Genomic DNA, 81,989 nt, shown 5'->3' on the forward strand with positions numbered 1-81,989 from the left:
TTTTGACTGTGGTAAGCCATATTTTCCCCCAAAAGACGGGCATTTCGTGTTTAAAACGCCGGACCCGATCCCAACCTCATCGGTGGATCAAGGCTGAGTCCGGGGAGTTCCCGCCAGCGGGAACTCCCCGGAGAGTTCGGCTAGCGGGGCTTGTAGACGTCGGATCGGTGTTCGATGCGGTGGACGTACAGGATGTGCTCTTCGATGTCGAGCGTGAACAGGACCCTGTAGTCGCCGCGCCGTGCGGTGCGCAGGCCCAGGAGTTCGTTCGAGAGGGGTTTGCTCAGCCGGTGGGGATTTTCCGCCAGTGCGCCGGTTACGAATTCGACGATCGCGGTTGCTGCTTTCTCCGGCAGCCGCCGGAATCCCTTCAGTGCCGGGCTGGTGACCTCGACGTTCCATGGTGCGGGGCCGGTGGAGTCTGCCTCGGTCACCTCGGCGGGAGCCCGAATTCACGGCGCAGGTCTGCGCCGCTAGTCGTGTTTCCGTCCGCGATTTCGCGTCTGGCCTGGTCAAGGTCTTCGCGGATGCCTGGCCGTGAGAGCCAGTGGATGGTTTCCTGCAGTGATTCCAGGTCATCGGCGGACATCAGCACCGCTGCCGGGTGACCGTGCCGGGTGATCTGGATGATCTCGTGCGTCGCGTCTGCTTCCTCAACAAGGGCGGACAGCTTGTCCTTCGCCTCGCTAAGCGGTACCGTTCTCATGCTCAGAACTATAGCCTAATATCAGGCCTTTCAGTAGCCTTACTTTCAGCCGATAATGAAGATTCTGTCAACTATTCACGGAGGTATTGGCGGAGCCCGGGGATTGCGAAGTCGACTTTGCCATAGCCCGCGGACTCAATGAGGCCCGCAGCGATAAGCCTTTTCCGGTACTTGGACACGAGGTTGGGCTTGGCCTTGAGGATGGCGCCGATCTGCCCGGCCGCGGACGGGCCGTCCTGGGCGGTCATCGCGTCCAGGAACTCGCGGTCTTTGTCAGAGATGTCCGAGAGCGCTGACTCAACGACCACCAATGTGTTCCGTCTCTGAGCGGCGCTGATAGCACGGTGAACGCTGCTCTCGTACAGTTTCCACCCTGCCTTGTCGGCTTCGAGCCAGAGGTAGTAGCCCACGAGTTGGATCAGGAAGGGATACCCCTCGGTGGCACCGGCTGCTTTGTCGATGAGGTCGGGGGAGATGCTGATATCTCCCTCGCTGAAGAGATCCCTGTAGGACGCGGTTACTTCTGCGATGGCTGCTTCGTGGAGGTTGATCCTGTCGGCGCGTCGCAGGAAGGTGGCAACGCCTTCGTTGAGGAGGTCGGACACGGCCGATGGCAGGCCTGCGAAGATCAGGCCGATGGGCAGCCCGTCGCGGATGAAGTGTTGGACGTCGGCGGCCAGTTGCGAGATCTCCGTCCTGTCGACGGCATGAATCTCGTCAATGGTGATGACGAGTCCGGTGCCTTGTGCGTCCAGCAGGCGCAGCAGTTCGTTCCCGGTCCGGCGCCAGTCCGCGGCCCGTTCCGGAGGGAGCTGGGTCGTTAACCCGAACCCTGCTGCGGAGAAGGCTGTGATTTTCCGGGCCGGCTGTCCATCCCCGAGTTCGTCGCGGAGGCGAAGCATGTCATCGCCGATCCCGGCAAGGAATCCAGGCGTGGCTGTCCGGGAGATGACGGCCCACCCGTGTGCCCGGGCGATCTCTTCGGCCGCGCTCAACATGACCGTCTTGCCGATGCCCCTGGAGCCCGTGATGATAGTCAAAAGCCCTGGCGCGCCGGAACCTTGCTGCAGGCCGTACTCGAACTCGTCCAACAGCCCTGCCCGTCCGACCAGTACTGGAGGCGTGGCTCCGGCCGTTGGCTTGAAGGGGTTTTGCACGGCATCTCCCGGGTGAAAGTAGGTGAAACTGGTGAAAGTGGTGAAACTTCGTCCACCCTATGCCGGCACCTCACGCTAAGCAAGGCGCGGTGTCCAGCGGTAGCATCGGGCCATGACTCCTGAAGAGAACTGTCTCGAGCACGCGCTGCACGTCGGCGAGGGGCTGACCGGCCCTGAGCTTGGAGCAGTTAGGTTTCGAACCGCGCCTTGAGGATATGACTGAGGACCAGCGGAGCCACCTGGACCCTGATGACCTCGACTGGATGGATTCAATCATTCCGGAGCGGCGCGACAGAAGCCTGCTCCAGGCTAAGCTTCTGGCCGGGGCCATGTGGGAGGCTTCCGTGGTCCTGATAGACCAGCTTTTCGAGGATCTTTCCGGCTTACGGATCCGTGAGCGGATCGATCGACGGGACATCGCCAATACTTTCGTCCTGTCCGGACTGCCACCCAGACACGCGGAGAGATATGACGCACGCTTCGCCCAACAGTTTTGGTTATTGCTGCGGACATGACCGTGGCGCTGATCCGCGGCTGGACACGCCCGTCATGCGTCGCCCAGGAGTTGGCGCAGCGTTGCCTTGTCGACTAAGTCGAAGTCAGCCAGGATCTATACGACCTGGATCTAGCAGACGGCTGGCGGGGCCTGCTTGAACAACACATGCTCGAAGACACGGACAGTGAAATGCTGTACCAGAACCCAATGGACGGCTTCGAAGGCGATATCGCGCTGAACATGCAACTGGGCCTTGCACCGATGAATGTCCAGGACTGGTTCGAGCCATTCAACGACGCCTCCGTCCCGCCGTTCGTGCGCTAATCGACATGCTAACTCCCCCGTCAAACCATCATTTGAAACGCAGATAACGATCTTTCGTCAAGCGAGCGTTCCATGCAGGGGAGAGGCCACGAACGTGTTCCGGGTATGGCCCCAGACCCACGACCTGCAGGTCGGGACCGACCCGGCAGGCAAACCCCTCGCCATCCGCAACCACGGCCAGATCTGGCTGGTCGACCCCGACACCGACTCCCAGCATTGGTACGGACGGGACGCATGGTGGGACACCCGCCGCACAGCCGCCGTCGACAGCGGCGACCTGGTCAGCATCGAATACTGGCGGGTCCAGGTCCGCCAGGGAACTTCCGGCTCCGCCCTCCGGACCTTCACGTTGCGCCGGAACCCGCTCTCCCCGCACTGGCTCCTCGAAAGCATCAGCGACGGCGACGAGACAACCGAAAATTGAACGACCAACCCTTCAACGATCAGACGTGGGCAGGGATTCGGCCAGAATACACGCTGCCAACCCTCGGGCAGGTACGGCGCCGGCTCTCCGAGCTCATGGAAGACCCCGAACCCGTGATGCAGCAGCTCGTCCGCGTCTTCATCGACGACGGCACCTTCTGCCCGGGATTCCAGTTCCTCCCCGGCAACCCCCGGTTCTCCGGTTGGTGCGCGCCTGTGCCTGTGTGGTAGTAGGCTTTCTAGAGTGACACGGGGTGCCCTGGGCAACAGGGCTGAGATAAGACCCGTTGAACCTGATCTAGTTCGTACTAGCGAAGGGATGTTGCGGATGACTGTTCGCCTGACACCTGACCATATCTGCACGATGCTCGCCCGGTTGCGGGAGACAGGGCCATTGGTGCAGTGTCTGACCAACGCGGTTGTGACAAACTTCACCGCGAATGTGCTTCTAGCCGTCGGGGCGGCGCCAGCCATGGCTGATGTCCCCACCGAGGCCGGCCAGTTTGCCCGGATAGCTTCCGGAGTTCTGATCAACGTGGGTACTCCCCACGCGGAGCAACGGGTCGCCATGGTCGAAGCCGCCTCGGCCGCTCAGGAGGCAGGCACTCCCTGGGTTCTTGACCCGGTCGCGGTCGGTGTCCTGCCGGTGCGTACTGCCCTTGCCAGTGAACTGCTCTCTTACGCCCCGACCGCTATCCGGGGCAACGCTTCAGAGGTTATCGCACTGGCTGGGTTGGGGGCAGGTGGCCGTGGTGTTGATGCCGTCGATAGTCCCGAAAGTGCGCTGGCAGCGGCCGGCCGCCTGGCCAGTGTTCACGGTTCCGTCGTGGCCGTTTCCGGGGCCGTTGATCTGATTACTGATGGCATCGATGTGATCCGGATCGGTAACGGCCACCCTTATCTGACCCTGGTCACCGGGGGTGGCTGTGCACTGGGTGCGGTCACCGCAGCTTTTTTGGCTGTGGATGGCGACCGTCTGGCAGCGACGGCTGCAGCCACCGCGGTGTATACCGTCGCTGCCGAAATCGCCGCTGACGGCGCCCGCGGCCCGGGCAGTTTCGCGGTCGCGTTCCTGGATGCGCTGGAGTCTGTGGATGCCGAAATAATCCGGTCCAGAGTGGCTATCTCATGACGGGCGCCGGCAGGGCTGGCTTCACCCCGGGGATTTATCTGATCACTGATGATAAGTTGTGCGGGGAACGCGGAGTGGTGGAGTCGGTCAGCGCCGCCGTTGCCGGAGGCGTGCGAATGGTACAGATCCGGGAAAAAACGGCCAGCGCCGCCCGGTTCTACGATCTGGTGATGCGTACCGCGGATGCCGTCGGTGACCGGGCCACGGTGTTGGTGGATGACCGGGTGGATGTTTTTCTCGCCGCCCGGGCGGGCGGTGCGGCTGTCCACGGCGTCCATATCGGTCAAAGCGATCTTCCGGCACCCCAGGTCCGGGCAATTGTTGGCCAGGACGCGTTGATCGGGCTGAGCGCCAACACGGCCGAACATCTCGCGCAGCTGCACGCCCTGCCTTCAGGGACGGTGGACTATCTGGGCGTGGGCGTGATCCGTCCGACGTCGACCAAGCCGGACCATCCGGCGCCCTTGGGCATCGAGGGGTTCGCCGCTATCGCTGCCGCTACGCTGCTGCCCTGCGTCGCAATCGGCGGCATAACCCCGGCCGATGTCAGTGCATTGAGGCGCGCCGGAGCGGCCGGCATCGCCGTGGTCTCAGCCATCTGTGCCGCCGAAAACCCTGCCCGCAGCGCCAAAGAGTTTCTCAAGGAATGGACCCACTGAACACCGCAACCGCCTACATACCCCGCCCAGCCATCTCTCCATTTCCGGTTCCGGCGCCGCTCCTAAATCGCGGCACCGCGCGGTCGGATAATCCCGGCAAAACCGGCCCACCATCTATCCGGCACCAGCAAACGCTCCGCATACGCGGGGATAAGGACTTCTCGTGAACAAACGACGACGCTTACTCGTGGGCGCAGCCAGCGCCCTCACCCTTACCGCCATGGCAGCCCTGTCAGCCTGCGCCGGTGCGGGAGAAAATTCCACTCCGGCTTCTTCCGGGACCACGCCCATTACCTTCGCCCTGGACTGGACGCCCAACACGAACCACACCGGGCTGTACGTGGCGCTCAACAAAGGCTATTTCGCCGCCGCCGGACTCGACGTTCAGGTACTGCCCTACAGCCAGTCCTCCACCGACACCCTCATCAACTCGGGTGCGGCGGACTTCGGAATCAGCTTCCAAAACACGGCGACGTTCGCCGCAGCAGCGGGGGTGGCCAACACCTCGGTCATGTCGGTGCTCCAGCACGATGCCACAGCCATCGGCGTCCTGGCCAGCCGGAAGGACATTGCCAGCCCTAAAGACCTCGATGGTAAAACCTTCGGCACGGCCGGGCCCAGTGCCACGTTCCCTACCGAAGCCGCAGATGCCATCAGGAACGCCGGCGGAACAGGCAACTTCGGTCGCGTCACCCTGGGCACGTCCGCCTACGAAGCCCTGTACGCCGGCAAGGTCGACTTCACCTCAGCCTTCAAGACCTGGGAAGGCATCGACGCCTCCCTCCGCGGCACTCCGATGAAGTTTTTCAACCTGCATGACTACGGCGTGCCGGACCAGTATTCGGTGATCATTGAAGGCAACCGGGAATGGATCAAGGGACACCCGGACGTGACCAAAAAGTTCGTCCAGGCCCTCCAAAAGGGATACCAATATGCCGCAGCCGACCCCGACGCTGCCGCGAAAATACTTGTTGACGCCAACCCCGGTATCTTCGCCAACGACCAGCTGGTCTACAAGAGCCAGGAAGAACTGAGTGCTTCCTACCTGAAGGACGCCAACGGCCAGGTCGGCACTCAAACAGCGGATCAGTGGAAGCAGCTGGCGGATTTCCTCTACAAGAACGCCCTGCTGGCCGATGAAAGCGGCAAACCCCTCTCCAAACCCCTTGACACCATGGCGTTGTTCACCGATGAGTATCTGGCCGGCAAATAGCTCCCGCGCCCTCCCCTGTCCCGGACGCGGGCCGCGGGACCGTAACGGCAGAAAGGCAACGCTGTGAGTGGGGGTCCGGGAGACGGAGCGGGGTGTGGGGGAAAAGCGGGCCGCTCCCGGAAAACGGGGTCTCCCCGCCGGTTCAGGACGCTCACCACCGCTGTGCCCCCGGCCGTGATTGTCCTCGCTCTCCTGGCAACCTGGCAGGGCGCAGTCGCTGCCGGCGGCCTGAAACCAACTGTGCTTCCATCTCCGCAACGGATCGTGGAGCAAGGCTGGTTGGCGCGCGAGATCATCTGGGCCAACACGGTGCCGACGCTGCAGGAAACCTTTCTTGGTTTCGCCGTCTCCCTGACCCTGGCCTGGGTCCTTGCCGTCGTCATCGACTTCTCACCGTGGCTTCGCCGGGCCCTGATGCCCCTGCTGGTGGCATCCCAGACCATACCGATCATCGCGATTGCCCCGCTGATGATCATCTGGTTCGGCTTCGGTCTGATGCCAAAGATCATGGTCATCGCTTTGGTCACGTTCTTTCCGGTGACCGTCGGCCTGATCGACGGCTTCAACCTCACCGACCGTGACGCGGGCAATCTGCTGCGCAGCATGGGCGCCAACCGGTGGAAGCAATTCGTCTATGTACGCCTTCCATCGGCTCTTCCTTCCTTCTTCACCGCCCTGCGGATCGGCATTGCCTACGCTGTTACGGGCGCCATTTTCGCCGAGTACATTGGCTCGCGGGAAGGGCTGGGTATCTACATGGCCACGATGAAAAACTCGTTCCGCACCGACCTCGTACTGGCAGCAGTCGCAGTCACCGCCTTCCTTAGTGTGGGCCTGTTCCTGCTGACCTACGCCGCCGAGCGGCTGATCATCCCCTGGCACTCCAAGGAACGCAGGAACCGCCATGTCTGAACCCACCGCTGCCGCACCCAGGGTCGAAGTACGTGCAATTAACAAATCCTTCGAGCTGGGCCACGGACAATCCCGTCCTGTCATCAACAACGTCAATTTCTCCGCACAACAAGGAGAATTCCTTGCCATCATCGGTCCCAGCGGATGCGGAAAGAGCACCCTTTTCAACATCATGGCCGGCCTGGAAAAACCCCGCGACGGCGAAATCCTCATCGATGGGCGCTCCGTCACCGGGGAACGTGAACACTTTGCCTACATGCCGCAAAAAGACCTCCTCTTTCCCTGGCGCACTATCCTTCAGAACACCGCTCTGGGCCTGGAAGTCTGCGGCGGAAGCAAAAAGACCGCGCGGGCACGTGCCGCCAGCCTCTTCCCGGCCTTCGGGCTGGCCGGTTTTGAGAACTCGCATCCCTTCGAGCTCTCCGGAGGAATGCGGCAAAGGGCCGCCCTGCTGCGCACGGTCGTCCAGGACCGTGACGTCCTATTACTGGATGAGCCCTTCGGCGCCCTCGATTCCCTCACCCGCACCGACATGCAGGCGTGGCTTCAAGATGTCTGGTCCCACAACTCCTGGACCGCGGTCCTGATCACCCACGACATCCGTGAAGCGATCTACCTGGCCGACCGGGTCGTCGTACTCAGCCCCCGGCCCGCCTCCGTGCGCCTAAACCTCCCCATCGACCTGCCCAGACCACGTCAACTGTCGATGATGGCATCGGCCCGGTTCGCCCACTACGAACTGCAACTCCTCGAAACCCTTCACCGGCCCGGCAACCTCAACGACACCACGGATGCTGCCCACGGAAGGCCTCGGGCCTGAAAGCACAAAGCCCGAGAGGACTCCAGGGAGGAGGGACGTTCCTGACGGAAGGCTATCCAATACGCCCGCTTGGAGCCCCTTGTCGTCAGGGGAACCAGCTTGTGGCAACCCTGTCGCGGACGGTATCGGATGATCGGAACCGCCGCCATGCCGTAGTGGCGCTTTTACGCAGGGGCGCCGACAGCCGGGCGGTCCAGCCCGAGATGCCCGCGCAGCGTCGAGGCGGTGTAGCGGGTGCGGAAGAGTCCTCGGCGCTGGAGGACAGGGACGACGTCATCGACGAACTCGTCCAGGGAGTCGGGCAGCAGCGGGGGCATCAGGTTGAACCCGTCAGCGCCCCCGGAGCGGAACCAGAGCTCCATCTGGTCAGCGATCTGCTCCGGCGTGCCGACCATTGTGCAGTGGCCCCCTCCTGCGGCCAGGCGCCCAAGTAACTGCCGCACGGTGGGACGTTCGGTTTCAATAATGCGCAATATGGTGGCATAACGGCCCTGCGGCCCAGTAAATTCTGCCGCCGACGGCAGGGACGGCACGGGGGCGTCCAGCTCCCAGCCTGTACAGTCCTGCTGCACGAACGTGCCCAGCCGTGTCAGGGATTCTCCGGTGGGCAGCAGCGTATCCCCCCGGTCCTGTTTGGCCCGGGCTTCGGCCTCGGTGGAGCCCACATACGTCACCAATCCGGGCATGATCGCTACCTTCCCCGGATTACGCCCGGCCGCAGCGATCCGCTGTTTCATATCCGCATAGTAGGCCTGGGCGCTGGGAAGATCGTAGGCAACGGCGTAAATCCCTTCCGCGTACCGGGCGGCAAGATCCCGGCCGGCCCCGGAAGCACCGGCCTGGAACAGCACGGGGCGTCCCTGTGGGCCCCGGGGCACGTTTAAGGGCCCCTCCACCCGGAAGTGGTCGCCCTCATGATGCAACGGCCTGACCAGGGCCGGATCGGCATAGAACCGGGCTCTGTCCCGAACCAGCGCATCATCAGCCCATGAGTCCCACAACCCCAGCGCTACCTCAATGAACTCTGCGGCGCGGCCATAGCGCTGCGCGTGGTCGGGCATCGCTTCCAGACCATGATTGCGGGCTTCAGCATCGAACATGGACGTGACCACGTTCGCCCCGATACGTCCGGCACTGATGTGATCCAGGGAGGCGAGCATCCGGGCGGCATGAAAAGGGGAATAAAAGGTGGCCGAGACGGTGCTGATAAGCCCGATGTTTTCCGTTGCCCGGGCCATGGCCGCCAGCGCGGTCAACGGTTCCAGAAACCATCTCGGACCGGCGCCGACGTCACCGGCGGACTGCCCGTCGGCGAAGAACACGGCATCGAAAAGGCCGCGTTCGGCGCTTTGTGCGAGCCGCTCATAGTAACCAATCTCTCCGAGCTGCTCCAGCGGCGATCCGGGCCGCCGCCAGGCAGCACCGTGGTGGCCGGCTCCCAGCAGGAAAGCGTTCAGATGCAGTTGCCGTTTCCCGTTCATCGCGAGGCCGCCTAGTCCATGACCAGTCCGCCGTCGACCACCAGGTTCTGCCCGGTAACCGACCGCGCCCAGGGCGAGGCGAAAAACAAGATGGCATCGGCGAACTCGGCCGGGGTGGTGACCTTACCCAGGGGGGTCGAAGCGGCAATGTAGTCAAAGACCTCCTCCGGCGTTGCGGCGCTGGCATCGGTGGTGCGCAGCAGGCCGCCGGAGACCATGTTCACGGCAATATTGTGCTGCCCCAGATCCTTGGCCATGGTGCGGGTCAATGACAGCAGGGCGGCCTTGGCCGCGGTGTAGTCGTGGTACGGGACCACCGGGTTCTGGAACAGATTGGTCCCGACGTTGATGATGCGCCCAAACCCGTGGCCACGCATCCCCTCCCAAGCCTGCTGGGTCGTGTTCAAAGCCCCCCGGACACTGCCGCCGAATTGTGCCTCAAAATCCGCCCATGAAATATCCCCGGCGCCGGAGCGGGCATCGCCGTTAAACGAGAAATCGGCCAGCGCATTATTGACCACAGTGGTGACGGCGGAACCGAAATGGGCCCGGGCCTGCTCCAGCATCACCGACACCTGACCGGAGTCGGTGACGTCAGCCTGCAGTGCAACAGCGTGCTCAGGGCCATAACCGGCGGCCAGTTCCCCGGCGGCTTCGGCGCTGCGGCGATAATTGATGACCACCCGCGCCCCCCGGGCCGCGAACGCCTGCACAATATTGCTGCCCAGACCGCGGCCACCGCCGGTCACAAGAACGATTTGTTTTGCCAGTTCCATCAGTTTCTTCACCTTCGGATAAGGCGAAAGGATGCGATCCGGGCGCCAGGACCGTGCGAACCGTTGCAGGACATCCCTTCGCTAGTGTCAACTAGATCAGGTTCAACGGGTGTCATCTCAGCCGGGCCAACAAGCCGCCCGGCACCCCGTGTCACTGGGACCGATTATACCCACCCCCGGCCAAACCAGCGCCCTCACCTGCCCGTGCTGCCGCCGTGCCCTGCCCGACCTGATTCCCAAACGGCTGTCGTGCCGGACACCACGGCGCGACCGCCGGGCCTCCCGTACCTGCGGGCACCGGTCTCCCCCGGGTGGACCGGACGGCCCTTAAAACCACCAAAATAGACACCTCCAATGTCCGCATCAACCTACAGCGCCCCCTCAGAGGTGCAACGTTGGTGCGGCAGCGTCGGAACCGTCAGAGCCCGGTACCCCGGGGAAGGCCCCGGGACCGGGTGCTCACCCGGGACAGGAACGGTTGGGTTCCATAACTGGTGAAAATGATGGATCGGACCTGCGCCTGAACCGACCTGCAGTTCCCAGGCATGAAGCAGACTGTCCTGCAGCCACGCTTTGGTCACCGTCAAGGCCTCTGTCCAATCACCAAAGCGCACCTGCAGGGTCGCCATGGCGGAGGACATGGAGCATCCCGTCCCATGAGTATTGGCCGTCTCCACCCGCCGGGCAGTGACCCTCGTAAAACTCCCGGTTCCCGGCCAGCCGTCAGGCAGCATGCGGGGTTGAATGCCGCCGGCTGCCACCGGATCTTCACCGGTCACGGCGTGAGCGGAACGAGCGCCAGCCGGCCCGAACTGGACAAGATGCGGGATCACCTGCGGGACGGTGACGAGGTGGTGGTCTGGAAGCTGGACCAAGCTGGGGGCGCAACACCCGTACCGCTACCTCAGCATAGGAAGCAACGAACTGGTCTGATGAGGACCAAATGCGACGCCACAGACGGCTGAAATGGGTGCGTGGCCCGCGATTTACGTTTCTGCGGGGCACTCTTGCCGGACACCCGCGATGATGATGGCCGCGGCCACGGAAAAGCACTGAGCACTGAGCTGGACCGCCACGTTGCGCTGACAGAACGACGCCAGATATCGCTGCCATTCACAATGCAAAGGAATCGGATGGCGTGTCGTATTTATTTCGAGGCCGCTGACCGGCCGTCTCAGTTCCTTGAAACCGGAACACTCCTGATGGGACAATCCCCCACAGTCGCCCATCACACTGTCAACATTCGGCACAGTGCGCGGATGAATATTCGTGGCGGTGTTCTGTGATCGCTCGGTGTCGCCGCCCAGGCTTTGCGCCGTCTTGAATCCGCCCGTTTCAAGACACAGAGGTTTCGAGACACCGCGTCGGATCAGGAGAAGGAATCGACCGCCCGCACGGGAACCGACTGTGAGAATGTCACTGTCAATTGAGCCTAGTGGGCGGAAACCGCGCCCTGGCCGGGGACCACCCCCAGAGCGTTGACAACCTACCGTGACGCCGTTAGCTTTCCTGTTACGAAGTCGTCTTCGTGATCTCGGATCGGGAGTGCCGTCTTGGCTATTGAACTGTCAAGCCCCGGGTTTGGTGGAGGGTTTGTTAGACCCGTTCCATCGTTTTGATGGTGGGCAGATTGGTTACGTCCCGTGGAGTGGTGTAGTTCCCGGCTTCTGAGCATCGGATTTCCGACGTGAAGAGCCATCGTGCGATGGTCAGTGAGTACCGATCAAAGAACTCACAAAGGACACAAACACACGATGGCTCCAGACCAGTCTGCCCTGCTCGACCTTCTTGGACAACTGAAACTCACCGATGTCTCCGACCGGATCCGCACCGCGACCGAAACGCTGTACCAGCAGCTCATCGAGGCCGAGGCGACCGCGTTCATCGGCGCCGCCCCGTTCCAACGCTCCGAGGCACGCACCACCCAACGCAACGGGTCCCGGCCCAGGACGTTGACGACCACCGCCGGGGACCTGAACCTGAAGATCCCCAAGCTTCGGAACGGGTCGTTTTTCCCGGCCCTGCTCGAGCGGCGCCGCCGCGTGGACCAGGCCCTGTACGCGGTCGTGATGGAGGCCTACCTGCACGGGGTCTCCACCCGCAAGGTCGACGATCTGGTCAAGGCGCTCGGGGCCGACACCGGGATTTCCAAGTCCGAAGTTTCCCGGATCTGCGAGGACCTGGACCATGAGGTCGGTGCGTTCCGGGACCGGGACCTCTCCGCCATGGACTACCCGTACGTGTTCCTGGACGCAACCTACTGCAAGGCCCGCGTCGGGCACCGTGTGGTGTCCCAGGCGGTCGTGGTCGCCTTCGGCGTGGCCGCGGACGGGCGGCGGGAAGTCCTGGGCTTCGACGTCGGCGACAGCGAGAACGAGGGATTCTGGACCGCGTTCCTGCGGTCGCTGAAGGCCCGCGGGCTGGACGGGGTGCAGTTGGTGATCTCCGACGCCCACAGCGGCCTGAAGAAAGCCATCGGGACGGTATTCCAGGGCACGGCATGGCAGCGCTGCCGGTCCACTTCATGCGTAACGTGCTCTCGACCGTGCCGAAGGGGTCCCAGGAGATGGTCGCCTCGATCATCCGCACCGCCTTCGCCCAGCCCGATACCGGGCACGTGAACACCCAGTTCGATGAGGTGACCCGGATGCTGCACAAATCGCATCCGAAGGTCGCCGCGATGCTCGGCGACGCCCGCGACGACGTCCTCGCATTCGCCGGGTTCCCGGCCAGGCACTGGCGCCAGATCTGGTCCACGAATCCCATGGAGCGGGTCAATAAAGAGATCAAAAGACGAACCGACGTCGTCGGGGTCTTCCCCAACCCGGCAGCGCTCCTGCGGCTCGCCGGCGCGGTTCTCGTCGAGCAACATGACGAGTGGGAAGCCGGAGACCGCCGCTACCTCTCCGAGGCCTCCATGGCCGAACTCAAGGCCATGAATACGGCACCCGCCGAACCCGTAGAGGAGGCGATTTTGCTCCCCGAACTCACTGCAGCATAATCAGAGAACTGACCCGCACGGTGTCGAGGCAAACTCCACCACTCAGCGGGACGTAACCGGCAGATTTGAGCAGAAAATGGTTTCGGCTTCTACCGGCGGTATATAGCCGATCTCGCCGTGGAGACCCTGCAAGTGATGACCCTAGTGCCTTGCGCGCACCGTGGTGATGGACTCGTTCAACATCGTCCGTCCCACCGGCGATCCCCTGGACAGGTGAAGGCAGCAGACGAGTGGAAACAGCAGTAAGGGTTTAGGACTTGTCGCCGCTGATGAGCACGACCCTCGCGGGTAGAGACTCGCCCGCGAAACTGCCCGGAGCATCCGCGAGCCCCGAACGCTACACTTCAGGTCGTCTCTCAACCCCAGGGTTGCAAGACTGGTCATCGACACATTTCGATGCCTGTGGATTTGACCGCTTTGTGGCGGCCTTTTTTGATCGTTCCATGTCGCTAGTTGCCGATGACAAGGATGCTTGCGGCGGCTTCGACGACGTCGTCGTCAGTGATGGTCTCGAGTTGATTGATTTTGAGTACTCTCTGGATTTGAGGGAAGAGGCGTTCGAGGAGTCGGAAGTTGCCGCGGGTGATTCGTTCGATTGCGGCGATGGCTTGGGCATCGGTGAAATCGTCAGGGTCCAGGGTGTGGTTGAGGCGTTTCCAGTGTCGGTCCAGGACAAAGAGGAGTTCATCCCGCCCAAGGGCAAGGTATCGGTGCGAGAAGCCCAGGCGGCTGTAGAGCTGCGGGTAGTGGCGGAAGCGTTGGTCGATGCCTGGCATGCCGATCAGAATGATCGCGATTTGGGTGCGGTCGTGTTTGTCTCTGAGGAGTTCCAGGGCCGTTGGCGTGAGTCGTTCGGCCTCGTCGATGATCAGAAGTTCGACCCATTTGTTGGTATTGCCGACATGGACTCCGGTGATCTTGCCGATGAGGCGTTGGTGTTCGTCTGCGCAGATGCCGATTCTGATTTGCAAGTGGTCGATCTCGTGCATGAGGTCCTTTGGTCTGGGGAGCACTTCAGGTGTGTAGAAGACGGTGCGGGAGCGGTTGGCGAGGGCGTAGTGCTTGGCGTCGTGGTCGCCCCGCGGGCCCCATTCTGTGATGTAGGGCTCGAGAGCGTCCCAGTTCGCGTACCGACGTGCTGATTGGGTCTTGCCCACGCCGGCGTCACCATGGCAGATGCCGATGGTCTGCTCCTTGCGGACGGCGTTGGCGAATTCGGTGAAGCGCCGGTGCTCTTTGGTGATGATGAAGTCCTTGTTCATGGTTCGTCCTCTTCGTAGGTGCGCAACCGACGCCGGCGCGGTGCTGGACTGCTCTGCCGGGGTTCCTCGCGGTCAGCGAGAGCCGGTATGCGTTCGTTGATGGCGCGGCGCAGCTCGCGTCGGCGGGCTCTACGCGCGGCTTCAATGTCGCGGAGGCTGAGGCGGAGATTGGGGTGGGCTTCATCGATGGCGACGCATACGAAGGTGTCGTTCTCGTAGACCCGGATTTCGGAGACGTCTCGGGAGTCGTAGCGGATGGTCACGGTGTGCCCGACGAAGGGAGCGAGAGTGGGCGCGAGATACCGCTGGCCCTGGAAATGGATGCCGTCGCGTTGCACGGTTCGGTTTTTGGGAACGGTCAGAAGGAGCCCGTCGAGTTCGTCCAAGCTCTCGGGCATCCGTGGCAGCCAACCGTCAGCGATCCATGCGTCCCGGGGTGAGGTGCCAATCTCGCGGTGGGTTCGGGCGTTGTAGTCAGCGATGAAACTACCAATGGCTTGGTCCAAGCCGGGGAGGTCGAGCTTCGGTAGGAGTTTGCCCGGTCCGAGTTGCCCGGGGAGCGTAGAGAGTAATTCCGTGTTGACGGTTCCGAAGAAGCGCTCGATCTTTCCCCTGCCTTGGGGCCTGGCCACCGTTGAGTGGATGATGCGGATATGAAGTGCGACGGCTGTGCGTTCAAGGTGGTGGCTGGTGAAATCTGACCCGTGATCCACGTGCAGGATGTCGGGAATGCCGCACATCGCCCAACTCGGGTCGCTCTTGCGCCAGATCGCTTGCCGGAGTGCGAGGGCTGTGTTCAGGGCCGAAGGCGCGCCGGTGAAGACCATGTAGCCGCAAAGGGCCCGGGAATAGTCATCAATCACCGTCGTTAGCCAGGGTCGTTCGGGTTTTCCATTGCCCCGCTGATAAGGATGTCGAGTTCAGTGTGATCTGCCTGCCAGATCCGGTTCGGGCGGTCGGCCCCCGCCGACGCAGCACCAGTTCGTGTCGGTCCCGATACGACGAGGGGCCTTCGAGGGCGAGCGCGACGAGGGCAGGGTCGAGAGCTTGGACATTGTCACGGACGGTGGCGTAACTGGGTGCCCGGTTGCCCCGTTGGTGTGCTACTGCGGCGGTGAGTCGGTGCAGGGTAGCCATGCTCGGGCGGGGCTTCGTCAGCGCGAGGCCTTCGATGAAGGTGACCATCGCTGAGTCTGTGCGCCGGGTGCCCGTGTTGGCCCGTGGTTGAGGGTCGAGGGCGCCGGCGCCCCCGGCGCGATAGAGCTGATGCCAGCGTTGAAGTGTGCGAGGACTGACGCCCATCTCGAGGGCGAGGGTCGCAAGCGGAATCCGGTCCTCAACGTGAAGTCGAAGAACCTGCCAACGCTCATCGCCGTCCAGGAGTGCCTACACCTTGTGGCCCTGGCGTGCAGCGAGGGCTTGCTGGTGGCGGTAGAGCGTTGCCCGGCTCCAGCCCACGAGGCGGGCCGCGTCTTCAGCGGTGCGCCCCTTCGCGCGGGCGTCCTGGGCAATGGCCAGCTTGTCCGCGATGACCAGTGGATCGGACGCTGGCCGGCCAAAGCGTGTGCCGCTCTGCCTTGCCGCCGCGATGCCGGCGTTGACTCGCTCAATGATGAGTTCGCGTTCGTATTCAGCGAGAGTGGCGAGCATATTCAGCATCAGCCGGCCTGTGGAAGTGGCAGGGTCGATACCGTCCGAAATGGAACGGACATGAACACCGCGCTCACGCAGCACGTTCACCGTGTTCAGGACATCGACCAGGGACCGGCCCAAACGGTCCACCCGCCACACAACCACAGTGTCTCCAGGCTCGGCGTAAGCGAGCAACCTCTTCATTCCGGGCCGCTCAATTGCGGTCCGGCTTCCGGAGGTGACATCGGCGAACACATCGCGTTTTTGAACCCCGGCCGCGACCAGCGCATCGAGCTGCAGCTGAGCGTCCTGACTCGATGTACTCACGCGCGTGTATCCGAGATGTCTCACCTGGCCATTTTGCCTCATAAAGTCCGGGAGTGGAGTGACTCAAGACAGTTTTCGTCGAGACGAGTTCCTGAGACACGGGAAGGGCCGAAACGGTGCAGGCTGTGAATCTCAGCGATAAATGGCGGTCTTTTCGCAGCGTTATTTGTCACCCCGCGGCCCGCAAGGGGATCGGTTTGCGGGCCTTAGGCATGCACTGGAAATAGAGTCATTGGATGCTAACGCCACAACCGACTGATCGATTGCAGTTCCGTGAGATGACTGATGCCGACCTCGACAACATGACCGCGTTGCTCGGAGACCCCGAGGTGATGCGCTTCTACCCTGCACCCAAGTCTCAGGGAGAAGCAGCAAGCTGGATTCATTGGAACCTGGAGAACTACGCGGAGCACGGGTACGGCCTGTGGATTATCGAGACGCATGACGGAGAGTTCATAGGCGACTGCGGGCTGACCTGGCAGCAAGTGAACGGCGCGCAGAAGCTTGAGGTCGGGTACCACGTGAGTTCCGACCTGCACGGCCAGGGGTACGCGACGGAAGCAGCCACTGCTTGTCGCGACTACGCCCGAGAACATATTGAAGCCACCGAACTGATAGCTATCATCCATCCGGATAACCGAGCTTCTGAGCGGGTAGCTGAGAAAGTGGGAATGCACCGCGTAGCTGATGATCGAGACGGGAACATCCCCGTCCGAACAGTGCTGAGCATGCAGCTGTAGACACGTCCCAGGCCGCCCGCTGGAGGATCCTTTACCGGGCGGTGAAGGTAAAGATGGTCACAGGGGACGCCGCGGCTCCTTGTGCCTGGTAGAAGTCGAGAGCGTGTTTGTCTTCGTTGTCGGCTGGCACAAATACCTCGCCGAAGCCTGCTGCGGCTGCGGCGTCGCGTAGTTCGAGAACCAGCCTGCTTCCAACGCCCTGTCTCTGGTGATCCTGGCGCACTGCAAGGTCATAGATGAATACCTCTGACGATGGGGATCGCGTCATGGGCAGAGTGTGGGCGGTGATGCCGCCAACAATGTCGTCACCGGCGAATGCGGCGATGGCCCAAAACGAATCTCGATCGAGAAGCCAAAGAAGATAGTCGTCGGTGAGCGGCTCGGCATCCTCTGCCAATACAGCAGCCATCATCGCGAACATGTCACGCGCCACTGTCAGATCGCCTCGGACGAGCCGCTTCGTCCAGAGAGTAGTCACTTTTCAATCGTGGCATGCCCGATCCGCACGAACAATGCCGTCCGCAACAGAAACTTGGGTTCGAATCGCCACTCTGGATTAGGTCCGTCAGGGGGGACCCATCAAACACACCTGGCGCTGCCCAGTGTTGTTGTTTTCCTACGAAAAACGCAGCCTCATCATCACCGCCAACTTGGAGTTCTCCCGCTGGGGAACCGTGTTGGGGGACGACAACATGGGCCGCCGCGGCCATCATCGATCGGCTGGTCCACCACGGACGGCTCCTGCAGTTCCGCGGGGAGTCCTACAGAGTCAAAAATGCCCTGATGAAATAGGCACACCGCCGCAATGGCAGGAAACCGAGCCCACGTGGCCTGATTCTTAGCGCCGAAATGGCCGACTTAAAGTTGACGAAACACACTAATCTCCCGGGGCATGATGTCGGGGGTCTGAGGATCGGTCCGGAACTTCACGCTAACCTCGCCCTTTCATGAGGAGCGGAGTCCAGGGGCGTGTTTTAAAGGAAGAAGGTGCCTCTGAGGGGGGATTCTGTCGATCGAAGCAACACCTATTTCAAGGTGATTCATATTGTATTTGGCTTCGACGTTTCTAGCAGGTATAGGATTTAAGGCCTCGATTAGTCTAGGAAATGGTCTCAAAACCCTCCTCCCGCCCGTGCGTCCGGCATCGGCAAAGAGAGACCGGTTACCGGCCCGTTTGCCGTGAATATCCTGAATTGCCATGAATCATGGGTAGGGCCGCGTCGTTTCACCAACAACGGCGGCGGAAACACCAGTTCACGTAAGGTAACGGGACGTCGCATTCGGTGCTGTCCCGGTTCTGGTCTACTTCACGGCGATGAGCTCGACCAGCCGGATGTTGGGATCCTTGGCCAGGAGGCTCGGGCCGTGTTCGCCGAGCGCCGCCGGGATGGCACCGTTGAGATGCTCCTGTCGCGCTTCCTCGGTCTCGAAGGTGTCGAAGATGCCGAAGGTGTTTTCGTCGACGCGGAAGGCGTACCAGGTCTTAGTGCCCGGCTCGGTGGCCACGATGTCACGGCTGCCGCTGAGGAAGTCCCAGACGTCCTGCTCCTTGCCTGGCTTGGCCTCGACCAGTGCCAGTACTCCAAAGTTAAGCGCCATTGCAGTCTCCTCAATAACATCAGCGGAATCGGCCGCCTGCGGGCCTATTCCAGAGTCTAGGAACATGCCCGGACCAGAACAAGGCTGTGCCGGAACGAGGGGGTTGAGGACCAATGCTCGCGTAAGTCACGATAAGCATCTTGTCGAGAAACGAGGGATTGCCGACACCTGTCCTCAAAGAGCGAATTACAGCGAAATCCACGTCGATAAGCCGTGTTGGGAAACAACGACGGAAAACCCTGGACGCAACAGAACCGACATCCTCAACTCAGGAACAAAATTGCCGCCAAATCAAGGAAGACCAATCACTAACGTGACTTTCCCGAGCATTGGTCCTCACGCCCCGAATCCGCCGCGCCGGCCAGGCCAGGATCCACGCCTGGCTGAAGAAACAGGGTGCCCGCTCCTCGGCCGCTGTCGCCACAGCCGCCGTCGAGGCCGCGGAGTCCCAGCACACCATCGTTCCGGCCCAGCACATGGGGGAGTCGATCGTCGCCGCTCTCGCGCGGGAGGTCCTCACCCTGAACGAGGAACTGGCAGAGCTGGACGCGCTGATCGGTCAGAAAGTCGCCGAGCACCGGCACACCCGGATCCTGCTGAGCATGCCAGGCTTCGGTCCCGTCCTCGCCGCGGAGTTCCTTGGCGCCACCGGCGGAGACCTGACAGTCTTTGAAACCGCGGACCGGTTTGCCGGGGTCGCCGGACTCGCCCCGCACCCAGGGACTCGGGCAGGATCACCGGTAATCACCACCGGCCCCGGCGCTACGACCGCAGACTCCTCCGGGTGTTCTACCTCTCCGGGCTTTCGGCGCTGAAGAGCTGTCCCGCCTCCCGGGCCTACTACGACCGCAAACGAGTCGAAGGTAAAACCCATATCCAGGCCATGTTCTTCCTGTCCCGGCGCCGCCTGAACGTCCTCTGGGCCATGCTCCGCGACGGGACCACCTACACTCCAGTCCCGGCGACAAGTGCACTGTCGTGTCCCTGATGGCATCAACGTCCCCGCACGGTTGCTTTCCGGCGTCTGCCGTTTTCCGGCAGCGACGACCGCGGCGCAGCCCATAGGACGTCCTTGTGTGGGGGTTCCGGGCTATGCGTCGAATGGGAAGGTCAGGAACGAGTGCAGTCCCTGCGCGAGGTACGTTGATGCCCCGGTGCTCTGGAGGTCCTCGTCCGCGGTGGTGTCGGTGCTCTGTTGGGTGAGCCAGCGGGTGAGTTTGGTGGCGCAGGCGGGGTGGTCGGTAAATCCTGCGTGTTGTTTTCTGGTGCCAACCCATGGCCCGGCCTCGGTGCAGGGCGCATTGTTCAGGACAGGGGTTAACAGGCATTCTTCGAGGGTGCCGGGGTGGGGGGAACCGCGGCGGGCGAATTGCCAGTGGTAGGCCAGCGCCCGGAGCATGGTGTGGATAGTTTTCTCACCCCGGGACGGCGGAGGTCCCGCGCCCAGCCGGGAATCGCGGCAGCTTCCATGGGCCGGGCGAGATGGTAGCCCTGGCCATACGGAATGCCCAGGATAGTCGCTGCTTCGGTGATGGCTGCGTTTTCGAGGCCTGCGGTGAACGGGGACCGGAAGTACGCTTACTATTCCATCGCGGGAATGCTACCGTGAACTTCCACCCGCAGGCGGATCTTGGAGACGACGATGAGCGTGAATGAGGCAGGGAAAGAGCCCCGCGGCGACGATTCCACCAGTGACCGGAAGCTGACAGGCCCTGCTGGCCTTGGCCGGGATGGCACCATTCCCGGCTCACCGGATGGTGTGGGACTCGGTGCGGGCACGGAGCCGAACACCTTCGAGCCGGAAGAGGATCCGGACGCAACCGCCGAAGCGGCCGAGGACATCGAAGATACCCGCTGAGGAGACCTCCGATGCCTCCGGGCCGTGACCCGGGTCGACCGCTGGTGTTGGTGGTCTCATCAAAGACCGCGTCGGTGTATTCGATGGTTTTCCATGCCGTCTCCGGGATCCCGGCGATGGCGCGTTTGACGGCCGGGTCCATGCGGACGGTCACCGAGACCTGCGCCCCTCCGGCCAGCGCGCACCGTCCTGGAACTGCAAGGCACACCGTGCATCCCGATGGAGGAAGAACGCATCGGCCGGGACCAGCTCATCTTCTCCCGCTCCTTCGCCACCCCCATCACCACCGCCGCCGGCATCCGGCAGGTCATGAGCGTCTACGGCCAGCAAGCCTCCGCCCGGCTGGCCAAACACGGCCTCCAGGCCAAAGTCCTCACCGCGTTCGCCGGCACCTCACACTTCAACCCGAACGACACCTCCTATCCTTCGGTGTGCGTCCCGATGCCGACCGCGGACCCGGTGCTGCTCGCCAAGGCCGCCCACGCGCTGCTGCCCCGCATCTGCGAGGGCATCCGGTACGCCAGGGCCGGGATCATGGTCACCGACCTCCGCCCCACCGGCAACCAGGCACCCCTGCCCCTGTTCGAAACCCGCACGAGGAACGCCACATCGGCACGCTCCTGGAGGACGTCACCCGGAAGTACGGGCGCGGCTCCATCGACCTGGGCCACGGCGGCATCCGCGGCGGCCCGGACTGGACCATAAAACGCGACATGCTCTCCCCCCGCTACACCACCCACTGGGATGAACTCCCCCTCGTCAAAGCCGCCTAAAACACCCCGCACGACAGCACCACGAAAGAACCACACCCATGAGCAAAAAATTCCTGACCGCGATCGAATGCCGTCCCGGTTGAACTCGACGTGCACCTGGTGTGCGGCCACGTCGCAACGCACAAAACCCCGGCCGTCAACGACTGGCTGGCCGAACACCCGCGTTTCCACATGCATTTCACCCCGACCGGCTCCTCCTGGATCAACCAGGTCGAACGCTGGTTCGGCTTCCTCACCGACCAGCTGCTGCCCGCGGCGTCCATAAAAGCGTGTAGGCCCTTGGAAAAGGATGTCAGCGCCTGGATCGAAGGCTGGAACAGCGATCCCAAACCCTTCGTCTGGAAGACGACCGCCGAGGAGATCCTCGGTTCCCTCGCCAAATATATCTCACGGATTTCCGGCGCAGAACACTAGGGCGTCAAACAGTAGGGCGTCAAACAGTAGGGCGTCTCTCCTAATCTCTGCGTAGCCGGTTTGGGACGACTGAGGTGCCTCTCGTACTGCCGTTGACTGATGCCCAGTGGGCTCGGATCGAGCTGGGACCGGGCAAATACCCGAACATCCGTTTCCGCTCGCGTACCAGGTCCCCGACTTGGCGTCCCGGATTCCGGGATGCGGAAATTAATTATCCTATTGTGAAATACTATGATTCGGCTTACAGTTGTTGACATCCTCGACGATGAGGATTAATTCCAAGAGATTGGTCTGGATTCATGTACATCTCACAACCTGCTGGGCTGAAAGCGAGTTCGGCCCTTGCCGGGAGGGACACGGCGCCTTTGCGCATCCTCCCGTTCAGCTCTGATCGCCCCGGCGGCGCATTCAGACACCGACCGCCGTGGGCAGATCCCCGCAGCTGACCGGTTTGTGTCATTTGGAGGCACTGCCTCCGCCATCGTGCTAAAACCCGCGCGATCAACGCTCATCCCGGGCTACCGGTTTTCGAGAGCCTTCCGCTTCCCCGACGCTCTGACCCGCCGGAAGCTCCGAGCCGCAGTCCCCAGTACCTGTATGGACTATTTCGCATACCAAATTTCTTCATTGCCAGAGAGGCTTTTCCATGAATCCGGAGCCGGAGACCACCCCACAGATTGATACCCCACCGATCGATGCGGCCAACGCCGCGGATCATGCGCATCACGTTCACCACGACCCGATCCTTCACGAGCCTCCGGTCGATACCCGGGCCCTAGGGCTGGCGCCGACCAGTGCCCGCCTTTACAACCAGGATCTCGCGCCAACGAAGATGGAGGGGCGGCGGTGGACCGCCTACAGCATCTTCACCCTCTGGGCCAACGATGTGCACAGCCTGGGCAATTACGGGTTCGCCATAGGACTTTTCGCGTTGGGCCTTGGCGCCTGGCAGATCCTGCTCGCGCTCGGCGTCGGTGCGGTGCTGCTCTTCCTCCTCCTGACGTTCTCGGGCTTCATGGGCCACAAGACAGGTGTCCCGTTTCCTGTCATGAGCCGCATCGCCTTCGGCATCCACGGCGCGCAGATCCCGGCCCTCATCCGCGGCGGCGTCGCCATCGTCTGGTTCGGAATCCAGACCTACCTGGCCTCGCTGGTACTCCGCGTCCTCCTCATCGCACTGGCTCCCGGTCTCGGTGAGCTCGACAAGGACTCCATCCTCGGCCTCTCCACCCTGGGCTGGGCCTCGTTCCTCTTCCTCTGGATCGTGCAGGTCATTATCGTCCGCTACGGCATGGACATGATCCGCAAGTACGAGGCCTTCGCCGGTCCGATCATCCTTATCACCATGTCAGCCCTCGCCATCTGGATGTTCATCCAGGCCGGCGGTTCCATTGCCCTCTCCACGCCCGATGCCCTGACCGGCGGTGCCATGTGGCTCGAGATCTTCGCCGGCGGCGCACTCTGGGTCTCCATCTACGCCACGTTCGTGCTGAACTTCTGCGACTTCACCCGCGCCTCGACCACCCGCAAATCCATCATCAAAGGCAACTTCTGGGGCATCCCGGTCAACATGCTCTTCTTCGGCCTCATCGTCATCGTCATCACCGGTGCGCAGTTCAAAATCAACGGGGTCGTGATCGGCAGCCCGTCAGACATCGTCCAATCCATCCCCAACACCTTCCTCCTGGTGGCGGCCGCCCTCGCGCTGCTCGTGCTGACCATCGCAGTGAATCTGATGGCGAACTTCGTGGCCCCCATCTACGCCCTGACAAACCTCATGCCCAAGCGGCTTGACTTCCGCCGGGCCAGCCTCGTCAGCGCAATTGTCGGACTGGTCATCCTGCCCTGGAACCTCTACAACAACCCCGCAGTCATCGTCTACTTCCTGGGCGGCCTCGGCGCCCTCCTCGGCCCGCTGTTCGGCGTCATCATGGCCGACTACTGGCTCATCCGAAAGACCAGGATCAACGTCCCCGAGCTCTACACCGAGGCCAGCCACGGATCCTACTTCTACCGCAACGGCGTCAACTTGCGGGCGGTGGCCGCGTTCATCCCGGCCGCGATCATCTCGCTCCTCATCGCCTTCATCCCGGCACTGGAACCGGTCGCCGCGTTCTCTTGGTTTATCGGCGCGGGCATCGGAGCCATCGCCTACTTCGTCGCCGCCGACCGCAAACGGACCTTCCATGACGTATCCGGAGAGCCGATCGCCGTCCCCAGCCTCCACTAGAACCCCCCAGCCATCGGCCGGCCGGTCCTCCCGGACACGGAGGACCGGCCGCCCCTCTCCCAGCCGCCAACCCGAAAGACACCATGCGTATCCTCGTCGCCAACGTCAACACCACAGCCTCCATGACCGAATCAATTGCCACACAGGCCCGCGCGGCCGCTGCCGCCGGGACGGAAATCGTCGGCCTGACACCCCGGTTCGGAGCCGACTCTTGTGAGGGCAACTTTGAAAGCTACCTCGCGGCCATCGCAGTGATGGACGCAGTCATCGCCTATCCGGAACCCTACGACGCCGTCATCCAGGCCGGCTACGGTGAACACGGACGGGAGGGGCTGCAGGAGCTGCTGGACGTACCCGTCGTCGACATCACCGAAGCGGCTGCCAGCACGGCCATGTTCCTGGGCCACAAATATTCGGTCGTCACCACCCTGGACAGGACAGTGCCGCTCATCGAGGACCGGCTGAAACTGGCCGGACTGGACGCCCGGTGCGCCTCCGTCCGCGCGAGCGGCCTAGGTGTTCTTGAGCTCGAAGAGTTTCCGGAACGGGCGATTGAAGCCATCCTCGACCAGGCCCAACACGCTGTTGAAGACGACAAAGCAGAGGTGATCGTCCTCGGCTGCGGCGGGATGTCCGGCCTTGATGAACAAATCAGGACCCGCCTCGGCGTCCCCGTCGTCGACGGCGTCGCAGCCGCGGTCACGATCGCCGAATCGCTGGTGCGCCTTGGGCTGTCCACTTCGAAAGTCCGTACCTTCGCGCCGCCGCGCCCCAAAGTGGTGACCGGATGGCCGTTTCCCGCCGTTCAGAGCACCGCCGTCACAGAAAAGGTGAGCACCAATGACTGACACAACAGAACACTATGACCTGGTGATCCGGGGCCGGCGGGTCCTGACCACCGCCGGGATTGCCGCGCGCGAGGTCGGCGTCCGCAGCGGCAAGATCGCGGCGATCGAGCCGCTGGGCAACGGCTTGACCGGTGCCGAAGTGATCGAGCTGGCCGATGATGAGACCCTGATCCCGGGCCTGGTGGACACCCATGTCCACGTCAACGAGCCGGGCCGGACCGAGTGGGAAGGCTTCGCGTCCGCGACCCGGGCCGCCGCAGCCGGCGGCGTGACCACCATCATCGACATGCCGCTGAATTCGATCCCGCCCACCACCACGGTGGAGAACCTCAAGCTCAAGCGCGAGGTCGCCGCGGACCAGGCGTTTGTGGATGTCGGCTTCTGGGGCGGCGCGGTCCCGGGTAACAAGGCGGACCTTCGCCCCCTCCACGACGAGGGCGTCTTCGGGTTCAAGTGCTTCCTGCTGCACTCGGGGGTGGACGAGTTCCCGCACCTCGAAGCGGACGAGATGGAGGAGGACATGGCCGAGCTCAAGTCCTTCGACTCGCTCATGATCGTCCACGCCGAAGACTCCCACGCGATCGACCGCGCCCCGCACCCGGGCGGAGACCACTACGAAACGTTCCTGGCCTCCCGCCCGCGCGGGGCCGAGAACAAGGCCATCGCCGAAGTCATCGAACGCGCCCGCTGGACCGGAGCGAGGGCCCACATCCTGCACCTGTCCTCCTCGGACGCGCTGCCGATGATCGCTTCGGCCAAACGCGACGGCGTGCACCTGACCGTGGAGACCTGCCCGCACTACCTCACTCTGATGTCCGAGGAAATCCCCGACGGCGCCACCGCCTACAAATGCTGCCCGCCCATCCGCGAGGCGTCCAACCGCGAGCTGCTCTGGAAGGGACTGCAGGACGGCACCATCGACTGCATCGTCTCGGACCACTCCCCCTCCACCCTGGACCTGAAAGACCTGGAAAACGGCGACTTCGCCGTCGCCTGGGGCGGAGTGTCCTCCCTCCAGCTGGGACTGTCCCTGATCTGGACCGAGGCCCGGCACCGCGGCATCACCCTGGAACAAGTCATCTCCTGGATGGCCGCCAAACCCGCCGAACTCGCCCGCCTGACCACCAAGGGACGGCTCGCCCTCGGCTACGACGCCGACTTCTCCGTCTTCGCCCCGGACGAGGCCTACGTCGTGGACGTCTCCAAACTCAAGCACAAAAACCCCATCACCCCCTACGACGGCCGCCCGCTCTCGGGCGTCATCCGGCAGACCTACCTCCGCGGCACACTGATCGACGGCCGGACACCGACCGGCAAACTGATCCGCCGCGGCGGGATCGAAAAACGCCAGAACGAGGAGACCTCGGTCAGTTACGCCTGAAACAAAGAGCCGAAGAGCGAGCGGCGGAGTCAGGCGGTGGCCACCGCGATTGCCCTCACCGAAAACGAGCTGGCCGCCTGTGGGCAGTTTTTCGTGGCCGCTAACACGGCCTTGCTATTGGAGTAGCCGAATGCACTTTCCGTGGCATGACTCCGGCGGCTGCGCCCGTAACCGGTTGATGGCGCGGGTGCGGCGGCAGACCACGCCGGTGCGTCTGGCTGCCCCTGAAGCCAACGTCCACGAAGGCCGACCGTGCCGCCCGTGTCCTAGTGGGCGACCTCGCCCACTGGGGTCATGATCCGGCGACAACCTGCGTCGAGGTCGCACCGGGCTCAGCTTCTATGGCCGTCGCGGCTACGATCGATTCAGCCAGACTCGTGTCGTTGCGCGAGATGAAGTAATGCACCGCGGCCGCCACGATTGCTCCGATGAACCAGGAGAAGGCCGAGAGAGCGCCAAAGACGGGAACGAGCGCGAAGATCACCGCCGGGACGGCCGAGCCGAGGAACGAGATGACGGCCTTGTGGTTCCAGCCGCCCGTATACGTGTAGTACCCCTGTTCCCTAAACAGGTCTCGAACCAGCACGCGCTGCTTGCGGAGCACGTAGTAGTCGATCATGATGATCCCGAACAGCGGCCCGAGCAGCGCTCCGAGCCCTCCGAGGAAAAGGTTGATCACGACGGGGCTGTTAAACAGGTTCCAGGGCGTGATGACGAGCGCGATCATCGCGGCGATCAGGCCGCCCCGCTTGAAGTCGATCTTCGCGGGCCAGACGTTCGCCAGGTCGTAGGCCGGCGAGACGAAGTTCGCCACGACGTTTATTCCCAGCGTTGCGACAGCGAAGGTGACGGCCCCGAGCAGAAGCGCCCAGATGCTGTCGATCCGCCCGACGATCTGGACCGGGTCGTAGATGTGCTCCCCGTAGACCTTGAATGTGCCGGCGGTGACGACAACGGAGACCACGGAGAAGGCAATGAAGTTCACCGGCAGCCCCCACAGGTTCGCCGTGCGCACCGCCTTGCGAGATGGCGCGAAGCGGGAGAAATCGCAGAAGTTGAGCATCAGGGTGGAGAAGTACGTCACCGTCAGCGCTATGGCCGCAAAGAACGCATGTGTGACGCCCCATTCCGCCTTTCCCCCCGGCAAGTCCAGGGAAATGTTCCAGCCCGCGTTGATCAAGATGTAGACGACAAGCAGGCCCATCACCGCCCACACGGCCGGGCCGGCCCAGTCCTGGAACCGCCGGATCGTCTCCATGCCGTTTCGAAGCAGAAGAAGCTGGAGAGACCACATCAACAGGAATGCCAGCCAGCCGAGGGTGGATTCGCCGAGGAAGTTGTTCTCCGTCAGGCCCTTCAGATCGGGCCAGATCTTCAGGGTGATGATGATGACGGCGCGAGAGGCGAGCCAGGTCTGGATACCGTACCAGGCGATTGCCACGAGCGCACGAAGCAGCGCGGGCAGGTTGGCGCCGAACGTTCCGAAGGAAACCCGCGCGAGCACGGGGTAGGGAACGCCGGTCTTCTGGCCGGCGTAGCCGGAGAGGTTCATCAGGAAGAAGACGATGATGATCCCCACGACCAGTGCCAGGAACACCTGCCAGGCACCGAGACCCAACGCGAAGAGGCCGGCCGCGAAGGTGTAGCCGCCGAGTGAATGAATGTCGGACATCCACATCGCGAACAGCGAATAGAAACCCCACGTGCGGTGTTCGGTCGGCGCGAGGTCTTCGTTGTAGAGACGCGGACTTGCGCCCGCTGGAATTGTTTGAGACACCGTAATCTCCATTCCCTAAACTTGCATGTTGTGGAATCAAGGTTGTGAACAGTGAAATAACTCAATGATCTGGCTGACCCCGACTCAACGCTTTTCCGCAGGGCCGGGCCGGTCTCAATCGATGACTTACTCCCATTGTGCCCCGCATGGCCAGAGTTGGCCGCGGCGAATTGTTGGCGGCCCTGGACAGTCCCCGACCGGGCCCGGCGACCAGCCCTCGAGGTGATACAGCGTGCAGGCGCTCGGGATTAGCTCGCGCACATGGTGCGGAGTACGACAACTTCGAACCTTGGAGAACGTGCTCCAACTGAAATGCTGCTGGCGTCTCGAAACCCAAAGGTTTTCAAGACGATTCGTTCGTCCCAAAAATCCTGACCGGCGTCTCCGCCGCTTGGGCCCTTCCCATGTCTCAGGAACTCGTCTCGACGAAAACTGTCTTGAGCCGCTGCACTCTTGGACTTTATGAGGCAAAATGGCCAAATGAGGCATCTCGGATACACGCGCGTGAGTACCTTGAGCCAGGACTCACAGCTTCAGCTTGATGCGCTGGTTGCTGCCGGGGTTCAAAAACGGGATGTTTTCGCCGATGTCACGTCCGGGAGCAGGACCGCGGTCGAGCGGCCCGGCATGAAGAAACTCCTCGAATATGCAGAGAAAGGCGACACCGTCGTGGTCTGGCGGGTCGACCGGCTGGGCCGGTCGCTGATCGATGTTCTCAACACGGTGAACTTGCTGCGGGCACGCGACATCCATGTCCGGTCAATCTCTGACGGAATCGACCCGGCGACATCGACCGGGCGGATGATGCTGAACATGCTTGCCACGTTGGCCGAGTACGAACGCGAACTGATTGTTGAGCGTGTCAACGCCGGGATCGCCGCCGCCCGAAAAAGCGGCACCCGTTTTGGTCGGCCAACGTCCGACCCGATCGTCATTGCAGACAAACTGTCCATTGCCCAGGATGCACGCGCGAAAGGGCGCACCGCCGAAGACGCGGCCCGACTCGTTGGCTGGAGCCGGGCAACGCTCTACCGCCACCAGCAGGCGGCTGCCCGGTCATGAAGCATCGGCTGTCGGCCTAAGAACGCGCTGCACTGCTCCGGCAGCACTTCGACGAAGGTGTTCCCCTCGCCAAAATCTCCGGTCAAGCCGGGATTCCCCTCCGCACGCTGCAACGGTGGACGGCAGCACTCCGCGCCGGCGGGTCGGTCAGGGCCCTGGGCCGCCAATCACGCTCGGACCGCGGGAACCATTCACTTCCGCCTGAGATCGTTGGCGTCATCGAAGGCCTCGCGCTCCGCCGGCCGGCACCGACTATCGCGTTCATCCACCGGCGGATCTGTGCGGTCACGCTCGACCGGGGCCTTTCCGCCCCCAGCTACTCAACGGTCCGGGCGGTGCCGCGATCGATCCGGGGCTGCGCACAATCGCCCTCGAAGGCGACGCCGCCTACCCCGACCGGTTCGAGCTGGTCTACCGGCGCACCGCCAGCCGCGCGAACGAGCAGTGGCAGTGCGACCACACCGAGCTGGACATCGAGATCGTCGACGCCGCCGGCGCACGCGCACGCCCGTGGCTGACCGTCGTACTCGATGACTACTCCCGCGCCATCGCCGGCTACACCGCCTTCACCGGTGCCCCGACCGCAATCCAGACCGCACTTGCCCTCCACCAGGCCGTGCAGCGCAAGAAACATCCGGGCTGGCCCGTCATGGGTCTGCCCGATGTCCTCTACAGCGATCACGGCGCCGATTTCACCAGCACCCACCTTGAACGGGTCTGCCTTGACACCCACATCCGCCTCATCCATCCCCTCCCCGGCGTGCCGCAGGGCCGCGGAAAGATTGAACGGTTCTACCGCACCATCACCGACGAACTCCTGCCGCATCTGCCCGGCTTCATCCCCCACGGCACCCACGGGACTCCCACAACGGCGCCGACCATGACCCTTGAACAGCTCGACACCGACCTCGAGCAGTTCATCGTTGACGAATACAACCACCGCACACACTCCGAAACCGGAGAGGTCCCCAGCGCGCGATGGCAGGCCGGCGGCTGGATCCCCAGAATGCCCGCCCGGCCCGAAGACCTTGACCACCTGCTCCTGACCGTCGCACACCAACGCATCGTCCACCGCGACGGCATCCACTTCAACGGCCTGCGCTACCTGGACCTCACACTTTCCGCCTTCGTCGGAGAAGCCGTCACCATCCGCTACGACCCCCGGGACATCGCCGAAATCCGCGTCTGGCACCAGGACACCTTCCTCTGCCGTGCCATTACCCCGGAACTCGCCGCAGGAACCATCACCTTCAAGCAACTCAAGGCGGCCAGATCAGGCCGCCGGAACGACCTGAAGAAGCAACTGCGCACCAAACTCAGCCTCGCCGATGCCCTCCCTGCCGACTACCGCTACACGGCGCCGGCACCTGCCGAACCCACTGAGGCCAGTCAGCAACCCATGAGTGCGCAGGAGCACCGGCTCCGCATCTACGCCGAAGAGTGACCCAAGGAGAGGAACGCCCATGCCCGCCAAAGACGAGAACGACGATGGACGCCGCATCCTGTCCGCCGATCTCGGCGAGATTTCGGCCGCACCACCACCGGTCCCGCCCGACACGCCGGCATTTCTTATCACCAAGGAGCACCGGCGCTTCACGGAGTTTGCCACCGCGGTGCGCACCAACCGACACATCGGCGTCTGCTACGGCCCGCCCGGCGTCGGCAAAACCCTCTCCGCACGCGCCTACGCTGGCGTGACCGAATGGGAACAATGGCAGCGGACCGGCGAAACGAACACCGATCCCATTCCAGCCCGCGCCCTCGAAGCCAGAACAGCATTCTGGACACCCACAGTGACCATCAGTCCCCGAGAGATCGACCGGCAATTGCCCCGGACCTGCCAGAGAATCTCCTGGGCAATCGAATACGCCCGGGAAGGCAACATCAATGTCTTCGAGCACCGCGATTCCCGAGCGTCCGGCCTGACCGAACTCCTCATTATTGACGAGGCAGACCGACTCAAACCTCCGGCGCTGGAGCAGGTCAGGGACTACTTCGACCGCCACACCATGGGGGTCATCCTTATCGGCATGCCAGGCATAGAAAAACGCCTCGCCCGCTACCCCCAGCTCTACAGCCGCATCGGCTTCGCCCACCACTACCGGACCCTCAGCACCGAAGAACTCACCTTCGTCCTGACGAATCGCTGGCAGGAACTCGGCCTAAGTATCGACCCGGAGGACTTCACTGACGCCGAAGCTATCGCCTCCATCGCACGCATCACCAACGGGAACTTCCGACTCATCCAGCGGCTCTTTACCCAGATCACACGCATCCGCGACATTAACCAGCTCAACAGCATCACGAAGGAAGTCGTCGAAGCAGCCCGGGAGACTCTGCTCATCGGCACCTGACCGCGCCAAATATCGCCGCCATATTCGCGCCAAATAGCGTGAAGAATTACAGGTGCAGGCACCGGCTGAGATTTTCGGGCGGGCGAATTGTCTCGAAAAGCTTTTGTATTTCGAGACGCCACCCGTGAGTCACAAAGAGCACTCTGCTGGCATTTTCCTCGGAGGGGCTACACATGTTGAGCACTGCGGGTGATCTCTTTCGCCTCCCGTGACCTATGGAATGCAAAAGGTAGCCGGCCCCGGTGTCAGCTTAAGCCGGTCGCCGAGGCCGGTCCGGCTGGCATCCTGCTGCCGGTAGTTCGGACCTAACTTCGCTCCTATGCCTGGCGGAGGCCCAGGAGAGCCGTGCCGAAGAGCAGTGTGCTCAGGTTGATCCTGTCCGGGTGGGCAGCGAGCATCTTAGTGGTGAACTCTTCAGCGGTCGGGTTCGTGGCGAGCAGTTCGTTGGCGTCGCGGACGTAGGCGATGGTGGCGTCGAGGACCTCGCCGCCGAGGGCGGATTCGGCGCTGCGGTGGGCAGGCACGACGGTCTCGGGCTTGAGGAGCTGGATGGCCTCGAGGGTCTTGATCCAGTTCCGTCGCGTTTCGGGGGTGCTGTCGACGAGGGTTGGGTGCACATCGCCGTAGGCAATGTCGCCGACGATGACAGCCTTCAGCTCCGGGATGTGGACATAGGAGGAGTCGCTGACGTCAGACTGTCCGGTGGGAACGGCAAGGATCTCGTGGCCCTCAAGCTCGATCCGGCCATTAACGACAGCTTCGGGAACAACAATCTCGGAGCCGATCTCCTGGACGAACATTGGAGTGTAGTTCGCCAGTTCCTTGCGGGTTTCGGCTTCCTCAGCAATGAGATCCACAGTGGGCCGGGTGGCGAGTACCCGGGCCTTAGGGAAGCGCTGCACCAGTGCTGCGGCTCCGAGGAAGTGGTCGAAATGCCCGTGCGTGATGTAGATGGAGGTCAGTTCCTTTCCGGAAGCTTCGATCCAGTCGGCAAGCCGATGGCTGTCCGCAACGCCGGGGACAGTGTCCACCAGGATCGCTTCGCGCTCACCACATACGAGGGTCACAGAGGTGGACGGCCAGGTCCACCCGCCCTCGGGTGCCGGCATGGGGATGTTCACGGGCTGGGCCGGTGCGGTGAAGATAGCGAGGGTCAGTGGTGCAGTCATTGCAGTGTCTCCTATGTCGATTTATTTGACTTACAGGTACAGAAAAAGCTGAAAAAATAATGCGGACCAGCCCCGGAGTCCCTTAAAGCAGGTCGACCGTCGCGCCAACAACCCGCTGCAACCGCCCGTCGCCATGATCGACGCGGGCCAGGGCATGGAGTCCCGTGACCGTGTTCAGCAGCATGCTGGCTACGGCGCCGGCATCCAGGTCGGAGCGCAGTTCGCCGGTGGCCTGGCCCTCGATGATGACCGAGGCAAAGGCCTGCTCGGTGTAGTCGAACAGGTTGCCCACCCGGCTGGCAACCTCTTTGTCAGCAGTGCCGAATTCCACGGCACTGTTGGTGGCGAGGCAGCCCCGCTGGTGGGGGTCGGCAAGGTCGGTCTCCACCAGGAACGTCAACGCGCTGCGGAGGCGTTCCTTGACCGGCCCGGGGGCCTCCAACCATGAGGCAAGAACGGCCCTCTGGGCTTCGAGGTAATGCTGCAGTGCCAGGTCGTAGAGTTGCCGCTTGCCACCGAAGGCGTTGTAGAGGCTTCCCTTGCCGATGCCGAGCGCATCGGCGAGCCCCTGGGGTGTTGTCGAGGCATAGCCCTGACGCCAGAAGACGTCCATCGCCTGAACGATGGCTGCCTCCGGATCAAACTGCTTGGCTCTGCCCATTACCTAAACCTACCTATTTTGTACCTACAGGTCAAATATACTCCGACGGTCCCACTGCCGACCACTCAGATGATGTTGACAGTGTCCAGGTATTGGGCGGCCAGGCCGGCGTCGCCCTCCACCGAAACCTCTGCGTCGCGCCAGGATGAGCGCTGGGTCCCCCAATCCGGGAAGGAAATTGCGGAAGCCGTAATGCGTGCCGCAGGAGCCCTGGTTCCGGGCTTCGAGAGGCCGTGGGAATCGATCCACCAGCTGCCGCCGCCCGGTCCTGTCAGCGTCAGGGTGAGACCTGCGTCGAGACCCGGCACGGGAGCCGTGGCCGTCTGGTTACTCAGGACCGCTGTCATCCAGGTGAGCACAGCCTTCATCCGTTCGCTGTCAGAGGGTGGGGTGGGCAGCCCCAGGGCAGGAGCCATGTCGTGGCGAAGGTGCGTGTGGAGATCGAACACTAGGGCCCCGCCCACCAGCAGCGCCATGGGGTATTTGCCCAGCTCGTTGAGCTGCATGGGCACGTTCCGCAACGGCGTGCGCCGGACCATGCTGAGCATGCGATCCGCCGTCCGGGTCGAGGTGGTGAACTCGGCCATGACCCGTTCCCTGCCCCAGCTCCGGCGAACCTCCACCGGGCCCTCGTTGGCTGCTTCAAGACTGGGCTTGCGGGAGGAGAGGACGCCGGCGGGGATGTACATGTTGTGGGCAGTGGAGCCGATATGCCCCACCATGTCCGCAATGCTCCAGCCGGCCGCCTTGCTGGGCGCGTTCCACTGGGCATCGGTCAGTCCGCCCACGAAATCAAGCATCACAACCCTTTCTGCACGGTAGGCGTCCTGGAGATTCTTAAAGTCAGGGGCGGGGAGCGTGCGTGTCATGACGAATCTGCCTTCGTGAGGTGGGCCTGAATGAGTGTGGCTGCGGATGGCCTAGCGACTGGTGAAATGCAAGCGGAGCGGGTTACAGGGTGCGCACTGCTGCTATTGCGGTGTCATACAGGTCGAACAATGGCTTTGCACCCTCGCGTCGAAGCCATTCCTCCGTGGCGCCTTGGAGGCAGGTGATGGCGGTGCCCACGATCGCCCTCGCCTGAAAAGTCTTGTCGCCCGAGTCGGGGATCTTCGCCTCAACCAGAGGTGCCAGCAGATCGGTCCACCGCGCCTGCTTCTCAGCATGACCGGCCCGGAGCGCTTCGTTGTCGAAAAGCATCGAGGTGATTTCAAGCCTGTGCTGAGGGGTGGCCTCTATCTCGTCGAGAACCTGGAACGCGTAGCGCAGCGATACCCAGACGTTTTCATCGGCAGGACGACCGCTGAGCCTTTCGGCAATAACGTCCCCCTGCTCCGACAGGCCGCTGAGCGCGAGGTCCTCTTTGGTGCGGAAGTAGTTGAACAGGGTGCGCCGGGACACTCCCGCCGCCGCGGCGACCTCATCGACAGTGGTTTCGCTGTATCCCTTCTCGGCAAACAGTGCCATCGCGGTTTGGGCAAGGAGAGATCGGACGACAGCCCGGGTCTGAAGGCGGAGGGGGGAAGGAGTGGGCATGCACCCATAGTACAACGGTACAGTTTTAGAAAGAACTTGCACTTTGTGCAGAACCCTGCATAGAGTGTGCATATGAAAACTATTGACTACAGCACACAGACCGTCATCGTCACCGGCGCCAGCTCCGGCCTCGGCGCGGAATTCGCCCGCCAGCTCGCCGCCCGCGGCTCCAGCCTCGTCCTGATCGCCCGCCGTGAAGACCGGCTGGTTGCCCTCGCGAAGGAACTGACCGCCAAGCACGGCGTCAAGGTCACCACCATTGCCCGCGAACTGGACAGGCCCGACGCCGGCCGCACACTCCGCGCAGAACTCGAGTCCCGGGGGATCTTCGCAACAGGCCTGGTCAACAACGCAGGCTTCGGAACGCACAACCCCTTCGGCGAAGAAGACCCCCAGCGGTTGCAGCAGCTCATCACCTTGAACATCGGCGCCCTGGTCGACCTCAGCCACGCCTACTTCGACGTCTTCGCCAAGCAAAAGACGAGTATCCTCATCAACGTCGCCAGCCTCCTCGGCTTCATGCCCACGCCCTACCTCAGCGTCTACGGCGCCTCCAAGGCCTTCGTGCTCAGCTTCACCGAATCCCTCTGGGAAGAGGCCCGCGGAACGGGCCTCCGGGTCCTCGCCATCTCACCCGGTGCCATGGCCACGGAATTCTTCGACGCCGCCGGCAGCCAGGCAGCGGACTACGGAACCCGCCGCGCGCGTCCTGAAGACGTGGTGAAGGCGGCCATCGACACCGTGGACAAGCCCAGGCACCGCCCCTCGGTCATCACCAACGGGCGTCCCCTGGCCATCGCCGCCCGCTTCCTCCCGCGACGCGCCGTCGTGCACTTCATGGGCGCCACCATCCGCCGCAGCAAGCACTCATCCACCACGCCCCACCAATCCATCCAGCACGCCCGTTAGGAGCATCATCATGAACACTGCAAGCACCGTCATCCTGGAACGCCCCACCCCCAAGATCGCCACTATCACCTTCCACAATCCGCCGGCCAACGTGGTCGCCGCCGAGACCGCCATCCGGCTGCACGAAATCGTCGAGGATCTCGAAAACGACGCGGATGTCCAGGTGGTCCTCTTCAAAAGCGACGTGCCTGACTTCTTCCTGAACCACTTCGACCTTGCCGCCGTCGACGAGCTGCCGGTGCCCAACCCCGGCGAACTGCCCATCTGGACGGACCTGGTGGTGCGCCTGACGAATGCCCCCTTCATCACCGTTGGTTCTATCCGGGGCCGCACCCGCGGCGGCGGAAACGAGCTGGCACTGGCCCTGGACCTGCGCTACGCCAGCCTGGAGAAGGCCATCTTCGGACAGCCCGAGGTCGGCGCCGGGCTGCTGCCCGGCGGTGGCGGCACTGAGCGCCTGCCCCGATTCCTGGGCCGTGACCGCGCATTGGAAGCCATCCTCGGCAGCGGCGACTACGACGCCGCGCAGGCCGAGAGGTGGGGCTGGGTGACGCGCGCCCTCCCCGACACCGAGCTCGACGCCTTCGTCGATGCCATGGTGGCCCGTCTGGCCAGCTTCGACAAGGCCTCACTCGCCGCCGCCAAGGCCGCCGTCAATCGCGCCACCCTGCCGCCGGTGGGCGACCTTGTCACGGCGTTCTCGGAGTTCGTACGGTCACTGGCGCTTCCGGGATTCCAGGTGCGGGCCGCAGCCACCCAGGCAATCGCTGCCGAGGTCGGCCTCGATTTCGAATACAACATGGGTGAATACGTCGCCAAGGCCAACGCCCAGGCATGACCACCCCACTCCCCAAGAAACAACGGACACCAGAGCAGGAGAAAATCATGGGCAGCACCACTTACTCAGCAGCAACCGCAACCACGCAGTAAATCGAGTCAGGCGGAACAAGCTTCGCGTACCGCCGATTGGGACCCACCGGCGGGGTACCCCTGCTTCTGCTGCACCGGTTCCGCGCCACCATTGACTGGTGGGACCCGCGATTCATCGAGTCCCTGGCTGCAGAACGCGACGTCATCCTCTTCGACAACGTCGGAATCGGCTACACCGAAGGCTCCCCGCTGACCACCGTGAACGGCTTCGCGGAAGGTGCCATCGCCCTGGCCGAAGCCCTGGGACTGCATCAGGTGGATCTCTTGGGCTGGTCCTTCGGCGGCGTCGTCATCCAGAAAATGGCACTGAAGCGCCCGGATCTGGTCCGCAAGCTGGTCATCGCCGGCAGCGGTTCAGGCACGGCCCCCGGCATGGTGGCCATGCCGGACCGGGTGGCCACCATCATGACCAAGCGAGATTCAGACCTCGAGGACCTGCTGTACCTCTTCTACCCGGAGACCCCGGAGGCCCGCGCCAAGGGCCTGGACCACTTTGGCCGCGTCCAGGCGGAGATGCCCGCAGACGCACCGCAAGTCACGCAGGATGCAGCCATGGGCCAGCTCCAAGCCATCACCGCAACACTCTCCGCTCCCTGGGAGGACGTGGCGCGGGATCTGGCCACCATCGACGCCCCAGTGCTCTACGCTGGCGGCGCCCACGACGTCATGATTAACGCCTACAGCTCCTATGCGGCGGTGCAGGAACTACCCAACGCCAAGCTGGTTCTTTACAGCGACGCCGGGCACGCATTCCTGTTCCAGCACCTCGAAGAGTTCCTCCGTGAAGTCCAGATGTTCCTAGCGAACTGAACGGCACACAGGAGTCGGGGCAATGCAGGAAGGGGGCCATCGAGGCGAAGCCGCGTGCCCTGCACTTCGGCCAACATGCTCCGGATCCCAGCGCCCCGACCGAGGCCATAGTAGCTCTCGAACTATCTTCGGCTCTGGCCCACAGAGGGAGAGCTTCCTCGAATTAGTCCTTCCGACTGTCAGCTATATGAGTTAGCCGGTCCCGTGCTAAAAGTTCGCGTGCAAAAACCCGCACTTTGCAAGGGACTTGCAATTGGTAGCACGAGTGATTCTGTCCACGCCCACCCCGTCATCAGCACCTAGCGCCAAACAGCGATCACAAAACACCGCCAAGAAGCGTTAACCACCACAGGCCGGGGCGGCGGCCTTTTGGAAAAGCGCACCAGGTGATGCTGCCGCGGCCGGTGGAGGACCGGCTTACGGGCGCTGGTGCGACACCGAGCGATCACAAAACGCCGCCACATAGCGATCAAATCCACATCGATGCCCTTGACGCTTCAATGAATGTGCTGTCTTGCTACTATGTCCCGTAAGTAGGAAGTAAAATTGCGATAGTCAACTACTGTTGCGGGACACTCTGGAGTCGGGAATGGGCAAGTTGATCGGATACGCCCGGGTATCCACCCGGGCTCAGGACACCGACCGGCAAATCGCGGACCTGCTGGCCGCCGGGGTACGGCGGGATGACCTCTACGTTGACCATGGGGTCAGCGGCGCCAGGGCAGCCCGGCCGCAATTCGACAAAGCATTGGATGCCCTGCAGGGGTGCGACACCCTGGTGATCACCACACTGGACCGGCTGGGGCGTTCCACCGCCAACATGCTGGAGCTGGCCACCGTGCTGCGAAAGCGAGGGATCGGTCTTCGGGTGCTGAACCTGGGCGGCGGGGACGTGGACACCGGCACGCCGATGGGCGGCATGGTCTTCACCGTGATGGCAGCCCTGGCGCAGATGGAACTGGAGATCAAGCGGGAACGGATCACCGATTCAGTGTCCAAGCGCAGGGCCGCGGGCAGGGACCTGGGCGGGCGCCGGGAACGGTTCACCGACAGCCAGATCCAGAACGCCCGCCGCCTGATCGACGCCGGCCAGCCCGCCACCCAGGTGGCCCGTGACCTGGGCATGTCCCGGGCGACCCTGTACCGGCGCATGAGCGAACTCGACGCCCGCCAGTGGATCTCCTCCCAGACTACTTGAGCAGAACGCCCCAAATACCGGGCGCAAAGTCGGTCACGTCAGCCCATGCCCCGTGCGCAGAACGCACTTGTTCAGTTCGGTCGCTGGGAGACGTCTTAAGAGGGTTAGTTGTGGTTCAGAATGCCACGGCGTGTCGTGACTCTTCGTGTGGCCTGCATCGGTAAATGGCCGTGTTTGCAGTGCCAAGTGGCCGCATCCCCGGATCCGGTGGAGGTATTCGCTGCGGCATGTTCGTATCGCAACAGGCGCAGCGGCCGTGCTGCCTATTACGTGCCCTTGTCCTGTACTTCAAGGTGTTTGGCGATGGCTTCAACGGCTTGGTTCCACCGCACTGTCAGTGCCTGCCTGCTCGGCGGTTCGAACATGCTGCCGAGTACCTTTTCGATTGCATCGTACGCGAAGTCCTTCGTCCGTTCCTGCGCCGCCAGGCTGTAGTAGTTCATGCCCGTCATTAGACACCGCAGCCTAAAAGAATGCCCGGCGGCTCATCGCATTTAGACATGATTGAGGGTGTTCTGCCGAGCTGGGCTACCTCGGGGATCAGGCAGCTCGGGAACGACGCGATCGCCCATGACGTCCTCCCGGCTGGTCTCCCCGAATGAGTCGGGCGCACCTATAATTTGTTTACACCCGCGTAGGAAGATAAGCGATGAGGCGCGGATTCGCAGACGTCCAACAGGCAGGCGCGGAATTGGCCTGGTCGGATTCGTTTATTTGGCCATCGGAGTAGTCGTCGCCGCCACCCACGGCTACTTTGTGGCATGGAACATTCCCGGCAACATCCTCGAAGGCCTGGTCGCGATCGTGCTCTGGCCCCTCATGGCCACCTTCGGGGTCGATCTGCACACCCTGATCGCCTATTGCCCTCAAGACGGCAGCGAATACCCCCTCCGGCAATCTCGGCCCGGATCCTCCGGGCGGCAACGACCCCCGGTGAGGCCCTGGACAACCGGATATTCGGGTTGTCTAGGGCAGCCATTCGTGTCGGTTTCATCCCTACAATTAGTTGTCGGCTTCTGCGGCATTCACGTCGCGGGAGCGTCCAAATAAGGAGGACCGCGATGGGTTTGGGAGATAAGATCCACAACGCTGCCGAGAAGCTCCACGGCAAGGGCAAAGAAGCCGCCGGCGACGCCACCGGCAACGACCGGCTCAAGGCCGAGGGCAAAGGCCATCAGGTCAAAGCCGACCTCAAGCAGGCCGGCGAGAAAGTCAAAGACGCCTTCAAGAAGCACTAACACAAACAGCCGGACAACAGTGCGGCGGACGGTTCACACCGCCGCCGCGCAAACGACTGTCGGCTAAAACATCTGCGCAGCGCCTTTCACGCGCCCATGCCACGGCGGCCGCGGTGCTCCCGGAATGGCGACGTGGTGTTGGCGTCGGCCGAAAATGTGAGCCGCCAACGAAGTTAACAGTCACACACCAGACTCATCCTGACAGTCCGTGATGCGTCAGCTTTGTTAGCACCGCGTTGGCGGTCTTCAGAAATTGTCGCGTCAACCCGTCAACTTCCCCGTCCGGCAAAACGGCAGATAGTTGGGATGTTGCGTCGTTGTCTGCCAGGTCGCCGTAGACAAGCCCCGGCAGCACCGTGGCTCGCATCGAGGCTGGAACGATGGCCAGACCCATACCGCTGGCGACCAGCCCCAGTGTCGTGGGGAAGGCCAGCACCTCCATCGCGTCGCTTAGATCAATGCCTGCCTGGTGGCAGAGTGTGGAAATCGTCCGCGACATTGCGGGAGCAACATGCTTCGGGTGGTCTGAGATCCGCCAGGACACCTCGCTGCGGCTCAAGCCCTGGAAGACGTGCGGGATGAAGTCGAACGTTCCGGCGCGTTGCCCGTAGGCCAGGCCCTTCAGCAGGGAGGTGCCGTCCGGCTTGGAGAACCAGGCGAGCTGGTCGTAGAAGTGCTTGGTCTTGTCGTCATCGAAGATCGTCCGCGGGACGATGTTCAGCTCGGCCGGCGGCCACAGTCCCGTGGAGATGAACGCTTCGTAGAGCGGGTCACCGATCCGGTCCAGGTTGAAGTCGCCAAGCACGATCAGGTTCGAGTTCCAGTCATTGGGCCGGGCCGCCCAGTCATGCATCCACTGCGCGAAGGCCGTGATCTCCGGCAGCCGCTCCGCGGGGCTCCTGCCCCAGAGGATGTGCACGGACGCGAGGGTGAACTCCACCCCGTTCCTGGCGAAGCTGGCGGTGTAGGGGGTGCGGGCGAACTGTCGTTGCGGGTCCTCCCCGATCGGGGGCAGCACGATCTCCCCGACCAGGCCCGAGGGCTGGACCCGTGTGCTGTCATACAGGAAGGCAATGCGTTCGCCGTTGCCGGCGGCTCCTTCGGTCGCGTCCGAGATGATGACTCGCCAGTCCGGTCCGAGGCTGGAAACGAGCCGCTTCAGGGCCAGCGGGTTGCGGCGGGATTCCTGGACGGCGACGACGTCGAACCGGGAGATCATTGCGGCCAGGCAGGCGATGGCATGCCAGTCCCGCTTGGGTGAGTCTTTCGGCCCGGCCAGCCACTGGGCGGTCAGATCCCCCAGCGCGCGGATGTTCCAGGTCCCGACCAGGAGGTTGGACGCTGTTCTGGCGGGGATGGCAGCGCTGCCTGCAGCCGGTCCAAGTCTTCGGTTACTGCTGCCGGCGGCTGCTCAGTCATGCCTCCATGCAAGCAGACGGGCCGTGGGATGCAAGCAGGCGCACCAGGGGGAAGGGTGCTGGCTAGGAGTTGCCAGGCACCAGCGCCAGCCGGCTGTGCCTTCGGATAGGCTCGACCCATGTTGCCTGAACGCCACCTTGCCGAGCTCGCCCACAGTCTCGACGCCCTTGGTGCCCTGGCCAGCCGGCCGGAGGACATTCTGGACCGACCCGTTCCGGCTTGTCCGGGATGGACACTTGATGTCCTCTTCGGGCATCTCGGTTCGATAGAACGATGGGCTGCAGGGGTGATTCGGGCAGGCAAGTTCGTAGAGGAGCCGGCCGCACCCACCGGGAGGGCCGCGCCCTGGTTCCTCGAAGGGGCACCAGGCTTTCTGGCCGCGATGGCATCAGTGGACCCTGTGGCGCCCTGCTGGAACTTCGGTCCTCCCCCGCGGACGGCCGGGTTCTGGCTCCGCCGCCAGGCACACGAACACGCCGTCCACTTGGTCGACGCCCACCAGACAGCCGGCCTGGCCGACCCGGTGTTCAGTGAAGAGTTCCTGCTCGACGGGATCGACGAGGCCTTGGCCGTGTTCGCCCCGAGACAGCTCCGGCTTGGCCGGATGACCGACCCGGGGAACGCCGTGACCTTCGCCCTGCCCGACGGCACGGCCTGGAATGTCGGCGAGGGGGACATCGCAGCGACGGTCATCGCGGCCCCCCATGAGATGTACCTGGGCCTCTGGGGACGCTCCAGCCTTTCGGAGACCGCCGTCCTGAAAGGCAACGCGGACCTTGCATTGCGTGTCATCCGCGGCCCGCTCACGCCGTGAGGCCTGGATGAGCCGGCGGCTTCCGTACCAGAACGACGGATCGACATCGACGGCGTCGAGTACCCGTCCGCCGGCCAGTCCGCATGGGCCGGTTTGGCCACCATGCCCGGACTGCCTGCCACCGTCATACCTGCCGGCCGGTCCCCGGAGGGGCCGCCGGTGGGAGTGCAGCTCATCAGTCCGATGTTCGAGGACCGTACCCCGCTACCACTGGCTTCTCGGGCGGACGATCGGCGGCTTCGAGCCACCGAAGTAGGGCCTGCAGCCGTCCGATAACCGAACCGGGGGGCTTTGGAGGCGCTGACCCGCGGGAAGGCATCCTCCGCGACGTTGGCGTTGCGGGCGCGCACGGTTTTGTTGGCTGCCGACGGGATGCCGAATATCCGGATCGAGCAAATCACCGGGTTTTCGGCACCCACGGTCTTGAAGTGGCGCAACCGCTATGCCGAGGGCGGGATCGAGGCCCTGTCCGATGTCCAGCGCCCGGGCAGGGAGCGGGAGATAGACGAACTGGCCCTGATCGCGGACACCCTGACCAACGACGGGAAGCCCCCGGCAGAGTTGGGGATCTCGCACTGGTCCGCCCGGATCATGGCCGAACGCCACGGAGTCTCCTTTTCCTCTGTGGCCCGGATCTGGCGCCGTTGGAAAATTCAGCCGCACCGGCTCGAGAAGTTCAAGTTCTCCACCGACCCCGCCCTGGAGTCCAAGCTCCGGGACGTGGTGGGCCTGTACATGTCCCCGCCGGAAAACGCGGTGGTGGTGAGTATCGATGAGTTATGCGAAGCTTCGCATGACTCATCTGATGTGACTTCGCATCAGATGAGAAAACCCCAATCCAGGCCCTGTCCCGTACCGGCCCGGATCAGCCGTTGTCCTCGACGCACCCGCTGCAGCAGACCCACGATTACAAGCGCAACGGCACCACCACCTTGTTCGCCGCCCTCGAGGTCCTCACGGGCAAACTCAGCGCGAACGCCTTCTATCCCAAGCACACCAACATCGAGTTCGTCGACTTCCTTAGCCGGGCAGCCGACGCCCACCCCGGGGTTGAGCTCCATGTCATCTGCGACAATTACGCGACGCATAAGCACCAGAACGTGAAGGACTGGCTGGCCGACAACCCGCGGGTCACCCTCCACTTCACCCCGACCAGCTGTTCCTGGCTGAACATGGTGGAGATCTTCTTCGGGATCATCACCCGCCAGTGCCTCAAACGCGGGGCATTCAGCTCCGTGAAAGAACTGGAAGAAACCATGGAACGCTACATCGAGAACTACAACCAGAACGCCAAACCATTCATCTGGACCAAATCAGCGGAGTATCTCCTGGGCAAGATGAAACGCAAACAAACCATTAACACGGAACACTAGCGACCGTGTATGCCACGGTACGGGGGCGAGGTGAATGCTCGGCAATGGAACGTTGTTGGTAATGCGGCCGCCCAGCGGCAACTGGACTTTCATGACCCGGACCGCTGCTGCGGAGCACAGCATCGAACCGGTCAGGCTGACGGCCACGATTGCATCCCCGCTCCCCCGCGCTTATCGCATCCACTGAGGCAGCGGCCCCGAAGGTTCCCGCGTTGCTGAACGGGACGTCCACCCTGCCCCGGCGCCGGACAGCTTCGGCGAAGAGACGCTCGACATCGATCGGCACGGTGACGTCACACACCACCGAGTGCGCCTGGGGGTGATCCCCTGCAGGCTCGATCAATTGTTGCCGGCGGCGTCCTCCCAGGACAACCCGCTGACCCTCGGCAAGCCTTAGCCGGGCAACCGCTCTGCCGATACCGGAGCCGGATCCGGATCCGGATCCGGTCACAAAGGCAACTTTGATCCTTGGCTCGGGGTGGTGGTCACGAAACTCCTTCTGACTTGGAACGGGACAACGGACCCCGCCGAGAAGGAGCCCGCAATGCAGCGGGTAGGGCTGTCAGCCGGGGGCCGTGCTGACAGCCCCACTCCTCCTCAAGCGTGCGCCTTGAGGCGTTATCGGCCAAGGCCGCTTGACGGCCCCCATCCTCATCGCTAATCTCGAATAGCAAGAAAGTTTTCTCACAATATGAAACTTCTTGCCAAACATTCAACGATGAAGAGAGACTGGCCATGGCTGCAGGAGAAGATACCTCCCATATCCTCAGCGGGTTGACAAACCAGCTGCCTGATCGTGATCCGGAAGAGACCGCCGAGTGGCTGGAGTCCCTGGACACGCTGATTCAGGAACAGGGCACCGAGCGTGCCCAGTACATAATTCGCAGCCTGCTCCAGCGGGCCGGCGCGCAGAGCGTGGGTGTTCCGATGGTCACCACCACGGACTACGTCAACACGATCCCGGTGGACCAGGAGGCGCCGTTCCCCGGGGACGAGGAGATCGAGCGGAAGTACCGTGCCTGGCTGCGGTGGAACGCCGCGGTCATGGTGCACCGGGCGCAGCGGGCCGATATCGGCGTCGGCGGGCACATCTCGACCTATGCCGGGGCCGCGACCCTGTACGAGGTCGGGTTCAACCACTTCTTCCGCGGCAAGGACCACCACGGCGGCGGGGACCAGGTCTTCTTCCAGGGCCACGCCTCCCCCGGCATGTACGCCCGCGCCTTCATGGAAGGCCGTTTGTCCGAGGAGGACCTGGACGGGTTCCGCCAGGAGAAGTCCAAGGAAGGGCACGCGCTTTCGTCCTACCCGCACCCGCGGCTCATGCCGGAGTTCTGGGAGTTCCCCACGGTCTCCATGGGCATCGGCCCGATGAACGCCATTTACCAGGCGCAGTCCAACCGCTACCTGCACAACCGCGGCATCAAGGACACCTCGGACCAGCAGGTCTGGGCGTTCCTGGGCGACGGCGAAATGGACGAGCCCGAGTCCCGCGGCCTGCTCCAGCTCGCCGCGAACGACAAGCTGGACAACCTGAACTTCGTCATCAACTGTAACCTCCAGCGCCTCGACGGACCCGTCCGCGGCAACGGCAAGATCATGCAGGAACTCGAGGCGTTCTTCCGCGGCGCCGGCTGGAACGTCATCAAGGTCGTCTGGGGCCGCGAGTGGGACAACCTGCTGGCCAAGGACGAGGACGGCTCGCTCGTGAAGATCATGAACGAGACGGTCGACGGGGACTACCAGACGTACAAGGCCGAGTCCGGCGCGTTCGTCCGCGAGCACTTCTTCGGCCAGACCCCGCAGACCAAGGAAATGGTCCAGGACCTCTCCGACGACGAGATCTGGAACCTCAAGCGCGGCGGCCACGACTACAACAAGGTCTACGCCGCCTACAAGGCCGCCACCGAGTTCAAGGGCAAGCCCACGGTCATCCTGGCGCACACGGTCAAGGGCTACGGCCTGGGCACCCACTTCGAGGGCCGCAACGCGACCCACCAGATGAAGAAGCTCACGATGGCGGACCTCAAGGCCTTCCGCGACCACCTGCGCATCCCGATCACGGACGAGCAGCTGGAAGCGGACCTGTACCGGCCGCCGTATTACCACCCCGGCATGGACTCCCCGGAGATCCAGTACCTCATGGGCCGCCGCAAGGAACTCGGCGGTTTCGTCCCCGAGCGCCGCTCCGAGCACGCCGAGATCACCCTCCCGGACGAGAAGACCTACGCGTTCACCAACCGCGGCTCCGGCAAGCAGATGGCGGCCACCACGATGGCGTTTGTCCGCCTGCTCAAGGACCTCATGCGGGACAAGGAGTTCGGCAAGCGCATCGTGCCGATCGTCCCGGATGAATCCAGGACCTTCGGCATGGACGCCTTCTTCCCGACGGCGAAGGTCTACAGCCCGGACGGCCAGAACTACCTCTCCGTGGACCGCGAGCTCGTCCTGGCGTATAAAGAATCGGCACAGGGTCAACTGATCCACCCTGGTATCAACGAGGCCGGGGCCGTGGCAGCCTTCACCGCCGCCGGAACCTCCTACGCCACCCACGGCGAACCGCTCATCCCGGTCTACGTCTTCTACTCGATGTTCGGGTTCCAGCGCACCGGGGACTCCTTCTGGGCCGCGGCGGACCAGATGACGCGCGGGTTCATCATCGGCGCCACCGCGGGCCGGACCACCCTCACCGGCGAAGGCCTGCAGCACGCCGACGGGCACTCCCCGCTCCTGGCCTCCACCAACCCCGCCGTCGTCACCTACGACCCGGCGTACGGCTACGAGATCGGCGTGATCATCCGCGACGGCCTGAACCGGATGTACGGCCCCGCCTCAACAGACCGGAACCTGATGTACTACCTCACGGTCTACAATGAGCCCATCATCCAGCCCCCGGCACCGGAGAACATGGACGTCGAGGGCATCATCAAGGGCATCTACCTACTGGCGCCGGCCAAAATTGACGGCCCGCGCACGCAGATCCTCGCATCCGGCGTGTCTGTCCCCTGGGCTCTGGAAGCCCAGCGGGTCCTCGCCGAGGACTGGGGCGTCTCCGCCGACGTCTGGTCCGTGACGTCCTGGAGCGAACTGCGCCGCGACGCCATGGCCGCCGAGGAGGAGGCTTTCCTCAACCCCGGCCAGCCCGCCCGCGTCCCGTTCGTCACCGAACAGCTCGCCGGCGCGACGGGTCCGATTGTGGCCGTGACCGACTACATGAAGGCCGTGCCGGACCAGATCCGCCAGTTCCTCCCGAACGAGTTCGCCTCCCTCGGTGCGGACGGCTTCGGCTTCTCGGATACCCGCGCCGCCGCACGCCGCTTCTTCAAGAATGACATCCACTCTGTAGTGGTCCGTTCCCTGCAGATGCTGGCCCGCCGAGGAGAGGTCGATGCCCAGGCTCCGGCCCACGCCATCGAGAAGTACAAGCTGCACAACGTCAACGCCGGCACCACCGGAGGGTCCGGCGGGGATTCCTGACGGACTTTAGGGGCCCCTGCAGCTTTGAGGGCCGCTGATGATTCAGTGCTCGACCAGGCAGGCGCCCGGCTGGGATATCCCAGCCGGGCATCTGCTGTGCAGTCGTTGAGAGCCTGGGCACGGGATCCGGGATCCCCGGCTGCCTCGGAAGCAGATACACGGCCGGCCCTCGGAGCCGTACAGGACACTGGTGGGTCAGGTGCTGTCCATGCGTGCAGGAGCAGACTTAAGGAGCACGTTCCGGTCGCTCTATGGTGCCGGTAAGCCCACTGGTTAGTCTTCTGGTGAGGGCACGGTTTCTTGTCCGCGGGACCGTGGATTGTTGCCGTCGAGCACGAATGTCAGATTTGTTGTTTATCCGCCCTCAACGGAACACAGACACCTTATTTCTGCAGGAAGCGGAAGGCGGAGGCGGATCGGTCCTGGTGGTGATCAACCCGCGCTGCGCACACCCGCCCCCATTTTCAGCGTCAGCGCGTACGCCGGCCGGCAAACGGGTGACTGTGCAGCCAGCGTGAAAAGCGGCCCGGGGTATCCTCCCGGACTGTGCGGGGGGAGAAATCCGGATCCGTTCCGCCGCCGGCAGGAAAATACAACTCCGGCGCTGACTCTGCCGACCTCGCCGCGGATTCCGTCTGAGCGGGTTCCCGTTCCGTCTCACGTGACATGATGGTCTCCAATGTCCGTATAATGAAAAACTTATCTTGCTTTATGAAAATATAACGGGCATCCGACGGACGGGTCAAGAGGTGCGGCGCCGTATCGGCCACGGGGCGGTCATCGAGGAAATTTTCAGATTGTGATGTACAACACGGATAAAGTGGTCTACTGTTCAAGGACATCGTGGTGCAAGTCACGAGACCTGGGAGCAGCAGGCAGGGTTGTAATGAGCTGACATCTATTGATGTCGGCTTTTTTGTTGGGTCGACAGCCATTGTGGCGCAGCGAAAAGCGTGCCTATTTTCAATGTGAATATTTTTTTTCACATCACGGAAGTTTGGAGCAGACCATGAGCAGCAAGATCATCCTCGGTGAAAACCAGTTCGGCAAGGCCGAAGTCCGGGTCGTCAGGATCACGCGGGATTCGGACCGTCACGAAATCGAGGACCTGAACGTCACCTCACAGCTTCGCGGCGATTTTTCCGCTGCGCACCTCGAGGGCGACAACAGCCACGTTGTACCGACCGACACCCAGAAGAACACGGTTTATGCCTTTGCTCGTGAGGGCATCGGCTCGCCGGAAGCCCTGCTGCTTCGTCTGGGCGATCACTTCACGTCCAGCTTCGACTGGGTCTCGGGCGGACGCTGGGAGGCTGAGGCTTACAGCTGGGACCGGATCCAGTCCCACGGCACCGCCCACGACCACTCGTTCGTGCGCAACGGCCAGGAAGTCCGCACCGCCGTCCTCGTCCGCGACGGTGACACGAACCACCTCATTTCCGGGCTCCGGGACCTGACCGTGCTCAAGACGACCCAGTCAGGCTTCGTCGACTACCCCAAGGACAAGTACACGACCCTGCAGGAGACCACCGACCGGATCCTCGCCACGGACGTCGCGGCGCGCTGGCGCTTCAAGACCGGAACGGACTTCAGCGGCCTCGACTTCAACAAGAGCTACGAAGATGTCAAGAGCCTTCTGCTGGAGGGCTTCACCGAGAACTACTCCCATGCCCTGCAGCAGACGCTCTTCGACATGGGCAAGAAGGTCCTTGAGGCCCACAGCGAGATCGATGAAATCAAGTTCTCGATGCCGAACAAGCACCATTTCCTGGTGGATCTCTCACCCTTCGGCCTGGACAACCCCAACGAAGTCTTCTTCGCCGCCGACCGGCCGTATGGCCTGATCGAGGCCACCGTCCAGCGTGAAGAATCCGCCCCGGCAGCCATTGCATGGTCGGGAATCGCGGGCTTCTGCTAAGGAAAAACGTCGCATGGCGCAGGCGCACCCACCGGCCTGCCTACCCGACCGCGTCACCGCCTCACCGAGCTATCCGCAGCACAGCAGCACCGCGTTAACCGCAGCCCAGTTAGCCAGACACCTGTTAGCCAGACGACGACGTCTGCCATGAACCAAGAAAGTCTGCCATGAACAAGAAGAACGCCAAGAATGCCGAAGAGGTGACCGGCGGCCGCACAGCTCCCGCTCGTCCCGAAGACGAACGGCTCTCCGTCGGGAGCAGCTTCGCCTACGGATTCCAGCATGTCCTGACCATGTACGGCGGTATCATCGCGGTGCCGCTGATCGTGGGCCAGGCAGCCGGCCTGGCGCCGGCCGACATCGGGATCCTGATCGCCGCCGCCCTGTTCATGGGCGGCCTGGCCACCCTGCTCCAGACCCTGGGACTCCCGTTCTTCGGCTCGCAACTGCCTCTCGTGCAGGGCGTTTCATTCGCCAGCGTAGCCACGATGGTGGCGATCGTCACCGGTGGCGGCGGACTGCCGTCAGTCTTTGGCGCCGTCATTGTCTCGGCGGCAATCGGTCTGTTGATCGCCCCGGTCTTTTCCAAGATCGTCCGGTTCTTCCCGCCCGTGGTGACGGGCACCGTCATCACCACCATCGGGCTGACCCTGATGCCCGTCGCGGCCAACTGGGCCATGGGCGGCAACCGGAAGTCCGAGGACTACGGCAGCATGGCCAACATCGGACTCGCTGCCATCACCCTCGCCCTGGTGCTGGTCCTGAGCAAGGTCGGCAGCGCCACCATTTCCCGCCTGTCGATCCTGCTGGCCATGGTGATCGGCACGATCGTCGCCGTCGTCACCGGCATGGCCAACTTTTCCAAAGTCGGCGACGGCCCCATCGTCGCCTTCCCCTCCCCGTTCCACCTGGGTGTCCCCACCTTTGAAATTGCAGCAATCATTTCAATGGTGATCGTTGTCCTGGTGATCCTGACCGAAACCATGGCCGACATTCTGGCCGTCGGCGAAATCGTCGGCACGAAGACCGACTCCAAGCGGATCGCAGCGGGTCTGCGTGCCGATATGGTCTCCAGCATGGTTGCCCCCGTCTTTGGTTCCTTCACGCAGAGCGCCTTTGCACAAAACGTAGGCCTGGTGGCCGTCACCAAGATCAAGAGCCGCTACGTGGTGGCGGCGGGCGGCGTGATTCTGGTCCTGCTGGGCCTGCTGCCGGTGCTGGGTCGCGTTGTCGCTGCCGTTCCTACGGCCGTCCTGGGTGGCGCCGGTATCGTGCTGTTCGGCACCGTGGCTGCCAGTGGTATCAGGACTCTCGCGAAGGTCGAGTACCGGAACAACATGAACCTGATTATCGTGGCGGCGTCGATCGGCTTCGGCATGGTCCCGATCGCCGCACCGACTTTCTATGACAAGTTCCCGGCCTGGTTTGGCACGATCTTCCACTCCGGCATCAGCTCCGCGGCCGTGATGGCGATCCTGCTGAACCTCCTGTTCAACCACCTTAAGGCCGGCAACTCCGAGAATCAGTCAGTTTTCGTGGCCGGCACCGGACGGGTCATCCGCAACGAAGACCTGAAGCTGCTAGCAGACGGCGACCACTTTGAAAACGGCAAACTGATCGACTGCGACGGCAAGGAAGTGCCCGTGGCACCGTTGGGCGACCCTGCCGAGCACTGACCCGCCGGCCGGAGCCCCCCGCTGAGGTCTATAGCAGCGGAAACCCCTGAAGCCCATGTTCACCAGGAACATGGGCTTCAGGGGTTTCCGCCGCTGACATCTCGCGGCGCGCTGCGATAGAGCGGCCCGGGCTTACCGGTGGTTCAGCTCACCCGAGATGACCTGGGCAGCAGCGCGCAGCAGCGGTACGGCACGCTCTGCGAAGGACTGATCCACGCGCGAGACCGGGCCGGACACCGAAATAGCCGACGGTGTCGGTGCACTGGGGACGGCCATGGCGAAGCAGCGGACGCCGATCTCCTGTTCCTCCTCGTCAATGGAGTAGCCGCGTTCGCGGATCAGTTTAAGATCCTGCAGCAGGGTGTCGATATCGCCGATGCTCTTCGAGGTGGCAACAGGCATCCCGCTGCGGTGGACGATGCCGCGGACGGTCTCGTCATCGAGCTGGGACAGGATGGCCTTGCCCACGCCCGTGGCGTGGGTGTGGGCCCGGCGGCCCACTTCGGTGAACATCCGCATGGAGTGCAACGAGGGCACCTGTGCCACATAGATGACCATGTCCGAGTCGAGCACAGCCATATTGGCTGTCTCGCCGAGCTGGTCCACGAGGGATTTCAGCTGCGGCCGGGCCAGGGCGCCGAGCTGCTGGTTGGCCCCTTCGCCCAGCCTGATCAGCCGGGGGCCCAGTGCATAGCGGCGGTTCGGCAGTTGGCGGATGTATCCCAGCGTCACGAGCGTGCGCAGGAGCCGGTGGATCGTGGGCAGCGGCAACTCCGTGGAGGACGAGAGTTCGCTGAGCGTGACCTCACCGCCGGCGTCGGTAATGAGTTCCAAGAGTTCGAAGACGCGCTCAACGGACTGCACGCCTCCGGGGGCTTTTTCAGCCATAACGGGGTCTCCTGCGGGATTGATGTGGCAATTAGTATCCACATCGTGAAAATACTTGGGTGCAAGAGTTAACAGTACGGCCCGAAGATGGAACCGGCACTCTAAGACTTGTATTTCCACAAAGTAGATAATAATATCCATAATACGAAACTTTTTGATTTAGCACAGCAGCCCAGACCTGGGCCCGAACTGGAGGAACATTCAATGGCGAACCCGAGCCCCGGAAATTCGATCACCCTGCGCGTGGACGCACCGTCCAGCTTCACCGCCACCAGCGAACTTGCAGCCGCCGTCGGCGCTGCCGGCGCTGCCATCACCGCCCTGGACGTCACCGAGTCCCACCATGAGACACTCGTGGTCGATGTCACCTGCAACACGACCGACGACGAGCATGCGGGCCGCGTGAAGGATGCGCTGAACGCACTTGAGGGCGTCACCGTCCGCAACGTTTCTGACCGCACCTTCCTCATGCACCTGGGCGGAAAACTCGAGGTTGTCCCCAAGGTGGCGCTGCGCAACCGCGACGATCTCTCCCGGGCCTACACTCCCGGGGTTGCCCGCGTCTGCCTGGCGATCGCAGAGAACCCCGACGCCGCCCGTAACCTGACGATCAAGCGCAACACTATCGCGGTTGTCACCGACGGCTCCGCTGTCCTGGGCCTGGGGAACATCGGTCCCGCGGCGGCTCTTCCGGTGATGGAAGGCAAGGCGGCCCTGTTCAAGCAGTTCGCCAACGTGGACGCGTGGCCGGTCTGCCTGGATACCCAGGACACCGAGGAGATCATCATGATCGTCAAGGCCCTCGCCCCTGTCTACGGCGGCGTGAACCTGGAGGACATCGCGGCACCGCGCTGCTTTGAGATCGAGAACCGGCTCCGCGAAGAACTGGACATTCCGGTCTTCCACGACGACCAGCACGGCACCGCCATCGTCACCCTGGCCGCGTTGACCAACGCACTGCGTGTCGTGGACAAAAAGCTTGGTGACGTCCGGATCGTGGTCTCCGGGGTCGGCGCCGCCGGGTCGGCCATCATCCAGCTGCTCAAGGCCCAGGGTGCCCGGCACATCATCGCCGCCGGACGCTCCGGTGCCATCCACTCCGGCGTGGACTACGACGACGAACACCGAACCTGGATCGCGGCCAACACCAATGAGGACGGTTTCTCCGGGACCCTGCACGAGGCGATCAAGGGCGCCGACGTCTTCATCGGCGTCAGCGCCCCCAACGTGATCGGCGAGGAGCAGGTCGCCGCCATGGCCAAGGACGCGATCGTCTTCGCCATGGCAAACCCGACCCCGGAAATCGACCCGGTCAGCGCGTCCCGGCACGCGGCAGTCGTGGCAACCGGCCGCAGCGACTTCCCGAACCAGATCAACAACGTGCTGGCCTTTCCCGGCTTCTTCCGCGGCCTGCTGGACGCCGGAGCGTCGGACATCATCCCGGAGATGCTGGTGGCGGCCGCCGAGGCAATCGCCAACCGGGTGGCTGACGATGAGCTCAATGCCAGCTACATTATCCCCAGCGTCTTCGATCCCCACGTTGCCGCCGACGTAGCGTCCGCGGTCGCCCACGCAGCCCATGCCGCCTCAGCCGCAAATTCCGTCAAAGCCTGATACACAGCCAAGGAAAGGACCGGACAATGGCGCACATAGTCACTGACCCGCACCCGATCGCACGTGCAGAGGAAATCCTGACGCCGGAGGCGCTGGCCTTTGTGGAGGAACTCCACAATCGCTTCGCCGGTACCCGTACCGACCTCCTCAAGGCCCGCACCGCGAAGCGCGAGCAAGTAGCCCGGACCGGGAAACTTGATTTCCTGCCGGAGACCCAAGACGTACGCAAGGGCACATGGGCGGTGGCCCCGGCACCAAAGGCGCTCCAGGACCGGCGCGTGGAAATGACCGGCCCAGCCACCCCCGCCAAAATGGCCATCAACGCACTGAACTCCGGCGCCAAGGTGTGGCTGGCAGATCTCGAGGATGCCAGCACACCCACCTGGCCCAACGTCATCGACGCACTCCTTAACCTCCGGGATGCCGCCGCCGGAACCCTTCGCTACACCTCCCCGGAAGGCAAGGAATACACCCTCCGGACAGACGCACCGCTCGCCGTCGTCGTCGCACGTCCCCGCGGCTGGCACATGGACGAACGCCACCTGCTCATTGACGGGCAGCCGGCCGTGGGTGCCCTCGTCGATTTCGGCCTGCACTTCTTCCACACCGCCCGGCAGCTGATCAGCAACGGCCACGGCCCGTACTACTACCTGCCCAAGATGGAGAGCCACCTCGAAGCACGGCTCTGGAATGACGTGTTTGTCTTCGCCCAGGACCACCTCGGCATCCCGCAGGGAACCGTCCGTGCCACGGTGCTGATCGAAACCATTCCTGCTGCGTTTGAAATGGACGAAATCCTTTACGAACTCCGCGACCACGCCTCGGGGCTCAACGCCGGCCGCTGGGACTACCTGTTCAGCATTATCAAGTACTTCCGCGACGCCGGTGCCAGCTTTGTTCTCCCGGACCGGGCCACGGTGGCCATGACGGCTCCGTTCATGCGCGCCTACACCGAGTTGCTGGTCAAGACCTGCCACCACCGCGGAGCATTCGCCATGGGTGGTATGGCCGCGGTGATCCCCAACCGGCGTGAACCCGAAGTCACAGCACAGGCCTTCGCAAAGGTCCGGGCGGACAAGACCCGCGAGGCGAACGACGGTTTTGACGGTTCCTGGGTGGCGCACCCTGACCTCGTTCCGATCTGTGCCGAGGTCTTTGACTCCGTCCTCGGCGCACGCCCCAACCAGCTGGACAAGCAGCGGCCGGAGGTGTCGGTCACCGCCGGCCAACTGCTGGATGTCGCATCAGCAGACGGGCAGGTCACCGAGGCAGGCCTGCGCCTGAACCTTTATGTTGCCGTGGCCTACACGGCGGTCTGGGTCTCGGGCAACGGCGCGGTGGCCATCCACAACCTCATGGAGGATGCGGCCACGGCCGAAATTTCCCGCTCCCAGGTGTGGCAGCAGATCCGCAACGCAGTGGTCCTCTCGGATACTGGCAACACGGTCACTCGCGAGCTGGTCGAGACGATCCTGGGTGAAGAAACGGAGAAACTGCGCGGCGAAGTGGGTCATGAGACCTTCGAGAAGTTCTACCTGCCTGCCAGTAAGCTGATCGGTGATATCTGCCTGTCCGAGGACTATACGGACTTCCTCACCACGCCCGCCTACGAATTGGTCGGCTGATATATGGGCATCAACGCTTCCTTGAGTCCAAGGGACCTGGCCGAAATCGAATCGCAACTGGCAGCGACCGACCGGCTGCTGGAGCAGAACTACCCGGGCGACGACGGCTCCCGCCAGCCGGTGCACACGGTCTATGTCCCGGCCGACCGGTTTACGCCGACATTCGCCGCGGACTGGGGCACCCAGGCGCTGGAGGCCGCGGACGCCCACGGCGGGCTGGTCCGCCTTGGCTCGCTTCTGGGCCAGGACGCTGAACTGGCAGAGTCGGTGGCTTCCCGGGTCGAGGCGAAGCTGCGCAGCGAACCGATCGAGGACCTCAGGCTTGACTTCGAGGATGGCTACGGGGACCGCGGAGACACCGCCGAGGACTCCGCTGCTGTCACGGCCGCCTCGGCCGTGACGGCCGCCGTCGCAGCCGGCACCGCACCGCCCTTCATCGGCATCCGCTTCAAGTGCTTTGAAGCCCCCACCCGGAACCGGGGGCTGCGCACGCTGGATCTCTTTATCTCCACGCTTGCCTCAGGCGGCGAGCTCCCGGAGGGCCTGATCCTTACCCTGCCCAAGGTCACCACGGTGGCCCAGGTGCAGGCCATGGACTATGCCGTCTCCCGGCTTGAGGAGATCCACTCATTGCCGCACGGACGGCTCAGGTTTGAAGTGCAGGTGGAAACACCCCAGCTGATCCTGGGCCCCGAGGGAACCTCGCCGGTAGCCCAGCTGGCACACATCGTCCCGGGCCGGATCAGCGGTTTGCACTACGGAACGTACGACTATTCCGCCTCCCTGCAGATCTCCGCCGAGTACCAGTCCATGGAGCACCCCGTGGCCGACTTCGCTAAAGAGGTCATGCAGCTGGCTGTCGCCGGCACGGGCATCCGCCTCTCCGACGGCTCGACCAACATCATCCCGGTGGGCGATGGCGTTGAAAATGCCTGGGCGATCCATGGCCGGCTGGTCCGCCGCTCGTTGGAGCGGGGCTACTACCAGGGCTGGGACCTGCATCCGGCCCAGCTGCCCAGCCGTTTTGCGGCGACGTATGCCTTCTACCGGCAGGGCCTTCCGGCCGCCGCGGCCCGTCTGCGAAACTATGTGCAACAAACCGAAGGCGGCGTCATGGACGAGCCGGCCACCGCCCGGGCACTGGCAGCGTTCGTGCTGCGAGGCGTCCAGTGCGGCGCTGTCGGTGCCGGCGAAGTCCAGGGGCTTGCCGGCGTCGGAGTCCCGACGCTAACCGCACTGGCCCACCCGCGGCTGGCCATCGCTTCCACCTCCTAAGTAAGGATCTAACCGATGGGCAAGTACTACACTCCCGAAGGCGGCCTGCCGCCGCAGACCCACCTCACGACCGAGCGCGCGATCGTCACGGAGGCTTATACGGTCATCCCCAAGGGTGTGCTGACGGACATCGTGACCAGCAACCTGCCGGGCTTCTCGAACACCCGCTCCTGGATCATCGCCCGCCCCATCTCCGGGTTCGCCACTACCTTCTCCCAGCTGATCGTGGAGATTGGTCCTGGCGGCGGCGCGCCCAAGGCGGAATTCGAGGCAGGCGTTGAAGGCGTCATCTTCGTGACCAGGGGCAAAGTCAACCTGACCCTTGACAGTGAACTGCACCAGCTCGAGGAAGGCGGCTACGCCTACATTGCTGCCGGCGCGCAGTGGGGCCTGGAAAATGTTTCGGACGATGTCGTGTCCTTCCACTGGATCCGCAAGGCTTACGAGCGGCTGGAAGGCTACGAGGCGAAATCCTTCGTCACGAGCGACCAGGAGGTCGAGCCGGGCGAAATGCCGGATGTCGACGGCGTCTGGAAGACCACGCGTTTCGCGGACCCCAACGACCTGGCACATGATATGCACGTGAACATCGTGACGTTCAAGCCCGGCGGTGTGATCCCATTCCCCGAAACCCATGTGATGGAGCACGGACTGTACGTTCTGGAGGGCAAGGGCATGTACTTGCTCAACAATGACTGGGTGGAGGTGGAGGCCGGCGACTTTATGTGGCTGCGCGCCTTCTGCCCGCAGGCCTGCTACGCCGGTGGCCCCGGCAACTTCCGATATCTGCTGTACAAGGATGTCAACCGTCAGATTCGCCTGACCTAATTATCCGTAAACGGCGCCCCGGCACATTCTGGCCGGGGCGCCGTCGTTTAATCGCCGCCCGGGCGTATCTGGGTTGACGGTGCGTGCCGCGAAGCCCTAAACTTTTCATAAAGCAAAATAAAGATTCCACAAAGCGGAATATCGAGAACGTGAAACCTGCCGGTTGTTGGCGGTTCAGAGGGCTAAGGACGAATCCAATGACGTATACCGTGAACTGCTCCATCCTGCTGACGGAACTGCCGCTCCTGGAACGGCCCGCAGCCGCCAAGGCGGCCGGCTTTGACGCTGTCGAATTCTGGTGGCCGTTTGACACCTCTGTTCCCTCGGACACCGAGGTTGCGACGTTCGAAAAGGCCATCACCGACGCCGGTGTCCAGCTCTCCGGCCTGAACTTCAACGCCGGCAACATGCCGGGAGGTGACCGCGGCCTGGTGTCCTGGCCGGCCCGCTCGGCCGAGTTCCTGGACAACATCGACGTCGTCGCCGGCATCGGGGAGCGCCTCGGCTGCAAAGCTTTCAACGCTCTCTACGGCAACCGCGTCGATGGGGAGTCCCCCGAGAAGCAGGATGCCGTCGGCGCCGAGAACCTCGCGACAGCAGCCGCCGGCGTCGCCCGGATCGGCGGCACCGTCCTCCTGGAGCCGGTCAGCGGAGCGCCGCGGTACCCGCTGCTCACCGCCGCCGACGCCCTGAAGGTGATCGCCCGGGTCAAGGAAGAATCCGGCGCGGACAACGTCAAGCTCCTCGCCGACTTCTACCACCTTGCCGTCAACGGCGACGACGTTGCCGCCGTCATCGAGCAGCACGCCAGGGACTTCGGTCACATCCAGATCGCCGACAACCCCGGCCGCGGAGCCCCCGGAACCGGCAACCTTCCGCTCGGCGAATGGATCTCCCGCAGCCGCGAACTCGGCTACACGGGCTACATCGGCCTCGAATACAAGGAACCGGCCGCAACGGCCTTCAACTGGGCAATCCGCCAGCCCGCCGCAAACTGACCGCGTACCCGGCCCCACACATTTCAGCAAAGGAAAACGTCATGAGCAACGTAACAGTCATCGGTCTCGGAATCATGGGCCTCCCCATGGCCGTCAACCTTGTCAAGGCCGGCCACAGCGTCACCGGCTTCAACCGCAGCCAGGACAAGATTGACGCGTTGATCGCCGAGGGCGGCCAGGGTGCAACGAGCATCGCTGATGCCGTCAAGGAAGCGGACGTCGTTATTACGATGGTGCCGGACTCCCCGGACGTCGAAGGCGTCGTCTCCGGACCCGAGGGCCTGTTCGCGAACGCGAAGCAGGGCACCCTCTGGATTGACGCCAGCAGCATCCGCCCGGATGTGGCCAAGCGGCTCGCGGACGATGCCCGGGCAGCCGGCATCCGCGCGCTGGACGCCCCGGTGTCCGGCGGCGAGCAGGGTGCCATCAACGCCGCCCTCTCCATCATGGTGGGCGGCAGCGCGGAAGACTTCGAGGCAGCACAGGACGTACTCAACGCTGTAGGCAAGACCATCGTCCATGTGGGCCCGGCCGGCTCCGGCCAGACGGTCAAGGCAGCCAACCAGCTGATCGTCGCCGTCAACATCCAGGTCCTGGGTGAAGCCGTCGCCTTCCTCGAGGCCTACGGTGTCGACACCGATGCGGCGCTCAAGGTCCTCGGCGGCGGCCTGGCCGGCTCCAAGGTCCTGGACCAGAAGGGCCAGAAGATGCTGGACCGCGACTTCGCGCCCGGCTTCCGCCTCGCCCTCCACCACAAGGACATGGGCATCGTCACTTCGGCCGCCCGCGAGGCCAACGTCTCACTTCCCCTCGGCGCCCTCGCCGCGCAGCTTGTCGCCGCCACCGTCAACCAGGGCGACGGCGGCCTCGACCACTCCGGACTGTTCAAGCAAACCCTCCAGCTCAGCGGCCGCAAGTAACACTGCCGCACATCAGCCGCACCAGCACACCCAACAGACTTTCAAGGAGAACACCATGACGAAGATGCGCACCGTAGACGCAGCCGTCGCCATCCTGGCAAAGGAGGGCGCCATTGAGGCGTTCGGCCTGCCAGGCGCGGCGATCAACCCCTTCTACTCCGCGATGCGGGAGCACGGCGGGATCCGCCACACCCTCGCCCGGCACGTGGAAGGCGCCTCCCACATGGCCGACGGGTATTCCCGGGCCAAGGACGGCAACATCGGCATCTGCATCGGCACGTCCGGGCCCGCCGGCACCGACATGATCACCGGACTGTACGCTGCCTGGGCGGACTCCATCCCCATGCTGTGCATCACCGGACAGGCCCCCGTCGCCAAGCTGCACAAGGAAGACTTCCAGGCCGTGGACATCGAATCCATCGCCAAGCCGGTCACCAAGATGGCCATGACGGTGCTCGAGCCCGGCCAGATCCCGGGTGCCTTCCAGAAGGCCTTCCAGCTGATGCGCTCCGGCCGCCCCGGCCCGGTGCTGCTGGACCTGCCGTTCGACGTGCAGATGGCCGAGATCGAGTTCGACATCGACACCTACGAGCCCCTGGCCGTCGAGAAGCCCAAGGCCAGCCGCAAGCAGCTGGAAAAGGCGCTGGACATGCTCACCGCAGCGAAGCACCCGCTGATCGTGGCCGGCGGCGGCGTGATCAACGCTTCGGCCTCGGCGCAGCTTGTTGAACTGGCCGAACTGCTGGGCGTCCCGGTCATCCCCACCCTGATGGGCTGGGGCTCCATCCCGGACGACCACCGCCTGATGGCCGGCATGGTGGGCCTGCAGACCTCACACCGCTACGGCAACGAGACCATGCTGGCCTCGGACTTCGTGATCGGCATCGGCAACCGCTGGGCCAACCGCCACACCGGCGGACTGGACACCTACACGGCCGGCCGCAAGTTCGTGCACATCGACATCGAGCCCACCCAGATCGGCCGCGTCTTCTCCCCGGACCTGGGCATCGCCTCCGACGCCGGCGCGGCACTGGACGGGCTCCTGGAGCTCGCCCGGGAACGCAAGTCCGCCGGCACTTTGCCGGACTACAGCACCTGGGTCGCCGAATGCGTCCAGCGCAAGGGCTCGCTGCAGCGCAAGACGCACTTTGAGAATGTCCCGATCAAGCCCCAGCGCGTGTACGAGGAAATGAACAAGTCCTTCGGCAAGGACACCACCTACGTGACCACGATCGGCCTGTCCCAGATTGCCGGCGCGCAGATGCTGCACGTCTTCGGGCCGCGCAAATGGATCAACGCCGGCCAGGCCGGCCCGCTGGGCTGGACCGGACCCGCCGCGCTCGGCGTAGTCCGAGGCAAGCCGGGCGAGACCGTCGTCGCCCTCTCCGGTGACTACGATTTCCAGTTCATGATCGAAGAACTCGCCGTTGGCGCCCAGTTCAACCTCCCGTACGTGCATGTGGTGGTGAACAACTCGTACCTGGGCCTGATCCGCCAGTCCCAGCGCGGCTTCAAGATGGAACAGAACGTGTCCCTGGCGTTCGATAACATCAACTCCCCGGAGACCAACGGCTACGGCGTGGACCACCTGAAGGTCGCCGAAGGCCTGGGCTGCAAAGCCATCCGGGTGGAAGACCCCAAGGACCTGCCGGCAGCCTTCGACAAGGCCAAGGCGCTCATGAGCGAGTTCAACGTCCCGGTCGTGGTCGAAGTGATCCTGGAGAAGATCACCAACATCTCCATGGGCACAGAGATCAACGCGGTCAACGAGTTCGAGGACCTCGCCGCACAGGGCGAGGACGCCCCGACGGCCATCATCGCCCTGCTGGACTAGTACCAGCCGCCTCCCGCGCGCCAACCCGGCACGTCTGATTCATCGAAAGGAAACCCCGGCATGCGAGTGGTCATAGCACCGGACAAGTTCAAGGGCTCACTATCGGCCCCGGACATTGTCACCCACCTCACAAAGGGTCTTCAATCCTTGAAACAGACTGCCGGGCAGGTCCTGGACGTGGATGGCATCCCCGTGGCCGACGGCGGCGAGGGCACCCTCGACGCCGCCGTCGGCTCCGGCTTCACCCGCCGCAGCGCCGTCGTCAGCGGCCCGACGGGCGAGCCGCTTGAGGCCGAATTCGCCGTGCGGGGCCGCGAGGCAGTCATTGAAATGGCGACGGCGTCAGGACTCGCCGTGTTGCCCGGAGGCACGAAGGACGCACTGGGGGCAACGTCCCTGGGCACCGGGCAGCTGATCCGGGCGGCCCTGGACGCTGGTTGCCGCAAGATTATCCTCGGCGTCGGCGGAAGCGCCAACACCGACGGCGGCGCCGGGGTGCTGCAAGGCCTGGGTGCGCGCTTCATGGATGCGGACGGAAACCAGCTTCCGGCTGGCGGGGCCGCACTGGCCCGGCTGAAGTGGATTGACTTCTCCGATTTCGATCCACGGCTGGAGGACACCAGGTTCGTGCTGGCCAGCGACGTCGACAATCCGCTGCTTGGCCCGGACGGCGCGGCGGCGGTGTTTGGCCCGCAAAAGGGGGCCGCCACTGAGGACGTCCGCACGCTGGACTCCGCACTGGCACGTTACGTGCAGGTGCTCGGCGACGAGCTGGGCTCCCGGGCGCTGAAGGCTGCGGAAGCCCCGGGCGCCGGCGCCGCAGGCGGTGTCGGGTATGCCGCCATTGCAGTCCTCGCCGCCTCCCGCCGGCCGGGAATCGACGTCGTCCTGGAATTTACCGACCTCGCGCACCGGCTGGTCGGGGCGGACCTCGTGATCACCGGCGAAGGCAGCCTGGACGAACAAAGCCTGCTCGGCAAAACCCCCATGGGAGTAGCTCGGGCGGCGGCGCTGGCCGGCGTCCCGATCATCGCCGTCTGCGGACGCACCACGCTGACGGCCGACCAGCTGAGCGCCGCAGGGTTCCAGGCGACGTTTGCCTTGACCGCGATTGAAGACAACGTGGAAACGTGCATCAACGAAGCCGGGCGTCTCCTCGAGCAGATCGGCACCATCATCGGCAATCAGCTCGGTCCCGATTCCCCCTGGTTCCAGCCCAAGAAAACCTCATCCTCGAAGGAGTCCCTTAGTGCCTGAAGAACGCTATGACTTGGTTGTTCGCGGCCGGCGTGTGCTGACGACGGCCGGGATCGCGGCACGTGAGGTCGGGATCCGGGGCGGTCGGATCGTTGCGATCGAACCGCTAGGTAATGCCCTGGCCGGGGCGGAGCTCATTGATCTGGCCGATGACGAGACAATGATCCCGGGCCTGGTCGATACCCACGTCCACGTCAACGAACCTGGCCGCACGGAGTGGGAAGGCTTCGCGTCCGCGACCCGGGCCGCCGCAGCCGGCGGCGTGACCACCATCATCGACATGCCGCTGAATTCGATCCCGCCCACCACCACGGTGGAGAACCTCAAGCTCAAGCGCGAGGTCGCCGCGGACCAGGCGTTTGTGGATGTCGGCTTCTGGGGCGGCGCGGTCCCGGGTAACAAGGCGGACCTTCGCCCCCTCCACGACGAGGGCGTCTTCGGGTTCAAGTGCTTCCTGCTGCACTCGGGGGTGGACGAGTTCCCGCACCTCGAAGCGGACGAGATGGAGGAGGACATGGCCGAGCTCAAGTCCTTCGACTCGCTCATGATCGTCCACGCCGAAGACTCCCACGCGATCGACCGCGCCCCGCACCCGGGCGGAGACCACTACGCGAACTTCCTCTCCTCACGCCCGCGCGGGGCCGAGAACAAGGCCATCGCCGAAGTCATCGAACGCGCCCGCTGGACCGGAGCGAGGGCCCACATCCTGCACCTGTCCTCCTCGGACGCGCTGCCGATGATCGCTTCGGCCAAACGCGACGGCGTGCACCTGACCGTGGAGACCTGCCCGCACTACCTGACCCTGATGGCCGAGGAAATCCCCGACGGCGCCACCGCCTACAAATGCTGCCCGCCGATCAGGGAGGCCTCCAACCGGGAACTGCTCTGGAAAGGCCTGCAGGAAGGCACCATCGACTGCATCGTCTCGGACCACTCCCCCTCGACCCTGGACCTGAAAGACCTCGAGAACGGCGACTTCGCCGTCGCCTGGGGCGGAGTGTCCTCCCTGCAGCTGGGACTGTCCCTGATCTGGACCGAGGCCCGGCACCGCGGCATCACCCTGGAACAAGTCATCTCCTGGATGGCCGCCAAACCCGCCGAACTCGCCCGCCTGTCCACCAAGGGACGGCTCGCCCTCGGCTACGACGCGGACTTCGCCATCTTCGCCCCCGACGACGCTTACGTCGTGGACGTCACCAAACTTCAGCACAAGAACCCCATCACCCCCTACGACGGCAAAGCGCTCTCCGGCGTCGTGCGCAAAACCTACCTCCGCGGCCAGCAAATCAACCACCACACCCCCCACGGCACCCTGTTGCGCCGCGGCGGCGTCTAACCCGCAGCGCCAGTGGCTGTCAATGCCCCTGCCCCCCCGCCTGAGGGCACATGAGGAACAGAGTCCGGGCTCGGTGGGGCAACGCCCGGGCCCCAAAAACGCGCCCAAGGGCCTGGCGATCTGGGTTGAATCGTCCTGCGCAGATGAAGCTGCCATGGTTCACGCGGCGGAGGTTCTGCTGGAGCGCGTGCTGAGAATTGTTCCGGAGGCGGAAGTCCATCATCGGTCTGCCACCGGAACAGCCCAACCCGGCCCCCGCCCCAATTCGGGGATCGATGAAGATGCCGCTGAACGAGACGACGCCGGAGTCCGGCCCCGGCCCGGCCTCCGCAGGATGGCTGTGGACCTTGCCACCGAATCAGTTCTGGTTGATGAACAACCTGTGCCGCTGACCGGCGTCGAATTCAGGCTCTTGCGGTACCTTGTGGAAAACTGCTCGCGGCCGATAGCCCGCAGTGAACTCCAGGAGTTCCTTGAGTCGCTCAAGTTCCCGGGGTGCGCCCCGCGATCCATCGACGCCTATGTGGCCCGCGTACGGCGCAAGCTGGGTGGTGCCCGGTACACGATCGCCACCAATCGAGGGGGCGGCTACCAGTTCGTCCCCGGGCCCTACGCCAAAGTGCGTGGGCCTGCCGAATACTCCATCTAAGTCGTTCAGCCCGAAAGACCCGATTTCCACGACCTGCATAGGAAGATCATGAACCTGAACCCGACACCCCAGACCACCTCCGTAAAGCTGCTGCCCGGTACGCCTGCGCCGGGCTTCACCCTGGTCGACGCCGGCGGCGGCCCGGTGTCGCTGGCCGACTACCGCGGCCGGAGCGTCATCGTGTACTTTTACCCGAAGGCTGCCAGCCCGGGCTGCACGACCGAGGCGTGCGATTTCCGCGACAGCCTGGCCTCCCTGAAGAACTCCGGTTATGAAGTCCTGGGCATCTCCCCGGATTCCCCTACGGACCTGGCCCACTTCACCGGCGACCAGGGGCTTACCTTTCCGCTTCTGGCCGACGAAGATCACGCCGTGGCCCTTGCCTACGGCGCGTGGGGCGAGAAACTAGTGAACGGCGAGGTTACCGAGGGCCTTGTCCGTTCCACCGTCGTCGTGGATCCCGACGGCGACGTCTCCCTCGCGCAGTACCAGGTCACCGCGAAGGGCCACGTGGCGGAACTGAAAGCAGCCCTGGGCCTCTAGGGCCTGTCTCCCAAATAGGTTGATCCCCGGCTGGAAAACTTGGAGCGTGGCTCGTTTCCAGGTCTTTACCGATGCCCAGTGGGCCCGCGTTGAGCCGTTGCTGCCCAGTTCCGACGGCCAGCGCGGTCGCCCGTTCCGGAACCACCGCCAGGTCGTCAAGGGCATTGCCTACCGGTACCGGTGCGGGATTGCGCGGCGGGACCTGCCGGAGCAGTTCGGTCTGTGGTAGACGGTGTGGAAGCGCCGCCGCCGTTTCGCAGCAGACGGGATCTGGGACCGGATCCACGCCGTCGGGCGTTCCCGGGGCGGGCTGAGCATAAAGATCCACCACGCCTGCGACGGGAAAGGCCGGCCTCTGGCGTTCATTATTGGACCGGGCCAGGGCTCGGACTCACGGGTGTTCCCGCATCATTGACGCCATCAACGTCCCGCGCCCCGGAACGGGACGGGACGGGGCGCGGACCCGCCCCGACGCGGTGACGGGTGACAAGGCCTACTCCTCCCGGGGCCAACCGTTAGCTCCTGCGGGCCCGGAAGATCAAGGCCGTCGTTCCCGAGCCCACGAACCAGATCGTCGCCGAACGAGCATTTTTTTGCATGCTGAATCGCCCCGGGAGCAGTCCGCTGCTGGGGCCCAGCTTTTCTTTTAAGGACCGCTTCAAGAAAAGTCTTGACGTCGACAAGTGTGAGACCTCACACTTGTTTTTGGGATCCCAAACGGGTATCCCAAGAAGGTATCCCAAAAGGGATTCATCACTTAGGTCCGAAGAACAGCCCCTGCCGTCTCTCCACCTGCCGGTATGGACAACGTTGACGACGGTCGTGTCCGGTGAGGATCAATCCCCCGGTTCGCACCCATATCAGAGGTACACATCATGGACAGTTCGGCAGGCATTGATGACCGGCCATTGCGCGAGAGCGTGCGTGATGCGATCCGCAACCGGATCTTCGAGGGCCACTATGCTCCGGGCACGCGGCTTGTCGAGCGCGACCTTGCGGATGAGTTCAGCGTCTCCAGGTTGCCGGTTAGAGAGGCTCTGCGCATGCTGCGGCAGGAGGGACTCGTTAGCGACCGGGCGAACTCGCGGGGAACAGTGGTCAGCAGCCTGACGCCCGAGCAGGTCGCCGACCTGTTCGATGTCAGACTTGCCCTGGAGGTCCTGGCGAGTGAACTGGCAGCCGCACGGGCCACCCGCGCGGAGCTCACACATCTGAATTCTCTGCTGGACACGGCGCAAAGCTGCTTGGCGACAGGATCAATTTTCGAAGCCCATGCAGCAAACAATCAGTTCCACGACGCCATCACCAGTATCGCGCGGAACGAGTTCCTGCGGGCGGCGTTGGAGCCGCTTCAAGGTCGGATGCACTGGCTTTTCCGGCACGCAACGGATCTTCCCGAGCTGATCCGGGAACACCGCCAACTTTACGAAGCCATCGCCAGCGGCGACCCTGATCGCGCCGGCGCTGCGTCCAGGGAACACATCCAGAAGTACCGCAAGGACTATTACCTGCACCACTGACCCCGGGTACTCGAGACGGTTCGCTGCCATCGGCCTGCCGTCGCTCTATTTAGTGCACCCAAAAATCGTCACTCGGCGGAAGCCGAACTCCACAGAAGGGTATCCAATGGAAGATTTGCCAGATCTTGTCATTTCCAATGCGACGGTCGTCAACGCCGACGGCCGCAAGAACGCACACGTGCTCATCAAGGGCCGAAAGATCGCGGAACTCGTTGACGCCGCTCATCGGGTGCCCCGAGCAGCCGCCACTGTCGACGCTCGCGGGCGCCTGTTACTCCCCGGCGGGGTGGACGGCCACTGTCACGTCGCCCAGGTTACGGGCAAACACCGCACCCTCGACGATTATTCGGTGACGTCGACGGCAGCACTCTGGGGTGGCACCACCACAATCATTGATTTCGGCATCCCGCGGGACGACGCCGAAACGCCGTTGGAGGCAGCCCGCAACAAGATTGCCCTGGCCCGGGAGTCGCGCTGCGATGTGGGCCTGCACGCATCCGTGGTCACGTGGGATGCAACGGTGCCGGCACAGCTGGACGAGCTCGCTGAGCTGGGAATCCGGTCCGTGAAGATGTATACAACGAATCGCGGCTCCACGATGGCGGACAACGACACCATCCTGCGCGTCATGAAGCAAATGGTCCGGCTCGACGGGCTTACCTACATTCATGCTGAACACGACGCGATCATCGCCGACTGCACCGCAGAGCACGCAGCCACCGGTGACATCGGCATTAGTCACCTGCACCGGACCCGGCCGGAGCTCGCCGAAGAAATCTCCGTGAAAGAAACCCTGGCCATGGCCGAGTACACCGGAGCGCCGGTGTACTTCGTCCATCAGTCCACCCCGGGAGCTGTCGACCTGGTGACCGAAGCCCGAATGGACGGGCTCAGGGCCTATTCGGAGACCTGTCCGCACTATCTGACGCTGGACGAAACCGTCTACGGCGAAGACTTTCCGGAATGGTACGCCTGCTGCCCGCCGATGCGCAGCCCGGAAACGGTCGCCGCCCTCAAGGAACGGGTACTCGCCGGCGCCATCGACACCGTCGCGTCGGACCACTCCTGTTACGACCTGTCACAGAAACGCGAACGCAGTGACGACATCCGGCAGATGCCGCACGGGCTTCCGGGTGTCGAAACCAGGATGCCTGTCACCTTCACGACCATGGTTTCGCCCGAAGGCCATGGTGCTGAACGCTTCGTGGAGGTCTTCTCCGCCGGGCCGGCCCGCATCAACGCCGTTCCGGGAAAGGGCGTCGTAGCGCCCGGTTTCGACGCAGACCTTGTCCTGGTCGACCCTACCGAAGTACGGACCGTCTCCGGCGCCGCCCTGCATATGGGCACCGATTTCTCCCCGTTCGACGGGAAGGCTCTGCGGGGCTGGCCCCAGCTTGTGGTCTCAGCCGGACGGATCGTCGTGGATGAAAACGGATTCCACGACCCCGGCCCGGTCGGCCGGTTCATCAAGCGCCACGGATTCCGGGACACCCCCGCAGCCCCGGCAGCACTCGAGGCCGTGAACCACACCGCCTAACAAACCGCATCACCCCAACCGAACCCACCAAAGATGTTTGACAAAGGAGTCATCATGGACGCAAGCCACGAGTCCCTGGCCGCGCTCGATCCATCGGGCCGGCTTTACAACGAGGACCTTGCCCCCGCAACAGAGCGGAAGTGGACCTCCTACAGTTTCTTCGCCGTCTGGATGTCGGCGATCCACAACATCGGCACCTACACGTTCGTAGCTGGCCTGTTCGTCATCGGCCTCACCGGCTGGCAGGTCCTGGCAGCAATCATGATCGGCACCGCGATCCTCTTCTTCGGCATGAACTGGGCCGGGAAAATGGGACAACAAACAGGCGTCCCCTTCCCCGTCATGGCACGCATCAGCTTCGGGATCTGGGGCGCCAATATCCCCGCCCTCATCAGAGCCGTCATAGCCATCTGCTGGTACGGAATCCAGACCTATCTGGCCTCCATGGCTGTCGTCGTCCTTCTCTTGAGGATCGATCCTGACCTGCAGCAGTGGCAGAACCAAAGCTTCCTTGGCCTGTCACTCCTGGGATGGGCCTGCTTCATCCTGCTCTGGATCCTGCAATTGTTGGTCATCACCCGCGGCATGGAAGCTGTCCGCCGCTTCCAGGACTGGGCCGGGCCCATTGTCTGGGCCGTCATGCTCGCCATGGCCATCTGGCTCTTCAGCCTGGCAGGATGGAACATCCCCATGGACCTCTCGATCAACCCGCTGGCAGGGGGCGACGCATTCCGGGGCGTACTGACCGGCGCCTTCCTCCTCGTCGCTACCTACGCCACCATGCTCCTGAACTACTGCGACTTCACCCGCTTCGCGAAATCGGCGAAGTCGGTTGTCCGCGGCAACTTCTGGGGAATCCCTGTGAACTTCGCGGCATTCGCTGCCATCAGCATCACCATGACCATTGGAACGGTTGTCGCCTTCGGCGAAGCCATCACCGACCCCGCCTTGATCCTCGCTAAGGTACCCGACACCTTCATCCTGGTCGTCGGCGCAGTGATGTTCATTGTGGCCACGATCGGAGTGAACGTCGTCCTGAACTTTGTGTCCCCCGCCTACGACCTGGCCAACGTCTGGCCCAAGCACATCACCTTCCGCCGCGGCGGCATCATCAGCGCAGTCCTGGCACTGCTCGTCATGCCCTGGAACCTGTACTCCAACCCGGTCGTCGTCAACTACTTCCTCGGCGGCTTGGGCGCCTTCCTCGGACCCCTGTTCGGCATCATGGCCGCCGACTACTTCCTGATCAACCGCGGCATCGTCAACATCAAAGACCTTTACCGGTCAGACGAAAACGGAGAGTACTTCTTCCGAAAGGGAGTCAACCCGAAAGCCGTCGGCGTATTCGTCCCGACAGCCGCGATCGCAGCCACCATGGCACTCGTGCCAGCCCTTGGCGCGGTTGCAGCCTTTGCCTGGCCCGTCGGGCTCATCACCGCCGGGTTCGCTTACTTCTTCGTAATGGGTGGCCAGAAGAAAGTCTCCACAGTCGCCCCGGAAGCAGAATCACTGCTCGAGCCGGCAGAGTGATGAGCTGAACGCCCCCTTCGAGTGCTTCGAGAGATATGTCCGGGACTATTTGAGGTAACCAATCGAGGCCTAAACAGCAGAGAGCCGGGACACTGGGTTGTCCCGGCTCTCTTCACTTCTTTCGTTCGCGCAGCGCCAGCCCGGAATAGCAAACCGATACGGCCACGGTCGAGCATGTCACTAACTGGGGTCAATCTCACCGGGAGGGGTCTCCCCACCCCGGCGACTGAACACTCTCGCACTCACATTTCCGGCTAAAACTCCCGGCAAGACGCAGAGCACAGGCTTCGCTAGGGCTTGAGGACCAATGCTCGGGAAAGTCACGCTAAGCCGGTGGGGCCAGGTAGCAGAGGTTCTGGTAGGCACCGCTGTTACCCCGGGTCACGGCGCCGGGGTGGGGCGTCGTCCGATGCTTGTTTTGTTGAGGTGGCCGTAGATCGTGGAGCGCGGTACCTGAAGCAGATCAGCGATGCGCTGATCGGCGTGGTCCCCGGCGTCGTAGAGCTGTTGGGCGTGGTGGGCCTGGTCGGGGGTGAGTTTGGGGCGTCTTCCTCCGGTTCGTCCGCGGGCGCGGGCGGCCGCGAGGCCGTCGCGGGTGTTGGCGATGATGAGTTCTCGTTGGAGTTCGGCGAGGACGGAGAGCATCCCGAAGGTTGCCCGTCCTTCCGCGGTGGTGGTGTCGATGCCTTGCTCGAGGACACGCAATCCCACACCGCGTTCCCGGAGGGCTGCGCCGAGGGTGACGAAGTGGAGGACTGAGCGTCCGAGTCTGTCGAGGCGGGTGATGACGAGCTGGTCACCGGCCCGGTTGGCGGAGGCGAGGGCCTTGTCGAGCTTGGGCCTGCTGGCTTTGGCGCCGCTGGCGTGGTCGCGGTAGACGTTGGCCGGGTCGACGCCGGCGCGGGCGAGGGCGTCTGTTTGGTGGTCGGGGTTTTGGTCGGTGGTGGAGACGCACACGCCTATCCGATCAACATGTGTCGATAATACCTGTGCCACGGGGTTTGACGACGTTGATTTCCGGCGCGGGTTTTAGACATGGATTTCGCGGCGTGTCGCCGGCAGTGTCGGGGGACGGTAGATGGTCGTTTTCCGACAAATAGCATGCAATCACGCATAAGTGCCCGACTACCGCACGATTCCGTTCCACTGCTACTCAGACCCCCAACAAGCGCGGGACGTGTTTTGCCCCTCAGTGCGGGGAGATCACGTCGAGCCCGGCGAGGTATTCCTCGGCGTCGAAGCCCGGTAGTAGCGCGGATTGGACGATGAAGCCCTGGCACGCCCCCAGCATGACCGCAGCATACTTGTCCGCCCGGGCCGAAGCCTCCGTGGGCGTGAGCCCCCGGGACTGGGTGTACCAGGTGGTGAGGTACTCGGCGAAGAGTTTCTTGAGCCCGGTGACCGTTCCGGCCGCTATACGGCGCAGGCCGGGATCGGTCATTGCCTCGGCCCAGACCTGAAGGAGAAGGCCGCGGTCAACGATGTCCTCGCGGATGCTCCGCAGGAATGCCTTCAGGACCTCGTGGGGTTCGGGCAATGGATCGGAGGAGCTGACCGCGTCGATCTCATCCAGAAGGTGGTCCAGGATTTCGCGGACTGACATCTCGATGAGTTCGTCCTTGCTCTTGAAATGACCGTAGATCGCGCCCGCCGACAGCCCGGACTCGGCAATGATGTCCGCCATAGAGGTTCCCTGGAACCCCTTCCGGCCAAAGCACCGCAGTGCCGCCCCGGCGATCTCCAAGCGGCGGGCCTGGCGGTGGGCGTCGGTCACTCTTGGCATGCGTCCACCTCAAAAAGAATGGTTGTTCTTGGCAGGATCCCCTGCAGTCACCCACTATAAAGAACAATCATTCGTTTTACTAGCCGGGAGTCACCATGTCGATCGTTCCCGCGGCCGTGCCGCACACCAAATGGTCGCGCGTCGTCCTGATCGCCATAGCGACCGCGTCCATTGTCGGGGTGGTGCTGCTGGCCTTCACCTGGGCGGGCATCACCTCCTCGGCGAAGAACATCCCCGTGGCCGTCACCGGCCCGGACACGCAGGTCCAGGCACTGGAAAAGGCGTTGGAGGACAAGGCCGGCGGAACCTTCACGATCACCACGGTGGACAGCAGGGACGCCGCCACGACGCTCATCCGCTTCCGGGACGCCTACGGCGCGGTGGTGCTGGGACAGGCCCCCGAGGTGCTCACCGCCTCCGCGAACGGCACCGTGGTGAGCCAGATCCTCACCGGCGTCGCACAGCAGCTCCAGAACCAAATCAACCAGGCCACGGCGGCCGCGGCCGGGCCTGCGACCGCCGCCGGGCACCCGGCACCGGTTGCCCCGAAGGTCACCTTGACCGACCTCGTCCCGCTGGCCGCGTCAGATGCGAAGGGCACCGGCCTGGCGCTGGCGGCCTTCCCGCTGGCCTTTGGCGGCATGATCGGCGGCATCCTCGTCTCGCTCGTCGTGGTGGGGAACCAGCGCCGGCTGGGCGCCCTGGCGCTCTACTCGATCCTGGCAGGAGGCCTGATCGTGCTGGTGATGCAGGGGCTCTATGGCGTGCTGCAGGGCAACGCCGTGCTCAACGGGCTGGGCGCCGCGCTGGCGCTGCTCGGGACGAGTTCGTTCATCGTCGGCCTCAACGCTCTGATCGGCACGGCAGGAATCCCGGTCGGGGCCGTGACGACCATGCTGATCGCGAACCCGATCTCTGCCGCCACCGCACCCATGCAGTTCCTGCCCGAACCGTGGGGTGCCATCGGCCAATGGTTCGTCCCGGGCGCCTCGACCACTCTGCTGCGGGACCTGTCCTATTTCCCTGACGCAAACGTGCTCTTCCCCTGGCTGGTCCTGGCCGCATGGACCATCGCCGGGGTTATGTTCACCCTGGCCGGACACTTCCGCAACCAGGAAGTCGTCCACATCGGCGGCTCCCTCGACGCCGAACACACGCCGGGCCCACCGGCATAGCGTGACTTTCCCGAGCATTGGTCCTCAAGCCCCTCGCACATCTCGTGCAGGTGACTTGGGAAAATGACCTCAATGCCGCCGACCGGGCGTCCCAGTTCCTAGGAGCGAACCGCCAGGTCCGGTCCATCGAAAGGCGGCGACACGTCGAAGAAAGCCGTTCCATAACTATCTTCTTTCCGAGGTGCCGTGAGAGGCGTGCAGGATAGCTAGTGCTACAGCCATCTCAGCAAAGGATCCTTTACTGAGACGGCCAGCGAGCGAAGTGGCTTTCACCGCCCAGTCCCAAATCGGCAACTGGCTGCCAGGCGGCCGGGCCCAGTACAGAGGAGGCGTTATCCGTGCTGCTGGTCTGCGGTGAGGTACCGGTTCCTTGTCTCGATGAGTTTCTGGAGGTAGCCGGCCAACACCAGTTTCTCAACCACCCGCCCGATTGGACCGAACAGGGCCGCGAACTATCCTCGTTGAATTCATGGACGGGTCGGAAGAGCCGGAACGGGCCCTTGACCTGTTCATCGACGAAGTAGTCCGGGCCCTGCATCTCGGTGATCCGGCTCGTCATCCGGATCGGGACACCGAAGTGCCAGGCCCGCCAGGTGACCTCTTGCCCCAAAGAGATCAAGGCCGGTCCTGACCCCAGCGACGGCCTCCTCCCGTGACCGCGCCATCGAGCCCTTGTGCACATCGATGCTGCGGGCAAGATCAAACAACTCCGGCCTGGATATGCGTGTCCGGGTAGTGCATTCGAAGGAGACAGCCATCGTCAGAGCATGACAGCCCACCAGGTCTTCACTGTCCCGAAAGTTGTTCCGATCGGTCTCCGCGGGACGCGCCGAGGGAAACAATGTAGAACGAAAATCTGGAGCGTGTCGCGACTTTTCGAAGTGCCAGCCCTGGGCGTCTACTTTCCTGGGAACTGGGACGTCATCCCGACACCCATTTCATATGCTGACTATGGCCAATTCACCGGACGGGTCCAGATCTCGGACGAATGCGAGCCATCGTGAGGGCAGAGTTGACGGCGTTTTGACCTCAGCCCCGGTGGTGGGGATCCGTCAGTATGGTGGGTATGATTTTCTGCGCGGGAACCCCCGCCGCCGCCCATCAGCGATGATCTGCCGGTGTGCTGTGTCTCTACCCCGTTCAGGTTGCTTGACGGGGCCCCGCCAGCGTGTGAAAGGGCCCCGGTTTTAGCGTGCCGCAGCTCTACTTGAGGGTGTATTTGACCAGGGCGTGCTTTTCGATCAGGTCCCAGTCCAGATCAACACCCAGTCCTGGTTTGCCTGAGGCCCGCACATCTCCGGCAGAGTCAATGCGGATGGGGTCTAGTGCGGCGAATTCCATTGGCTTTTGAGGCATGGCCTGTTCGAAGTACCGGCAGTTGGGGAACGCGAGCATCAGGTGCAGGTTGGCGGCTTGTGAGAGGGTGTAGCCCCAGGACTGCAATTCGACATTCATCGAATGAGCCCGGGCGGCTGACATGATGTGCCGGGTTCCGGTGATGCCCCCGGCGAGTGTTGCATCAACCCGTGCGTGGTCCCAGCTCCCCAGGGACATGCCGGTTTGGATCAGGCCAAGGGTCACCAGTTCGTTGCCGGCCGGGATGATCTCGATGTCCAGCTTGCTGCGCAGCCAGCGATAGCCTTCCAGGTCGCTGTCGGGTAAGGGTGCCTCGAACCAGGTGTATCCGAGTTCCTGGAGCCGGCGTCCGACGCGCAGGGCGTCGTGCCTGTTGTAGCGTCCTTCCACGTCGAACATCCAGGTGATATCCAGCCCGCCGAATTTTTCCGCGACGGCGTTGACGAGCTCCAGGTCCTTGTCCGGGTAGCACCACGTGTGGAACTTGATCGCCTGGTACCCCTCGTCGAGGTACTGGGCGACCATGGTCAGGTATTCCTCGATGGTGTCGAAGAAGGGGGTGCTGGCATAGGCCGGGATCGTATCCCGGTGTCCACCCAGGAGCTGGTAAAGGGGGACATCGAATGCTTTTCCGGCCAAATCCCACAAGGCGATGTCCAGCGGTGCCAGCGAGAGCGGCAACATGGAGGCGCACCTGCTAGACATCAGCCCGTGGAGTCGCTCCCGGTTCAGCGCGTTTTGACCGATGAGGACGCTTCCCACGTGTTCGATGGCCTTGCCCAAGGCCGTATCGACGCCGCCTTCGGTCCATGAGATGGCACCGCCGACGCCGAACGTATCGCCGGCGTTTATTCGCACCACGGTGTTGGTGATCTGCAGCTCGTCGTAGTGGGCCGAGGTCCGGTACCGTGCTTCGGGGTTTGTCAGGACGAACACGTCGACGGAGTCGATCGTGCTAGTCATGGCCTGGCTCCTAACGTCATCTCAACGCGGTATTTGGCAATGAGGTCTTCGTCCAGCTCGATCCCCAGGCCGGGTGTGTCCGGCACGGTGACTTTGCCGTTGGTCAGGACGATGGGATTGGTGACCAGGTCAAGGGAGAGCGGGCTGGTGCTTTGCGAGAATTCAATGAGTTCACCGTCCCGGATGCTGGCCAGGAACTGCACCGTAGCTGCCATGAGGATGCCGGTGCTGAATCCATGCGGGACGAGTTGTGTGCTGTAGCGTGTGGCGACGTCGTGGATCTTCCGAATCTCGCTGATGCCGCCGCACCGGGTGATGTCCGGCTGGATGATGTCCGGTCGTGACTCGCGGATAAATTCGGTGAATTCGGCCACGGTGGAGAGTCCTTCACCTCCGGAGATCCTGCTTTCGGATGTTTCGGCCAGGCGCCGGAGCCCGAGGTGGTCATCGCTTGGGAGTGGTTCTTCGATCCAGTTGAGGCTGAACTCGCTCATCCGGTCGCTTTGGGTTTTGGCGTAGCGGTAGTTCTTCCACCGGTAGACCAGGTCGATGGCGAGGTCGATGTTGTCCCCTGCCGTATCCCGGACGACCTGCAGGACCTTGTGGTCATGGGTTGGATCGTTACCGAACAGGCCCCCGCCAAGCTTCAGGCTGGAGAATCCAGCCTCCAGCAGCCCTTCGACCAGGGTCGCGTTGTCGGCGGGGTTGTCCTTTGGAATGAAGGTCCCGTATGCGGCTATCTCGTTGCGGACCTTGCCGCCGAGCAGCGTGTGGATCGGCACGCCGTAGTGCTGTGACGCAATATCCCACAAGGCGATGTCGATGGCGCTGATGGCATGGATGGCCGCGCCCCGCCGCCCCATGTAGGACGACTCGTCATACATTTTGTTCCACAGCCGGTCAATATCGAGGGGGTTTTCCCCCAGCAGGATTTCCCGCAGTCCTCGACTTGTGGAATGAGAGGAGGGCGTCTCGATCAAGGCTTTGAGAACGGCCGGGGCGCTGTCGGATTCACCGATGCCGATCAGGCCGGTATCGGTGTGGACCTTTACCAGGAAAGCGTCCTCGCCCCACTCACACCGTTCACCGAAGGAGGGGATCCGAAGCCAGATCGCTTCGACGTCAATAATTTTCATGGTCAGCGGGTGCCTTCCGAGGGTGCGGGCTCTGCTGCGTCTTCCGGCTTCACCGGGAGGATGAGGCCGGTTTTCATGTCGATGCGGTCTGAATCCTGTCTCAACCACCGGATGAGGCCCCAGATTTGGGTGACCAGCAGGAACAGGAACGGGATGGCTGTCAGCGTCAGCCCCGTTTTCAACGTGCCCAGATTGGCGTTGATGGCAAGCATGGCCATCGGCACCGCCGCCAGCATGATGACCCAAAACAGTCGAAGGCTTCGTGACGGGTCCGTGCCGTTGGGGAGATTCTGGGTGCTGACAGCTGCCACCGTGTAGGACGTCGCATCCATATGCGAGGCCAAAAAGACCAGCATGATCAGGAAGTACACGACGGAAAAGACAGTGCCAAGTGGCAACGTGTTGAGCAGTTGGGCCACGGCGTTGTCCCCGCCGTTATCGGTCAGCACCTGTGGGGCGTTCACGGTTCCATGGTTCATCTGGTTCATCGCGTAGCTGGAAAGAATGCCGAAGAAGAACATGATGCCGGCAGATCCGCCAACGATCAGGCCGATGACGGTCTGCCGGATGGTACGGCCCTTGGAAACGCGGGTGATGAAGATGGCGACGCCGGGCAGGTAGGAAATCCAGTAGAGCCAGTAGAAGACAGTCCAGTCGCGCGAGAAAGAGCTCCCGCCGTTGGGGTCCGTGAACAGGCTCATGTGGAGGAAGTTCTGGGCCTCCAGACCCGCCGCATTAACGACGTTGGCCACGATGAATTCAGACGGACCGATCAGGAACACCACGGCGGCAAAGACGAACGCCGCCAGGACGGCCGTTTTGGCGAGCTTCTGCAATCCCTTGTCGATGCCAATGAAGGAGCTGAGTCCGAAGACCACGGTAGATAAAGTGAGAATGATGGCCTTGAGCCAAAAAGCGTTCTGGATGCCCATCAGTCCTGCCACACCGGCAGAGACGGTGTTGACCGTGACCGTGACTGTCAGGATCAGCCCGCCGAACGTGCCGAACAGGAACAACAGATCGATGATACGTCCGCCAAGGCCGGCAGCTTTCACCTTCGGGATTACTGCCTCGACGTTTCCGGCGTAGCTGAGCCGTTTGCCCTTCCGAACGTGGATGTAATACGCCATCGAGATTCCTGCGACCACATACATTGCCCACGGGATGGGACCCCAATGGAAGAAGGCATACGACATGCTGACGTCCAGAGCCTCCCGGGACTCAGGGGTGATATTGAGTCCTGGCGTTTGATAGTAATAGGCCCATTCCATGAAAGCCCAGTACATGGTGGCCGATCCGAGGCCGGCGGAAATGAACATGAACAGCCAGCTGGACGTGGAATAGGCCGGCTTGCCTTCACCGAGTTTGATCCGCCCGAACTTGGATACGGCCAGCAGGACCGCTAACAGGAAGCAGCCCAGACCCAGTACCTGCACGGGGGCCCCGAAGATGCGCGTGGACCCGTCGAAGAGGACATTTGCCGAGGCCTGGGCCTCGTTGGGCCACAGCAGCAGGGCTGCCACGACTATGCCCACTACGATCACGGCCCCGACGACGAGCACCCTGTCAACCGTGGGTCTGTGCTTCTGGTTCGTGTTTGGCGCCTCTACGGCAGCCTGGGTTTCAATCACAACGTCTCCTTTGGCAGTGATTTGATACAGATGGGGGTATGACTACGCGGATTCATCGAGCAGACCCAGATGGGGCTCATTCGTCCCGATGATGTGGGCCGCGATCGCCTCACGGCTGGCCGCGACGTCTCCGGTCCGGAACACATCCACCAGCCGCTTATGGTCCTCAAGGAATTCCGAGAGCGCGCCCGTGCGTCCGGTTTGCATGGCGAAGTGCATCCGGATCCGGGGATGGATGGAATCCCAGATGCTTCGCGCGGAATCGGTCGGGCAGCCATCGACAATGATCGCGTGGAACCGCATATCAGCTTCGTTGAAAGCGTTGATGTCCTTGTTGTAGATCGCCCGCTCCATGTCCGCGAGAACACGTCCGAAGTCTTCAAACGTGTCCGCATCAAAAAGGGCCAGGCCCTCCGCGAGGGCAAACTGTTCGATGTGAATACGAAGCGGCAACAGCAGCCCCTCGACTTCTGTTCTCGAAATCGAAGCGACCTCCGAACCCTTATACGGCGTGGAAATGATAAGACCCTGCAGCTCCAGGACCAGCATCGTTTCCCGCACCACCGCCCGGCTCACCCCGTACTCATCGGCAAGATCCTGTTCCACAACGCGCGCGTGAGGAGGAAGATCGCCAGCAAGGATCTTGCGCCGAAGCTCCGTCGCGAGACGGTCCTTCATCGAGATTCTTTCCAACTTGCCCATGTTCCCACTCCCTCAAACACTTACGGTCGATTGTCGACTATCTGACTATAGAGATTATCCCCACACTTGAACAGTGGCAATCGTCACATTCACAGTTCCTGGGGACGCATGACCAACCTGACGGGGCCAACCGCCCGCAAAGCCTTCTGGAGGCACCGGAATTAGCGAACGCGTCTGACACCAACAGTGTCCTGCGTAACCTGGATGAATCAGACAACATCGACGGCGTCGCCCTCTACCCGTGTATCAACCAACGGACAAGACCCAACTCCAACGCGATGCCCTGGAAACGGTCGGTTGCGGCCGGATCTTCGAAGACAAAATCTCCAGCCGCCGGCGGATAAAACTGGCGGATAAAATAGGGAAAGCCCCTCGGGAGGGGCTTTCAGCGGGTTGGGCATTTGATGTCTGGTATTGGTCAGCGGTGATGCGCTCCTCCTCCCCGGGCGCTGTTCGCGCCCCTGCCGGTTTTCGTAGTTAGAAACTCTAATAAATGACCCGGCTGATCGTCCAGCGATATGACCCGGAATTTTCGGCGCCTGGTTGTGTCCTTGGGGGACGACCAGTCTCGCATCGTTCGGCGAGAAGGTTCAGGCTTGAGGTACCGCAAGTCCCTGCGGACACCCGTACGGGTTGAGAGCCAAGCACCGACGCCCGGGAGCCCGCTCGTCACCCGGCTACGCCGCCAACATAACGGCGGGCATGATTCCCGGGAGGGTTCATGCGGGGCGCCCGCCGGGCGGACCGTCCTGACCGCGACAGGCCCGCAGTATGGCGGGTAGGTGTCCAACCGGAGGCCACACAAACGGGGGGGCACGGTGTTTGTCAGACGAGAACGGCGGCCGAGGGCCAAGAAAGCCAGTGGCTCGTCGTTGTGGGCTCCCTGGCAGGTCGTTGCTCTGGTCGTGGTCACGATCGCCAACTATGTCTGGCAGGTCGCGTATTACCTGCACTTTTACGGCCGCTTCGGCGCCAGCCCCGGTGGCCTGACGGTTCCCCTGCTGTTGACCTTCGTCTGGTTCCTTGTGGCCACGGTTCTTCTGAGGACCCGACGCCGTGGCGGGGGTTCCCGTCATGGCGTCGTTCCTTGCGGTTGAGGCGCTTTTCTAGCTCGTCCACAACGTCTCCGGAGCCGCAGGGCGCGACCTGGCGGGCGACGACGTCGTGCTGCTCGTGGCTTCACTCCTGGGGTACCTCAACGTCCTCGCCGCGGTCCTCGTCCTCGGGTGGCTGTTCCTAACTCGCGGGCGGACCCTGTCAAGCGATCGCCCCACCACCAGGAGCCGCTGACCCCGGCGGGGTCTGCCGGCGTCCGGGGCCGCCGCCGGGAAGAAGGGCGGCGCCGTGACCGCGTTGGTGCACCCCAGGGGTTTTGCCCTGCGCTCCCCGGCGGGAAAAATGTTCCCAGGCTGTCCGAGGAGCGTCTCAAAAGGGCTGGTTGAGGAGTTCGCCGCCAGCCCGGCCCTCAGGGGTTTCCCGCAAGGAAGCATCGAGTCGTCCCGTAAAGGGGGCACCCGCCGGGGCGACCGGCGATTTCCTGCCGTTTACCGGCCCGTTTCGGCCGGTTCCACATTGGTTCGGGCCAGGAGTGCTTCAACTACCTCGGCAACGAGGTCTTCCTTCTCACGCATCTTGGCGTCTTCAAGCTGCGCTACCTCTACCCGTGCCGCCTGCCAGGCGGACCAGTGACCGGACACGAGAGCCCACAACGACAGTGCCGAGACATATACGACCGAGTCCAACCACCCCATCACAAGGGAAATCGGGATCATGAGGATCCACAGGATCGCCAGCCATCCATTGACCCGCCTCATAAAAACCGGATCCCCCTGCACGCTTGCCCAAATACTCTTTATCGGACCCACACCTTCTCCTCTCATCACCGGCAGAGGGGATTCTGCCCCCGGGATGTTACCAGTCTCATCTGACGCGAACCTGACCCCGGGGCCCTCCCCCCGAAGCGGCCCCTGGCCGCGGCCCGAGGCAGACGACAGCAGGACAGCCCGCCGTGGGCGGGAGCGCCACTGACTGTGTGAGCCGGATCGGCGCTCGAGGCCCTGAGGACAGCGCACCCATGCGAACCTCGGGATGCGGGACTTCGCCGGCATTGACTCCCGCCGGCGGACGCCGGATCCTCTCTCCAGAAAAGAGTGCCGTCGCGGGCCGCAGTCGACTCAGTGCCGTTGGACCCGGGCGGCAGCCAATTGCTTTTGCAGCCCCCTGTTAACGGCTTCGAGTTCAAGGACGACGCGGATACCGGCCAGATTCAGCCCGTCCTCCAGCAGTGCGCTGATCCGGCGCAGGGTGTCCAGATCCTGTTCACTGTAGCGGCGTGTTCCTCCGATGGTCCGCCCGGGTTCCAGCAGGCCTTTTCGCTCATACAGCCGGAGGTTCTGCTGACCTGTCCCCACCAGCTCGGCGGCCACCGAGATCGCATACACCGCGGTAGTTCTGCCAGTTTTTGGCTCCACCAGATCCTCCTCAAAACCCTGAAAAAACCCTTGCTCCAGTGTCACACCAGTGATATAAAAAATCTATACCGGCCACAATAGATAAGCGGCTGGGGTAAGTGATAAGGAACGATCTCTAAGGAGTGAGACGACCATGCTGATGCGTACCGACCCGTTCCGCGAGCTCGACAGGCTCGCCCAGCAGGTCCTCGGCACCGCAGCCCGGCCGGCGGCCATGCCCATGGACGCCTGGCAGGACGGGGAAGAATTCGTTGTCGCGTTCGACCTGCCCGGCGTTGCCGTCGATTCGGTGGACATCGACATTGAACGCAACGTCCTGACGGTGAAGGCCGAGCGCAAGGACCCGGCCGGGGAAAAGACGGAGCTGATCGCCGCCGAACGGCCCCGCGGCGTCTTCAGCCGCCAGCTCATTTTGGGAGACGCCCTGGATGCCGACGCGGTCAAGGCCAGCTACGACGCCGGGGTGCTGACGCTGCGGATCCCCGTGGCCGAAAAGGCCAAACCGCGCCGTATCGAAATTGCATCGGAGAAGAACCAGCGTCAGGAAATCAACGCCTGAGCCCAGGGTCAGGCCTGCAGGACCGGGCATTGGACCGGCCGCCGGAAGAGTAAAGGGCGATGCACCACAGTAGCCACGCCACCGCGCCAGTTGCGCACCAAAAAAAGCGGCCCCCGACGATGCCTCCCGCACCGATGGTCCCCGACCCCCACGGGCCGGGGACCATCCCCACCACCCCTGCCCCACCCGGGCCCCGGGGCCCGACAGGAAAAGCACAGCAGAGACGAAAAACCGCGACCATGAAGGAAGACAGCCCGGACCCCTACGACGTTCTTCATCTGGGTCCTGCAGCGACGGCCGGTGACGTAACACGCGCCTACCGGGCACTGATGCGCACCCACCATCCCGACACCACCCCGCCCGACGCTGTGCCCGCAGAACGGGAGTCCAGGGCACAGGAACTGCAGGAGATCATGGCCGCCTATACCGTGGTGGGCGACCCCGCTAAGCCTTGATCCACCGATGTGGATCGGGATCCTGACGGCGGTTTAAACCGTGAATGCCTGTCTTTTCACGGAAAATGAAGCTTGTCTAGAACTCATTTTCGCCAAAAAGAGAGGCATTTCGTAGATGCAAGTTTCCCACAGGCCTGCCGTGTTGTCAGTTTCGTTCGACGAGCCGAACCTCGTGGCGTCGGCCGGGCTGCTGCCGGTGATGGTGTTGGCCCGGGACGCCGGGCTGCACGAGCTGGCCGATGAATGGCTGTCGCTGCCGACGGACAAGGGTGCCAATGCCGGGCTGAAGGTCGCGTCTCTGGTGGCGGGGATGGTCGCCGGCGCGGACTCGATCGATGACATGGCCGTGCTCCGCCGCGGCGGGATGAAACGGCTCTTCAAAGCCTGCTACGCGCCTTCCACGCTGGGATCGTTCCTGCGGTCCTTCACCTTCGGGCACGTCCGCCAGCTGGACGCGGTCGCGTCCCGCTTCCTGGGAAACCTGGCCGGTCAGGCCCCGCTGCTGGGATCACCCACCGCCGCTGACTTCGTGTTCGTCGATGTCGATGACACGACCATCGAGGTCCACGGCTACGCCAAGCAGGGCTCCGGCTACGGATACTCCGGGGTCCGCGGGCTGAACGCGCTGCTGGCCACCGCCTCGGCGAAGGACACCGCCCCTGTGATCCTGGCCCAGCGGCGGCGCAAGGGCGCGGCGAACTCGGCCCGTGGAGCCAAACGCCTGATCACCGATGCCCTCTCCACCCTCAAACGGCTCAACACGGGCGGGCGGGTGCTCCGCCGCTTCGATTCGGCCTTCTACGGCCATGCGGCGGTTTCCGCGGCCTTGGCCGGCGCGGCGGAGGTCTCGGTGACCGTGCGCATGGACCCGGCCGTCAAACGCGCCATCGCCGGGATCCCTGAAACGGCATGGAAAACG

78 protein-coding genes, 4 pseudogenes and 2 riboswitches are annotated in these 81,989 nt (G+C 63.4%); of the genes and pseudogenes, 52 read left to right on the forward strand and 30 right to left on the reverse strand.

Annotation, left to right across the window (positions count from 1 at the left end; translation table 11 throughout):
• Nucleotides 1–140: 140 nt before the first annotated feature.
• The 3 genes from ABIB45_RS18645 to ABIB45_RS18655 form a co-directional block, all read right to left on the reverse strand.
• The gene (locus ABIB45_RS18645) at nucleotides 141–434 is read right to left on the reverse strand and encodes a type II toxin-antitoxin system RelE family toxin (protein WP_354217331.1); all 294 of its coding nucleotides are present in this window, start codon (nucleotides 432–434) and stop codon (nucleotides 141–143) included.
• Nucleotides 431–706 (reverse strand): type II toxin-antitoxin system Phd/YefM family antitoxin, encoded by a 276-nt coding sequence (locus tag ABIB45_RS18650; protein WP_354217332.1) that lies wholly within the window; start codon nucleotides 704–706, stop codon nucleotides 431–433. Before ABIB45_RS18650 ends, ABIB45_RS18645 begins: the two co-directional genes overlap by 4 nt.
• Nucleotides 707–777: 71 nt before the next feature.
• Nucleotides 778–1,863 (reverse strand): DUF8462 domain-containing protein, encoded by a 1,086-nt coding sequence (locus tag ABIB45_RS18655; RefSeq protein ID WP_354217333.1) that lies wholly within the window; start codon nucleotides 1,861–1,863, stop codon nucleotides 778–780.
• Nucleotides 1,864–2,078: 215 nt separating this feature from the next.
• Here ABIB45_RS18655 and ABIB45_RS18660 point away from each other — a divergent pair, with 215 nt between their 5' ends.
• The 9 genes from ABIB45_RS18660 to ABIB45_RS18700 all read left to right on the forward strand — a co-directional run bounded on the left by ABIB45_RS18660 (nucleotide 2,079) and on the right by ABIB45_RS18700 (nucleotide 7,842).
• Nucleotides 2,079–2,378, forward strand: a complete 300-nt coding sequence (locus tag ABIB45_RS18660; protein ID WP_354217334.1) for a hypothetical protein — start codon at nucleotides 2,079–2,081, stop codon at nucleotides 2,376–2,378.
• Between the two features lie 146 nt (nucleotides 2,379–2,524).
• The gene (locus tag ABIB45_RS18665; RefSeq protein ID WP_354217335.1) at nucleotides 2,525–2,683 is read left to right on the forward strand and encodes a hypothetical protein; all 159 of its coding nucleotides are present in this window, start codon (nucleotides 2,525–2,527) and stop codon (nucleotides 2,681–2,683) included.
• A 94-nt stretch (nucleotides 2,684–2,777) separates the two neighbouring features.
• The gene (locus ABIB45_RS18670) at nucleotides 2,778–3,107 is read left to right on the forward strand and encodes a hypothetical protein (RefSeq protein WP_354217336.1); all 330 of its coding nucleotides are present in this window, start codon (nucleotides 2,778–2,780) and stop codon (nucleotides 3,105–3,107) included.
• Nucleotides 3,104–3,337, forward strand: a complete 234-nt coding sequence (locus ABIB45_RS18675) for a hypothetical protein (protein WP_354217337.1) — start codon at nucleotides 3,104–3,106, stop codon at nucleotides 3,335–3,337. The genes ABIB45_RS18670 and ABIB45_RS18675 overlap by 4 nt, the downstream gene beginning before the upstream one ends.
• A gap of 9 nt (nucleotides 3,338–3,346) precedes the next feature.
• Nucleotides 3,347–3,443: riboswitch (TPP riboswitch) on the forward strand.
• Nucleotides 3,435–4,238: a hydroxyethylthiazole kinase gene (gene thiM / locus ABIB45_RS18680; RefSeq protein ID WP_354217338.1), complete on the forward strand. Its 804-nt coding sequence runs from the start codon at nucleotides 3,435–3,437 to the stop codon at nucleotides 4,236–4,238. It overlaps the preceding riboswitch by 9 nt.
• Nucleotides 4,235–4,897 carry a thiamine phosphate synthase gene (gene thiE / locus ABIB45_RS18685; protein ID WP_354217339.1) on the forward strand — a complete coding sequence of 221 codons (663 nt, stop codon included), beginning with the start codon at nucleotides 4,235–4,237 and terminating at the stop codon, nucleotides 4,895–4,897. Before thiM ends, thiE begins: the two co-directional genes overlap by 4 nt.
• Before the next feature lie 163 nt (nucleotides 4,898–5,060).
• On the forward strand, nucleotides 5,061–6,110 hold the full coding sequence (locus tag ABIB45_RS18690) for an ABC transporter substrate-binding protein (RefSeq protein ID WP_354217340.1): 1,050 nt from the start codon (nucleotides 5,061–5,063) through the stop codon (nucleotides 6,108–6,110).
• Between the two features lie 162 nt (nucleotides 6,111–6,272).
• Nucleotides 6,273–7,022 carry an ABC transporter permease gene (locus ABIB45_RS18695; RefSeq protein WP_354217341.1) on the forward strand — a complete coding sequence of 250 codons (750 nt, stop codon included), beginning with the start codon at nucleotides 6,273–6,275 and terminating at the stop codon, nucleotides 7,020–7,022.
• On the forward strand, nucleotides 7,015–7,842 hold the full coding sequence (locus ABIB45_RS18700) for an ABC transporter ATP-binding protein (RefSeq protein ID WP_354217342.1): 828 nt from the start codon (nucleotides 7,015–7,017) through the stop codon (nucleotides 7,840–7,842). The genes ABIB45_RS18695 and ABIB45_RS18700 overlap by 8 nt, the downstream gene beginning before the upstream one ends.
• A 164-nt stretch (nucleotides 7,843–8,006) precedes the next feature.
• Here ABIB45_RS18700 and ABIB45_RS18705 read toward each other — a convergent pair whose 3' ends face one another.
• The 3 genes from ABIB45_RS18705 to ABIB45_RS18715 all read right to left on the reverse strand — a co-directional run bounded on the left by ABIB45_RS18705 (nucleotide 8,007) and on the right by ABIB45_RS18715 (nucleotide 10,833).
• Complete coding sequence (locus ABIB45_RS18705) at nucleotides 8,007–9,323, reverse strand: LLM class flavin-dependent oxidoreductase (RefSeq protein ID WP_354217343.1); 1,317 nt, start codon at nucleotides 9,321–9,323, stop codon at nucleotides 8,007–8,009.
• 11 nt (nucleotides 9,324–9,334) lie between these two features.
• Nucleotides 9,335–10,099 carry a 3-oxoacyl-ACP reductase gene (locus ABIB45_RS18710; RefSeq protein WP_354217344.1) on the reverse strand — a complete coding sequence of 255 codons (765 nt, stop codon included), beginning with the start codon at nucleotides 10,097–10,099 and terminating at the stop codon, nucleotides 9,335–9,337.
• 56 nt (nucleotides 10,100–10,155) lie between these two features.
• Nucleotides 10,156–10,258: riboswitch (TPP riboswitch) on the reverse strand.
• Nucleotides 10,259–10,467: 209 nt separating this feature from the next.
• A complete protein-coding gene (locus tag ABIB45_RS18715; protein WP_354217345.1) occupies nucleotides 10,468–10,833 on the reverse strand; it encodes a bifunctional hydroxymethylpyrimidine kinase/phosphomethylpyrimidine kinase in 366 nt (121 codons plus the stop codon).
• On the opposite strand from ABIB45_RS18715, the gene ABIB45_RS18720 reads away from it, so the two are divergent.
• Nucleotides 10,756–11,064: a recombinase family protein gene (locus tag ABIB45_RS18720; RefSeq protein WP_354217346.1), complete on the forward strand. Its 309-nt coding sequence runs from the start codon at nucleotides 10,756–10,758 to the stop codon at nucleotides 11,062–11,064. The two genes, ABIB45_RS18715 and ABIB45_RS18720, sit on opposite strands and share 78 nt — an antisense overlap.
• Nucleotides 11,065–11,853: 789 nt before the next feature.
• Nucleotides 11,854–13,100: pseudogene (locus ABIB45_RS18725) on the forward strand (IS256 family transposase).
• Between the two features lie 449 nt (nucleotides 13,101–13,549).
• On the opposite strand, the gene ABIB45_RS18730 reads toward ABIB45_RS18725, so the two are convergent.
• From ABIB45_RS18730 to ABIB45_RS18745, 4 genes are read right to left on the reverse strand one after another with little or no spacing between them, the layout of a single operon-like run.
• Nucleotides 13,550–14,362, reverse strand: a complete 813-nt coding sequence (locus ABIB45_RS18730) for an AAA family ATPase (RefSeq protein ID WP_354217347.1) — start codon at nucleotides 14,360–14,362, stop codon at nucleotides 13,550–13,552.
• Nucleotides 14,359–15,225 carry a TnsB C-terminal domain-containing protein gene (locus tag ABIB45_RS18735; RefSeq protein ID WP_354217348.1) on the reverse strand — a complete coding sequence of 289 codons (867 nt, stop codon included), beginning with the start codon at nucleotides 15,223–15,225 and terminating at the stop codon, nucleotides 14,359–14,361. The genes ABIB45_RS18730 and ABIB45_RS18735 overlap by 4 nt, the downstream gene beginning before the upstream one ends.
• Entirely contained in the window at nucleotides 15,218–15,742 is a 525-nt protein-coding gene (locus ABIB45_RS18740; protein WP_354217412.1) for a helix-turn-helix domain-containing protein, read from the reverse strand. Before ABIB45_RS18740 ends, ABIB45_RS18735 begins: the two co-directional genes overlap by 8 nt.
• Before the next feature lie 6 nt (nucleotides 15,743–15,748).
• Complete coding sequence (locus ABIB45_RS18745; protein ID WP_354217349.1) at nucleotides 15,749–16,363, reverse strand: recombinase family protein; 615 nt, start codon at nucleotides 16,361–16,363, stop codon at nucleotides 15,749–15,751.
• Between the two features lie 194 nt (nucleotides 16,364–16,557).
• On the opposite strand from ABIB45_RS18745, the gene ABIB45_RS18750 reads away from it, so the two are divergent.
• A complete protein-coding gene (locus tag ABIB45_RS18750) occupies nucleotides 16,558–17,061 on the forward strand; it encodes a GNAT family N-acetyltransferase (protein WP_354217350.1) in 504 nt (167 codons plus the stop codon).
• Nucleotides 17,062–17,092: 31 nt separating this feature from the next.
• Here ABIB45_RS18750 and ABIB45_RS18755 read toward each other — a convergent pair whose 3' ends face one another.
• Nucleotides 17,093–17,539 carry a GNAT family N-acetyltransferase gene (locus ABIB45_RS18755; RefSeq protein WP_354217351.1) on the reverse strand — a complete coding sequence of 149 codons (447 nt, stop codon included), beginning with the start codon at nucleotides 17,537–17,539 and terminating at the stop codon, nucleotides 17,093–17,095.
• Between the two features lie 824 nt (nucleotides 17,540–18,363).
• Nucleotides 18,364–18,660: a putative quinol monooxygenase gene (locus tag ABIB45_RS18765; protein WP_354217353.1), complete on the reverse strand. Its 297-nt coding sequence runs from the start codon at nucleotides 18,658–18,660 to the stop codon at nucleotides 18,364–18,366.
• A gap of 329 nt (nucleotides 18,661–18,989) precedes the next feature.
• Between ABIB45_RS18765 and ABIB45_RS18770 the strand changes: the two genes are divergently transcribed.
• Nucleotides 18,990–19,475, forward strand: a complete 486-nt coding sequence (locus ABIB45_RS18770; RefSeq protein WP_354217354.1) for a transposase — start codon at nucleotides 18,990–18,992, stop codon at nucleotides 19,473–19,475.
• Complete coding sequence (locus tag ABIB45_RS18775) at nucleotides 19,445–19,648, forward strand: hypothetical protein (protein ID WP_354217355.1); 204 nt, start codon at nucleotides 19,445–19,447, stop codon at nucleotides 19,646–19,648. The genes ABIB45_RS18770 and ABIB45_RS18775 overlap by 31 nt, the downstream gene beginning before the upstream one ends.
• A 102-nt stretch (nucleotides 19,649–19,750) precedes the next feature.
• Here the strand turns inward: ABIB45_RS18775 and ABIB45_RS18780 are convergent, their stop codons facing one another.
• Nucleotides 19,751–20,059, reverse strand: coding sequence for a hypothetical protein (locus tag ABIB45_RS18780; protein WP_354217356.1), 309 nt, complete (start codon nucleotides 20,057–20,059; stop codon nucleotides 19,751–19,753).
• Between the two features lie 243 nt (nucleotides 20,060–20,302).
• Here ABIB45_RS18780 and ABIB45_RS18785 point away from each other — a divergent pair, with 243 nt between their 5' ends.
• From ABIB45_RS18785 to allB (ABIB45_RS18810), 6 genes and pseudogenes are all read left to right on the forward strand, one after another.
• Nucleotides 20,303–20,518, forward strand: a complete 216-nt coding sequence (locus ABIB45_RS18785; RefSeq protein ID WP_354217357.1) for a hypothetical protein — start codon at nucleotides 20,303–20,305, stop codon at nucleotides 20,516–20,518.
• 180 nt (nucleotides 20,519–20,698) lie between these two features.
• Nucleotides 20,699–21,291 (forward strand): annotated as a pseudogene (locus ABIB45_RS18790) (DinB/UmuC family translesion DNA polymerase); the annotation flags it as partial.
• A 99-nt stretch (nucleotides 21,292–21,390) separates the two neighbouring features.
• Nucleotides 21,391–21,705, forward strand: a complete 315-nt coding sequence (locus ABIB45_RS18795; RefSeq protein ID WP_354217358.1) for a transposase — start codon at nucleotides 21,391–21,393, stop codon at nucleotides 21,703–21,705.
• Between the two features lie 646 nt (nucleotides 21,706–22,351).
• A complete protein-coding gene (locus ABIB45_RS18800) occupies nucleotides 22,352–23,935 on the forward strand; it encodes an NCS1 family nucleobase:cation symporter-1 (RefSeq protein ID WP_354217359.1) in 1,584 nt (527 codons plus the stop codon).
• A gap of 83 nt (nucleotides 23,936–24,018) precedes the next feature.
• Nucleotides 24,019–24,783 (forward strand): aspartate/glutamate racemase family protein, encoded by a 765-nt coding sequence (locus tag ABIB45_RS18805; protein ID WP_354217360.1) that lies wholly within the window; start codon nucleotides 24,019–24,021, stop codon nucleotides 24,781–24,783.
• Nucleotides 24,776–26,164: an allantoinase AllB gene (gene allB, locus ABIB45_RS18810; protein ID WP_354217361.1), complete on the forward strand. Its 1,389-nt coding sequence runs from the start codon at nucleotides 24,776–24,778 to the stop codon at nucleotides 26,162–26,164. Before ABIB45_RS18805 ends, allB (ABIB45_RS18810) begins: the two co-directional genes overlap by 8 nt.
• 292 nt (nucleotides 26,165–26,456) lie before the next feature.
• On the opposite strand, the gene ABIB45_RS18815 is transcribed toward allB (ABIB45_RS18810), so the two are convergent.
• A complete protein-coding gene (locus ABIB45_RS18815; protein WP_354217362.1) occupies nucleotides 26,457–27,953 on the reverse strand; it encodes an NCS1 family nucleobase:cation symporter-1 in 1,497 nt (498 codons plus the stop codon).
• A gap of 468 nt (nucleotides 27,954–28,421) precedes the next feature.
• Between ABIB45_RS18815 and ABIB45_RS18820 the strand changes: the two genes are divergently transcribed.
• The 3 genes from ABIB45_RS18820 to ABIB45_RS18835 all read left to right on the forward strand — a co-directional run bounded on the left by ABIB45_RS18820 (nucleotide 28,422) and on the right by ABIB45_RS18835 (nucleotide 31,357).
• Nucleotides 28,422–29,003: a recombinase family protein gene (locus tag ABIB45_RS18820; protein ID WP_354217363.1), complete on the forward strand. Its 582-nt coding sequence runs from the start codon at nucleotides 28,422–28,424 to the stop codon at nucleotides 29,001–29,003.
• Between the two features lie 478 nt (nucleotides 29,004–29,481).
• The gene (locus ABIB45_RS22645) at nucleotides 29,482–30,447 is read left to right on the forward strand and encodes a transposase (RefSeq protein WP_502909237.1); all 966 of its coding nucleotides are present in this window, start codon (nucleotides 29,482–29,484) and stop codon (nucleotides 30,445–30,447) included.
• A gap of 19 nt (nucleotides 30,448–30,466) precedes the next feature.
• Nucleotides 30,467–31,357: an AAA family ATPase gene (locus ABIB45_RS18835; protein WP_354217365.1), complete on the forward strand. Its 891-nt coding sequence runs from the start codon at nucleotides 30,467–30,469 to the stop codon at nucleotides 31,355–31,357.
• A 317-nt stretch (nucleotides 31,358–31,674) separates the two neighbouring features.
• Here ABIB45_RS18835 and ABIB45_RS18840 read toward each other — a convergent pair whose 3' ends face one another.
• From ABIB45_RS18840 to ABIB45_RS18855, 4 genes are all read right to left on the reverse strand, one after another.
• A complete protein-coding gene (locus tag ABIB45_RS18840; RefSeq protein ID WP_354217366.1) occupies nucleotides 31,675–32,526 on the reverse strand; it encodes an MBL fold metallo-hydrolase in 852 nt (283 codons plus the stop codon).
• An 82-nt stretch (nucleotides 32,527–32,608) separates the two neighbouring features.
• Nucleotides 32,609–33,187, reverse strand: a complete 579-nt coding sequence (locus tag ABIB45_RS18845; RefSeq protein ID WP_354217368.1) for a TetR/AcrR family transcriptional regulator — start codon at nucleotides 33,185–33,187, stop codon at nucleotides 32,609–32,611.
• 65 nt (nucleotides 33,188–33,252) lie between these two features.
• The gene (locus ABIB45_RS18850) at nucleotides 33,253–34,056 is read right to left on the reverse strand and encodes a maleylpyruvate isomerase N-terminal domain-containing protein (protein WP_354217369.1); all 804 of its coding nucleotides are present in this window, start codon (nucleotides 34,054–34,056) and stop codon (nucleotides 33,253–33,255) included.
• A gap of 82 nt (nucleotides 34,057–34,138) precedes the next feature.
• Entirely contained in the window at nucleotides 34,139–34,723 is a 585-nt protein-coding gene (locus tag ABIB45_RS18855; RefSeq protein WP_354217370.1) for a TetR/AcrR family transcriptional regulator, read from the reverse strand.
• Between the two features lie 72 nt (nucleotides 34,724–34,795).
• On the opposite strand from ABIB45_RS18855, the gene ABIB45_RS18860 reads away from it, so the two are divergent.
• The 4 genes from ABIB45_RS18860 to ABIB45_RS18875 all read left to right on the forward strand — a co-directional run bounded on the left by ABIB45_RS18860 (nucleotide 34,796) and on the right by ABIB45_RS18875 (nucleotide 38,570).
• Nucleotides 34,796–35,632: an SDR family NAD(P)-dependent oxidoreductase gene (locus ABIB45_RS18860; RefSeq protein WP_354217371.1), complete on the forward strand. Its 837-nt coding sequence runs from the start codon at nucleotides 34,796–34,798 to the stop codon at nucleotides 35,630–35,632.
• A 10-nt stretch (nucleotides 35,633–35,642) separates the two neighbouring features.
• Nucleotides 35,643–36,470: an enoyl-CoA hydratase/isomerase family protein gene (locus tag ABIB45_RS18865; protein WP_354217372.1), complete on the forward strand. Its 828-nt coding sequence runs from the start codon at nucleotides 35,643–35,645 to the stop codon at nucleotides 36,468–36,470.
• 128 nt (nucleotides 36,471–36,598) lie between these two features.
• Nucleotides 36,599–37,372, forward strand: coding sequence for an alpha/beta fold hydrolase (locus ABIB45_RS18870; RefSeq protein ID WP_354217373.1), 774 nt, complete (start codon nucleotides 36,599–36,601; stop codon nucleotides 37,370–37,372).
• Between the two features lie 589 nt (nucleotides 37,373–37,961).
• Complete coding sequence (locus ABIB45_RS18875; RefSeq protein ID WP_354217374.1) at nucleotides 37,962–38,570, forward strand: recombinase family protein; 609 nt, start codon at nucleotides 37,962–37,964, stop codon at nucleotides 38,568–38,570.
• Nucleotides 38,571–38,836: 266 nt separating this feature from the next.
• On the opposite strand, the gene ABIB45_RS18880 is transcribed toward ABIB45_RS18875, so the two are convergent.
• The gene (locus ABIB45_RS18880) at nucleotides 38,837–39,022 is read right to left on the reverse strand and encodes a hypothetical protein (protein WP_354217375.1); all 186 of its coding nucleotides are present in this window, start codon (nucleotides 39,020–39,022) and stop codon (nucleotides 38,837–38,839) included.
• Between the two features lie 609 nt (nucleotides 39,023–39,631).
• Between ABIB45_RS18880 and ABIB45_RS18885 the strand changes: the two genes are divergently transcribed.
• Nucleotides 39,632–39,808, forward strand: coding sequence for a CsbD family protein (locus ABIB45_RS18885; RefSeq protein WP_234754158.1), 177 nt, complete (start codon nucleotides 39,632–39,634; stop codon nucleotides 39,806–39,808).
• A 193-nt stretch (nucleotides 39,809–40,001) separates the two neighbouring features.
• Here ABIB45_RS18885 and ABIB45_RS18890 read toward each other — a convergent pair whose 3' ends face one another.
• On the reverse strand, nucleotides 40,002–41,165 hold the full coding sequence (locus tag ABIB45_RS18890) for a LysR substrate-binding domain-containing protein (RefSeq protein ID WP_354217413.1): 1,164 nt from the start codon (nucleotides 41,163–41,165) through the stop codon (nucleotides 40,002–40,004).
• Nucleotides 41,166–41,345: 180 nt separating this feature from the next.
• On the opposite strand from ABIB45_RS18890, the gene ABIB45_RS18895 reads away from it, so the two are divergent.
• Together ABIB45_RS18895 and ABIB45_RS22650 are read left to right on the forward strand one after the other, a co-directional pair.
• Nucleotides 41,346–42,041: a maleylpyruvate isomerase family mycothiol-dependent enzyme gene (locus ABIB45_RS18895; RefSeq protein WP_354217376.1), complete on the forward strand. Its 696-nt coding sequence runs from the start codon at nucleotides 41,346–41,348 to the stop codon at nucleotides 42,039–42,041.
• Nucleotides 42,042–42,332: 291 nt separating this feature from the next.
• A pseudogene (locus ABIB45_RS22650) lies at nucleotides 42,333–43,414 on the forward strand (IS630 family transposase).
• 1 nt (nucleotide 43,415) lies between these two features.
• Here the strand turns inward: ABIB45_RS22650 and ABIB45_RS18910 are convergent.
• Nucleotides 43,416–43,880, reverse strand: a pseudogene (locus ABIB45_RS18910) (SDR family oxidoreductase); the annotation flags it as partial.
• 269 nt (nucleotides 43,881–44,149) lie between these two features.
• On the opposite strand from ABIB45_RS18910, the gene aceE reads away from it, so the two are divergent.
• The 3 genes from aceE (at nucleotide 44,150) to ABIB45_RS18925 (ending at nucleotide 50,485) form a co-directional block, all read left to right on the forward strand.
• Nucleotides 44,150–46,891, forward strand: coding sequence for a pyruvate dehydrogenase (acetyl-transferring), homodimeric type (gene aceE / locus ABIB45_RS18915; protein WP_354217378.1), 2,742 nt, complete (start codon nucleotides 44,150–44,152; stop codon nucleotides 46,889–46,891).
• A 1,009-nt stretch (nucleotides 46,892–47,900) separates the two neighbouring features.
• Nucleotides 47,901–48,809, forward strand: coding sequence for a factor-independent urate hydroxylase (pucL, locus tag ABIB45_RS18920; RefSeq protein ID WP_354217379.1), 909 nt, complete (start codon nucleotides 47,901–47,903; stop codon nucleotides 48,807–48,809).
• A 167-nt stretch (nucleotides 48,810–48,976) separates the two neighbouring features.
• The gene (locus ABIB45_RS18925; RefSeq protein WP_354217381.1) at nucleotides 48,977–50,485 is read left to right on the forward strand and encodes a nucleobase:cation symporter-2 family protein; all 1,509 of its coding nucleotides are present in this window, start codon (nucleotides 48,977–48,979) and stop codon (nucleotides 50,483–50,485) included.
• A gap of 132 nt (nucleotides 50,486–50,617) precedes the next feature.
• On the opposite strand, the gene ABIB45_RS18930 is transcribed toward ABIB45_RS18925, so the two are convergent.
• Nucleotides 50,618–51,373, reverse strand: coding sequence for an IclR family transcriptional regulator (locus ABIB45_RS18930; protein ID WP_354217382.1), 756 nt, complete (start codon nucleotides 51,371–51,373; stop codon nucleotides 50,618–50,620).
• Between the two features lie 204 nt (nucleotides 51,374–51,577).
• Between ABIB45_RS18930 and ABIB45_RS18935 the strand changes: the two genes are divergently transcribed.
• The 15 genes from ABIB45_RS18935 (at nucleotide 51,578) to ABIB45_RS19005 (ending at nucleotide 68,839) form a co-directional block, all read left to right on the forward strand.
• Nucleotides 51,578–52,987 carry an NAD-dependent malic enzyme gene (locus tag ABIB45_RS18935; RefSeq protein WP_354217383.1) on the forward strand — a complete coding sequence of 470 codons (1,410 nt, stop codon included), beginning with the start codon at nucleotides 51,578–51,580 and terminating at the stop codon, nucleotides 52,985–52,987.
• Between the two features lie 26 nt (nucleotides 52,988–53,013).
• Nucleotides 53,014–54,612, forward strand: a complete 1,599-nt coding sequence (gene aceB, locus ABIB45_RS18940; protein ID WP_354217384.1) for a malate synthase A — start codon at nucleotides 53,014–53,016, stop codon at nucleotides 54,610–54,612.
• A gap of 3 nt (nucleotides 54,613–54,615) precedes the next feature.
• Nucleotides 54,616–55,887 (forward strand): DUF6986 family protein, encoded by a 1,272-nt coding sequence (locus ABIB45_RS18945; RefSeq protein ID WP_354217385.1) that lies wholly within the window; start codon nucleotides 54,616–54,618, stop codon nucleotides 55,885–55,887.
• 15 nt (nucleotides 55,888–55,902) lie between these two features.
• Nucleotides 55,903–56,715, forward strand: coding sequence for a bifunctional allantoicase/(S)-ureidoglycine aminohydrolase (locus ABIB45_RS18950; RefSeq protein WP_354217386.1), 813 nt, complete (start codon nucleotides 55,903–55,905; stop codon nucleotides 56,713–56,715).
• Between the two features lie 197 nt (nucleotides 56,716–56,912).
• Complete coding sequence (locus ABIB45_RS18955) at nucleotides 56,913–57,713, forward strand: hydroxypyruvate isomerase family protein (protein WP_354217387.1); 801 nt, start codon at nucleotides 56,913–56,915, stop codon at nucleotides 57,711–57,713.
• Complete coding sequence (locus ABIB45_RS18960; protein WP_502909234.1) at nucleotides 57,602–58,633, forward strand: 2-hydroxy-3-oxopropionate reductase; 1,032 nt, start codon at nucleotides 57,602–57,604, stop codon at nucleotides 58,631–58,633. The genes ABIB45_RS18955 and ABIB45_RS18960 overlap by 112 nt, the downstream gene beginning before the upstream one ends.
• A gap of 55 nt (nucleotides 58,634–58,688) precedes the next feature.
• Nucleotides 58,689–60,467 (forward strand): glyoxylate carboligase, encoded by a 1,779-nt coding sequence (gene gcl, locus ABIB45_RS18965; RefSeq protein WP_354217389.1) that lies wholly within the window; start codon nucleotides 58,689–58,691, stop codon nucleotides 60,465–60,467.
• Nucleotides 60,468–60,527: 60 nt separating this feature from the next.
• A complete protein-coding gene (locus ABIB45_RS18970) occupies nucleotides 60,528–61,724 on the forward strand; it encodes a glycerate kinase (RefSeq protein WP_354217390.1) in 1,197 nt (398 codons plus the stop codon).
• Entirely contained in the window at nucleotides 61,717–63,060 is a 1,344-nt protein-coding gene (allB, locus tag ABIB45_RS18975; RefSeq protein WP_354217391.1) for an allantoinase AllB, read from the forward strand. Before ABIB45_RS18970 ends, allB (ABIB45_RS18975) begins: the two co-directional genes overlap by 8 nt.
• A gap of 154 nt (nucleotides 63,061–63,214) precedes the next feature.
• Entirely contained in the window at nucleotides 63,215–63,709 is a 495-nt protein-coding gene (locus tag ABIB45_RS18980; protein WP_354217392.1) for a winged helix-turn-helix domain-containing protein, read from the forward strand.
• A gap of 48 nt (nucleotides 63,710–63,757) precedes the next feature.
• Nucleotides 63,758–64,252 carry a peroxiredoxin gene (locus ABIB45_RS18985; protein WP_354217393.1) on the forward strand — a complete coding sequence of 165 codons (495 nt, stop codon included), beginning with the start codon at nucleotides 63,758–63,760 and terminating at the stop codon, nucleotides 64,250–64,252.
• A 46-nt stretch (nucleotides 64,253–64,298) separates the two neighbouring features.
• Nucleotides 64,299–64,481: a transposase gene (locus ABIB45_RS18990; RefSeq protein ID WP_354217394.1), complete on the forward strand. Its 183-nt coding sequence runs from the start codon at nucleotides 64,299–64,301 to the stop codon at nucleotides 64,479–64,481.
• 646 nt (nucleotides 64,482–65,127) lie between these two features.
• Entirely contained in the window at nucleotides 65,128–65,772 is a 645-nt protein-coding gene (locus ABIB45_RS18995; protein ID WP_354217395.1) for a GntR family transcriptional regulator, read from the forward strand.
• A 106-nt stretch (nucleotides 65,773–65,878) separates the two neighbouring features.
• The gene (locus tag ABIB45_RS19000) at nucleotides 65,879–67,309 is read left to right on the forward strand and encodes a dihydroorotase (RefSeq protein ID WP_354217396.1); all 1,431 of its coding nucleotides are present in this window, start codon (nucleotides 65,879–65,881) and stop codon (nucleotides 67,307–67,309) included.
• Nucleotides 67,310–67,363: 54 nt separating this feature from the next.
• Nucleotides 67,364–68,839, forward strand: coding sequence for an NCS1 family nucleobase:cation symporter-1 (locus ABIB45_RS19005; protein ID WP_354217397.1), 1,476 nt, complete (start codon nucleotides 67,364–67,366; stop codon nucleotides 68,837–68,839).
• Between the two features lie 381 nt (nucleotides 68,840–69,220).
• Here the strand turns inward: ABIB45_RS19005 and ABIB45_RS19010 are convergent, their stop codons facing one another.
• Nucleotides 69,221–69,796: a recombinase family protein gene (locus tag ABIB45_RS19010; RefSeq protein WP_354217398.1), complete on the reverse strand. Its 576-nt coding sequence runs from the start codon at nucleotides 69,794–69,796 to the stop codon at nucleotides 69,221–69,223.
• Between the two features lie 232 nt (nucleotides 69,797–70,028).
• Entirely contained in the window at nucleotides 70,029–70,622 is a 594-nt protein-coding gene (locus ABIB45_RS19015; RefSeq protein ID WP_354217399.1) for a TetR/AcrR family transcriptional regulator, read from the reverse strand.
• A 95-nt stretch (nucleotides 70,623–70,717) separates the two neighbouring features.
• Between ABIB45_RS19015 and ABIB45_RS19020 the strand changes: the two genes are divergently transcribed.
• Nucleotides 70,718–71,797 carry an ABC transporter permease gene (locus ABIB45_RS19020; RefSeq protein ID WP_354217400.1) on the forward strand — a complete coding sequence of 360 codons (1,080 nt, stop codon included), beginning with the start codon at nucleotides 70,718–70,720 and terminating at the stop codon, nucleotides 71,795–71,797.
• Between the two features lie 1,203 nt (nucleotides 71,798–73,000).
• Here ABIB45_RS19020 and ABIB45_RS19025 read toward each other — a convergent pair.
• From ABIB45_RS19025 to ABIB45_RS19050, 6 genes are all read right to left on the reverse strand, one after another.
• Complete coding sequence (locus ABIB45_RS19025; protein WP_354217402.1) at nucleotides 73,001–74,116, reverse strand: enolase C-terminal domain-like protein; 1,116 nt, start codon at nucleotides 74,114–74,116, stop codon at nucleotides 73,001–73,003.
• Nucleotides 74,113–75,252 carry a mandelate racemase/muconate lactonizing enzyme family protein gene (locus ABIB45_RS19030; protein WP_354217403.1) on the reverse strand — a complete coding sequence of 380 codons (1,140 nt, stop codon included), beginning with the start codon at nucleotides 75,250–75,252 and terminating at the stop codon, nucleotides 74,113–74,115. The genes ABIB45_RS19025 and ABIB45_RS19030 overlap by 4 nt, the downstream gene beginning before the upstream one ends.
• Nucleotides 75,253–75,254: 2 nt before the next feature.
• Nucleotides 75,255–76,883, reverse strand: a complete 1,629-nt coding sequence (locus ABIB45_RS19035) for a BCCT family transporter (protein WP_354217404.1) — start codon at nucleotides 76,881–76,883, stop codon at nucleotides 75,255–75,257.
• Between the two features lie 42 nt (nucleotides 76,884–76,925).
• Nucleotides 76,926–77,585 carry a GntR family transcriptional regulator gene (locus tag ABIB45_RS19040; protein ID WP_354217405.1) on the reverse strand — a complete coding sequence of 220 codons (660 nt, stop codon included), beginning with the start codon at nucleotides 77,583–77,585 and terminating at the stop codon, nucleotides 76,926–76,928.
• 1,544 nt (nucleotides 77,586–79,129) lie between these two features.
• Complete coding sequence (locus ABIB45_RS19045) at nucleotides 79,130–79,357, reverse strand: hypothetical protein (protein WP_354217406.1); 228 nt, start codon at nucleotides 79,355–79,357, stop codon at nucleotides 79,130–79,132.
• A gap of 402 nt (nucleotides 79,358–79,759) precedes the next feature.
• The gene (locus ABIB45_RS19050; RefSeq protein WP_354217408.1) at nucleotides 79,760–80,056 is read right to left on the reverse strand and encodes a MerR family transcriptional regulator; all 297 of its coding nucleotides are present in this window, start codon (nucleotides 80,054–80,056) and stop codon (nucleotides 79,760–79,762) included.
• A gap of 133 nt (nucleotides 80,057–80,189) precedes the next feature.
• Between ABIB45_RS19050 and ABIB45_RS19055 the strand changes: the two genes are divergently transcribed.
• From ABIB45_RS19055 to ABIB45_RS19065, 3 genes are all read left to right on the forward strand, one after another.
• Complete coding sequence (locus ABIB45_RS19055; RefSeq protein WP_354217409.1) at nucleotides 80,190–80,615, forward strand: Hsp20/alpha crystallin family protein; 426 nt, start codon at nucleotides 80,190–80,192, stop codon at nucleotides 80,613–80,615.
• 239 nt (nucleotides 80,616–80,854) lie between these two features.
• Complete coding sequence (locus ABIB45_RS19060; RefSeq protein ID WP_354217410.1) at nucleotides 80,855–81,070, forward strand: DnaJ domain-containing protein; 216 nt, start codon at nucleotides 80,855–80,857, stop codon at nucleotides 81,068–81,070.
• A 115-nt stretch (nucleotides 81,071–81,185) separates the two neighbouring features.
• Nucleotides 81,186–81,989: IS1380 family transposase (locus tag ABIB45_RS19065; protein ID WP_354217411.1), on the forward strand; the 804-nt coding region annotated here is incomplete at its 3' end.

It is taken from the genome of Arthrobacter sp. UYCo732, assembly GCF_040547265.1.
GTDB lineage: Bacteria > Actinomycetota > Actinomycetes > Actinomycetales > Micrococcaceae > Arthrobacter.

What these genes read in the sequence shown, in the direction of transcription:
- ABIB45_RS18815 (WP_354217362.1), bottom strand. Translation starts at nt 27,953, where the DNA reads ATGGAGATTACGGTGTCTCAAACAATTCCAGCGGGCGCAAGTCCGCGT.
- ABIB45_RS18980 (WP_354217392.1), top strand. Translation starts at nt 63,215, where the DNA reads ATGGTTCACGCGGCGGAGGTTCTGCTGGAGCGCGTGCTGAGAATTGTT.
- ABIB45_RS18960 (WP_502909234.1), top strand. Translation starts at nt 57,602, where the DNA reads ATGGATCTCCCGCAGCCGCGAACTCGGCTACACGGGCTACATCGGCCT.
- ABIB45_RS18895 (WP_354217376.1), top strand. Translation starts at nt 41,346, where the DNA reads ATGTTGCCTGAACGCCACCTTGCCGAGCTCGCCCACAGTCTCGACGCC.
- ABIB45_RS18925 (WP_354217381.1), top strand. Translation starts at nt 48,977, where the DNA reads ATGAACAAGAAGAACGCCAAGAATGCCGAAGAGGTGACCGGCGGCCGC.
- ABIB45_RS18995 (WP_354217395.1), top strand. Translation starts at nt 65,128, where the DNA reads ATGGACAGTTCGGCAGGCATTGATGACCGGCCATTGCGCGAGAGCGTG.
- ABIB45_RS19055 (WP_354217409.1), top strand. Translation starts at nt 80,190, where the DNA reads ATGCTGATGCGTACCGACCCGTTCCGCGAGCTCGACAGGCTCGCCCAG.
- ABIB45_RS18750 (WP_354217350.1), top strand. Translation starts at nt 16,558, where the DNA reads ATGCTAACGCCACAACCGACTGATCGATTGCAGTTCCGTGAGATGACT.
- ABIB45_RS18665 (WP_354217335.1), top strand. Translation starts at nt 2,525, where the DNA reads ATGCTCGAAGACACGGACAGTGAAATGCTGTACCAGAACCCAATGGAC.
- ABIB45_RS19015 (WP_354217399.1), bottom strand. Translation starts at nt 70,622, where the DNA reads ATGCCAAGAGTGACCGACGCCCACCGCCAGGCCCGCCGCTTGGAGATC.
- ABIB45_RS18840 (WP_354217366.1), bottom strand. Translation starts at nt 32,526, where the DNA reads ATGACTGCACCACTGACCCTCGCTATCTTCACCGCACCGGCCCAGCCC.
- ABIB45_RS18875 (WP_354217374.1), top strand. Translation starts at nt 37,962, where the DNA reads ATGGGCAAGTTGATCGGATACGCCCGGGTATCCACCCGGGCTCAGGAC.
- aceB (WP_354217384.1), top strand. Translation starts at nt 53,014, where the DNA reads ATGGCGCACATAGTCACTGACCCGCACCCGATCGCACGTGCAGAGGAA.
- ABIB45_RS18780 (WP_354217356.1), bottom strand. Translation starts at nt 20,059, where the DNA reads ATGCTCCGGGCGCTGGCCTACCACTGGCAATTCGCCCGCCGCGGTTCC.
- gcl (WP_354217389.1), top strand. Translation starts at nt 58,689, where the DNA reads ATGACGAAGATGCGCACCGTAGACGCAGCCGTCGCCATCCTGGCAAAG.
- ABIB45_RS18850 (WP_354217369.1), bottom strand. Translation starts at nt 34,056, where the DNA reads ATGACACGCACGCTCCCCGCCCCTGACTTTAAGAATCTCCAGGACGCC.
- ABIB45_RS18805 (WP_354217360.1), top strand. Translation starts at nt 24,019, where the DNA reads ATGCGTATCCTCGTCGCCAACGTCAACACCACAGCCTCCATGACCGAA.
- ABIB45_RS18820 (WP_354217363.1), top strand. Translation starts at nt 28,422, where the DNA reads ATGAGGCATCTCGGATACACGCGCGTGAGTACCTTGAGCCAGGACTCA.
- ABIB45_RS18955 (WP_354217387.1), top strand. Translation starts at nt 56,913, where the DNA reads ATGACGTATACCGTGAACTGCTCCATCCTGCTGACGGAACTGCCGCTC.
- aceE (WP_354217378.1), top strand. Translation starts at nt 44,150, where the DNA reads ATGGCTGCAGGAGAAGATACCTCCCATATCCTCAGCGGGTTGACAAAC.
- ABIB45_RS18705 (WP_354217343.1), bottom strand. Translation starts at nt 9,323, where the DNA reads ATGAACGGGAAACGGCAACTGCATCTGAACGCTTTCCTGCTGGGAGCC.
- ABIB45_RS19020 (WP_354217400.1), top strand. Translation starts at nt 70,718, where the DNA reads ATGTCGATCGTTCCCGCGGCCGTGCCGCACACCAAATGGTCGCGCGTC.
- ABIB45_RS18800 (WP_354217359.1), top strand. Translation starts at nt 22,352, where the DNA reads ATGAATCCGGAGCCGGAGACCACCCCACAGATTGATACCCCACCGATC.
- ABIB45_RS18650 (WP_354217332.1), bottom strand. Translation starts at nt 706, where the DNA reads ATGAGAACGGTACCGCTTAGCGAGGCGAAGGACAAGCTGTCCGCCCTT.
- ABIB45_RS18855 (WP_354217370.1), bottom strand. Translation starts at nt 34,723, where the DNA reads ATGCCCACTCCTTCCCCCCTCCGCCTTCAGACCCGGGCTGTCGTCCGA.
- ABIB45_RS18835 (WP_354217365.1), top strand. Translation starts at nt 30,467, where the DNA reads ATGCCCGCCAAAGACGAGAACGACGATGGACGCCGCATCCTGTCCGCC.
- ABIB45_RS18945 (WP_354217385.1), top strand. Translation starts at nt 54,616, where the DNA reads ATGGGCATCAACGCTTCCTTGAGTCCAAGGGACCTGGCCGAAATCGAA.
- ABIB45_RS18785 (WP_354217357.1), top strand. Translation starts at nt 20,303, where the DNA reads ATGAGCGTGAATGAGGCAGGGAAAGAGCCCCGCGGCGACGATTCCACC.
- thiE (WP_354217339.1), top strand. Translation starts at nt 4,235, where the DNA reads ATGACGGGCGCCGGCAGGGCTGGCTTCACCCCGGGGATTTATCTGATC.
- ABIB45_RS19045 (WP_354217406.1), bottom strand. Translation starts at nt 79,357, where the DNA reads ATGATCCCGATTTCCCTTGTGATGGGGTGGTTGGACTCGGTCGTATAT.
- ABIB45_RS18935 (WP_354217383.1), top strand. Translation starts at nt 51,578, where the DNA reads ATGGCGAACCCGAGCCCCGGAAATTCGATCACCCTGCGCGTGGACGCA.
- ABIB45_RS18865 (WP_354217372.1), top strand. Translation starts at nt 35,643, where the DNA reads ATGAACACTGCAAGCACCGTCATCCTGGAACGCCCCACCCCCAAGATC.
- ABIB45_RS18930 (WP_354217382.1), bottom strand. Translation starts at nt 51,373, where the DNA reads ATGGCTGAAAAAGCCCCCGGAGGCGTGCAGTCCGTTGAGCGCGTCTTC.
- ABIB45_RS19040 (WP_354217405.1), bottom strand. Translation starts at nt 77,585, where the DNA reads ATGGGCAAGTTGGAAAGAATCTCGATGAAGGACCGTCTCGCGACGGAG.
- ABIB45_RS18710 (WP_354217344.1), bottom strand. Translation starts at nt 10,099, where the DNA reads ATGGAACTGGCAAAACAAATCGTTCTTGTGACCGGCGGTGGCCGCGGT.
- ABIB45_RS18860 (WP_354217371.1), top strand. Translation starts at nt 34,796, where the DNA reads ATGAAAACTATTGACTACAGCACACAGACCGTCATCGTCACCGGCGCC.
- ABIB45_RS19030 (WP_354217403.1), bottom strand. Translation starts at nt 75,252, where the DNA reads ATGAAAATTATTGACGTCGAAGCGATCTGGCTTCGGATCCCCTCCTTC.
- ABIB45_RS19025 (WP_354217402.1), bottom strand. Translation starts at nt 74,116, where the DNA reads ATGACTAGCACGATCGACTCCGTCGACGTGTTCGTCCTGACAAACCCC.
- ABIB45_RS18950 (WP_354217386.1), top strand. Translation starts at nt 55,903, where the DNA reads ATGGGCAAGTACTACACTCCCGAAGGCGGCCTGCCGCCGCAGACCCAC.
- ABIB45_RS18715 (WP_354217345.1), bottom strand. Translation starts at nt 10,833, where the DNA reads ATGCTGCCTGACGGCTGGCCGGGAACCGGGAGTTTTACGAGGGTCACT.
- ABIB45_RS18985 (WP_354217393.1), top strand. Translation starts at nt 63,758, where the DNA reads ATGAACCTGAACCCGACACCCCAGACCACCTCCGTAAAGCTGCTGCCC.
- ABIB45_RS18660 (WP_354217334.1), top strand. Translation starts at nt 2,079, where the DNA reads ATGACTGAGGACCAGCGGAGCCACCTGGACCCTGATGACCTCGACTGG.
- ABIB45_RS18745 (WP_354217349.1), bottom strand. Translation starts at nt 16,363, where the DNA reads ATGAGGCAAAATGGCCAGGTGAGACATCTCGGATACACGCGCGTGAGT.
- ABIB45_RS19000 (WP_354217396.1), top strand. Translation starts at nt 65,879, where the DNA reads ATGGAAGATTTGCCAGATCTTGTCATTTCCAATGCGACGGTCGTCAAC.
- ABIB45_RS19060 (WP_354217410.1), top strand. Translation starts at nt 80,855, where the DNA reads ATGAAGGAAGACAGCCCGGACCCCTACGACGTTCTTCATCTGGGTCCT.
- ABIB45_RS18845 (WP_354217368.1), bottom strand. Translation starts at nt 33,187, where the DNA reads ATGGGCAGAGCCAAGCAGTTTGATCCGGAGGCAGCCATCGTTCAGGCG.
- ABIB45_RS18970 (WP_354217390.1), top strand. Translation starts at nt 60,528, where the DNA reads ATGCGAGTGGTCATAGCACCGGACAAGTTCAAGGGCTCACTATCGGCC.
- ABIB45_RS18720 (WP_354217346.1), top strand. Translation starts at nt 10,756, where the DNA reads ATGAGTATTGGCCGTCTCCACCCGCCGGGCAGTGACCCTCGTAAAACT.
- ABIB45_RS19005 (WP_354217397.1), top strand. Translation starts at nt 67,364, where the DNA reads ATGGACGCAAGCCACGAGTCCCTGGCCGCGCTCGATCCATCGGGCCGG.
- thiM (WP_354217338.1), top strand. Translation starts at nt 3,435, where the DNA reads ATGACTGTTCGCCTGACACCTGACCATATCTGCACGATGCTCGCCCGG.
- ABIB45_RS18880 (WP_354217375.1), bottom strand. Translation starts at nt 39,022, where the DNA reads ATGACGGGCATGAACTACTACAGCCTGGCGGCGCAGGAACGGACGAAG.
- ABIB45_RS18700 (WP_354217342.1), top strand. Translation starts at nt 7,015, where the DNA reads ATGTCTGAACCCACCGCTGCCGCACCCAGGGTCGAAGTACGTGCAATT.
- allB (WP_354217361.1), top strand. Translation starts at nt 24,776, where the DNA reads ATGACTGACACAACAGAACACTATGACCTGGTGATCCGGGGCCGGCGG.
- ABIB45_RS18730 (WP_354217347.1), bottom strand. Translation starts at nt 14,362, where the DNA reads ATGAACAAGGACTTCATCATCACCAAAGAGCACCGGCGCTTCACCGAA.
- pucL (WP_354217379.1), top strand. Translation starts at nt 47,901, where the DNA reads ATGAGCAGCAAGATCATCCTCGGTGAAAACCAGTTCGGCAAGGCCGAA.
- ABIB45_RS18885 (WP_234754158.1), top strand. Translation starts at nt 39,632, where the DNA reads ATGGGTTTGGGAGATAAGATCCACAACGCTGCCGAGAAGCTCCACGGC.
- ABIB45_RS18765 (WP_354217353.1), bottom strand. Translation starts at nt 18,660, where the DNA reads ATGGCGCTTAACTTTGGAGTACTGGCACTGGTCGAGGCCAAGCCAGGC.